Origin of the sequence: Vallitalea maricola (assembly GCF_036985595.1) — a bacterium.
Taxonomy (GTDB): domain Bacteria; phylum Bacillota; class Clostridia; order Lachnospirales; family Vallitaleaceae; genus Vallitalea; species Vallitalea maricola.
In genome coordinates this window covers 1-115,343 of sequence record NZ_BTPU01000001.1, presented here as the reverse complement: position 1 = coordinate 115,343, position 115,343 = coordinate 1, and the positions used below count along the sequence as shown (strand labels likewise).

The following is a 115,343-nucleotide window of genomic DNA, read 5'->3' as shown; positions in this document are numbered from 1 at the left end:
CTGCAAGTGATATTAATTTAACTGATGAATTCATCGTTTTTAACCTTGCAGCACTCACTTATGATTCATTAACATTAGTATCTAAAGGTGACAATGTTACACTAGGTGAAAAACTTGGTTACCCTATCGTTACTACTTTATTAGATATTAACTCAGTTTCATCATTGAATTCAACAACTCAAGATGTATCACTTAACCAAGATATATCAATAGCCCCATCAACTGATGTATTTACACTAGTTGACGAGGACAATGAGACTTTTGAAGTTCTTAGTACTTCATTAAGAGCTAATAACACAATGGTAAGACTTACAACTGCTCCATTAAAAGAGAACGCTTTATACACTCTTACTTATAATGGTGTATCTTACAAATTCGTTGCTAAAGCTGCTGATACTGAAAAACCAGAATTACAATCAGCTGTTGCTTTAACAAACACTACTGTAAAATTAAACTTTAATGAAGAAGTAGATGTTAACGCTCTTATTACATCTAATTATGAAATTAATGACGTAAATGTATTAAAAGCTGCTTATGATGTTGATGCAGATGAAAATCCAATCAAAACAGTTGTGATTTTAACTACATCTTCACAAACTCAAGGAACTATCTACGAAGTTGAAGTTTCTAACGTAACTGATTTATCAGGAAATGTTATTGATAGTGACAATGACAGCTTCCAATTCGGTGGTTTAGCTAAAGATGAAACAAAACCAGAATTACAATCAGCCGTTGCTTTATCTAATACAAGTGTTAAATTAACTTTTAACGAAGATATGGACGAAGCTTCTGTTGAAAACATAGCTAACTATGAAATAGAAGGAATTAACATCTTAAAAGCTGAGAGACAAACTGCTAAAAACGAAGTTATATTAACAACTACAGCTCAAACTTCTGGAACTATCCACAAAGTTGTTGTTTCTAACGTTAAAGATGTTTCTGGTAATGTAATTAACTCTGATAATGATGAGTTCTTATTCGCTGGTCTTGCACCAGATACAACTAGCCCAAGATTAACTTCTGCTGTAAGTTTAACTAACACTTCTGTTAAATTAACTTTTAATGAAGATGTTGAAAAAGTTACTGCTGAAAATATAGCTAACTATGAGGTAGAAGGTTTAGTAATAACTAAGGCTGAAAGACAAACTGCTGAGAATGAAGTTGTTCTTACAACATCTGAGCATGAAGCTGGAAAGTTATACAAAGTTAATGTAACTAACGTTACAGACTTATCAAATAATGAAATAGATTCAGATCATGATGAATACTTATTTGCTGGATTAGCAAAAGATACTACTGCTCCTAGAGTATCAGGTGCTGTATCAATTGATAACAAAACTGTTAAAGTAACATTTAACGAACCAATGGATGAAATTACTGCAAAATTACCATACAACTACTACTTTGGTTCAGAACTTGGTTACCCAACAAAAGTTGTTAAAGATACTGTAGTAACTGATGGTACTGTATGGGTATTAACAACTGGTGCTCAATCATCAAAAATATATACTGTTGATGTTACAGGCGTAAATGATCTTAGTGGAAACGTTGTTGACGAAGACCATGATACTGCTGAATTCGCAGGAATTGGTTCTGCTGACGGAACTGCTCCAAAATTAAGCTCTGCTGTAGCAACTAATAACAATACTGTTGTTGTTAAATTCAACGAAGAAATTGACAAAGATACAGTTCAACCTGTTGACTTTACTTTCACTGTAGAATCAGGTACTGAAACTTCAAGCAACAAAATTGCTGATGCAGCTAATCCAACACAAGCAGCTGTAGCAGATGATAATAAAACTGTAACTCTTCAATTTGAAACAGCTACTATGACATCAGGTGTTATCTACAAAGTAACTGCTGCTGATATTAATGATTCAACTGGTAATACAATCATTACTGGTACTAATGATTCAGCTTTATTCGCTGGTACTACAGTAGCTAATGATGCTCCAAGAGTAACATCTGCTGTATTATTCAATAACCAAACATTAAAAATTACTTTCAGTGAAGCTCTTACTATAACAGGTGACTTAGATAATAGTGACTTCAGTATCGAACCATCTGATAGTGATGTTGAATTTACTGGAACAGTTAATAAAGTAGTAGTTAGCTCAGATAAAAAATCTGTAACTGTATACTACACTGGTGATACTTTTGAATCAGGCAAATTATATACTGTAACTGTTGCAGCTGATAAGATTAAAGATTCTCTTGGTATTGATTCTCTAGATACAACTGATAACAAAAACGAAGCAGTATTTGGTGGAATTAATAGTGATGTAACTAGTCCTAAGATTTCTGGTGTAATCGCTGTTGATGAAAATACAATAGACATAATCTTTGACCAAGTTATCGAATCTTCTTTATCATCATCTAATACAGATGATATAATCATTAAATACAATAATGAAGTAGTATCTGCAACTGACGCTCTAGTTAGAGAAGAAGGAACTGAAGGAAACAAATTACGTGTATTCTTCTCAGGTACACCATTCGATAGCAGTAAAGTATATGATATAGAATTAGAAGATAGCAAAATTGTAAATAAAAATGGTACTGTAATGAGCTCTTCAGACAATAGTGCTAAATTTGCTACAGTAACTACTGAAAATAAAGATCCAGAATTAGCTAGTGCAGTTGCACTTTCTAAGACTCAAACAAAAGTTACATTTAGTGAAATAGTAGCTGGTGTAACTGTTGGAGATGTTTCAGGTGAGTTCACTCTTAGCGGATTAACAGTTACTAAAGTTGAAGCTGGTGAAGATGGTAAATCATTCATCTTAACTCATGAAGAAACTGAAACTGGTGATATGATTACAGTTTCTGTATCAGCTGGTTCAATCACTGACGAAGCTGGTGTTGGAAATGTAAATACTTCTGAAACAGTTAAGTTTGTTGCTAAATAATTAGATACAATTAATTAAAAGGGTCATCTCGTCACATAGATGAAAATCTAGGGCGTGATGCCCTTTTTTTATTTGTAGTATTTTAGCGAATATTGTATGAATATAAGATTAATAACCAAAAATAAAATAAAAATTAAAAAAAAGCAAAAAATAATTGAAATATTTATATTAAAGAGTATAATTAATTGTAAAAAGAATAATATTATTAATATTTTATCGAAACACAACATAAAAACGCTCAAATTTTACTTATACATATGATAGTTACATAAATATATTAAATAGTTATTAATGCTGCAGCTTAATATAAAAATAATATCTATATACGGTTATTGAGTATAACTCTATAAAATAACTAAAATAATAAAATAAGGAGCGAATCTAACAAATGATGAAAACAAAATTAAAAAATAAAATAAGTTTGTGTTTGGCAATGCTATTAGTAGTAATTTCTTGTAATTTTAATGTATATGCTGCTGGAGAACAAATTACTGATCAGGAAAAGGAAAGTAATAACACTTGGGATACCGCTAATGTAATCACTTTAGGAACTACATTGAAGGTACTGTTAGTAGCAGTAATGATGTAGACTATTTTTCATACACTCCAGATGAAACCCAAAAAATAACTTATATCTTTATAGATAACAATAATACCACTTACAATCTTTACATATTAGATAAAACAGATAACAATAAGATAGTGGATTATGCTACTACTAGTGGTGTATACCAAAAAGAATTTAAATTTCAATATAACCATGAATATATTATGAAAGTCAGCTCTAACAGTGGAAGTAACCTACCCTATCAGTTAGCTGTATACGGAGAAAGAATCAAAGAGTCAGTTTTTATAGATGATCAAGAAGTTGAATTTAATGGTGAATTAGAATGCGCTAATATTCTTAATAACCCAACTGCAGTAGTTATGGGTAAATTCACTAACTCAGAAGATCATGATTATTTCCGTTTTACACCTGATAAAAGCGGTACTACAAAACTAGCATTCCATCCTTTTACTAGTGGTAATTATTTTATCTTCTTATATGATGCTATTGGACAAAATTACGTATATCAAGGTAATATAAGTTGTGATGGACAATCATCACATATTATTGAATATAATGCAATGAATAATGGATTATATTATGTTGCTATAGTTAGTACAGATAATAGCACTCACAACAGAAGCTATTATATAAGAAATTATTAATATACTATAATAGAATTAAATTGGAAAATAAGTAATATAAAAGGACAAATCTCATAAAGAGAAATGTCCTTTTATTATTGTTGAAATATTATTTTTTCTTTCTCTTAACCTTGATACCTGCTCCTATGAATGCACTACCAAATAAATAGAATAACTGAGCTGGTACTCCACCTGTTTTTGGAAGTTTATCAGCTGTTCCTAGAGGAACCTCTCCATCAAGGATATCGATTATTTCTTCACCCTCTACAGATTCTTCTGTATCATTATCTGTATCATTATCTGTATCGGTATCTGCTAAATTGCCCTCTGGAACTGGTTCTTCAGGTATTTCTATTAATGGTTCATCTGTTGCTGGCTCTTCTGGCTCTATAGGTTGTGGCTCTGGTGTAGGTTCTTCTGGCTCTGTAGGTTGTGGATTAACTGGATCTGGATTTTCTGGTTCTTCTGGCTCCTCTGGACCAGGATAAACAACTAAATAGAAATTAGCAAATAGCTTTAAATTCTCCTCAGCTGCAAATTCCAGATCATATAGATTAGCAAAATCTCCACTTACTTTTGAATATCCAGTAGCTTCACTAAATGTATACCAACCATCAAAAACATAATTACCAAATCTTTCAGCTGTTATTGTTACACTATCTCCATATAAATATTTAAAAGTCTCACTGTTTTGATGAATTCTACCTGAATGCTCTTTTCCTGGCATTATTTTAGCTTCTATAATATATTCTTTTCTTTCAAATTCTACAGCAATATTTTTATTACTATTCATATTAACTTCAACCAAGTATTCTCCGTTATTTACAGTAATAGGGTACTCAGTCTTTGAATTATCTTCAGTGTTAACTAAGTAAGCTAAAGGATAATAACCTCTATCAGGAACAATTTTAAATGTTGTCACATAGTCTTCTATAAATTCACCATTATATCTACCGCTAACAGATGTATCATTAGATAATTCTGATTCATTAAGATGACCATTATTCTCTACATCTACAGTTAATATATAAGATACTATATCTTCAAATAAAGGTAAAGGTCTCCTATTTTGATTCATATAAACTAACCTAGGGTTAGGATAATTAGTTAATACATTCCATTTCTTAAACTCATCAAATGAATTATGAGGTACACCTTTTACCGCTAGTATAGTACCATAATCATATTTTACATCATTTCCTGCTAAACATTTTTCAAAAGTAATTTGTGAATTACTTTCCAAGTTATTAACATACTCCTGCCATTTATTAGCTAACTCCTCAGTAATCTTATTGTTTTTATTTTTCTTCATATAAGATATTGTGTTATTAATCTCATCTGTTAATAATTCTTGTGGAATTACCGCAACTTGAAGCTCTCCAAGAAGGCTATTAATCTTGGAATTAGGTTCAATATTAAATTGTTTGATATTAAATTCAGCTAGGTATGTTTCATTGCTAGTAACTGAAACTGTTATTTCTTTATTGTTTGAAACAAATTCTTTATTTTCACCAACTACTCTATACCATTTAACTAAGTACATATCATCTGTTCCATCTTTTTCTGGTACAGCTTTTATTGTAATATTAGTATGGATATCACTAGTCAATTGAGTTAATAAGTTGTCACCTGAAACAACACCTGCATTACCGCCTTCTGTGTGATTAACTGTTGTAGTAAATTGTTTCAAGCTATATGATGCTGATACTGTAACATCAGCATTAAAGTTATTAATCGTTAATACGTTTCCATTAATACTATAATTATCTTCATTTAATCCATTAACTGTCCATACTAGATTATCATAATCACTACTGATTGGATTGGCAGTAAATGTGATTGGTACATTATCTGCTAAATATAAATCCGAACCATAATTGTCTTCGATAATCTGTGGAACTTTTTTCTGTCCAGATATACCAACAACAGCATTATTTTTAACAACAGTAATCTTATGATATTCTGGTATATCAATATCTACTTCTATACTTGAACTATCAGTTAAGCCTGCTGCCCAAGTATATTTATGCATATCGATTAAATCAAATTTGTAAGTTAAATTATTTAGATCAGTAAGTTCATCCCATGTAGGAATTGTTAGTGTATGAACACCAGATAAACCTGGATCTGAAGGTATATCAATATGCCCTATATCATCCGACTTTTCTCCATTAACATAAACCCATAAATCATATAATTTAGCTTCTTCATTATCTCCATCAATACATGTCATTCTAGTATTAATATCAATACTTTCACCTGGTCTTGCTGTGATAGTATGGCTATGTGAATAATCAATTTCATCTGTACTAGGATTATCAAGTTCGATAGTACCAGTTCTTAAATCATCCATCAATTCTCCTTCTTCACCATAAGCAGTACCATCTAGTGAATAGAATTTATGGCCATAAATATCTTCTTTAGAATTAAAATATATTTCAATAGTTACATTATCTGCTATTCCTGTTTCAAAATGATTTTTTGCTGCCCCTTCTATTCTGTCAAATTCATATCCTCTATATGAATAAGCTGATAGATTAAACTTGCCATCTACTATTGATGTTATAATCTTAGCAAAATCATAATTTCCATCTGTACTATTTACTAAGGTATTATCAAGATATACTTTTATAGTAGCTACTTTAGTTACTAATTCAGTTTCAGCTTCTTCACTAGTCATAAATGAATTACTTGCAGTTACTTTATAGATATATTTAGTACCTGGAGTTAAACTATTATCAATTACATAATATCTATTAGTTACATCATCAAATTCAATAACCAAACTATGATCTAATAAAACTCCATTCTCATCATATACTTTTATATCATAATCATTTGCATTAGCTAATTTCTCCCAATATACTTTTCCTGACTTCATGGTTACATCTATTGTATTAAGTACAGGAGCATCTAACCATACATTAGAAACACTTACTTTGATATTTTGTGTAGCTGAATCTAGTATTGTTTGAGGATCATCATTATATTGATCTACTAAATCAAACTCTAGATTTTTTGAATAAGTTTTACTACTAACATCAAATACATAATTATTATCTAATTCAGTTTTAGTACTTGGTATAGTTATTATATCTTGAACAGTGTTAGGGAAATTATTCTCGGCAAATAATGGAGTGCTAGTATTATGCCTATATACCTTAACCTCATTTAAACTATTACCGCCATTATCACCACTAACCACATTGTAACTGAATTCTAGATTAACGTTGTCACCTACTTCATACACATCTTTATCTGGTGATATATTTAATGCGGCTTCCAATGGATTATCCTTTGGATCATGTCCATGACCTACTATTCCTGCAAAACTTCCATCTGCTGGATAGTAGTCTTTATCATATACCTGTTCCTTAGAATCAAACACTACGTCTATAATCTCTTTTTGGTTAATAGTAATATCCATATTCTTAAATTGATTTTGTGGCTCATATCCTTGATAAGAATATGCCTTTAGATTAACAGAAGTACCCTCTTCATATATTGCACTATATCCATTATCTACTTTGGTACCATCAATATATACTTCTCCTAGTGAATTATCATAATTTACAGTAAGTGAATATATGGTTTCAACTATTGGAGTAGCTTCATATCTTCTATTCTTCTTAACTTTATAATCAACATCTGTATTAAATAATGTTGGTCTTCTTCCTATACGTATATCACTTTTACTAAAAATTGATTCAGAACCATTACTAGTGTCTGTTATTTTCCAACCTACAATTCTATGACTTTCGTCATTAGCTGTAGCTGTTAACTTATATCTATAATTTTGTTCTTTTTCAACTCTGATATCAGCACCACTTACTTGATTTACTGCTAATGTAGCAGATTTATTAATTATCCAACTAATAATATACTCATTTTCATTTAGCATTATAGCGGATAACATATCCATATCTCTGCTAGCACTTTCTAGTTCATCTAAATCCTCTGATTGATCTAGTTTATCCCCTGACTCACTTGGATTTTCTCCTGGGTCTGCTGGGTTTTCAGCTGGTTCTTCTGGGTTTTCCACTGGTTCTTCTGGATTCTCCACTGGTTCTTCTGGATTTTCCACTGGTTCTCCTGGATTTTCAGCTGGTTCTTCTGGATTTTCCACTGGCTCTCCTGGATTTTCCACTGGCTCTCCTGGATTTTCCACTGGTTCTTCTGGATTTTCCACTGGCTCTCCTGGGTTTTCCACTGGCTCTCCTGGATTTTCCACTGGCTCTCCTGGATTTTCCACTGGTTCTTCTGGATTCTCCACTGGTTCTCCTGGGTTTTCCACTGGCTCTCCTGGGTTTTCCACTGGTTCTTCTGGATTCTCCACTGGCTCTTCTGGATTTTCAGCTGGTTCTTCTGGATTTTCCACTGGCTCCCCTGAATTTTCAGCTGGCTCTTCTGGATTTTCCACTGGCTCTCCTGGATTTTCCACTGGCTCTCCTGTATTTTCTGTTACATTTTCTGATATTATAATATTACCAGTTAAATCTTGTTGTTCTGTTTGAGCATATACTAAATTACTCGTTAAGTACATGAAAGCAAACAAAAACACTAACGATTTCTTTAAAAACTTCTTTTTCAACTAATCACCTCTTATAATAGTTTTCTGTCCTTCTTTCTTATAGAGGTAGGCTCTCTGTTTTCAGCCTCGTTTTTTTTGGAACGTGGTTAACCTTATGAAAATCATTATCAGTCTTATCTTGAATATAATATTGTCAACATGATGATATTTATTATTATGTTGTTAATATTAAAATATATTACAAATAAAGCAATATTGCTTTATTATTTTCCGAATCTAATAATTATAAAATTATATAATTCTAGTTTTTGACAAAATAAAAACTGCTTTGAATATATATATGATTCAAAGCAGCCGAACTGTCATAGTATTTACCTTAGACTCTAGCTTTGCGTCCTTACTTTTCAGTAAGTTTGCCCTTATATTTAATTTTACAATTTAATAATATCATTAGATGTTTATATAGTCAATACATAATATATGTTTTTCTAATATTATATTTAAAACAAATTTCAACTTTATATTAATAATATATTTGTGAAATAAAAAACCCAATAACCATACGTTATTGGGATATATAATAACTTTTAATTTCCTGAAGTAACTTCCATAGAATATTTACCATCTTTATTATCTGTTTCATTTTTTCCATAATCAATTAATTTAGAAAATGTTATTTTATAGTCTTTTTCAAGATTTAAAACATCAAAGTTTAGTGTAATTGTATTTTCATCTATATAATTTGCACCTATAGGTATCTTACTGTATTCTACGCCATTTTCTACATATATTAATTTGTAATTTGACGCTAGCACATTATTAATATTAAAATCAATTTCTTTATTAAATCCTATTTTGATAGTCTTATCTCCAATTATTTTGGCTTCATTGATAAAAATATCAACTGAATTACTGGACGTGAAATTAAATTGATTTGTTTTTATTACATGTTGTACATTACCCATGGTGTCCTTTAATGTAATAGCTCTTAATTTATAAGATTGGGATTGTTTCAATTTTTTATCTTTTGATAAATAAATCTTTATCATATGCGAATCTTTTTCATTGTCATAATAGACTGCTGTTGGTATAGCCATAAATGATGGTGTAGTAATACCTTGTATTTGGTAATTACTAGCTATCTTAGCATATTCTTCATCAAGTGGTTTACTAATATAAGCTATTATTGTATTTTCATCAACTGGTAAAACAGCTTCTATTTCAATATCTTTAACAGTATAATAATTTCCAGTAAATAAATATTCTTTATCATAGATTGAAAATTGGTTTGTTACATCTGTCATATGATTAATTAGTACTTTGTATTCTTTGTTAACCAAAATAACTGAATTAATAGTTAATCGTACAGCTTTCCCCGCATCAACACCTTCTTGCAGTACTTCAGCTTTATCAATTTTAATTGGAGTATTATTATAGTCTGTTATATAATAACTGAATACTTGTTTTGCTATTTTAGGGTTAATCTCTTTATTAAAATTAAGTTGTATAGTACGATTATTTACTGGTAAACAGCTTTCAACACTAAAAATATCATTTTGTAATACTGATGCTTTAAATTTTACTGAGTCCCCATCACCTTTATTCAATCCAACTCCATAAGTACTAGACAATTGTCCATTAACATCTAAATTGAAATATTCTTCTTCTGTAAATACATAACTTTTAAAAAATATTGAAACGCCATTATTACAAGTAGATAATTTGTTTATTAAAATATTAGTATTATCACCTTTAATAATTTCTGCTCCATCTTTTTCAATAGTGTAAAAAGCTGATTGTAAAGCATTATCATTTATTGGATGTGTAAAATAAACATAAATAATATTATTACTTATAGCTTCTACTTTACTTATTCTGAAGAAATCGGATACTAATTCATCAGCACGAAATCCCATAAAATTAGTATTTAAAGTATTTGCTGGATTTCCATTAGTATCTATAACCTTATCCACTAACATAATGTATTCTTCGTCCATTTTCTGGTCTTCTGAAGTTTTGATAATATACGTATCTGTTGACTCTTTTTTACTTATGTCTTGTATTGGTAGAATTTCTGTAGTACCACTAGCCTCATATATTAATATATTCTCAAGTGTAATAGGTTGTATATGTTCGTTAAAAGTGACTTCTATAGTAGTTGAATTTTTTGCAATAACACTTGAAATTTTTGTTTCTAATTCATCTTCTATTAATTCATACTCTATTGCATCTGATTTAGATATCATAGCATTATCAACAAATGCTTGAGCCATTCTGACTTTAGTCTTATTGTTTTTCATTTGAAGAGTACGATAAATAATATCAGCTACTTCTCCTCTAGTAAAATTGGTATCTTCTTTGTGTCCATTTGAATAACTAAGGTCAGATACTAATCCTATACCATATGCTTTAGAAAAAACATTGTTCCATGTAAAGTCTTCATTATATTTATATCCTAAAGACGTCAAAATAAGTTTAAAAAATGCTTTTTCACCTAATTTATCCTTAGGTTTAAATGTACCATCTTTATATCCATTTATAATATCTTTTTGAACGCAATAACCTATATAAGGAGCAAACCATTGGTTTTGAGGTACATCTATAAAACCAGTATTGTTATATTTTTCTTTATTATTTGTAACTTCTTGTTCTTCACCTAAAAGTCGAACTATAAAAGCAGCTGCTTCACTTCTGGATAATTGTCCCTCAAGATTCAAACTATTTCCATTACCCTTAAGAATCTCCAATTTGGTCAAAACGTTAATCTTATTTACGTTATTATTGATAGCATATATATTATGACTAGTAGATAAAATCATACATAAAACTAATAATAATGCACTAATTTTTTTTGTCATAAAAACCGTCCTTTCTTCATTAGTTATTTATGATTATTTTGTCGTTGAAATATAAAAACCATAGGTAGAAACATAGGTTCAACCTATGATTTTATTTATTATTTACTACTGTTCTATTGAAGATGATACTTCTCTGGTAGTAAATTGATTTGAGAAATTTACTAAATTACTTATTTTCACATTATATTTTGTATTCATATCAATATTACTAAATTTAACTGATACTGTTTTGCTATCAATAAAGTTGATATTTGAAGCTGTTATAGTTTTTGTGGTATCAGATTCAGTATATTCTAATTTAAATTTTGAAGCATTATTGGCTGATTGATTAATTTCTTTGTTAAATTTTATGAATACAGTATCATTTGCAATAAATTTACATTCTGTAATACCAATATCTCCAGATTCTGTAGAGGTACCCTGAAGCGTATATTCTATAGAACCAGTATATGGTACTCCAAATTCATTTTTTGCTCCAATTATACTTAATTTATAATTAGTACCATTTTGAAGTGGTGTACTTGAATTTATATATAGAGTTAAAACTCTAGGTTCAATATCTAAAAATTGTTTACTTACAAAGGAAACACCATTCATCACAAATGTAGCATTAACAATATTACTAGGTACATTTCTATTGAAATATACTTTTACAGTATTCTTATCTTCAGAATATGCATAATCTATCTTAAGACTAGCCGCATTATCAGGATATCCATAAAAAGGAGCAATCTCTTCTGATATATAACTTTGTTTATATGCATCCTTTATGTTCTTTATTTTAAGTAAATAATTATGATCTTTCTTCATATTTATAAATCTAACTTTTACTTTTCTATACTTATCTGCACCCTCGCCTGCCATAGAAGCACCCAATGAACTGTTCATTATTATATTAGCATCAGTATCTTCTAACTCATAATTAGATGGTATAGTTGCAGTTGATACATCAATATCTTTATTGAACGTAACCATTATATAATCTTTTTCAATAGGTTCAACATTAGTTATCTGCAAAGTTTGATTATCATCATGATTACCAATAAATCCAAACTCTTCTCCACTACCATCATTTAATTTTACTCCATAATTACTAGCCAAATCACCACTAATAACAACAGAATAGTCAGTACCTTCAGCTAAATCATCCTCTTTTAAGAAAAGACTTACACAATTATCAACACTTCCAAGAACTTTTGCAGAAAGATTAGAAAAACTACCATCTACATACATCTCTCCACCTCTTTTAATATCAAAATACATTGGAATTCCTGCACTTTGATTAATTGGATGTGTAAAATATACATTAATAATGTTTTTACTTACAGCCTCTACTTTAGAAATTTTAAAAAAATTAGAAATTATTTCTTGTTGTTGAAATCCAACAAAATTACTTTTTATTTCTGAGGTATTAATTCCTTCCTTATCAGTAATGTTTAATAAACTAATCTCATAATTTTTGTTAGCTATCTGTTTATCAGTAATTATTGTTATTATATTTTTATTAAATAAAATATCTTTTACATTTAGTTTATTAGAGTTTTCTTCTTCTATAATAACTACATTAGATTTATCAAATTTTATTATTTCTTCTGTTAAAACTATTTTTATTTTATCATTAGTTACTGATTTTATAGATTTAATTTCAGTTTTAATACTGTCTTCTTTATACAAACCAGTTTGCTCAGCTTTCGCTTTGGTTGTAAATCCATTATCTATAAGTCTTTGAATAATAGATTTATTAATATCCTCAACTTGTTTATCTAATGAGTTATATAATATTTTTACAACACCTTTTCTTGTGTAATATAAATCATCAGATAGCTTAGTTTTGTATATATCATCTTTATAAAGTCCTTTTGAATAAGCAAACTTATAAATATTAGTCCATTGAAAGTCTTTATCTTGATAATAACCCATAGCTCCTAGAACCATTTTAGTAAATGCTTTTTCTGATACATATTCATCAGGTTTATAATTACCGTTACCAAACCCATTAACAATACCTTTAGATGATACATAACCTATGTAATGGGAGTACCATTCATCTTGTGGAACATCTAGAAATTCTGTTTTAACATATTTAGCCTTATCAGCTATTACCTCTTTTTCAACACCAAGTAGTCTGACAATAAAAGCTGCTGCCTCTGATCTCTTCAATTGTCCTTCAAGATTATAATCATCACCATTTCCTCTTAATATATTTAAAATATTAAGCGACGATGCCATTTCGTCTATTGACTTATAATTAGTAGCAGATACTGGTGTTGATAGTGTCATTAAAAATACTAGTGTAAATAAAAGTAAATTTTTTCTTTTTTTCAACATTTTATAACCACCTCTCTAATTTATTATACTTCATTTTACCAAATAATTGTATATCTTTTATTAAGATTTGCGAAGAAATAAAGCTTATATTTGTAATACATAAATTCTTATGTAAAAAGCTAATAATAAAATTAGAAAGATTTATAACTTTCGTTCTTATAATCTTTCTATTATAAAAATGTCATTTGTTGTATTTCAACTTATATTTACATACTACAAAATTAATATTAATTATTACATTAGAAAGTAACCTAAATTATTATTAGGTTACTTTCTTAATTTGTGTTATAGCTAATTACTTGAAATCTTAAATTTACTATTGAACTTTAACATTAGGTAAATTTGTTGTATCTAATGAATTTACATCTAAATCATTATTAGTTGAATCCTTAATCGAATCACCAACACCTAATGTTAAACTATCATCTTTAACAGTAATACCATCATTATCTGTTAAACCAGCTTCTACTTGATATCTAAATGTTGCTGTATTCGCTGTTGTTGAATCTAAAATAGCTTCTTTCTCAACACTTCCAATAATAATTATAATTTTACTATTTTTGTTATCATCTGTTATAGTAACATCTTCACTAAACGTAAGTATAATATCAATATTTTCATTAAGTCCATAAATATTATCCGTAGACGTTACTCTAACTATAGTAGGAATATTACTATTAACTTTAACAGTTGATAAATTTTTTGCATTTAGTGAAGTTACATCTAAACTATTATTATTACTATCTTTTATTGAATCACCTATACCTAATGTTATGCTATCATCTTTTACATCAATACCATCAGTATCATCTAAATTAGCTTCTACTACATATCTAAAAATAGCTGTATTTGCTGTTGTTGATTGTAAAGTAGCATCTTTTTCCTGACTTCCAATTATTAGTGTTATTTTACTATCTTTGTCATCATCAGTTATTGTAACATTTTCATTAAATGTTAGTACTACATCTATATTTTCTCCTGCAGCATAAGTTCCTGCATTTGCTGTTACATCTGTTACCGTTGGTACTACACTATCTACTTGCACATTAGTTAAGTTTGTAGCATTTAATGATGTAAGGTCTAAATCGTTGTTATTAGCATCTTTTATTGAATCGCTACTTCCTAATACTAAACTATCATCCTTAACATCAATACCATTACTATCTGTTAAACCAGCTTCTACTTGATATCTGAATGTTGCTGTATTCGCTGTTGTTGATTGCAATACTGCTTCTTTTTCTTCACTTCCAATTATTAATGTTATTTTACTATCTGTGTTATCATCAGTAATTGTAACATCTTCATTAAATGTTAGTAATACATCTATATTTTCTCCTGCAGCATAAGTTCCTGCATTTGCTGTTACATCTGTTATAGTCGGTATTGCACTATCTACTTTAACATTAGTGAAGTTTGTAACATTTAATGATGTAAGGTCTAAATCGTTATTATTAGCATCTTTTATTGAATCGTCACTTCCTAACACTAGACTATCATCCTTAACTGTAATACCATCACTATCTGTTAAACCAGCTTCTACTTGATATCTAAATGTTGCTGTATTCGCTGTTGTTGATTGTAATACTGCTTCTTTTTCTTCACTTCCAATTATTAGTGTTATTTTACTATCTGTATTTGTATCTGTTACTGTAATATTTTTACTAAATGTTAATACTACATCTATATTTTCTCCTGCTACATAAGTCTTATCTGTTGCATTTACATTTGTTATAGTTAATGCAGCACTATCTACTTTAACGTTTAATAAGTTTGTAGTATTTAATGATGTTAGATCCAAATTATTATTATTAGCATCTTTTATTGAATCATCACTTCCTAATACTAGACTATCATCCTTAACTGTAATACCATCACTATCTGTTAAACCAGCTTCTACTTGATATCTAAATGTTGCTGTATTCGCTGTTGTTGATTGTAATACTGCTTCTTTTTCTTCACTTCCAATTATTAGTGTTATTTTACTATCTGTATTTGTATCTGTTACTGTAACATTTTTACTAAATGTTAATACTACATCTATATTTTCTCCTGCTACATAAGTCTTATCTGTTGCATCTACATTTGTTATAGTTAATGCAGCACTATCTACTTTAACGTTTAATAAGTTTGTAGTATTTAATGATGTTAGGTCTAGATTGTTATTACTTGCATCTTTTATTGAATCGCCACTTCCTAATACTAGACTATCATCCTTAACTGTAATACCATCACTATCTGTTAAACCTGCTTCCACCTGATATCTGAATGTTGCTGTATTGGCTGTTGTTGATTGTAATACTGCTTCTTTTTCTTCACTGCCAATTATTAGTGTTATTTTACTATCTGTATTTGTATCTGTTACTGTAACATTTCTATTGAATGTAAGTACTACATCAATATTATCTCCTGTTATATATGTTTTATTTGTAGCTGTCACATTAGTTATGCCTAAAACAGTACTATCAATTTTAACATTTGCTAAATTTGTAGCATTCAATGAGTTAAGAACTAACGGATTATTATTAGCATCAGTAATTGTATCTCCATTTCCTAGTACTAAACTATTGTCTTTAATGTCAATACCATTAATATCCACTAACCCAGCTTCAACTACATATCTAAATGTTGCAGTATTAGAGGTAATTGATTGTAACCTTGCTTCTTTTTCATTTCCATCTACAATAATAGTAATCTTACTATCTTTATTACTATCTGATATGTTCACAATTTCATTAAATGTTAGCGTAATATCAAGGTTTTCTCCAGCTACATATGTTTTTTCATATGCTGATATACTAGCTACCTCAGGATTTGTATGATCAAAAATACTTGAATTAGGAGCCGCAAATGTAATTTTTGACTCATTATCTGTTTTTGATCTCATTACCATATTATAGTTATAGATACCTGTATTAGAAGTTGTATTAGTAGTCTTAGTAGTAACATGACCATTAGCACCTGGGGCAATAGCTTTATTAAATGTAAATACTAGTGTTTTTCCATCGATTCCAATAGTAATATTTGATATATCACTTGCATCAATAGCTTTTTCACTCTCTCCAACAAATTTAGTTACAATTTTAAGCGCTTTCAATATATCTGATGTAACGGATAATGTTGTTGTATTAGGGGTTGAATCACTAACAGTATCTACTGTTGTTTTATTAACAAATTCATCTATAGTGGTATAAATTTCATCTGTATCTACCACATGAGTATTATCTCCAAAAGCGATAACTGAATCCATTGTAACAGTTAGATGCATTCTATCGCCAGAAACAACTGCATTTGCAATTGCTGGTCCTTTATTTATTATTGAAGTATTCTTAGCAACTTCAATAATTAATGGATTATTGTCATATGAAGACTTAGCAACTGTTTTATTACCAGTAATATTTGCAATATGTGTATTTACCACTAATCCGAAAGTAGAAATTGAAGAATTTAAACTATTATCAAGGTAAATTGTTGCTTTATTTGTTGACTCATCATAATCTATATATTTTATATTAGGTGTAATCCCAGGTAAAGTTGAATATCCATCTACCTTTCTTAATAGATAACTATTTATATTATCAACGTTTTGATGATTTGAATCATCTGCAATTCCATTATCCATTGTGTTTTTATCGTAATACATTGCTTCAGGATAATATACTTCAATGGTTCTATCATCTGTCATCATTGCATAAACACTTGTAATATAATTAGAATTATTTCCATTACCTGCGAATTCTGTAATAACGTCTACGCCTCTTTGTTCGTATGCATTTGTTGATAATTTAATGCCATTAATATATTTATCATAAATCAATAAGTGTTTAAATGTTGCTTTATAAGAAACAGAACTCATGTTTGTATCAACTGGTACTAACCATTCTCTATAACTAGTACCTGCCACAGGTATTGGTGCTTTTGTAACAAGAACAGATGTATTATCACTTGTTTTTCTAATAGTGATATCTGAAGCATCAAAACTAGATATCGGTTTTGAGAAGTATACTTTAATAGTCCTATTATCTATTCCTTGCGCAGCTTCTACCGTAGGATATGCATATACTTTACCATTAGCTGGAACTTCTAATTGAGTAACATTAGAATCAAATTTTACATACTTACCATCATAAGCAGATGTAAGATCAAACATATATGTAGTAAAATCTGAACCTGTATTCCAACTTGCATTATCATCAACAACTATTAGCGCATTCTTATCTGTAGCATCTTGATATGCTTTTAAATTTGATAAACCAGTATAAGATGTATTTGCTTTATTAGCTTTTACCATAAAAAATGGCTGAACATCATCCGCACTGTATTTTCCCCAAAGTACTCCTTTTATAGTTGAACTGTTTACATCTCTATCAAAATAAATTTTAACAGTCTGTCTATCCATACTAATAGCAGCTTGAATAATTGGAAGACCTTTTGCAATACCTTGCCCTGTAAAAATGCCACTTACACCACTAGCATCCATAGCAACGCCATCAGCATTGAAAAGTCCCTGAACTGTTAACTTGTAACTTTTTGTTTCTGTTGTTTTAGGTATGGTAAGCTTAACAGAATTTACTTCATTTGAATAAGTCGAAACAGCTTCTGGATATCCTACCCCACCATCTATTTTATATAATGCAACATCTGTAGCATTTTCACCGACTTTTGAATTAAATGTTAATTTAATATGCGTGTCGTCTACTCTAGAAATTGAAACACTTGATATCTTAGCTTCTTTTATTTGACCAACAAAAGTCTTTTCAGCATCTGAGCCTGTTTTTTGGGAATTACCATATATATCTATAATATTCTTAGTCATCAGCTTATATAGAACATTCTTCATTTCTCCAACTGTTAATTTTACTGTCTTACAATCATCTAATAGCTCTGCAGCTAGAACAGGTAATGAATGTTTAGTTCCATATGCTTCCTCTATAATATAGTTATTAATATCCTCTGCAACTGCTTTCTCAACTTTTCTTTCAAATTTAACTTTGATAGATGTTGCACTTGCTGGCATAATAGCTTGAGATGCATAAGCAAATGAACCTGTAGGTTTTGATATTCCAACAAATGTTGCTTCTTTATCAGAAGTTGTTGTTGACATATCTTTACCATATAAAGTTTTCATACCCCCAACGGTTAATTTATATAGTCTTGATGTATCCATCTTTCCATCAACTGTTAATACTACACCTTTTTTTACTGCTGTAGCCTTTTCAGTATCTGTATCATTGGCAGGATTAAACTCCATTGTTTGTGCAGCAGTAGCTTGTGCAGCACTGAAAACTTCTATTTTTGTTTTATTACCATACATTTCTTGAATTTCAAAAATTGCTGTATCTATATAATTAACATCCATATTTGTTTTAAATTCAACATATACTTGATTATAATCAATTGCTTTAGCTTTATTAACAGCTTGAGGAGCAGTTGATTTAGCAGTCCCTACAAAAGTATTATCAGTATCTTCTTTCATAATATTACCAGCTAAATCTGTCACTCCTGAAATTGTTATACCATATAAACAAGAACCTCTTTGATCAGAAGTCATAATTTTAATAGTTTTATTATTGATATATTCATAACCATATACTTCTAAATCTTTCCTATCTCTATATTTCTCAGCTACTGTTAGTTTCATATTATCAATTCTAACTGGTTCTGAGAATTCTAATGTAAATTCATTATAATCAATTCCAGATGATTTAGAAAGTGTTGGTTTAGTTATATCTGAGGATTTACCACCAAAATTAATTGTTGTATCACCACTAGTTATTGAATAAAGTGTTCCTGATTTCAACTCATTATCTAACAATACCAACGCTGTTTTTTTGTCTTTATCCCATGGAGCTAGTTCTACTGATACTACTTCTATTATTATATTATCCGTCTTTACTTTGAAGATACTAGCATCAACAGCTTCAACAGCTTCTTTTAATCTTACTTCTATCATTCTTGAGTTAAGGGCAACTGCTGACTCAAGACCCGATATAGAAACTGACTTCCATAAACCACAGTGTTCTGCAATACTTTGATCAATCACTTTAGCAGCAACTAACTCATCAACTAATTTTATACCTTTACTGTTATTAGCTTTTAAAGTTTCTACTGTTACTGTTGCAATATCTCTATTAGTAAATGTTTCTATATTAGCTGATTTTATAAGTCCTTTGCTATTCGCAAATGTAAATACTTGAGACCATGTAAAATCTACTCCTTGCTTATATCCTAATGCTTCTAACATTACCTTAGTATAAGCTTGAGAACTTATTACATCATTAGGATTAAATTCACCTTTATTATCTCCTTGCCATCCTAAATCTGGATGATCTTTTAAATAAGCTAAAATAGATCTTCCAGCAATCCATGAAACTTCATTCGCATCAATAAATGTTGTCGTTCCCGTATAACTCATTGCTTCTTCTTCTAGCCCATTTAATCTTAGGAACATGATAGCAGCTTGCAATCTTGTTGTCTTCTTAGCAAGATATTCATCTGATACACCTTTCCCATCACCTTTTAACATTCCTAGTGACTTTACTACTTCAACATCATCCATATCTTCTGAAGCAAAAGAAAATGAATATGTTGTTAGTGTTAATGTTATTGCTAACATAAATGCAAGATATTTCTTTAATGATTTCACTATATTTCCTCCTTGTTGATAATTTTTTTATACTTGCCCTTTATGTTAAATTATACCATTATGATATTTGTAGTCAATATTTGGTAGAAATATGTAATATTACTGTAATTTATTTGACATATTGCTAAAGTCATTTTATTGGTACAACTATTAGAGTGCTAAAATTGTTTTTTAGACTTACTTGTATTTTTTAAGCAATAAAAAAGGGAATCTCACCTAGATTTTAATCTATATGGTGAGACATCCCTTTAAGTGATTTAATATTTAATTAATCTTACAAAACAATATTACTGCCATGTACTTGGAGTACCATTAGTTAATGTCAATGTATTAACAGTTACTGCGTTACCAGCTTCATCTGTTAATACAACTCCACTAGCAAGTACAATAGTGTCTGTATCCTGCATATTTGCTAATGCAAATGTTATATCATTATTTGCTGTAGTATAAGTAGCAGTCATAGTTGGTGTATCAGCACCAGCAGATACATTATTAAATGTAAATAATGAAGTAATAACTTGATTATCTGTTAATGCAACTCCGTCTTTGTATAAAGGCTCACTAAATCTTAAGATAGGTGCATTAGCAGTACCATCTTGTATTGAACAAGTTGGAGCTGTAGTATCTACTTTTACACTTGTTAATGGTGTAGCATTCAATGATGTTAAAGTAAGGTCATTACCATTACCATCTTTAATTGAATCTCCAGAACCTAATGTTAAACTATCATCTTTTACATCAATACCATCTGTATCAGTTTCATTAGCCACAACTGTATATCTAAATGTTGCTGTTGTAGCAGTATTAGCTACTAATACTGCATCTCTATCAGTAGTACCAACAGTTATAACAATCTTACTATCTTTATTAGCATCTGAAATAGTAACTGCTTCATTAAATGTAAGAACTATATCAATATTTGATCCTTCTTTATATACACCTGCAGCTGAATCAACGTTTAATACAGTTGGTGGTGTATAATCAAATGTATTTGAATTTGGAGCAGCAAATGTTAATTTTGATTCATTATCATTTTGTAATCTCTTCTCACCTGCATATCCCCATAAGCTAACTGAATTGTCCTTTGAAGTCTTAGTAGTAATTGTGCCTTCAGCACCAGCTTTAATAGCTTTTTTAAGTGTAATAGTAAATGTTTTACCATTTGCACTTAGGTCAACAGAACTTATATAATTACTAAAGTTTGCATTTGTAATTGTTGTTGCTGTTGTTTCACCTTCAAAAGTAGTAGTTAATTTAAAGACTTTCTCAAAATCAGCACTATTAACTGTTGCAGTTGAAGTAGCTGTTTTCTTAGTAGCTAATTTACCACTTTCTAATATTGTATTACTGTCATCATCAACAGCTACTGTTGTACCTACTGCAGTAACTTGATCCATACCAACTGTTATTGACATTCTATCTCCAGCAACTGAAGCAGATGCAATAGCTGGTCCTTTATTAGTTGTTGAAGTGTTTTTAGCTACTTCTATTGCTAAGTTAGCATTATCTGATGAAGATTTAGCAACAGTTTTATTACCTGTAATATTAGCAATATTTGTATTAACAACTAAATCAAAAGTATTTAAGTTTGAATCAAACTCATTATTTAAGTAAAGTGTAGCCTTGTTCTTAGCATTATCATAAGCTACGTATGTTACAGTTGGAGCTGTACCAGCAGAAACTGTAAATGTATAATTTCCTGTATTATCTACATTTGAACCATTTTGAACATTATTAATTATTGTAGTAGAATACTTCATAGCTTCTGGATAATATACATCAATTGTTTTATTATCAGTCATGATTGCATAAACATTAGTAATATAATTTGTAGTTGTACCGTTACCAGCAAATTCTCTTACTATTGATGTATCTGGCTCAGAAGTCTTGTTTGATAATTTAATACTTGGAACATATTTATCAGCTACATTAACAGATGCAAATGTTATTGTATAAGAAACAGATTCCATAGTACCACTACTAATAGGAACTAACCATTCCTTGTTAGAAGTTCCATTTACTACTACAGGAGTTCCTTCTGTAACAGTTGCTGAACTATCACTAGTTTTTGCAATAGTAGTTATACCTGAAGCACCAAATGTTACTGGTTTTGAGAAGTAAACTTTAATAGTCTTACTATCAATACCTTGAACAGCTTCTACTGTAGGGTATGCATATGTAGAACCATTAGCAGCTACTTCTAATTGAGTTATATTTGTATCAAATTTTACTTTCTTACCATCAAAACTTGAACCTTCTAAATCTAGAACATAAGTTGTAAAATCATTTCCAGTGTTCCAGCTTTCATTATCATCAACAACAACTAAAACATTTTTATCAGTACTATCTTGATAAGCTTTTAACCCATTTAATGAAGCAAGACTAGTACCTTGTTTATTCTCTCTTGTCATAAAGAAATTAGCAACATCATCTGTTCCTGTAACTGCCCATAATGTACCTTTAATAGTAGAATCAGTTACATCTCTATCAAAGTAGAATTTAGCAGTTTGCTTATCTGTAGCAACTACAGCTTGAAGTACTGGAAGTCCTTTTGCAATACCTTTACCAGTGAAAGTACCAGTAACTCCATCAGCGTCCATAGCTACACCATCAGCATTATTAAGACCTTTAACTGTTAATTTGTAGCTTACAGTTTCAGTAGTCTTAGCTATTGTAAGTTTAACAGAATTTGCATCATCTGAATATGTTGCAACAGCTTCTGGATAACCTACTCCACCATCAATTGTGTATAATGCAACATCTGTAGCATTTTCACCAACTTTGTGATTAAATGTTACTTTAATGTTAGTATCATCTATTCTAGTAATTGAAGTAATACTAGAAATCTTAGCTTCTTTGCCTTGACCTACAAAAGTCTTTTCAGCATCTGAACCTGTTTTTTGAGCATTACCATAAATATCCATTAAATTGCTAGTAGTTACTTTGTAAAGAACATTTTTCATTTCTCCAACTGTTAACTTAACAGTTTTTTGATCAGCTTGAAGTTCTGCAGCTAAAACAGCTAATTCAGCTTTATTACCATATGCTTCATTAATTGTGTAGTTAGCAATATCTTCTGCTAAATCTTTTTCAAGTTTTCTAGCAAATTTAACTTTGATAGAAGAAGCACTTGCTACAGTAATATCACCATCATAAGCAAATGTTCCACTTGGCTTAGACATTCCTACAAAAGTAGTTTCTTTATCTGAAGATGTAGATGACATATCTTTTCCATAAAGAGTCTTCATACCATTAGCAACAACTTTGTATAAGCTTGAAGTCTTCATAGTTCCATCTACAGTTAATACAACACCTTTTTTAACAGCAGCAGCTTTGTCAGCAGCAACATCAGCTGTACCGTATTCTACAGTTTGAGCTTCAGTAGCTTGAGCAACTTCTAATACAGCTACTTCTGCTTTGCTTCCATACATTTCATTTATTGCGAAAGTAGCATCAGCTATTGATGCAGGATCAATATTTGTTTCAAATTCTACATATACTTGATTATAATCAATTGCTTTTGCTTTTTTCACTTTTTGAGCTACTGTTGGTTTAGCTTTACCTACGAAAGTATTATCACTATCTTCTTTCATTTCATTTCCAGCTAAATCTACAGCACCTGAAACTGTAAGACCATAAAGTTTTGAACCAGCTTGGTCAGCAGTCATAACTTTAATAGTTTTACTATCAATATATTCATAACCTAATACTTCTAAAGCAGCTTTGCTTCCATATTTTTCAGCAGCAGCTATTTTTAATGTATCAATTCTAACAGCTTCTGAGAATTCTAAAGTAAATTCGTTATAATCAGCACCTGTTGACTTAGCAAGTGTTGGGTTTGAAGCATCTTCACCTCTACCACCAAAGTTAACAGAAACCTCTCCACTTGTTACTGAGTAAAGTTCTCCTGATTTTGTATCAGTAGCTAAAGTAACTAATACTTTTTTATTATTAGCATCCCATGGAGCTAATTCAGCTGAAGCAATTTCTACAGCAGCGCCATCTTTATCTGCTATAACAAATTGAGAAGCATTTACTTCTTCTGCAGCTTCTTTTAAAGTTACTTCTACAACTTTAGAATTAAGTGCTACTGCACCTTTGATAGCAACTTCTGATGGAGCTGCTTCTACAAGACCAACTTCAACAGCTTTTGCTTCATCAATAGCACCAGCTTCAACTAATACGTCAACAAGTTTTTTACCTTCTTTAGTTTCAGCTTTTAAAGTTTCAACAGTTACAACAGCGATTTCGTTGTTAGTGAAGTTTTCAACGTCTGCAGCAGCTTTTAAACCTTTTTCTGCAGCAAATTCTAATACGTCAGCCCATTCGAAATCAGTTCCTTGTTTGTAACCAATAGCTTCAAGCATTACTTTGTAATAAGCTTGAGCAGTAATTGCTCCATTAGGATCAAAGTTTTCACCATCACCTAACCATCCTAATTCTGGATTAGCTTTTAAGTAAGCTAATACTGATCTACCAGCTACCCATTGTACATCTTCTGCATCTGCAAAAGTTTCAGTTCCTTCGAAAGCTAAAGCTTCCTCTTCTAAGTTTTGTAATCTTAGAACCATAAGAGCAGCTTGGAATCTTGTAGTAGATTTTGCAAGGTACTCATCAGTTACACCGTCGCCTTCGCCTTTTAACATTCCTAAGGCTTCACAAATTTCTGCGTCAGTTTTAGTATCTTCAGCAGCAAATGATACTGTAAAAGTAGATACGATCATTGCTAATGAAAGAACTAATGCAAAAACTTTCTTTAAGTTTTTCATTAATATTTCTCCTCCTTTTAATTTGCTTTTCTTTAAAATTGGAAAGGTTATCCACCTTTCAAGCACATGGTAAATTATAGCACTACATTATTTTCCAGTCAATATAATATCTCTATATGTAACAAATCTGTAATAGAGTTTTCACATGAAAATATTATATTTTATGGATAATACTGTAACCTTAATTTATTATAAACATATTTATCCATTTATACAAGCATTTTCCTTGATTGTAATATTACCGTAATAAATAATATTAATTCTTTTCATATATGTTAAGAAAACAACTTTACATGCATAAAAAATCACCACATTATTACATTATATAATAACGTGATGATTAGTAAAATATTATATCTTCTCTTAAGCCTTAATAAATCTCTCCAACCCAGCAATACCTTCCTCATCCATCTTATAAACCCCAGCACACTCAAGTACCTGAGCAAAGATATCACCAACTTCTTTCCTTATACACTCTCTTGCTTCATCTACCTTCATATCTGTTCCATACTCTTCAACTAATCTATTAATCCACTCACCATGCTTCTCTAACTCTTCATACTCTGCTCTATCTTTTATCTTACCTACTAGAATATCTTCTATTAAAGAAAGCTCTTTCTTAAGTCTTGCAGGAAGTACAGCAAGTCCCATAACTTCAATAAGTCCAATATTCTCTTTTTTAATATGATGCAGATGAGCATGAGGATGGAATATACCATCTGGATGTTCCTCACTTCTTCTATTATTCCTAAGAACTAAATCAAGTTCATAATCCCCATTTCCATTAATCCTTGCTATAGGTGTTATAGTATTATGAGGAATCCTCTTACCATCTTCCTCTGTATAAGCCAATATACCAAGACTCTCATCAGAATAATCTCTCCACTTCCCTAGAATCTCATCAGCAAGCTTAATTACCTTATCCTTATCCCTAGAAGATAATCTAACAACCGATAAAGGCCATCTAACCAACCCTATCTTAACCTCTTCATAACCATCTTTCCTTAACTCCTTAATAATAGAAGCCTTTTCCATAGGGAAAACATGATGTCCACCTTGAAAATGGTCATGGCTAAGAATAGAACCACCAACTATTGGCAGATCAGCATTAGAACCAACAAAATAATGAGGAAACTTCTCCACAAATGACAATAACCTAACAAAAGTATCCTTAGATATCTTCATAGGAACATGCTTCTCATTAAAAACTATACAATGCTCATTATAATATACATAAGGCGAATACTGGAGATACCAATTCTCACTACTTAACTCAACTGGAATCACCCTATGATTATTCCTAGCCGGATGATTCAATCTCCCAGGATATCCAACATTATCTATACAAAGAAAACACTTAGGATAATTAGCGCTAGGCATACTCCTAGCCTTCTCAATCTCCTTAGGATCTTTCTCCGGTTTAGAAAGATTAATAGTAATCTCCAGTTCCCCTACCTGAGTATCAGCCACCCAATACTCATTCTTAGCTATCCTATCCATTCTTATATAATTAGAATCCTTAGACAACTTATAATAATAATCCGTCGCACTCTCTATACCTTCTTCATCAGCTATCCCATAAAATCTATTAACCAACTCAGAAGGTCTAGGCATAAGTGTAGCCATAATCCTAGCATCCAACATATCTCTATATGTAACAGTATCTTCTATTATATTATTATCCACAGCATACTGTAATAATTCCTCCAATATCCCCACAGGAGAATCCACTACTTCACAATTATTCAACTCTCCCTCATAAGGCTCCGAAATCCTCAATATATCCATAATGGAATTTCTCACTAATTGGACATCCCACTTCTCTATCATTTTATTACTAAGACCAAACTTTATAAGCTTCTCAATACTAATCTGCACTTTTTCCACAATTCTACCTCCAATTCCAGTTTATTAAACCAACACTCTTCTACATCTATCTATAATATTATCAAACTAATATTTCTTTTTATCTTACACTTCATTTAATTATCAACTAAATATTAAATACCTAACCTATACTACTAAACACAACTTAAGTACCACCCAAGAGCCAAGCAGGGTATATATATAAATAAGCCGACCTTTAAATTTCCCTTAGAAAATCTTAGTGAGTGGAAATAACTAATTTAACAAGAGGCGTTTTACATATATATACCCCTGCGCCCCACTTGCACTATTACTCTATTACTTATCGAATCCATCAGGATTATTAACATGCCACTTCCAAGCACTCTCAATAATCCTTTCCAAAGAATTATACTCAGGCTTCCAACCCAATTCCTTAACAGCCTTCTCAGAAGAAGCAATCAACACAGCAGGGTCACCTGCTCTCCTCTCAGCTTCCTCAACAGTAATAGTCCTTCCAGTAACCTTTCTAGCCACCTCAATAACCTCTTTCACAGAAAATCCCTTTCCATTACCAAGATTAAACACAGCACTCTCTCCACCATTTTGCAATCTCTCAAGAGCCAATATATGAGCATCAGCCAAATCAGTTACATGAATATAATCCCTAACACAAGTTCCATCCTCTGTAGGATAATCATTACCAAAAATAAATATCTTCTCCCTCTTACCAAGTGCTACTTCCAATATAATAGGAATAAGATGGGACTCTGGACTATGGTCTTCCCCTATATGTCCATCAATATGTGCCCCTGCCGCATTAAAATATCTTAGTGCAGTATACTTAATCCCATAAGCATTATCCGACCACTTCAACATCTTCTCAACAGATAACTTAGTCTCCCCATAAGGATTAGTAGGCATAGTCCTATCTGTCTCCACAATAGGTATACTCTCTGGCTCTCCATAAGTAGCCGCCGTAGAAGAAAAAACAATATACTTAACACCATGCTCCTTCATCTTCTCCAACAAACACATAGTTCCATACATATTGTTGTTATAATACTTCAACGGCTCAGTAACACTCTCACCAACAAGAGAATCCGCCGCAAAATCAATAATAGCTTCTATCTTATTCTCACTAAAAACTTTATCCAATGCATCTTTATCCCTCAAATCACCAACACATAACTTGACATTCTCTGGAACTGCCTCTCTATGTCCTTTTTGCAGATTATCAAATACAATAACCTCTTTACCTTTCTCTAAAAGTCTCGCCACTGTATGAGACCCAATATATCCTGCTCCTCCACAAACTAAAATAGCCATACTAATATCTCCCTTCTACATAAGATTCTTCTATTAAAATTCTTCCTGCTCCATCACCAACATTAGCCACATAAAACTCAGGCACTAACCCAATTCTATCCTCATAATTCTTACCAACTACTCTAATAAACTCATCAACACTATCCTCTTTCACAATACTAACTGTACAACCACCAAAACCAGCACCAGTCATACGTGAACCAATAGTCCCCTCTATCTTCCTAGCTTCCTCTACCATAGTATCAAGCTCACCACCTGTAACCTCATACAAATCTCTCAAAGATTCATGAGAAGCATTCATCAACTTACCAAATGTAATAATATCTCCATCATTAAGCGCCTCAACCGCTTCCTTAACCCTTACATTTTCCTCAACCGCATGTTTAGCCCTATCTCTAGGAATATCCTTCCCAATAAGATGCTTATATTTATCAAATGTCTCTACATCCATCTCACAAAGATTCTTGATATCCAACTCTTTCTGAATACACTCCAAAGCATATTGGCACTCCGAACGTCTCTCATTATACTTAGAATCCGCTAACCCTCTTCTCTTCTTAGTATTACCTATAACAATCTTATACCCATCCAGCTTAAGAGGCACATACTCATAATCCAACGTCTCACAATCAAGCAATATAGCATGATTCAATTTGCCCATACCAGAAGCAAACTGATCCATAATACCACAATTAACCCCTACAAATTGGTTCTCCGCTCTCTGACTCATCTTAACCATCTCAACCAAATCTTCCTTACAATCAAACAACTCATTAACAACTACAGCTGTCAACACTTCAAGAGATGCAGAAGAAGATAACCCCGAACCATTAGGAATATTACCATAATATAAAATATCAAAACCACCAACTTCATGACCCTTATCAATAAACTCCTTAATAACTCCCTTAGGATAATTAGTCCAATCATCCTCTTCCTTATACCTAATATCATCAACATCAATCTCTACCCTAAGATCAAAATTAAGAGTAGCAAACCTAACCCTACCATCGTCCCTCTTCCTAGCCGCCGCATATGTACCAAAATCAAGAGCACAAGGAAAAACATACCCACCATTATAATCAATATGCTCCCCAATCAAATTAACTCTCCCCGGCGCAAAAAACTTCTTAACATTACCCTCTTCTCCACCATACAACTCCACAAACTTACCAACAATCTCTCTCTCCATACCAAACTCATTCCTCTCTATAATTTTATATTTATCTATTATTTAAATAATTATTGTTATATCTCTATAAATATCTAACGTAGCCCAGTAGGTAATATATATACAAATAAAGCGATTTTTTAATATTTGTTAGAAAATCTTAGTAAGTGGAAATAAATATTACGTTAAGAACCTTGACTGTTTGACCAACGGGAGTTGTCAAGGTTTAGTAATATTTATTGGAACGAACTTAGTTTTTCTTCAAATATTAAACATGAGCTGTTTTGTATATATATTACCTACGGTAGCCATACTAGAATTATATTTTTGTAGATACGCTATCCCTATGAATCAACCTAGTTTCAATAATAATCTTTTTATTCTCCTTATCACTATCTCTAATAATCTCACATATCCTATTACCCGATATCTGTCCCAATCCAGTCATATTCTGATCCACAGTTGTAAGACTAGGTTCTGTTATCTGACTAATAATAGTATTATCAAACCCAATAATTGAAAACTCCTCAGGCACAGATATATTAAGAGCCTTAGCAGCCTTCAACGCCCCAACAGCCATCCAATCATTACAAGCGAACAAACAACTAACCTTATCATTCTTTCTAATTATCTTCTCAACAACCGCTTTTGACTGCTCAACAGCTTCTAATCCATTACCATCCTCAATAATCAATATATTATCTTCATCAAACTCCAACTTAAACTCTTCACAACACTTCCTATATATATCCTCTTTCACATCATAAGAATAACTATATCGTCCTCTTAGAAAAACTATATCCCTATGACCTAACTCATACAGATATTTAAGCGCCTCATAAGTTCCTACTTCTCCATCATTAAGAACATAATTACAATGAATCCCCCTGTTATATCCATTAATGATAACCAACGGTATTTGTTTACTAATCCCCTCATAATAACCTGACTTTATATTCTTAGTTCTAGGGTTAATAGCAATGATACCATCAACGCTTCTGTCCTTCATATTATCAATCATCAGTTTTTCCTGCTCTGGATCTCCTTCTGTATTACATAAAAACGTAGTATATCCTTTGTTCTTAATAACACTATCAATACCTTTTACCACCTCAGAAAAGAAAAGGTTTTCTATACTAGGCGTAAGAATACATATAGTCTGTGTCTTATTATGAATAAGTCCTCTAGCCAGTAAATTAGGCTTAAATTCAAGCTCTTCTATTGCTTTTTCAACTTTTTTTCTTGTTGCCTCTTTCACCGGATAGTTTTTATTCATTACTCTTGATACCGTAGTAATGGAAACTCCTGCTAATTTAGCAACATCAGAGATTGTAGCTCTTTTTTGCTGATCCATATTTCCACCTCCTATTATAGAAAAGGTTTTCTAAAATCATTATATGATATATAATCAATATTTGCAAGTACTAATATTAATTTTGAGAACAAAAAAAGTACCCATTCAAAAAAATGGATACCTCTTATATTCTTACTACATACCAACAAAAGCAAATTGACAATTATCTATAACATTACCAGCTACATCTGTTACATTACTAATGCTAAGCATATATAAAGAATAATTATTTTGTTCATTTGTTGTAATGATAACTTTTCCTTTAGCATCATTAAGTTCCGCACTATAAATATCTAATTTAACCTTTGCACCATATGGCTGCTCAATACTATAATTAGATATATCTTCTGCTGTAGTTTCATCTAACTTCTCGTTAAAAGTAATCTCTACCATATTATCTCCAACTGCTATAACTTTAACAACTTCTGGTTTTACTTGATCATCACCATTAGCATGTACATACTTAGCACCAAACAAAAATACTGTAATTAAAAAACACATACTAAGCAGACTTATTCTTTTCATAATTTTAACTCACTCCATATCTTTTTCTATATTTTTCTACTTTTTACGACTTTATTCTAAACGTTTTTTATATAATTGTCAATAATATGTTTTATTAATATAATGTTTTATATGTTATTACATTATTCTTTATATAAAAGCTTACATATTTACGTAAAAAGAGTTATATCCATTAATACCTAACAGATATAACCCTTATTTATTACTTATTCAATTATAAATGTTAATTTAATAAGTACTTATTATTGTTAATATGTAAATCTATTTTTGAAATAACATTGAAGCATTTATTCCATTACCATCAATATCCATAACATTTTCAATAAGTATAGCATATACAGATTCAGTACTTAGATCACCAATATTAAGGATAGCTTTTGTACCAGTAGCATCAAGTTCTGCTGATATAACATCTACTTTTCCTTTTAGTTCACATCCATAATGATAATATACATCAGCTATTTTATAATTAGCCATATTTTCAACTGATTCTTTATCTACTACACGGTTAAAATTAACTTCTAGTCTATTATCTCCAACAACTCTTACATGGATATCTTTGGCTTGAGAATTATAACTAAATACTCTCCAGCAATTATCAATATTTTCACCATTTACATCTTTAATGTTGTTATTAATACCAAGCATGAACATATCATGACTTATATCACCAGTAGTAAGGGTGACAACAGTATTAGTTTCATCTAGTTCTGCTGAAATAATATCTACATAATAAAATACTGCTCCAATAGAAGGATGAATACAATAATTAGTAATATCTTCAGCCATTTCTTTGTCTAACTCACGAGTAAATGTAATCTGTACTTGGTTTTTGTTCAAAATCTTAAAGTCTGAAATACGTGTCTTTACATAGTCATTAGTACTAGCATAAGTAACTACATTAGTACAAAAAAGTACTGCCACCAAAAAACCTAAACCAATTTTTCTAATTTTTTCCATAACTTGCATCGTCTCCTTTGAATTAATAATATATTTATTTCTACAATGGATATTTTATTACCAATTTCATTATTTATCAATACAATTAGTAAAATTTTGTATTATATTAAAATATTATTTATATTTATTTATTTTATATTGTTTAATTGTCAAATATTTTATATAATTAATATTATAGATATAAATACATTTTTTACAATATTAATGTTGGTTAAATATAATGTTATAGTAATTAAATTAATTGTTTTATTATATTTACATATTAATATTTAGTTGTTACTATCAATCATATATCCTTCAATGTTTTAGTAATTTTTGTAGAAAATAAAGAAAGGTTATATTCATCAAGTGAATATAACCTGTATATCTAATTTATATAATTCAAATTATTTATCTGCCTACAAAACATTTAGTAACAGGTTCTAACACATTTCCCCATACACTAATTACATTTTGGGCTTTAAGTTCATATAGATAATTAGGTTCTAGCACATCTGTTTTTAATATAATCTTTTTAGAATCAGATGAGAGAGTCGCACTAAATACTTCTACTTTTTGTTTGTCTCCATACTTTTTACCAATTTCATAATATGACATATTATGTATTGTTTGCTCATTTAATTCAAAATTAAAAGTTATCTCTACTGTATCATTAGAAGTACATTCAACGTTTTCAACAACAAATTCTACAGGTGAACTTACTCCAACAAATAGTGCGTCTACCTCTCTAAAGATTTTTTCTGAAGGATCCATAAGATTATTTATTACAATACTATACAAGATTGAACCTCTTAATTCCTCTGTTGTCAGTGTTACTACATATCCAGTTGAATCTAGTTCAGCATCAATTACTTTTAATACTGGTTTAACACCATATTTTTCTTTTATTATATAATTAGTTAAGTTTTCAGCTGAATATTTGTTTATTTTTTTATTAAAAGTTACTTTTATTTTTTTATTAGTTAAAGGATTCACACTAACTATATCAAAATCTTTATGATGTACTATGTTATCTGAGTCTAAACCAATAAAAACTTTATGGTTATTATCCATTACATTACCTGATAAATCTGCTATTCCACTAATATAAATATCATATAAAATATAACTTTTTTGTTTTTCTGTAGTAATAATAACCTTAGTTTTAGTATCGTCAAGTTCTGCTTCTAATACTTGCAACTGTTCTTTGCTTCCATATTTTTCAAAGATAGTATAGTTAGATATGTCTTCAACTGTAGTTTTGTCTAGCTCTTCATTAAATGTAATCTCTACTCTGTTTCCCTCAAGTCCCATAACTTTAGCTACTTCTGGTTTTACCAGATCATCACTACTGGCATATACACAAGTAGTCGTACATAAAAGTACTGTCATTAAAAAATACACACTAATTTCCCTTAATCTTTTCATAATTATTACTCACTCCATCTCTTTTGTTTTTATTTTTTTATGTTTTACGACTATATTCTACCGTTATTTCATATCATTGTCAATAATAAGCTCTAATTATATAATGTTTTACTATAAATACAAATCTTTACATGATGTTTTTAATATAAATATAGTTTTTAGCATATTTTTTATCAGCACTTTTGCTATTAATCTATTGACATTTATTTTACCAAAAGGGATAATAATAATACAAACAGACTTAGATTCACACTGGAGGTAAAAAAAGTGAAACGAATTGTATTAACAGGTGGAGGAACTGCAGGACATGTAACACCTAATCTAGCCCTAATCCCCCATCTAGATAAACTTGGTTATGATGTTCATTATATAGGTTCTTATAATGGTATGGAAAAAGACTTAGTAGAGAAAAAAGGTATTCCATATCATGGTATTTCATCTGGAAAGCTTAGAAGATATATTGACCTTAAGAATCTTTCAGACCCATTTAGAGTTGTAAAAGGAGTGGGTCAGGCAGCTAAATTAATAAGAAAATTAAAACCCGACGTAGTATTTTCAAAAGGTGGTTTTGTAACAGTTCCAGTTATTCTAGGTGCCAAGTTAAATAGAGTACCTTCAATTATACACGAATCAGATATGACTCCAGGACTTGCTAACAAAATAAGTATCCCTTTTGCGACAAAAGTATGTACTACTTTTGCGGAGACCCTTACACACCTTCCAGAAGATAAAGCAGTTCTCACTGGAACACCAATCAGAGAAGAGATATTACAAGGTGATAGAGCAAAAGGTTTGTCTTTATGTGAATTCAGCACTTCAAAACCCGTCCTACTGATGACAGGGGGAAGTCTAGGAGCTGTCAGAATCAATGATGTTCTTAGAGAATCTCTGGATATGATATTAAAAAAATACCAGTTAGTGCATCTATGTGGTAAAAATAATCTAAAAGAAGAATTAGTAGGAATACAAGGTTATAGACAGTTTGAATATGTCAATGAAGAGATGTCAGATATATTGGCAATGAGCGATGTGGTAATATCAAGATCTGGTGCTAACATAATCTCAGAACTATTAGCTCTAAAGAAACCTCATGTACTTATACCATTACCAGCTAATGCTAGTAGAGGCGACCAGATACTTAACGCTGCTTCTTTTAAAAAACATGGTTATAGTTATGTTCTTAATGAAGAGGATATGACTCCTAAGAACGTAATGGAAGCCATAGATTCTGTATATAATAATAGGAATGAATATATTGATCATATGAATCATAGTAAATCAAGTAACGGTATTGAAAACATTTTAACTCTAATAAATGAGTTAGTGAAGTAAAAATGATATTTTAGTTAAATTAAGGGCATTTCTATTATAGAAATGCCCTTAGTAATATTATAGCCTGCTTGCAATCTCTTTAGCAATAGCATCCAGCTCTTCTTTTTCAATCTTAATGGTTTCCCATTTAATCTTTACATTATCATTATTATATCTTGGTATAAGATGCATATGAAAATGAAATACTGTTTGACCAGCTGCCTCGCCATTATTCTGTAATATGTTTAGTCCATCGCAATTGTAGATACTCTTCAATACCTTTGCAATATGTGTTGCAAGAGCAAATAATCTTGATGCTGATTCAGTATCTAGTTCATATATGTTTTCTATATGTTCTTTTGGAATAATCAATGTGTGCCCTTTTGCTGCTGGATATGGATCAAGTACAACTTTAAATTCACTATTTTCGAAAATAGTAGCTGAATCCATGGAACCGTTGGCAACATTGCAGAATAAACAATTTTGTTTAATCATATTTTCTCCTTCCCAATGCCTTATTTTCTCAATATCTAAGTATCCGCCTATATCTAAGATATTATTCATAAGACATATATCCCTCGATGATAAAAACCTAAGTTAATAAATACCAAGCCTGTATAACTATACTAAACTATATTTTAACTTTTTTCAAGGATAATTTTGTAATAATTTATTATAGGCATTTATAATCATAAAGGTTATATTATATGTTATTGTTATATATAAATATTATAATATTTAATTAGTATAAATTATATTATTTGTTAGTATTTTATCAAATATTGAGTTTTTTTACATATTATTCATTGTATTATTCGATTTTCTTTGATACAATAGTAAACGTTAGGAGGTGGATAAATGAATTATCATGAAAAAAGTATTATTGAAAATTTTTCTGTATTACTTGATGATTGGTTAAATATCTATCAGCAAACTAGAAAACCTGAAATAATAGCAAAAATAGTTCATGAAATCAAGAATCCGATTTCATTGATAAGAAGTACTTTACAACTTATTGAAGTCCAGACTCCAGAAGTCAAAGAGAATATACATTGGAGTTCTTTATATGAAGAACTTGATTACATTTGTTTATTGCTCAATGATTTTAATACTTTGAATTACTCATTCAATATACAAAAGACATGTGTTGATGTATCTACTTTACTTGATTCTGTGGCAAAATACTTTTATTCATCAGCATATAGCAAGAATATCAACTTCTATATGACTAAATCAAAAGACTTACCTGTCATATCAGGTGATAAAACAAGACTGAAAGAAGCTTTTATGAATCTGATTAAGAATGCTATAGAGGCTACTGATGAAAATGGTACTGTTACAGTTGACATCAATTACTTAGATTCGTTTTTATTGATTACTGTCAGCGATACTGGTTCAGGTATCAGAGAAGACAGGATAGATGAAATATTCAAGCCATTTGTAACCTACAAAGAAAATGGAACTGGTCTTGGATTACCAATAGTAAAATCAATAATTGAGCAGCACTGTGGTACTATTGAAGTTGAAACAAAAGAAGGTGAAGGCACTTCATTTATTATCAGCCTCCCAATTAATACCGAACAAGCTTTGCAGGTACAATAATTTAAATAAGATTAGATTTTCATCGTTAATGATTTTTTGTATCATATGTTTTATATCACAATCCATAGTATTGGCATATATATAATTAAGCACTTCCCCATGATTACTTTCTTTGGCGAACATCTGAGCTAACCTATATTTTTTATCATAATTCATCTTCTTGTTTACATATTTCCTGCAACTTAATTTGTCATATAGATTAATTAATTCATTACATTGATTTATCTTTGATTTCATTATGTCTTGTACGATATTTCTATTTACATGCGAGATTATTTTGTTGTGCATAGCTTTATAGCCAGTACATAAGTTATAACCTTCATCAATAAGATTTTCATAGAGTAAAAATAGTTGTTCTCTTTCTATAAATTCCCTTGAAACTTTATTATCCATTTCTATACCATCTTCCTTTATTATATATAAGATGAATTAAATATTTTGTTGTATTGTGTAACCAAACAATTTATAAGTTGAATACTTAATTCATTTTATATATATACTCATTACTTTCCATAAATATTATCTATTGAAGTCATTTTTTTAGCTTTGTAATAAATTTCCACTCACCCTGTTGTATATATTCTCATGGTTCATTCCATAATAATATTGGAAGGAAGTGACAGTATGAAAAGACGAATCTATAAACCTAAAATTATGATGGCATCGTTAGTTATTATCTTATTACTTAGTTTTTTTGCAACAAATATATCAACTGCAAAAGGTCTGATTTTTAAATGGACCAATGTAAAACAGGTGGAAGTTACAGCCTATAGACTTAATGTTAGAATAGGTCCAAGTACTTCATACAGAAAGATTGGTGCTGTATCTCGTGGAGATGTTCTAGATGTTCTTGGCACACTTGGCAGTTGGTATGTAATTCATATGAAAGATGGTTCAGTGGGTCTGATTTCAAGTACTTATACTCGTGTTCATTCTTATTATAATCCACCCCCAACTACAAAAGAACCTGATAAATACAGCGGTAATCTAACACCGGAAGAAACCCTAATGATTAATTTAATAAATGCAGAACGTAAGAGTGCTGGTCTCCCTGGCTATAAGCCAGATATGGAACTTATGAGAGTAGCTAGAATAAAAGCAGAGGATTTATCAACTAACAAATATTTCAGTCATGATTCGCCTATCTACGGTTCTCCTTTCAAAATGCTTTCGGATTTTTCTGTGGATTATAAAATGGCTGGGGAAAATATTGCTGGTAATAGCACTGTAGAATCGGCTCAATATTCTCTTATGAGCAGTCCATCCCACAAAGCAAATATACTGAGTACTGATTTTAATTATGTGGGTATAGGTATATACAACGATTCAAGATACGGTAAAGTATTCGTTCAGATGTTTATTCAGAAGTAATATATAAATGGTGAATTTCTATTATAACTAAGTTCTAATGTACAGAATTTAGTTAAATGAAATTCACCTTATTTATTAAAAACCATTAATCAACAAAATAATAAAAAATACTACTAGTTTTACTTATTTTGAATCAATCTCAGAAATCAGTAAATTCGAATATATTATCAAATTCATATAGTAATGTAAAATTACCCTTGGCTTTTAATTTACCTGTTAAAAAACCTCTCTGTATGGTTAACTTACCCTTTATTACCTCATCTAGGATATTAGTATCAATATTGATTATAACATCAGCTGAAGAGTCAGTTCCTATATATCCTGCTAATTTTTTATCTTTTACCTTTAATATTATGTCTTTATTCTTTTGATCCGTTATTATTATATTATATGTACAATTAAATGATGGGTCTTCACATATAAATGTTTGAAGAAATCTATCTATGTATTTATTACCTGATAAATTATCGTTTTGATTCAACTGTTGTTTCAGAAAATCGGATATCTCTAATATATCTTTTCTCTGTTCGGCTATAAATGGATCTTCTTCGATAATTTTATTAGCCTTGTTATCTCCTACATATTCATCAATAATATTCATCTTGGTAAATGTATCAGGTCTATCAAGTTCTATTTCATTAGATATATTTCTTGGTGAATAACCTGTACCTATTGGTAACGTATCACGTTTTTGATTAAGAACCCTATAGAAATCCTCTGTTTTTTTATCTATTATTGATATTATTCTTTCATTAGTTTCCAGTTCTACAGAGTTTTCTATTTTGCCACAGACATTTACACCTTCTAAGCCTCCTAGCATATCCCAGCATTTTGTAAGATAGTTAGAAGCATCTCTATCGCCATTTGTCTTAGTTAATACTACAGACATCAAATATTTCCCTTGAAATAACTCTTGTTGGTTTGAATGGTAGCATCTATCAAGGAATGTCTGCATTCTGCCCCCTATTCCAATCCATTCTACAGGTGTTGCTAATACAACCCCTTCTGCTATTGATAATTCCCTTAGAAACTCTTCTGTTATGTCCTGATAATCAAGATCCCATTGTTTTACATTAACTTCTAATTCATTAAGTACTGTATGTATTCGTTTCACTGCTGCCAACGATAAATCATCAGCCAACCCATTGCCCGCATAAATGATTAATATCTTCATATGTCCTCCCTCTAAGTGATAAGGGGACAAAAATATAATGCCCCCTTGGTTACTTTTATTCAATACATTTGCTTATCTTACTAGAATAATAATCTTTTACATCGATTATATCCCAAGTTGTGTAGAAAAATCTTTTTTTGATTCTCATATTTATCACGTCCCCACATCTCATGTCAGATGCAAGAGAACTTTCTACTTTTATTTTAATATAAGTATTGCCAGATTTCAATTTTCTTTTCTTCAAAATTATAATTCCACCAATTTTGTCTATAATCTCAAAGTATCCTTGCTCGTACATCTCTCTCTTAGATACCTCTACATGTTTCTTTCTCTTTTTGTAACAATTCATGTCAATTATCATAGGGTTAAAACTAAGAACCGGTGCTTCTGTATATTTTTGTATTTTCCTTAAGATATAGTACACTCTGGTTATCTCATCAAGATTAGTGGTATAATTTTTTTTATAACTTTTATGCAAATTGATTCCATGATAACTGTTAATGTATTCAAGGAATCTACTAAGTTCAGTTAGAGTGAGTTTAATTTCTTGTTCTGTCAATGATAGGCTGTAACTTGGCATAAACAAAAGAATGAATTTATTGTAAAAATCTTCTTCAAGAGCTGATATAAGACTGTTTTTATAAAATTTCATACAATAATTAGTAATAATCTTAAATACGTGTTCTCTATCAGTATTTATCTTATCTTCCCATTTAAAAGAGTCGTTATAATAGTCATTTAGTACTTCAAGCACTTCTTTGTCTTCATATAGTACGCTTGCTTCATTTTGTAAAATTTCTTTACTAAAAAACATAAATTCACCACCGCAAAAAGTTATTTTGTAGTATTTATTTTTCTCTTTGCGTGGGTGTTTTATTCATATGTTATAATTAATTATTAAATAATTCTTGTGGCTAGGCCTGCTCTCTAAGTGTTAGTAGATAAGCTACAAGTGCACCACCAATAAATCCGCCTAGATGTGCCAGATTGCTTATTCCTGGATTCATAGTACCAAAAGCTATACCTACTATGAACATTATTAGTATTGTATATGAATTAAGACCGCCAATGTGTTTCTTATACACTCTCGAATAGACTAAGATAGCTCCAATAAGTCCATATATAGCTCCTGAAGCTCCAGCAGATATTACTGGTCTTTGGTTGATTAAATCTACTGTTATACTAAGTAAACCTCCAGATATTCCAGATAATCCATATAGTAATATATATTCCCATTTATTCATATATTTTTCAATTCTAGTTCCAAATATAAATAATGAAAACATATTATATAAAAGATGAAGTGCGCCAATATGAATAAACATTGAGGTGATTAATCTATAATACTCACCTTTCGTAAAAAAGGAGTAATAGTCTATAGCACCAAATTTGACTAGATTGAGGATGTTAGTTGTTCCTCCTGATTTCTCCATGTATATGAAGAAAATAATATTAATACCTAAAAGACCATAAGTAATATATGGTATGCTTGCGCTTTCTTGTATGGTTTTAGGTCCCCATGATTCATCATTAGCTTCTAATAATTTTCTTATGTCCTTTTCTATACCTATTACACTGTTAACCTGCATACTTGGAATAACAAGCTTTCCTTCATTTTCATCTATGATCCAATTAATATCTATAAGGTCTTCATCAAAGTCGGGCGTATAATTGACATCTTTATATATGTCCAATGCATTTTCTGTTATTATTAGATTCAGCAAAATAATTTTATTAGAATCTATATGTCCAAACTGTTCTTTAGTTATGACTTTATACTCTTTAAATTTTTCTTTACTGAATGTATAAGCACTGTCAAGAGATATTATATTTACTAGATATAAACTGCTATTATTGAATGTTGCATACATTTTAACTTTTTTACTGTCTGTTGGAATGATTTGATAATTATATCTATCAAAAATATTACATATTTTGGTAAAAGTCTTCATTTCATGTGCCCACCCTTAAAGTTATGTTTTTTATTATTATTGTATCCATTACACAGAATAAGTCAACCATTATTTGTTAATAAAATATATATTAAAAGCACCAGCCATAAAATGACTGGTGCTTAAATTGTAAGTACAAAGAGGCTTCGCCTCATAAAAGATTTCAAGGAAAATAGAAAGTTAAAACTTTCCTATTGTATAATAAGATTATCTATTAAGCTTCTTCTCCACAAAGTCTTAATAATGTTTCCCATCTTTCGTCAATAACTTGTTGGATTTCAGCTACAACTTCTGGATTCTTAGCTACATGCTTGAATCTTCCTTGAGCTTCTAACCAATCGCTGATTGGACGTTTCTTTTTAGGCTTGTAAGTTAACTTGTACTCACCATTAATTACTTCATATAATGGCCAGAAGCAAGTATCTACAGCGATTTCACATAATTCCATTAAACGGTCACTTTCGTATCTCCATCCACGTGGACATGGAGCTAATACGTTAAGGAATGCTGGGCCTGGAGTATAGATAGCTTTTTCAGCTTTTTCATATAAATCTTTGAAATTTTTGAAAGGAGCTGATTGAGCTACATATGGAATACCATGTGCAATCATAACTCTAGTTAAGTCTTTTCTGTATTGTTGCTTACCTGGTACTGCTGTACCTGCTGGTGAAGTTGTTGTATCAGCATATTTTGGAGTAGCTGATGATCTTTGAATACCAGTGTTCATGTAAGCTCCGTTGTCATAACATACGTATACCATGTCATGACCTCTTTCCATAGCACCTGATAATGATTGGATTCCGATATCATATGTTCCACCGTCTCCACCAAAAGCTATGAATTTATAAGTATCATCTAATTTACCTTGTTTTTTAAGTGATGTGTAAGCAGCTTCTACACCGGCAACTGTTGCTCCAGCGTTTTCGAAAGCTGAGTGGATGAAAGAATCTTTCCAAGCTGTAAAAGGATAAAGGAATGTAGAAACCTCTAAACATCCTGTTGCAGATCCAATTACTGCATGATCTTCTTCTTTTAATGCTCTAAGGATAGTACGTACTACTACAGGAGCACCACATCCAGCACACATTCTATGTCCACCAGTTAATCTTTCTGGTTTTTGTGTTGTTTCTTTTAAATTATATGCCATCTTCTATTTCACCTCCAATTATTTTAAGCTTCTACTACGCCTAAGTAACGATAAGGATCGTCTACTTTGTTAGCATTAACGATTTCTGTTAAATCAGCGTATACTTTATCTATATCATTAGTCTTAACGTCACGACCACCTAAACCATAGATGTAGTTTACTGCTAATGGTTTTGCTTCACCATAGTATAATGCACTAACTGTTTCAGTGAATAATGGAGCACCTTTAGCGTTGAATCCATCACATTTGTCTAATACAGCTACTGCTTTAACTCCTGCTAAAGCTTTTGCAAGTTCTTCTGATGGGAATGGACGGAATACTCTAATCTTAATTAAACCAACTTTTTCGCCTTTAGCTCTAAGTCCGTCAACTACGAATTTAGCTGTTCCTGCTGTAGAACCAATAACAACGATTGCTCTTTCAGCATCTTCCATTTTATATTCTTCGAATAAGCCGTACTCTCTACCAGTTAATTTTGCAAAGTCAGCTGATACTTCTAAGATAGCTTTCTTAGCATTTCTCATACTTTCTGCTTGTTGACGTTTGTGCTCGAAGTAATGAGTTGTAATAGCTAGTGGACCTACAGCTATAGCTTCATCTTTGTTTAATAAGTAATTCATTGGCTCAAATTTACCAACGAAATCTTTTACTTTTTCGTCTTCAAGAAGTTCAATATTCTCAACAGCATGAGAAGTGATGAATCCATCATAACAGTTCATTACAGGAAGTTGAACATCTTCTACTTCACTGATTCTAACTGCCATGATACAGTTATCATATGCTTCTTGATTGTTTTCTCCATATATTTGAATCCATCCTGAATCTCTAGCACCCATAGAGTCTGAATGATCATTATGTATGTTGATTGGACCTGATAACGCACGGTTAACTACTGATAATACCATTGGTAATTTACATGATGCAGCGATATATAACATTTCCCACATTAATGCTAAACCATTGGCTGATGTTGCTGTCATTGTTCTTGCACCTGCAGTTCCTGCTCCGATACAAGCTGACATAGCTGAATGTTCTGATTCTACAGGAACGAATTCTGTATCTACTTGACCATTTGCAACAAATGCTGAGAAGTATTGAGGTACTTCTGTTGATGGAGTAATTGGGAATGCTGCTACTACATCAGGATTAATTTGTCTCATCGCAATGGCTACAGCCTCGTTACCTGATAATTTATCACGAATTGCCATATCTTCATTTCCCTCCTATCTATTATTCACCTTCTGGTACAAAATCGAATGCATTGAAAGGACAAGTTTTAACACAAACTCCACAACCTTTACAATGATCGTAATCTATTCCAGTCATTTTTTTATCTTTAACTATAATTGATGCATCTGGACATACTGGGAAACATAGTAAACATTGTTTACACTTATCTGAATTCCAGATAGGTTTCATAGCTCTCCAGTCACCAGTTTTAAAATAATTAGCGTTTCCTGACTCAGTTATAACACCACCTGGAGTTGTCTCTTGCCAAGGCGTATAAGCTGGCACTATATCATGTTCGAATTTTTTACTCATGCACCTTTCACCTCCGATAGTGATTTCTTTAATGCTTCCATGTTAGGAGCAATTACATGTGGTTTATTAGCAAATTTGTGATGGAATGATTTTTCCATTGATTGAATCAATGTATCTTCATCCATGATCTTTGCTACTTTTACTACTGCTGCAAGCATAGGTGTATTAGGGAAATATCTTCCAAGAGTTGCCATAGAGATTTCTCTAGCATCAATTGTGTATACTCCACCTTTGTAACCTTTTAACTTAGATTTTACTTCTTCTGGTGTCTTTGATGTATTAATGATGATACCACCGGTTTCTTTTAGACCTGCAGTTACATCAACTACATCGATTAATGTTTCGTCTACAACTACTACATAATCAGGTTCATAAATGTTTGAATGAATTGGACATCTTTCATCACTTATACGATTGTATGCAGTGATAGGTGCTCCCATACGCTCTGGACCGTATTCTGGGAAGCCTTGGATGAATTTTCCTGTGTCGAACGCAGCCTCAGCTAACAATAATGATGCTGTTTTAGCACCTTGTCCGCCTCGACCATGCCAACGAATTTCTAACATATTACCCATTGACAAGTTCCCTCCTTATATATAATTAAATTTTTTTAAACAATTTTCAACATTGTTAGTGTAACACTAATATATACCTAATGTCAATAGTAAGTATATTGTATGCACGGTTATTTTTTTAACAATGTAAACCAAATATATTAGAGCTTATTACCCTTATTTTAATGAAATTCTTGTTATTGTTTGGTTTTCAAGTAAATGGCTTAATATATTTGTAAATTTTTTATCAATATTAAAATAATTATCCTTGAAAACTTGCATTTATTCTAACTTTTATTACATTTTAATTAAATATTTCTAGCTGTGATTAATTCATCATAAGTGTCACAGTTAGTTGATTGTCTATCTTCTTTTTTGTCTATTAATCACCTTTCCAAATATTCATAAGCAGATGATCTTACGGCATTTTTCAATTGAAGGAATTTTAATCTAAAAGGTGGTTTCCCAGCATTGATCTCTACTATTATAGTAGGTTCTGCTATAAGCTTGGTGAATCTATTTAGGTCATCTGTATAGGAATGGGGGAAGACAGTATTACTGTTGTCAAAAAATACTACTTTATAATTAATAGCATCATTCCAATAACTTCTGTCTGAAGGTGAGTGTTCATCTACTAAGTCTAGATTCTTTTTTATGATATACTCTATGGCTTTTTTACCCTCTTCCTGATTATAGATGGTTAATCCTGCTGAAAAAGCTTCTTCATCATAGAAAAGTCCTGCTGCCGCAGAACATTCGTCAGCAACCTGCTTTAGTTTTTCCAGTTGTCTGTTGTAGGTATTATTATCTGTTTGATACGTTAGGAAGATTGAAAACAATATTAGCATGGCAAGTGTAAATATGAATGGTTTCATTATTGTATCGCCTCACTTGCAGCATACCCTTCTATCGTATACATTGTTTTGTTTTCGTCATTACCAATTCCCCATAATATGGGAACGGCTATTATTTTTCTTATGGGCACTTCAATTTTATAATATATAAGATTATCCTCATTGAATTTGCTCTGCCTATATTTACGTACTTTCTCTGTTGTTATATGTACATCACTTTCTTCTATATGGAAGGTTTTAGTAATGTTATCAATTAATTGTTCCTTTATCTCAGGTGTGAAATAACCTTCTTGCTTAGCTTTTTCTTTTGCAGTATATACATATGATTGTATTTCTGATTTTTGATTATGGTTATATTCTTCTAATGCGTATTGCAGTGGGAATGGTAATAGAATTATTAATACTGCAATCAGAACTATAAAATCTTTCATTTTTATCCATATCCCCTTTTTGCATATTTTTAGTGATTTGATAGGTTATTATTTTATGATTAGTGATTATTGATGCTTATATTTATTATGATTAGTTGTTGTTCGTATATTATTTTCTTTAATAATAATAGTAATTGTATGAGTTAATATAATAACTCATACAATAATCTTTACTTAATTTATTTTTATGGGTAATTCTTTTGGAAATCTAAATTCTGCTGCATTACATTCTTTGTTTTGTGTAGTAGACTATTATTAGCAGAACCTTTGATAGTACCTAATATCAATGCTCCGGCTATAAATATTCCAAGGGCTATTTTGGCACACATTATTATGAAGTCTTTCAATTAGTTTAACAATCCTTTCATTAATCTGAAGTATTAGGTGTAGTAGTTGTTGATGTAAGTGAAATACTATCAATTACGCTACCTGCTTTTCCATTAACATCACCGGCTTTATCTTTAAGTGAATTTGCTCCACCAAATATTAAAACAAAACCAATAAATATCCCTAAAGCTACTTTTGCACATAGGATTAAAAAATCTTTCATTATATTTCCTCCATTTCATATTACTTATTTTCATTTTTATATAAGTTGAATTATATAATTGCTATAAAGTTAGCAATAATTTATTAAACAAATTCTCTTTGTCTACACGGGCTTTGTAGTATGAAATTAATAATTAATTTAAAAATATTACTTTCTCTATCCTAGGAATCCAAACGGTTATCATGATAAAGTTAAGAAATAATATAAATACAGGTATTATAATAGGAAGATAAATTAAATCTGAGATGGCATTTTGCTTTCTATGTTTTTCTGTAATGTGTTTCTCCCTATTTCTTTCTTTTATAATATCTATCTGCTCTATCAACTCTGTAGGATTAAGTTTATCTAGTTTCAATAGAATCATTCCTATGTCATTTCCCATTTGGGTATTTATATCTTTTGTAAACTTTTTATAAGCTTCATCTTCTTTTCCTAGGTTATAATACATCAAGAAATTGATTAAAGCATTTCTTGTCAGCTTAGAAAATTTTATCAATTGATTAATAGTATAATCAGCACTATATGGTTTATCTTGCTGAGTTATGGCTATATTTTTCAGCTGAATAAGAATCCTGTATATTTCTGTGTCCTTCTTCTTGTTCTGCATAGTTTTAATCATTTTGATTACCAGCATAAATGGACTGTCTTTTTTCCCTAACCTTATGACTGGTGCTGATATTAGGTAGGCTGTCGACCATAATGCAAGGACTATGGGCAATCTGCTGCCATGATAAGAAATACATGTAAGTATGACAGTGGTTAAAAATATGATTAATCTCAAATTGTTATATTTGTCTGTTGTTATATTGATTCCAGCATCTGTAAATGCAGTATTTATTTCTTCTTTTGAATAATTGCTTTTGGTAAATTTCATTTTAGGTTGACGAAAGGCATAGTTGTAATTCTTCTTTTTCCTCATACTCTTAAATACTATCCAAGCAACATATAATAAGGTAAGAATAAAACAATAATATAGTATAGTAATATTAAATTTCATTTTAGCTCCTATTCTCTGTTCTTTTTAAATATCAAATTTCTGTTTCTTCATTAATATAAGTAAACTGCTATTGAATATAGTCATTATTACAATAAGCATAAAATAGTTGAAACCTGTACGTGTATTAATCTGATAATCCAAAAACTCTCTAAAGGAGATATTGAATACAATGTTAGCAAGTATTATAGATAGTATGTATAATACTGGTGTCAGATATCTTACTATGCTGACACTTTCTAGGTTTATTCTCTTTTCTCTTTCTTTATCAGCAATAGCTTGTTTTATTTCTTTCTGAATGTCTTCAAGTCCTGTAGTAATATCAATGTTATCAGTTATGCCAATATATATATTGTTGGCCAATAATATAATCCATTCTGTACCTACAGCATAAACGAAGTTCTCTATTAACTCTTCCAACTGTTCATCTCTTCTATATTCCTTAAGCTTTAACGACATAATAAAGAGTTGTCGTTTCATAACTGGCGCTTCTTTCATTTTTACAATTGTTTCATCAATTGAATCATATATGTTCTGATTATTCAATTTGTACTGATTCAGGAATTCATTAATTAATATATCAGCTTCATAGCTTCCTTCTACCCTTATCTGTTTTAACTGCAATCTTAAAAATAGATAGGGTACCAGAGATAGGATAATGGCAAAAACCAAGCTTCTGATTAGTGAGGTTCTCTGTATTACCACTAAAAAAGTAAGGAAAAACAATAGTATACTGATTAAATAGAAGGTAGATACTTTTTTATCATCATCTTTTCCATATACAATTAATATTAGTTTCTTAATATGTTTGTACATATTGGAAGAAGAGACCTGAGTATTGTTTCTAAAGGTTTTTCTAGGTTTGATTACTTTGAGAAAATACAGTATATAATTAGAAAAAATCATCCAGATACCAACTATCACCATACAATACAAAAATATTTTTATTAATGTAACCACTGTATTTATCATTTGTCTACACCTCTTAAGCTATCATATCTAGGTTCATAAACCATATAGTTTTTGTAAGGATACATTTGTTCCATCTTTTTTAGTTCATTCTCAAAATTAGTTAAGGCTTTTTTATCTTCTTCATGACCTATTTCTTTCTTATCATCGCCTATGTCATATTTGAACTGCCAGCTATCACTGCTGTAATCATATTTACATATTTGATGAATACTTATCTTATGGTCATAACGATTGAATCTTATTTCGTATATACCTTTTAATCTCTTCTTGCTTTTGTCCGCTAACTGGATAAAGTGAAAAACGTAATGAAAAGATTTTGCTACTTTAAATATGGTATTATACAGATCGCCACCATAAAACTTGACTATTTCATCGGCAATATCATAGCAGATATCTGTCGGGTCAGTAGTATGATATGTAGTCTTACATCTTCTAGTTCCCTTGTTAGCTGCTCTCATTGATACATTAAGAGCTCGTCCATCTCTTGCTTCAGCTGAAATAATGTAATCTGCATCAGACCTGAGTACCTGTTTCATTATATTTCCCAGTTCATCATCATCTGCTATCAATTGAATGATTGGAGCGTAGGGTTGAAGCTTATGTGCTGGAATCTCTGCTCCTGTTTCAATCATAACACCTTCCAAAGTAGTATCTTCATACATCTGCCAAGTCTCTAAGAAAGTTGTTTTACCAGTTCTAACAGCACCAGTAAATATCACATTATATCCTACGTCAACCATATTTTTTAACATAGGTATGACTTCATGAGGTATAGTATTTCTCTTAGCCTGTTCTTCAAAGGACAACTTGGGTATAATGTACTTTCTGAAAATGATGACTTCTAGATTTTCCTTGACTAATTTCTCACCGTATATGGTTATTCTGGTTCCATCATGCATTGATACTTCTGCATGTTTTTCGTTGTAATGTATATTTTTTTCATTTAGTAATAGTGCTTTTATTAGTTGTTTTCTTCTATCGTCTGATATGGTCTGCTGCTGTAATTTCATCTTACCATTTTCCATAAAATATATTTTGTTGCCTATTACTTTTGCAGATTGGGATAAAGCATATTTCTTACTGTATTTCCACTGGGCAATACCACCTAATCCCCAACATTCTTGATAAATGGCATCAACTATATCCATGTACCAATTGGGATACCACTCCATGACTTTATTGTTTCTCTTAAGATAATCCTCTATATTATCTTTAAAATACTTAACTTCCAGTTCTTTACCTAGAATAGCGTTTTTCTGTCTTATCAGAGTACTGGTTTCTAAGCCTTCACGTTCCCATCCTGAATGAAAGTATGCAAAGATTGTATCACAGAGTATTTGAAATCTTGTTAATTCATCTCTAGTAATATTTATTATCTCTTCTCTTTTTTCACCTGTAACAGAATATATGTATTCTTCTAGGTCAAATTCTTTTACTTCTCTTTTGTTGTAGAAATCTATCTTTTCAGCTAATAAACTATTCATAATGTTATCCCACTCCTTGCATGCCAAGCCATTTTCTTTTTCTAGGAGTTTCCTTTTTACTTAGATTAAGCTGTTCTATAATGATATCAGCCAATTTATTAAAATCTTTGTTGACTTCTTTATCATTATAATGAATCAGAGCTTTCTTATCATTTTCAGCTTGCAAAGCATACTTAGAGAACTCAATCTTCGACAGATAAGGGTGTCCATATGCTTTTGCAACATCGTAAGTAGTTAATAATGAGCCATCAGCCATATGTTTATTCACTATGACTTGGAAATCATCTAGGGATAATCTATCCAGAATAGGCTTCTTTTCCATATATCTCCTTAGACTGTTAGCCTGCTGGGTGGTCACTAGATACCTATGATTAGTAGAAGTTAGTGCCGTTATAGGCATGGCTCTATCTATGCAGCTACCTGCATCAACCACTACAAGGTCACATGCTAATGATAATATATTAAGTAGGTAGGAAATATTTTCTGGCTGGTATTCTTTTCTATACAGTATGGATTTAGTTCCTTCTATAATATATAAGTTATCTTTTACTTTTTCAGCAATATCAAATATCTCATCTACTGTTGCCAATTCTGATATCAATTTTATCTTAATGGTATCTATATTATTTCTGAAATTAATATTTATGTAATCAGTTCCTGCTTCTCCATCAAGAAATATGAGGCAAACTCTTGCATAGGATTTATCTATTATCTTTTCGGCTATGCTTTGAGCTATTTGAGTTGTTCCTACTTTTGAATCAGCACCAAAAAAGGTAACTATATTCTTATTAACAGTGAATCTATATTTTTTAATTACTTCCGAACAAACATATTCAACTATATTCTCATCTGTCATATAAGGCTGAATAAGTTTTATATCATTGGATTCTAAAATGCTTTTTGTTGAAAACTTGAAGTTGTCATTTGATACTTGATAGAAAATATATTTTGAAGATATATTATCTCTTTTTTCTAATAGATCATTTACACCTATTATTCTATCGTCTATGATAACAATATCTTCCTTTATCCCATCTAAAGATATACTCCTAGTTACTTCTTCAAAGTAATTGACATTATATAATTTTCTTCTTAGATTCTCGTTGTTGGATATTAAATGTATTCTGTAGTTGTTAGTAGCCATAGCTGCCTCCCATTTTATGTAACACATTAGAGATTGAACAATCTAATCTACTGGTACATAATAATGAATACTTTATCATTATTAACTGAATCCCTTAATAGATTAACTGTTTCTAAATCAGTAATTATTTCTATCTCGTTGATTTTACTTGACCCATTATATCTTTCTTCATCACTAAGAGTGATAACCTCTCTGTTAGCACTATCTTTTACATATGCAACCGTAGCATTTGTTATAGGGTCTTTTTCTAAAGCTTTTTTATTATTTATTGCTATTTCTCCTTCAGTGGAGTTATAATTCTCAGTCCCTTTACTTACTTCGTAAAAATAAATCTCATCTCCCCTTCTAAGGGAATCTGGAAAAGCTTTTATCCATTCTAATGGAATCTTAAATATGTATTCATCTTCATCAAGAACCAAGTTAGGGTTTTCAAAATATTTTTCTACTAGTTGAACTCCTTTTGGAATATAGTTGTTTGCTGCTTTTCCTATTATTTTATTGGGGTCTAAGATAACTTTGTCGATTAGAGTACTTTCTTCTCTCTTTTGAATCTGAACCATATCTTTTGTTATTACTTCATTCTTATTCACATCTTTGGTAAGAACTACTATATCTTTGAATAACAGACTTTCTCTACCATACACCTCCCAATAGAATATAGAGCCAATGGCGATTACGATTAAAATAATCCCCACTAAACCTTTCATAAAGTTTTTCATTTCCGTCCTCCTTCTAGTAAAATCTTAAGTTAATAACTACCCAAATAATTTTCTTCTATGTTTTTTATTATTGAGTTCTTTTGGTAACAGTTCACTATATACTGATACGAATTCATCATCAAATATACTTTTGAGTTTTTTCTCTTGATATGGAAACTTCTTTTTATATGCACTTTTATACATTAATTCTGCTGGTAACCTAGGTATTGTTACATTAGGTTTTATGCCAAGATAGTTATTAAGACTTCTTCTGTTAATACCAGCATTGTCATTATTAAGAACGTACCTGATGTTATTACCCTTTCTATTATGAGTCTCTATCTTTTCCAGTACACCATAGTTAGCCATCAAATCTGGTGGCATAGCATCATATATGACATATATCAAATCAAATTCCGGTAGAAGACTTTCTATTTTGTCATAGTTATGACCTATATCAACTATGGAAATCAAAGATTCTTTTGCTGAATATATCAACTTCATGGTTTTATTATCGTCCCAATTATCTATCTTACCTCTAGTAGGATCCCTTACAAGATACATGATATTGTTGATAGTTGTTATCCTATCCCTCTGAACATTTTTATTGTTATTAATTTCGTTGAGAATAGAATAATATGTTAATTCACTATAATTAGAAATTCCTACCATATCATAGATATAAGGGTTATCATAGGGTAATTCTATTAGTGATATAAGGAGATTTTTATCCCCTAATGCTGCTGCTAGATTAGTTGCAAAAAAAGTTGATCCTGCTCTTTTTGTTAGTGCCATAACTCCTATAGTCTTCTGTTTAATAACTGAATATACCCTTTGTACCTGTGATTTCTTTGTATCTATCATCTGAATTAATTCTTCTTTTATCTCAGTGACAGATTGATATCTTTCATCTGGCTGTATCCTTATACATTTTTCAATTATATTTTCTAATGAATCTGAATAATTACCGTATTCTTCTAGAGATAAAACTTTATAGGGTGAAGATAGGTTATTGCCAGATATTAGATAATATAACGTTACGCCAAAACTATAGATATCAGTTCTAATGTCACTTTGCCCCAATCCATATTGTTCTGGTGCTGCATAGCCCCTGGTACCTATTAATACCGTATCTGTATTAGAGCTGTATTTATATTCTCTAGCTATTCCAAAATCAACAAATTTTATTTTGTTTCCTTCAGTAAGCATTATATTACCTGGTTTCATATCTCGATATATTATTGGGTATGGTTTCCTTGAATGTAGATACTCCAGTACATAACACATCTGGACAGCAAAATCGACAATAATATTTTCATTAATGTCTCCATTCTGATTTTTATATTCTTGCAGATTAATACCCTCTACATATTCTTCAATAATATATAGATACTCTGTATCTTCCTCTATATCTACTATTTGTGGAATTAATGGATGATTTAGATCTTTTAATATGCTTGGTTCAGCTAATAAATTAATGGGACTACCACTTTTTTTGATTCTTTTAATAGCCCATCTATTACCAAGCTTAATGTTCTCTGCCAAGAAAACATTACTCATGCCGCCTTTACCAATTTCTTTAATCACACGGTACTTGTCAAAATAGATTCTTCCTACCATATAATTTACCTGCCTTATCTTAAAGATAATTGATTAATAGACACAATATTAAAATATAATAGATTTGCAACGACATTATTACTAATAAATAAAATATTCCCCTCTATGACATTTATGTATTTTATTTATTTTATTAGTTATATTTATTGTACTAATTAAATTAATTGTATTTCTTTGTATTCTTTTGTAACATACTGGTATTATATATCAGATTATGTAGTTTTGCAATATATTTTTAGTGTTTTTTAAATAATAATGTATTTTTTCGCCTTTTTACTACTTTTTGTACATTGCAATATGATTTTATTAACCTAATTCTAAAAATTTTAAAATATTTCATTGAAAAGATTTGTTAGATATATTAAAATAACAGTACATTATGTCTAATAATGATGAATAACATAAAAAATTGCAAGTTTATAATTAATAGGATTAATCAATAAGAAGTTAATTAAGGAGTAAATAAAAAAATGATAAAGGATGAAGGATATGAAAAAAACGGTATTGTTCATTACATTAATATTTATGCTTGTTAACACTACATATGTAAATGCAACCATATTTTTTACTGATGTAGCTAAAGATTATTGGGCTAAAGATAGTATTGAAAAATTAGTGGAAACAGGTATTGTAAATGGCTTCAAAGACGGAACTTTCAGACCAAAGGATAATATAAATGTTGATGCTTTTATTAAACTTACTGTTACTGCTATTGGTTTTACAAATATTAAAAATGCTGATGGTTATTGGGCAACAAATTATATAAACAAAGCATTAGAATTATCCATTATTGATAAGGGACAATTTGACACTTATGAGCGGAGTATAACAAGGGAAGAAATGGCTAGCATTACAATCAAGGCACTTGGATACGTTGAAGACAAAGATGATATTCAAAATGATTTTGTCTTTATAAAAAATAATATTCGTGACTTTTATAATATAGCTGATAAGTATTTACAGGATGTAGTAGAAAGTTATTATTATGGATTAGTAACTGGAAAATCGAGTGGATTTGACCCTAAAAGCAATGCTACCAGAGCTGATGCTGTTACGGTAATTTTACGGTTATTGGATAAGGATTATCGTAAACCGATTATTATACCGCCAGTGATTACTGAAAGTGATATTAAGAAAGATGAAAACAATAGAATGTATTTTGATTTCGGTAGATACAATAATTATAAAAATAGTAAAAAGGGTAAAAAAGGTGTCTGTAGAATATCAGAATGTCCTAATGGTGAAATTACAGCATTACAACTATTGTATGCTATGGATAAAGTTTATCAGAAAAATAATGGTTATGTATATCTCCAACAATTAGGAAAAGATTCACATCCTATTGGAATCAAGTATAATTGTATTGATAAAATTGAAAACTCTTATGAACTTGTGGATCTGGTTAATAATTCAGAAGTTGAGTTTTGTATAAAACACAGCAAACATGATACTATCAGTTCTTACAATATTTCTTTGAATCATACAACACACCATATGTCTTACATGGATAGATATTATAAATATCAAGAAATGTTTGATACCATACTTTTATATCTATATGATAATAATTTTCCTGTAATAAAAGAAAAGTTTCTTGAGATATTGACCTATGCAGATAACATGGATGTAGATAAATACAGCTATATCATTAATCTAAATAATAGGGAAATGTACGTTGTGATTGATAAAGAGCAAAGTGTGTCCATTGATGTAACAATTAAAGGTGGAAACATAGAGCATATAGAGAAAAATGAATCATCTAATGATGAACAAATAAGTGAATCTGCACCTTGTTTTTCTTTGAAAGACATTAATGGTAAGATTCATAATCTAAAAGATTATAAGGGTAAAAAAGTTTTTATTCAGTTTTGGTCATCTTGGTGTTCCCACTGTGTAAATGGACTTGATGAAATAGATTCATTATCGGAAAAAGAAAGTAATTTTGTGGTACTAACTATAGTTTCGCCAGGCTATAAAGGGGAAAAGAGTGAAGAAGACTTTATATCTTGGTTTGATAATTTAGATTATAAAAATATAACTGTTCTTCTTGATGAAAATGGGAAAATTGTTAAATCGTGTGATGTAACAGCTTATCCAACTTCAGTTTATATCAATAAAGATGGTTTAATAGTAAAAAGGGTTTTAGGACATGAAACGAACTCTAATATTATAAAAGAGTTTAGTAATATGGAGTAAACAATAGATAATTATATTAAAAAAATCAAACATACAAAGGATGATAATTTATGAAAAAAGTAATATTAGTACTTACTATGGCACTTATGATCTCAAACACTACGTGTGTAAAAGCAGTAGATGATGTTTATTTTAATGATGTACTTAATAGTCATTGGGCTAAGGATAATATTGAAAAATTAGTTGGATTAGGTATTGTTGATGGGTATGAAGATAGTTCATTTAAACCAGATAAGAATATTAATGTTGATGCTTTTATCAAACTTGTTGTGACTGGTTTAGGTTATACGGATATTAAGAATGCAGAAGGTTATTGGGCTACTAATTATATAAATAAGGCATTGGAGTTATCTATTGTTCAGGATGGACAATTTGATAGATATAATAGAATTATTAGTCGTGAGGAAATGGCGAGTATTACTACTAGGGCGCTTGGACAGATTGAAGATATGGAGAATGAAAACAAAGAGCAAAACTTGGATTTTATAAAAAGTTGTATTCTTGACTTTAATATTATTGAAAGTAAATATCAGAAAAACGTTGTAGACTGTTATAGCATTGGTCTAATTACTGGTAAGCCTGATGGTTTTGACCCTAAGGGTAATGCTACTAGAGCTGAAGCTGTTACGGTAATAGTAAGATTATTAGATAAATCTTATAGAAAGCCTATATTTATTCCACCAATGATTACAGAAAATGATATTATGAAAGATGCTGATGGAAAGATGTACTTTGATGTAATACGTTATAGAGATTATAAAAATCAAGATGAACGTATAGCTACAGAGGTAAAGCATAAGTATAGAGTCTATGAATGTCCTACTGGAGAGGTTACAGCTTTACAGCTATTGTATGCAATGGATAAGGTATATCAGGATAATACAGGGTATGTACATTTAGCTCAATCGGGCAAAAATGAACACCCATTAGGTATTATTTATGATTGCGTAGATACTGTTGATAGAACAGTAGACGATTACGATATAGACATTATAGAAAATAAAGAAGTTGGTTTTTGTGTCAAACATAGTAAACATAAGACCCCTAGTGCTTACGGTATTTCACTATATTACAAAATACATGACATGACCTACATGGAACGCTTTACTAAATATGAAAAAATGTTTGATACAATGATTTATTACTTGTACGAAAACAACTTTCAAGTCATGAAAGACACCATAAAAGAAATATTACAAATAGCTGAAAATATGGACGTGGATAGATACCGTTACACCATAAAGATGAATGATAGAGAAATGTACATTGAAGTTGACAAAGACCATAGAATATCCTTTGATATTACAATTAAAGGTGGAAAAGTTGAGCATTTCTATCCTGTAGAGGAAAATGCACCTGATTTTTTAAAAAAATGGAATAAATAGCATCTAAACTCTCATTCTAAGATATAAACGGAAAGTATATAATTTAGATGATTTTAAAGGTAAAAAACTTTATATAATGTATTGGTCTTTATGGTGTCTACATTATGTTAATGAACTTGATAAAACCAATGAATTATCTATGCAAGTTATAAATTTGAAGTATTAACTATTGTATCACCAAGTTTCAAACTAAAGAATTGAAAGCTATAAATAGAGGTGAAGAAATTGAAAAATACATTCAGAAAATTAGGCTTAATGATGTTTATATTTAGTATCTTATTTACAAGTATTAGATATAAAACGTTCGCTATAGCGAACAGCAACCCATTGAGTTATGAGTATATGTCGGGGCAAATACCCTTTGAAACCCTATCTTTGCCACCTGATTATAAAAATAAGCCTTATATAAAAATCAATATAAGTGGAAAAGAAACAAAGCTATGGTTTAATACAGAATTATGGGTTGACAAAAATATTGGTGTTTATGGTCACTATGGTTATGTACCAGATAATGATTTTAAGAATTACACCGAAAACCCCGATCCAAGTATTACAACACCTTACTATACAAGGGACGGAATAAAAGGAGAGTACCGTTATCATGGATACACTGTAGATGGAATCCGTCACACAAACAAGTCCTTTCCAGTAGATGAAGCTAGTACCCGAAAAGCAGAGCAAAAGACATGGCAGTATCATTACTGGGCGAATCCTATCTTAGCCAAAAAACAAGATGGCGAGATAAGTGGTTGGAATGATGAAGCTATCAGTAATAATAGGCAAGAAATCCAAGAATGGATTAATGAGGGACTCCCTTTTGAAATTAAGAACGGTAGCAACCCATCAAGTCAAAATGCCTATGATTACGCTAACGTGCTTACACCTTCCACCTTGTATAGCTATGGCGAAGCCAAAATGTGGCACAAAAACCGTACTGGTTATTGGTATCAGACATTCACCCTTAAAAAGCGTACAGGACGTAAGCAGACCCCTGTTACGCTAGATATTAACATACTTAATAAAGGAAAGTACATCATTAATCCTGGAGAAGATGAGGTCAAGGTGAATGTTGATGTAACAATAACCTTACAAGATGAAGCTTATTACAATAACGTTATTGAGCGTGAAATATATTATACTCGTAGGGATATTAGTCACTACAATTTGCAATTAAATGACACTACATATACATTTGACGGAAACAGTGCTACCAACACCTATAAGGGTACTGTTTCCCTTGATATACCACGTAATATAATTTCAGATAACGGAAACTATACGGTTAGTGGAATAGCAAGTGTTTCTTATGGGAAACCACAATCAGACAATGCTTATGATGATGATACCGACAAAGTTAATAAGAGAAAGCTTGATAAATTCGTAATCCCGTTCAATAAAAGTGATGATTTAGTATGTAAATTCAGTGTAGCATCAGTGGTTAATTGGAATGATACCACCCCTTTAAAAGCTGATAACTTCAAATACCAGGACTTATCAGTAGGTGACATTAAAAAATACAAATTTGAACTTACTGGAGAAGATGGAGCAAAAGTTGTAAAAGAATATAATAATTCTTCTATAGACAATCAAACAATAAATAATCTGTTATATAATATGGCAAAAGATAAAAACAAAGAAAAATATAAAATACATGTAAAACAAACTGTATATGATAGTAAAAGAAGTGCTGAATATGATAAAAATGTGTATGTAATGAAGGCATACACACCCCAAAAGACCGTTGAAATTGATGTAGAGTTACCAAGAAAGGTTTTTGATATTGAACCATATGGTGCAACCATAGGTGATATGAAAGCAGAAGATATTAACTTATTGAAGGTGACTATAGATGGTACACCAATAAATGTATCTGTAAATGATTTTTTCAATGGTGGTTTTACTTTTGGTGCAATAGAGAGTGATAATAATACAGAAGTTCACTTCATAGAGGTAGCTGCAACTAGTTCAGATGATGTTGAAAGTCATGTTCAGAAGTGGGTAACAGTATATAATACTAAACCAAAAGCACAGCTTACATTACAAGGAACACAGAAAGAAAATCGTAAATTTGGAGTACTTAATACATCTGATACTGCTAACGACCCTTACTTGTTGCAACACTATCCTACAAGCTATACATACGAGATAACAGCCTTGAACGGTAGTGATATGAATAAGTTAAATTATGAACGGCAAGAAGAAAATCACATATTTCAAAGTTCTAGGGAAGGTATTTATCAGATTAGTTGTACAGCTACCAATAGGTCAGGTAGAAGCAGTACCTATAATCTTCCTTTGGTTGTGACGAAAGACCATAAACCAGCTATGAATTTTGATATATGGAATAATTATCTATCAAGAAGTGAAGCTTTATCAATGGAGTTTGGTGCTGAATCTATAGATGGGGATACCATAATTAACAAGCAAATTAAGATTTTAAAAGACCAAGACAAAGATGGTACTTATGAAAAAGAGGTACTTAATACAACTTTAACAGATGATTTTAGTTATACACCAACAGAGCTTGGACACTACAGAGCTATTATAACAGCTGAAGAAAGCTTCGGAGAGGAAACCTTAATTAAATGGTTAGATGGTACAGAAAAAAGAACTAATGAAGTTATAAGAGACTTTTTTGTGGAGAATCTAAGACCTTTAACCGAAGTTCATTTAGATATACCTTATAACTTCCCACAAGTAGACGTTATTATCTCCTTAGACAAGAATCTTACAGACAGCAAAAAGGCTGATATTAAAAGCAAGAGGATAGATTATAACAATTACTTACGTTCCCAAGGTATTAACCCTATTATTAAGATATGGGATATGAAATGTTATGAATATTCTACTCCTGCCAGTACAAGTAAAAATACTGGAAGTACATACCCTCAAAATTCTATACCATACTCTAGTAGTGGCTATTCAGGAACACTAAATCAAACTAATGTAGTTAACAACTGGTACTGGCATGATTTTGGTTATTATACTACAGAGGAAGAATGCCATACGGTTACTGAACGATATAAATATTATCACTGTGATTACTATTCTTATGAAGAACTAGTAGAAATGTATGGTGCTTGGGATTGTGGAAACTATGAATTTCGTACACGTACGAAAAATGTTTGCAGCAGCGTTGATGTATGGCATTCTGATAATAGAAAAGTTAATAATTATACTGGATATTACAGCGGTAATATCTACAAGTATGTTCGTCAAAAACCACCTGTTGAAAATTTTAGGAGTGAAGCCGACAAGTATATCATTTATGTATCAGAAAATGGCATTAATACAACTCCACCATCTGAACATAAAAACAGATTAACACCAATTAAGGAATTTGAGGACTTGGCTAAAGAGCATGATTTCAATGTAACACTTATAGGTAATAATAGCATAAAGAGCCAGTACAGCTTATATAATCATTACTATAGTGCTGATGATATTTTAGGTAGCATTAATAACGTCTTAGATGATATTATTGAAGATAATCCTTTTTCTTCTGATTATTTAGTGGAACTAGGAAGCAGTGTCAACATTGAAACGGTAGAATTAGAAACAGAAGAGGACGAGTTAAAAGAAAACGGATTCCAATACATCCATAATCCAAACTACTATGATAACTCCCTAGGAATGTTCAGTTACGGTAAATCACAATACAATGAAGATGAAGAATGGATAGCAACCAAACCAACTATCCTTGATAAAACTGGACGATTAGATATTTATCATAGGGTAAAGGACAGTATCACTGGTTATGAGGATGATGAATTATATTCCAATGTATTCATGACTTCAATCAATATCCACCGTAAACCCATTGCACAGTTTAACTTAGATTGGATATACAATCCGGCTACTAAAGTATATGAAACAACATGGGAAGACGGGTCGTATGACCTAGACCATCAATACAGCCATCCACAAAAAGGTATCATAGAACGTAAAATTGTATATTGGGACAAAACACGTCCTATAGAAAAATATTACAAAATCCCTGATAATCTGAAACCAGGGGCAACATATACTGTTGAATACATTGTAAAAGACTTAGAAAACACATGGAGTTTACCATGTATAAAAGAATTTACTTTACCAACAGCTCCACCACCACAGATATTAGATGCAAAATTAAAAACTGCTCTAGATAAATTTAGTCTGAACAGTATACCTGCATCGGAAAATCTCTTAGCATATGATATAAAGACTAGATTTCCATATAGTCATCATATAGAAATGGCTATGTACAATGGAAACACAATCAAAACACCAAACAAAACCATTACATCATATGCAATTAAAAATGGTCAAAATTATAATTGGAATGATGTCATTTATAATATTCCTTCAACATTACCCGACGGTTATTATCTATTTAAACTTTTTGCCGTTGATAGCAATAATAGTAATAATAAAAGGAGTAAGGATTTTACTGTAAGAGTGGAAACTCCTGTAGATTTAGAGGGAACAATTCAAAAAGATAAAATTACCTATGACAGGGAAACTTTAATAGAAGCTAGTACCTCTAAATATGTAAATACCGTCACTATCACCCTATTTAAGGATACCATATATGAACGCACAAGAAATTTATCCTGTATCAAAACAGAAGGTGACAAGAAATATTGGTCTTTAACTTATAAAGAAGAAAGAAAATATATAGAAGATGATTTTTATACAGCTAGATTTACAGCTAGAACCCCAAACAATAATCAGGAAACCCAAGATAATATTTTTGAATTTACTCATAATACACCACCTACAGTAATTATTCAATCTACTGAACCAAGTTATATATACGAAGGAGATAATGTCTGCGCTAATATTATAGTTAATGATATTGATTTGGATACTTTAACACTTGATATTGATTTATACAAGGATAGCAACAAACTTATCAGCAAAAGAGTAATATCAAATCCCGAAGGCACAACTTATGATTTAATCAAACAGAATCTAATGAATAATATAGAGTCCGGTGATTATGAGATAAGAGTACATATAGATGATGGTAACGGAGGCGTAGCAAATGCTAATATGTTATTTAAAGTATATGAATTAACTATTGATGGCTATGTGAATCATACTCCTAAATGGGATGAGAATAGACTCAAATACAATAGAGCAATATCAAAAACTGATGATAGTCCTAGGGACAGTGATACATATTGGTCAGGAGAACGTTTTATTGTAAGTGCTGATACAACTGAAATTGATGCGGACAGTAATGTTGTTGCAGGTAATGTGGAAACTGAAATTCTAGATACAGCTTATGATACGAACCTAGAATCAGCCAATAAAACCAACTGGCATGGGGAACTATGGGATAATTCCATGATTAATAAATGGGGTAACGATACAGCCGTTTACATTACTTTTAGATTTACCGTTAACTACAGTAATGGTACTGTCAAAACAGATGATGTAAAAGTAAAAATTGATAATATAGATTCTTATTATCGATATCACAGAAAATGGTAATAAATATTTTACATTCATATTTTATTATAATAATTTAATTGCACAAATAAATTTAGGCAGGAAATACTTACAAATTAAGTATCTCCTGCCTAATATAATGGGATTGTTATAGCAATATTGCAATTAATCTACATAAATATTTTGATCTCTGTTAGGTCCTACCCCAACCATAGTTACCTTAGCACCACATAATTCTTCTACTCTCTTAACATAAGCTTTTGCAGTTTCTGGTAACTCATTATATGAACGAATGTTAGTGATATCTCCCCAACCATCCATTTCTTCATACACTGGTTCACATTTAGCTAAATCTTCAAGACTTGCTGGGAATTCTTTTACTAATTCGCCATCTTTTTTATAAGCAACACAAATCTTAACTTTATCTATGTTAGCTAATACATCAATTTTATTAAGGGCTATAGCTGTAAGACCGCTTGTTCTAACTGCGAATTTACCAATTACAGCATCAAACCATCCAGTTCTTCTAGGTCTTCCTGTAGTTGTACCAAATTCATGTCCAACATTTCTGATCTGCTCTCCCATTTCATCAAATAACTCTGTTGGGAAAGGTCCTTTTCCTACTCTTGTAACATACCCTTTCATAACTCCAATACAATCGTCAATCAAAGTAGGTCCAACTCCTGCTCCTACACAAACACCACCAGTAACTGGGTGTGATGAAGTAACATATGGATATGTTCCAAGGTCTATATCAAGCAATGTACCTTGAGCACCTTCGAATAATACTTTCTTACCTTCTTTTATTGCATCATATACGATAACTGTAGTATCTGCAAAATATGGTTCAAGTTGTTTTAAATAACCTCTGTATTCTTCTAAAACTTCATCTGCATCAAATTGAATGTCACTGTTATATACATTTTTGATAATAGAATTCTTTAATTCTACATTTTCTCTAACTCTTGCTTCAAATACTTCTGGATTAAGGTAATCGCACATTCTGATACCTGAACGTTCTGCTTTATCCATATAACATGGTCCAATACCTTTTTTGGTAGTTCCAATGTCACTATTACCTCTATACTCTTCTTTGATACCATCAAGAGTTTTATGATAAGGCATTACTATATGAGCTCTAAGACTTATTCTTAAATTTTCAGTAGAAATACCTTTGTTATGTAATAGTGCTATTTCTTCTAGAATTCCTTTTGGGTCAATAACAACACCATTACCAACAACACATTTAGTTCCTGGGTATAGAATACCTGATGGCACTAAATGAAATTTATAAACTTCTCCATTAACTGTAACTGTATGACCTGCATTGTTTCCACCTTGAGAACGTACTACTACATCTGATTGTTCTGATAGAATATCAATGATTTTAGCCTTTCCTTCATCGCCCCATTGGGCTCCTATAATTACTTTTGCTGACATATTTATTTCCCCTTTCTAGAGAGAATTGTTGTTGCAGCAATGACACTTGATACAGAAACTCAAACAAAATTTCTTGTTACTCCTAACCGTCACCAGCTGCAAAAAGATTATTGATACCAGTTTCTAAATTATTAGTTAACTCTATACGTGATAAAATTTCAATTCCATCCCGTATAAAAAATCTATATGGAAGTACCAGATTAAAATTACCTGGTACGGCATCTTATAATTCAATCACATTATATCTATTATTACCCATACTATTACCTTCTATAAAATATTTTCAATAACACATACAAGAAAAGAGGCTATGCCTCGACTTCCGTAGGAAGTTTCAGTCGTTAAAAAAGTTTCCTTGACGCATATGAAAATGGTTCTGTTTCATATACTTAATAGAAGGAATTTTCTATAACTAATTTATAGGGATAAATAAACATAATCCTTTAAAATTTTAACAGAAAAAGAAAATAAAATCAATAGTTTTACGAACATTTATTAATTTTTTTAAAAAAACATTCGTTTATAAAATGACAGCAATATCCTCTTTACATTTTACCCCACTTTCTATTATACTATACATAAGAGATAATATGTGATTTGAATAAGAAATCTCAAATTGTAACTTTCTTTTTTAATATGTAGGCAGGCAATTAATATATATTGGGTTTTATAACTATCGGATTCATGAAATTCAATATATAAATGATTAAATGATATATGCTAGGTTAAAACTTAAGCATATATAGGTCAAGTATTAAGGAAGTGATAATATGAAAATTGAAAAGATAAGTAATGCTCAGATTAGATGTACTTTAAATAAAACAGATTTGACAAAAAGACAGATAAAGATCAGCGAACTTGCATATGGAACCGAGAAGACACAAGAATTATTTAAAGATATGATGGCACAAGCTTCTGTTGAATTTGGTTTTGAAGCAGATAATGTACCTTTAATGATTGAGGCAATACCCCTTTCAAAAGAAAGTATAATGTTAATAATTACTAAAGTTGATAATCCTGAAGAATTAGATGATAAATTGGCTTCTATTCCTCAGCAGAACATACGTAATTTTAAGAAAAAAGAAGTTGCAGATAATAACGACCAGACAGTGAACAAAGAAATCAATGTTACTCTCAATACAAAACAGATTATTTATTCCTTTAAATCTCTTGACGAAGTGATTAAAGTAGCCCAAATTATAAGTCCACTTTATAATGGTCTTAATTCATTATATAAAGATGAAACCATAAATGAGTATTATCTTGTTATCCACAAATCAGATAATGAGAATGATGCATTTATAGGTCTTAATGGTTTCTTATCAGAATATGGGAACAAGGTAACAGCTACCAATATAATGGAGACATTTTATGAAGAACATCATGAAATTATCATAAAAAATAATGCAATTCAAATATTATCTAATTTATAAACAAAAATAAGGTACCCCTACTAATACGTATAAGGGTACCTAAATTTATATCTATCTTTATTTACTCTTTAGATTCTAAAAAAGTGTTGATCTTGTTAATTAATTCATCTACATCCATCCCGTGTACAAATGCTGCTTCTTCTAATGTTTCCCCTTGAGCAGATGGGCAGCCAATACAATGCATACCTGCTTCCATTAAAATAGGAATGATATTTTGATCTACTGCAATAATATCAGCGATTATCATGTCTTTAGTTACTTTTGCCATAGCATTTACCTCCTTTTAATAGTATTAGTCGTTATAAACGTCTAATCTGAAGTATTTTGTTGCTAAAAATTTGAAGTACAATATCAAATTTTAATTCATTATAATATAAATCCTAATTATTTACAATAAAATTATTGTAATTAAACCAACTTTTCCACATATTTTCTTAATACAATAACTAAAAATATTTTAGTCCTTTCAATTTATGTTCTTCTAAAAATGTCAACACGATATTTATATAAGTCTGGTCTATAATAAGATTCTTCATAGAATAATTTTTCCCCATTACTTGTATAGCTTATGCCTGTTATTTTTAACAATGCTCTAGCTTTTTTCATGTTGAATACTTTCATCATTATATTATTAGCAATACAAGCATCAATATCACAAGATATATTCTCCACTTTATATCCATAATTCTCTTCAAGTACTTCATATAAGGATTTGCTGATATCGTATTTGTGAAGTCCAAGACATCTATCTTTTTGAATATATACTGTTTCTAACGCCATAGGAAGTTCATTCCCTAACCTCAATCTTTTTAATTTGTAAAATTTTGTTTCATAGGGTACTTCCATTATATTACTGATTTCTCTAAGATTATAAACCGTTGAAAATTCAATGATATTAGTACTGGGATTAAATCCTCTTTCTCTTAAGGTATCAGTAAAGCTTTTAACATTTCTTTGGAGAAAATTAGGTGATGAAACAAAAGTACCTCTACCCTTTTCTCTATAGACAATACCCTCTTTCACCAGTTCATTGACAGCTTGCCTTGCTGTCATCCTACTTATATTATACAACTCACATAATTTTCGCTCAGATGGTATTTTTTCCCCGGACTTGAATTTTCCAGTATTGATTTTATTTTCTATATCCTTTTTGATTTTCTGATACTTAGTTTCTATTTTCTCCATTAATTTCACCTCGAATACTTCTCATGTTTAAACTATATAATACATTTTATCATTCTATTTTTTTAAGTTCAATATCTTTTATCAATATCTTTTACTAAATGATAATGATTATTTTGTAAAAATCTCTTGACGTGTATACAGTATCCATATATAATATAACTATAAATTATACATCATGTTTTACATAATATAATTTTATTAACTACTGAGTTATAAAATCACTTAAAAATGTATTTACTAATTATATGTTGCTATTCAACTTATAAAAGAAATATATTGAACTTATTTAAATGGTTGTATAGATGTTTAAGTTCAATATATATAGCTAATAATAACTATAGCAATTAATAACTTTGGTAACTGTATATTAATATAAAGCTAGAAGGAGGTCATTGACCATGAAAGATTATTGGAAAAATTTTATACCTGGAAATTGGGAAAAAAATATTGATGTAAGAGATTTTATCCAAACAAACTATAAACCATTTGACGGTGACGATTCTTTCTTAGAGGGACCTACAGCAAACACAAAAAAACTCTGGGAAGAAGTATGTGAACTAACAAAAGAAGAAAATAAAAAAGGAATCTTAGATGCAGAAACAAAAATTCCTTCATCAGTAACATCCCACGGTCCTGGTTATGTAGATAAGGCCTTAGAAAAAATTGTTGGATTTCAAACTGATAAACCTTTAAAAAGAGGTATAATGCCTAATGGTGGTATCAGAGTTGTAAGAAATGCTTTAAACGCTTATGGCTATGAACTTGACAAAGAAACTGATAAAATTTTCACAAAGTATAGAAAGACTCATAACGATGGAGTTTTTGATGCTTATACTGACAATATGCGTCAAGCAAGACATTCAGGTATTATTACAGGGTTGCCAGATGCTTACGGAAGAGGTAGAATAATTGGTGACTATAGACGTGTGGCTCTATATGGTACTGATTTTCTAATTGCTGGTAAACAAGAAGAGAAAAAGCAATTAGAAATGGATTTCATGGAACCAAATGTCATTGTTCTTAGAGAAGAAATCTCAGAACAAATCGTTGCATTGAAACAATTAAAAGAGATGGCTGCCACTTATGGACATGATATCAGCAAACCTGCTTCTAATGCGGCAGAAGCTATTCAATGGACTTATTACGGATATCTTGGAGCTATAAAAGAACAAGATGGAGCCGCAATGTCATTAGGTAGAGTTTCTACTTTTATAGACATATATATTGAGAGAGACTTAAATACAGGCGTTCTAACTGAAAAAGAAGCACAAGAATTAATGGATCAGTTTGTAATGAAGCTTAGAATGGTAAGATTTCTACGTACTCCTTCTTACAATGAATTATTCTCTGGAGACCCAACATGGGTTACAGAAGTTATTGGTGGAATGGGAATTGATGGTAGAACTCTAGTAACTAAAAACAGTTTTAGAACTCTTCATACATTAAATAATCTAGGACCAGCACCAGAACCTAACTTAACAGTTTTATGGTCTGAAAGATTACCTGAGAACTTCAAGAAATTCTGTGCAAAAGTTTCTATAGATACAAGCTCCATTCAATATGAGAACGATGATTTGATGAGAGCATGGTATGGTGATGATTACGGTATTGCTTGTTGTGTATCTGCTATGAAAATCGGTAAACAAATGCAATTCTTTGGAGCAAGAGCAAACCTTGCAAAAGCATTACTATATGCAATCAATGGTGGTAGAGATGAAAAATCTGGAGACCAAATAGGACCAGAATTCGCTCCTGTGACTTCTGAATATCTTGATTATGATGAAGTTACAAGAAAATTTGATGCTATACTTGATTGGTTAGCTCAATTATATATTAATACATTAAATATTATTCACTACATGCATGATAAATACTGCTATGAAAAATTACAAATGGCACTTCATGATAAAGATGTACTAAGAACTTCTGCATGTGGTATAGCGGGATTATCAGTTGTAGCTGACTCATTATCAGCTATAAAACACTCAAAAGTCAAAGTTATCAGAAATGAAGAAGGTCTAGCTGTAGATTACGAAGTAGAAGCTGATAGTTATCCTGCATTCGGTAATAACGATGACCGTGTTGATAATATTGCAAGTGAAATAGTTGAAAACTTTATGAACAAACTAAGAAAACATAAGACTTATAGAGATTCAGTTCCTACTATGTCCATCCTTACTATTACTTCTAATGTTGTTTATGGTAAGAAAACTGGCAGTACTCCAGACGGTAGAAAAGGTGGAGATCCATTTGCTCCAGGTGCTAACCCAATGCATGGACGTGACAAAAATGGAGCAATCGCTTCAATGTCATCAGTAGCCAAATTACCATATGAGCATTCAGAAGATGGTATTTCATATACTTTCTCAATCGTACCAAAAGCACTTGGTAAGAATGAGACAACTAGAGTAAGTAACTTAGTAGGTCTATTAGATGGTTATTTCCATGATAAAGGTCATCATATCAATGTAAACGTATTTGATAGAGAAACATTAATAGATGCTATGGATCATCCAGAAAAATATCCACAATTAACAATAAGAGTTTCTGGATACGCTGTTAACTTCATCAAATTAACAAGAGAACAACAGTTAGATGTTATTCATAGAACATTCCATGAAAGAGCGTAAAACAATGTGTTAAGCCATACCTAAGGAGGTTATTGCAATGAGTGTAATAGGGAAAATTCATTCTATTGAGACTTGTGGTACTGTAGATGGACCTGGTATAAGATTCGTGATCTTTATGCAAGGCTGCCCTTTGCGATGTAAATACTGCCATAATCCAGACACTTGGAAACTAGGTGATGGCGAAGAGAAGACTGTAGAAGAATTAATTCTAGAAATCAAGAAATATAAATCATACATGAAATTTTCAGGCGGTGGAGTCACTGTTACAGGCGGTGAACCGCTCCTTCAAGGAAAATTCGTTACAGAGCTATTCAAAAGATGTAAAGAAGAAGGAATTCACACAGCTGTTGATACCTCTGGTTATATCTTTAATGACACCACAAAAGAAGTACTGGATTATACTGATCTAGTACTTCTGGATATAAAGTGTTATGATAGTGATAGATATAAATATATTACAGGTGTGTCCCTTGACCCTACTATATCCTTTATGAATTATCTAGGTGAGCTTAATAAACCTGTTTGGATAAGGTATGTATTGGTTCCAGGACTAAGTGATAATGAAGAACATATCAAAAACTTATCTATATTTTTGAGTAATTTCAATAATATAGAAAGAATTGAACTTCTACCTTTTCATAAAATGGGTGAATTCAAATGGGAAGAACTAGGATATACTTATGAACTTGGAGACACAAAAGAGCCTACCAAGGAAGAAGTTATTAAAGCAATGAGTATTATAAAAGAACATAATCTAGGTGTTGTAACCAGTTGATTAATAACTTTTTGGTAATTTAATTAAGTAAATAAGCATTAAATTAAATTATTGTTATTTTTTAATTTAATGCTTGTATTATGGCTATTAATATATTAAAATGTAGCTGTAAGTTTTATAAATAAAATCAGGAGGTGCTTTAATATGTCATACGTAATTAATGATGAATGTATTTCATGTGGGGCTTGTGAATCAGAATGTCCAGTAGACGCTATTTCAGAAGGCGATTCAAAATATGTTATCGACGCTGATACTTGTATCGAGTGTGGCGCATGCGCAGGTGTTTGTCCAGTAGACGCTCCACAACCAGAATAATAAATAATATTAAAAAGGAGCTATATGTGAACCGACCCCAATAAGTTAGACCAAAAATCTAACTTATTGGAGGTCGGTTTTTTATGGCAAAACACAGTTATGAAACAAAGAAAAAAGTTGTACTAGCATATCTATCAGGTGAAGGTGGTGCTGGTTATATCGGAGAAAAGTATGGTGTAGCACGAGCAATGGTACAAAAATGGGTTGCAGCATATAAAGAGTTTGGTGACGAAGGGTTAAGACGTTCTAGAAAAAATGAAACATATACTTTTAAATTTAAGCTCCATGTGGTAGAGTTATACTTAACAACAGAAGTTTCTTATCAGGATTTAGCTCTATCAGTTGGAATCAATAATCCACCATTAATTACTAAATGGGTAAATGATTTTAGAATTGTAGGTCCTGATGCTTTAAGATCAAAACGAAAAGGACGAAAAAAAACAGTGAAAAAATCAAATAACTCAACACCAAATGAACAATCCGAGAAAGAATCAGTAGTTACAAGCATAGAGCATGTAAAACAACTTGAAAATGAATTACTCAAACTTAAAATAGAAAATGCCTATTTAAAAGAACTGAGGAGGCTGCGTTTAGAAGAGGAAACTCTTCTGAAAAAACAGCGAGAATTATCCACAGCCTCCGAGGAGAATTCAAACTAAAAGATATTCTCGCTGTAATGAAATTTCCAAAATCAACATATATGTATTGGTAAAAACGTTTTGATAGAGTGAATCCAGATGAGGAGCTTGGGCAAAAAATTCTAGCCATTAGAAAAGAAAACAAAGATTTTGGTTATCGAAGAATACATGGAACCTTGAGAAAACAAGGGATTACTGTAAATAAGAAATGTGTTCAAAGAATCGTTCAGAAACTAGGTATTCAAGTTTCTTCGTTTACTAGAAAAAGCCGTAAATATAGTTCATATAAAGGAAACGTTGGTAGGATTGCACCTAATAAAATTCGTAGAAGGTTTGAGACACATGTTCCACATCAAAAGATTACAACTGACACCACTGAATTTAAATACTATAACATCGATGACAAAGGCCGAATGATAATCAAGAAACTATACTTAGATCCCTTTATGGATCTGTACAATAGAGAAATAATCAGTTACGGTATTTCTATGCGTCCATCTGCACAGAGTATAATGAATGCTTTAAATGAAGCCATAGTCATTACAAGCGCTTGTAAATACAGACGAACATTTCATTCAGATCAAGGGTGGGCATATCAGATGAAGGCTTATTCTCGTATATTAGAAAAGAATAAAATCTTCCAAAGCATGTCCCGTAAAGGTAACTGTCATGATAATTCAGTAATGGAAAATTTCTTTGGTATTATGAAGCAAGAAATGTATTATGGTATGGTCTATTATAGCTATGACGAATTAGTGAAAGCTATAAAGAAGTACATAAAGTATTATAACGAGAAAAGAATTAAAGAAAAACTAAGATGGATGAGTCCTGTTGAATACAGGCTCAACCTCTTGGCTGTATAAAGAAATAGCGAAACAGTATAAACTGTTTCGCTATAAAGTCTAACTTATTGGGGTCACATCAATGTCAGCTCCTTTTTTAATATATAAAATACTACCCTACCCCTTTGATTTTTTAGATTTAAAAAATCTTCTATTTGATGAAGTTGCTGTTTCTTGCCTCATTTTTTGCATCTCTCTTATAGTTTCATCTAGCTTTTTATATCTTTTTTCTTCCTTCTCTTCACGCTCTTCCAATAGGAATCTAACTTCGCTTGATACTTCTTTTGTTAATTGTTCTTTTAATATCTGGTTATTTTCTTTTAATGTATCTTCAAGAACGCATTGGAGGAACTCTTGGAATTGCTGTACCTTACTACTTCCCGATCCCGATACTTCCATAGGAACTGCTTTAGATACTTCTTGTATTTCCTGTTTAGGGGTATCTTCCTCCTCACACAGCTTGTCCTCCTCTAGAATCCCTGGCAACATCATTTTAATAGCTTTTAATTGTAGTCCTTGTTCTTTTAGTTTTTTTACGCTCTTTAATATATTCAAGTCCTCAGCTCGAAAGTATCTATGTCCAAGTTCATTTCTAGGGATATTAAGCTCTAATTCTTCTTCCCAATATCTGAGTACATGGGGTTCTACATCTAATTGTTTTGATGCATCCGATATAATATAACGTGCTTCCGCCATGTTCCCCCTCCTATCTGTAAATTATTTCCATTTGATTACTATTATACCATATATTTACAATAGTTCAAGTCTTTTAGGTATTTTAAGAAAATAATATTAATAGGTTGAGAAAGAAAAAAAGATACTTAACTATTACGTCAGCATCTTTCTCTCTTTTATTACTTTATTTCTATGCTTTAAATCCTCTGGATTCAACTTCGTTTATTATTGTTTCATTAAGAGTACCTTTTCCATATGTAAGACCAGCATATAATTTCTGTGAATTTTTTATAAGTGATTTACTATTTTGTCCTTTTGCAGCTTCTTTGAAACCATCTAATAGTATATTAGCCAGTTTCTTAACTTCTATCAAAGGTTCTAAATTAAATTGGATTGAAGCTTCTATCATCTTTTTATTCATGTAAATATATAGTGATAATAAATACCTTGATATCTCATAGGACATATCTAGGGTATCCGTTAATTCTCTATGTAATTTGTGAACTTTGGTCATACATTGGTTAAATGTATCTTCATCCTCATTGTTAATAGCTTCAATGGATTTATCAATCTCACTCATAAATAGTTCATAGGTAATTATTAACAGCTGTTCTCTATTTGCATTAATGATTTTATTCTGATATGTTTTTACTGCATCTTCTACCATTATAACATTCCTTTCGGGATATATTATTAACTATTTGCTATAATCTATTTTCTTATCCTTGCAATAATTGTAGGATAGATTGTGGTCTTTGGTTAGCTTGTGCTAACATAGAAGTTCCTGCTTGAGCTATAACATTTCTCTGAGTGTATTGAGCCATCTCAAATGCCATATCTGCATCTTGAATACGAGACATGGCTTCTGTTATACTTTCTGAAGCTACACCTAAGTTATTAACTGTATGTTCTAATCTATTTTGATAAGCTCCAAGTTTAGCTCTAATGGATGATACTTGGCTTACCGCGTTACTAACAATGCCTATTGCAATTTGTGCACCATCAGCAGTTGAAAGATTCAGTGTATCTATACCCAATGCTTTTGGTGATAAGTTAGGTATTCTAACTTCCATAAACTGTCCTTCATTAGCTCCTATTTGAAGGTCTAGGGGACCTGCGTCTAGGACATTGATATTTGTTTGATTACAAACGGTAGCTTTGTAAGTGGCTAATGCTTTTTTTGCTTCTTGTGGAGTCAGTGGAGGTGTTATTGACGTAAGATCATTAATAATCTCTTTATCAGTTGTAGCTGGATTGGTGCTTAATCCAGTTCTAATTGTTGATGCAACATCTCCTCCTCCTACCGCAGCATCTCCTTTACCCAACACTGCGTTTTCTATTGCAGTAGCAATTGTAGCTGTACTTACACTAGTAGCTACAGCTTTAGCCTCTGATATATTTTTACCAGTAGCTAAAGCATCCATAAAAGCTTTTGTAGCATCTTCTGCTTGTTGTGTTCCCCCACCAGCAACTACCCCTGCTTTATAAGCATCATTATTTTCTACAGTACCTTCTTGAGCTTCAAATTTCATTTCAAATCCATTAGTATCAGTTACAGTGACTATGTTACCTTTCGTTGAAACAGTAGCTGTTGAAGAAAAATCACTATTTTTACTATCAATACTGGCTTCTGCATCTTTTCCCTTAACTTCTTGGGTAGATAACCCTAACTTATTCATTAGATTCATGGAACCCTGAATATTGAGTTTATAGTCTGAACCATAATAATTAGATTCAAATTTCAATGCCATATTATTTCCACCAAACTCATATTGGGCTTGTGTTGTATATGTATTATCAGTATAAGCTGTTAAATTTGCTCCAACTTTTTCTGCCAGTGCACGTAATTTATCAAAAACGATATCAGCAGTATCGGTAGCCTCAATTTTAACTTCTTCACCATTTAGACTAATCGTTCCAGCTTCGTCAATTGTTGACCCTGTTACAGTTGTAGCCCCTCCACCAATGGTTGCTTTTGTTGCATCAGATGTAATATTCAACTTGTAATCTCCCGGTTGAACAGTATCGGTTAAAGATACTATCTTAGCAATATTTTCATAGTTAGGAAATGCTCTTCTATCAATCTCTCCATTTAACAATTTTCTTTCATTAAACTCAATGTTATCAGAAATTCTCTGAATCTCTTCTTGTAGCTGTCCTACTTCTTTTTGAACAGCTCTTCTATCTTCGTCATCATATGTACCATTAGAAACTTGTACTGATAATTCTCTTATTCTTTGAAGCATTGAATGTACTTCATTGAGTGCCCCTTCAGCCGTTTGAATAAGAGATATACCGTCCATTGTATTTCTTTTTGCTTGTTCTAATCCTCTTACCTGTGTATCCATTTTTTGAGTAATAGCAAGTCCAGCTGCATCATCTGAGGAGTGGTTAATTCTAAGCCCTGATGATAACCTCTCTAATGATTTATCTAATTTGGAATTATTCATTGATAATTGATGTAAAGCTTTAAGTGCTGGTATGTTGTGATTAATTCTCATTATGACACCCCTTTTTTATTATATAAGAAAGATTTACTTTCCATTTTTCTAGAATTTTTATGGTTTTTACTGTTACTTATAATGATTAAAATACTATTTATATTTACTATACTTTATATAATTAACTCTGCCCTTTGTTTCATTGTTCTAATTTGACTACATATATTTTATCGACTTTTTTCAAAATTTATTTAGACATACCCCAATAAAACCCTTAGGCATTATTCATCATTGCTATGATTCCTGTTTTCATCTAAATTACCTATAAATTCTGCTAGCTTCTTAGCCAATATATAAATATCACCTTTAGCTTGCTGCTTATTATTTTCATTCACACCTGTATTTTCTATGATAACCACTCCTTTTTGAACATTAACTACCTAATAACTTTTGTAAAATTATTATATAAGCATTTCAAAATTACCCATTTTATTATCATTGGATGTATTGTTATTCACTTGCTGTTTAAAATCCAGTGGTGTTTCAATCTGTGGATTATCATATTTTATTGGAGATACATTATAACCCATATCTTCTATCATCGTCTTTAGTTCTTTACTATATTCCATCAAATATTTTGTTTCATTAACCTTAGTAGATGATATATTGATTTCAATATCTTTATCATTCATTTTTACTAATGTATTGACTATTCCAAGATTTTTGGTTTTAAGAGATAACAACACTTTCATTGAATTCTCATGAATAGATTTATCTTTGTCTATGTAATACATATTAAGTTGAGTCATCTCACCATTGAGTAATATAGGTATCTGAAAATAATCTTCTTTGTCTTCCATCTCTTTGTTCATATCTAATATCCGATTTATCTCTGTGAGATCATTAGTTATATTAGGTCTCTTATTTGGATTAAGTTCAAATGACTTTCCTTTAATCTCTTTTAATTCTTCTTGTATTTCATTGTAGATATTTGATATTTCTTCTCCATTGGCAAGACGACTAAGTATTCCACCAAAAGTTTTAGTTATCTCGTTATTAATATCTGCATCATTGAATTCTCCCATAAGATGTTTTAGCTTATTACTCAATTCATTGTTATCCTGCAATAGATTACTTATTGTAGTTAGATTTTTCAGGTTAACAGGTAATTGTAGTTTTTGTAAGAATCTAATAGATTCTGAGGATGTATTCTTCACTTGGTTAAGCTGTTCTCTTATTCTATGGGTATCCAATTCTTGTATTTCATTTTCATCTATCATATTTAATATTTCTTCAATGGGTTTATCCATTATCCCATCTTTTTCTAATAATTTTTTTAGATTATCAGGAGATGATTTTCTAATTAATTCTTTTATGTTATTTTCAAGATACTGCATATCGATTATATTATCTTTTGTTATCTGTAGCTGAAACTCTTCTATGCTTTTCATAAGTTTTATATTGCTTTTATTAACCTCAAAACCAGCTTTTTCAAATGCTTCTTGTATCTGGTTTCTAATAGATTCACTATCATATTTCAAGTTCTCTAATGTACCAAAATTGTCATCTATGTTCACATTGATATCTGTACGTTTTCCACCAGTTTTTCTTAGATATTTTGCTGCTTCCATAAGGTTGTTGAGAGATAGTTTCATATCTTTTTTTACTAGAAATCCTACTGCTCTTCCTTCTGATTTGGATATGGTATGAAGCATTCTATATATACCTATCATACTTTTTCTCTCTTTTTCAGATAGAGTATTGTCTTTATCCATTTCATTTATAAATGCTGCTATTTTATCTGTTAAGTCCTCTCCAATTAGCTCATCAAAATTGTGCATGTAATTAATAACTTCATTAATATTCATTTCTACTGGTGATAGATTATCTTTTATCATATGTGCAACTATGTTAGGATGAAGTCTGTTCAACACAATATTTACTTGTTGATCCAGAAGCTTTATATTATTAATATTACTTTCTGAGATTTCCATTTCATTGTGGGCTAGAATTTTAGCTGCCCTTATATTTTCAGTATTAATATCTATATTTAACTCTTTTAGAAGATTCTCTAACTGATTAAAAGTCTTTTTAATATTATCTCCAAGATCTGCTCTTGGCTTAGTTCCCAGTTTATCATACATTTCTTGCAGCATATTACTCTTATTAGTAATGTCATTATTATCGCTGGTTATAGCTTTTATAGTAAAATCTACTGCTTTTTTCATTACTTGTCCTAATATGTTGGTAGATGTATTTCTTGCTTTCTCAACTGTCTCTAACACTTCATTCATCTTATCAATATTAGAATCTGATATTTTAGCTCCTACTGATGACAGTTCATTCTTTATGTCAGCTCTTTCTAGTTGTTTAAGCTCTTCAACAAGTTGGTTCAGTGGTGCTGTATCAATTTTTATTCCATTATCAAACATCCTGTTAGCTGATTCTATAGTCATCTTCAATCTAATCTCTTCAAGCTGTCTCTTGGCTGTTATATATTTATCTTGTTGATTTTCAGATAAGTTAGTTTCTCTTTCTTCACTGACGGACTTATCTTCATATTCTTTTTCTAGATTGTCTAGATTAATGGTTTTTCCCTTGATTATAAGTTTCCTAAGATGTTCATCTTTTATGTTAGGTAGATTGTCTATGGTCTTTTTAGCCTTTAATCTATCTGATTTATCATTTTTTATGACCTTATTGTGCTGGGATATATTATTGCTGAATTCAATGTCATCTATTTTCTTGTTATTTATAATATTATCAACAGCTTTATCTATAATCTGTTCTGGTTTAATATTATTTTCAATATCCTTTAGGTATAGGTATTTTTCAATATTTGCCTTATCTATTTCTACATTATTTTGAATTAAGGTTTTAGCAGCCTTAATAGTTTTCTCATTAGGGTCAATATCATTATTCTTAAGTATATTTTTTATCTGTGGTTCTAATTCTTTTAACTCATCCTTTGTAATAGGTGCACTTTGATTATTAGAGTTATTACCGTATGAACTATTAGCACTATTAGATTTTCCGCTAGTATATTTCGCCTCATATAGTTTTTCAACTGTCATTTCTATATTGTTTTTAAGGACATTTAATATAGCTTCTTCTTTTAATTGTTTGATTGCATCATACTTATTGAGTGCACTTCTCAATTTCATAATATTGTGTTCATTAACAGGAAGATTTTTTTCTTTTAGTTTGTTTATTATTGATTTTATTTCTTCTTTACTTCCAAAAATCTTGGCGTATCTTTCAATTTCTTTATTAATTTCTTTTTTTATTTTTTTTGTATCATCTTTCTTTACTGCTAATTTATTCTTGGATACTATTTTTTCAAATAAATCTATGGTCATTTTTTCCGGATTGTAGCTTTTGCTAATAATATCTTTTATATCCTCATCAGTTACTTTTGATAATAGTATCTCTAGTTGTTTTTTAGTACTATTTATTATATCTTTATATTCATCTATGGTACTCTTATCTTTATTTTTCATAGATGTGATTATATCCATCATTTCTTTGCTCATAGGCGTATTTTTGTTCCATATATCTCTAAAAGATGACATTTTATTGTTTCTTCTTGTTATTTCTTTTTCTTTTGAAATATATTTCAAACTAATCTTATCTCCTTTAGCTTCTTCTATCTGAAAGCTGCATGTTTCACCTATATCTTCTTTTATTTCAATATTATTAGGAACCATAATATCCCTACCCATAACCTCTATCAATGTACCTGCTTCATTTTTATCCTTCACAAGTCCTGTAACATTATCATTGTTGTAGTTCATTTTCTTGGTAGAATCGTCAATATTGAAGGTAGTACTTGTTACATCCCATATAGTGTTCATAACCTAATCAACTCCGTTTTTGATTCAATAGTTATTTTATATATCGGCATTTATCCTCAATTAATGAGATAAAAAAATTTAATTTGATATGCTTAAAAAGTAGTACTTTCATGTAAAAAAAGCAAAAGAGACTTCAACAGGTGGTAAGCATTTTGCTGGTTCCGGAAGAATTAATGTATCATCTCCACCTGATATTTTTATAACAATTTATTCCAAACCTATTGATTCTTCAGCTATTTCTTATATAATATATATTGGTGATTAGTATGCTGAATCTAGATTATTTATTTAATGTATGTATGATAACCTCAATCAAAGGTATTATTCTTATTCTCATTATTCTAACACTGCAACATATATTCAAGAGAAACTTTACATCTAGATGGGTCTATACACTATGGTCAGTACTAATAGTAAGATTACTGATACCCACCAGCCCTCTTGAAAATGTATTATCTCTGTATAACTTAGGAATAGTTAAAAGATTAAGCTTTGATAAAGGTAATATTTTGTTAGGCAGATTAGGTACTTCTTATGATAGCTTTGAGTTTATTGGCGATAACATCCCTGTAGACTCATTTGTTAATAATGCTTTTTCCATAAATTGGAAACATCAGTTTGCAATCATATGGATAATAGGCATTCTATTTTTCTTGTTGATTTTTATTTATATTAATATAAACCTAACAATGCTTTTCAGAAATTCCAATATAAGTACCAATGAAAATATGCTAAAAATTATGAAGGAATGTAAGTGTCAGATAAATACAAAGAAAAATATTAAACTATATATTTCTTCTAACTTATCTTCACCTATGACTTATGGGATTATATTTCCCAAAATAATTGTACCCCAAGAAATCATTACCAGTTTAAACTACAATGAGTTAAAATTCATATTTCTACACGAAATGGTTCATATAAAAAGATATGATGTATTATTTAATATCTTAGGTATGCTGGTATGTATCTTACATTGGTTTAATCCTTTAGTATGGTACGTATTCTTTAGAAGTAAAAAAGATTGTGAATTGGCATGTGATGAAAGCGTATTGAAATATCTAGGTAGACATGAATATAAAACTTATGGACTTACTCTGATACAAATACTGGAGTTAAATATTTCAACAAAAATCAATAACACCATTGTAGCTAAAGCCCTTATAAATGATCGTTCAGAAGCTAATGCACGAATACTTCAGATAAATAATTTCAACCAAAAAAGCAAACCTGTAATTATTTTTTCTGCAATTATGATATTTATAATCGGATTACTAGGACTTAATGATTCTACTTGTAGAAGACCTTCAATTACTTATCATAAACAAGATTTATATACTTACTTACAAGTATCTGAATATGATATTCGTAAAAGTTATGGTATTCAGCCTGTACATACTTTTTTATTAAAGACCAATGATCTTCCTTACTATATTGTTTATTATAACGTACTTGGAGAAAAAGTACAATTTTGGTTTGATGGTACTGACGGAAATGGTTCATCCAGAAAAACACTGGAAATCACAACTACTGGATATAAGGATATAAAACAGGGTATGTCTGAATCCAAAGCACTTAAAATAGCCCAAGTTAATAATATGAAACTGATAAATAAAGATTTTACCAATTCATTTCATAAATATTTTTATGAAGACGCAGACTGTAACGTCATGATAATCATTAACTCTAATAATAAAAAAGTTTATAGTATAACTATATATTAAGGTGGAATAAGATGAGATTAAGGAAAAAGATTCTAATTATATTATTGTTTTTAAACGCATCTGTATTATTCTACATTTTTGTGGTAGAAGATATATACATACAATATGAGGATAATCCATTGGATCAAAGATCAGGTGATAATCTATTTGATAATATAACTCCCTTTGTAGTTGATTCTTATAATGCATTAATAACCGAGAGTACTATATCTACTGGAATGTATACTGATGCTAATTACAAAAATTTTTATGTGATTATTAAAATTCCAAGCAACCATCCATTGTTAAGAAATAAAGATAACGTACATATTGGGTTTGAATCAAAATTGCAAAAAACTAGTGAATGGGTTTCCAACAATAAATATATTATTAGAATGTATTATTATAAAGATGATAATCCCGACAATGAACCAATTCTATTTTATAATAAAAAATGGGTAGGTTTAGATAAAAGAGTATCCACCAAACAACTAATTCCAAAAGAAGCACAAGGTAATTCAATATACATCCAATACGCTTCTGATTTAGGTTCCTTTTTCTTCATGAAAAATGGTAATGACACACGTTTCTTCCATAATTACTTGTCAATAATAAGTTGATTACATACTCATATTCAAATAATGTCATTAAGCAAAATAAAACTCATAAATAGGGTTTTATTTTTTATTTTCATCCTCATTGAGTAGATCTTTCAATACATCTATATCCTTCTGTGTCAGCTTATTATTCTTAACGAAATTAGATACTAAAAGTCCTATTGAACCTTTGTATACTTTATTGATAAATTTATTAGTTGCTTCTTTGACACATTCCTCTTTTGATAATAGAGGATAGTACATATTGAATTTTTCCTTTTCAACGCCTAAAACATTTTTATCCACTAATCTTCTTATTAGAGTCCTTACTGTCTTATCACTCCAAGAAGTTTTCAGTTCTAACTTTTTAATGATGTCATATGCTCTTATCTTCTTATTATCCCATACTATCTCCATTACTTCCCATTCGGCGTCGGATATTCTATTGTCTGTTTTCATTATTTATCATCCCTTTTAATTCTATCTATACTAAGTTATGTTACTATTATACACTATTTTCGTATTAATAACTAACTTCATCATATAAGATTTCAAGGAAAATAGAAAGTAGTACTTTGGTATTAACAAAAACAAAAATCATAATTAAAACTATTTTTAACTATGATTTTCATATATAAATATATTATTATAACTCTATTCTTCCTTCTAATGCCCTTGACAAAGTTACTTCATCAACATATTCCAAGTCTCCGCCAATAGGAACACCATTAGCGATTCTAGATACCTTTATCTGTAAGGGTTTTATTAATTTGCTTAGATACATTGCAGTAGCTTCTCCTTCAACTGTTGAGTTGGTAGCAAGTATAACTTCTTTAACAGTATCAGAAGACAGTCTCGTCAACAGTTCTTTGATCTTGAGGTCCGATGGTCCTATTCCAATCATAGGAGAAATTGCTCCATGAAGTATATGATATACTCCTTTGTATTGTTTTGTTCTTTCATAGGCAGCCATATCCCTAGAATCTTCTACTACCATTATAGTATCTAAATCTCTTTTTGGACTGCTACAAATAGGACATAACTCTGCATCTGTAATTGTACAACACTTACTGCAGTACTTAACATGTTTCTTAGCATCAACTATTGCACTTGATAATCTTTCTGCTTGTTCTGCTGGCATATTTATTATATGAAAAGCTAATCTCTGAGCTGTCTTACTTCCAATACCAGGTAATCTTGATAGTTCTTCTATTAACTTTCCTATTTGATTTCCAAAATAGTCCATTATATCATCCTTCTAGAATAAACCTGGCATGTTTAATCCACCAGTAACTTTTGACATTTGCTGATTAACCTTCTCATCAGCTGTACGCATAGCTTCGTTAACAGCAGCAAGAATTAGATCTTCTAACATTTCTACATCATCTTCATCTACTACTTCAGGGTTAATGCTTACTTTTGTAACTTCTTTTTTACCAGTTACTGTTACTTTTACTGCTCCACCACCTGCTGAAGCCTCAAACACTTGATTATCCAGGTCTTCTTGCATTTCCTGCATTTTCTTTTGCATCTTTTGTGCTTGTTTCATTAAATTGTTCATATTATTAGGCATTCCGCCTCCAAAACCGCCTCTTTTTGCCATAGTGAAAAATCCTCCTTAAATTTATAATTCAATAATAATTGATAATTTCTTATTTTGATTTATAGAATCTTAACATCAAAGTTATCTTTTGACGTAATTTCTTCATAGTTCTCATTAACAATTTCTAACACAATGTATATTTTACTAATAAAAGCCTCTTATGACAAGTACTTTTTATTAACATCCTCAACATAGACAATATATACAACACTCCATCTACAGCTGGGAATTATATCTTATATAAAATTCAATTCAATAATAATCATCTATTAAATTATATCACAAAAAACTAAACACAAACCATAAAAATTGCTAAAAATGAGTTATATATATCGAATTTAACTTCGTTGACTAATGCTTATGTACGTATATCCACCAAGTAATCCGTATCTATCTCGGCTGATTCAAAGGTAATCATATTATTCATCATAGCAAGGGCTGATTCAATTATATTAAACATTAAAGGACAACCTGTTCCCTCTCCTAATCGCATATTCATATGTAAACATGGTTCTAATCCCATAGTATCCATCATAGATTTATATCCAGGTTCCATTGAATAATGGGAAGGTATCATATATTCTTTCACCACTGGATTCAATTTATAGGCAAGTAATGCTGCCGCCGCCGATATAAACCCATCTATGACTATTGGTAAACGGTAATATGCCGCTCCAATATAACAGCCTACAAGACCAGCTATATCCAAACCGCCAACTTTTGTTAATACATCTATAGGGTCATTTGGATTAGGCTTATGATAGTCAATGGCTTTTCGAATCACTGTTTTTTTATTCTCCAAAGCCTCATCTGTTAATCCCCCGCCCTTACCAACAGCTATGTCCTCATTGCACCCTGTAAGTGACATGAGAACAGCACTGCTTGTACTGGTATTGCCTATACCCATTTCACCCGTACCTAAGAGGTTATAACCTTGGTCTAATAATTGCTTGACTGTTTCTATACCAATACTTATAGCCTCAATCACTTGTTCTCTACTCATTGCAGGACCTTTTGCAAAATTATGTGTCCCATACATTACTTTTTTATGGATGAGTCTCGGATGTTCTAGATCTGCTTTTATTCCTATGTCAATGACTCTAATTTCTGCACCAGATTGTTTACTCAACACACTAATTCCGGTTAATCCGTCTAGCATGTTTATGGTTTGCATAGCCGTCACATTTTGAGGGGTTGAACTTACGCCTTCTTCAACAATACCATTATCTGCTGACATAACAATGGTACATTTCTTTTTAATTACATTATTAATTTCCCCTGTGATACCTGCTATTTGTATAGCTATATCTTCAAGTTTTCCTAAACTCCCCAAAGGTTTTGCCAGATTGTTCACCCTTATTTGAGCTTCCTTGAGAGCTTTTTTATCCAACTTATCAATAGACTCAATTATATGTTTTAGTTCCATCACATATCACTCCTTTAAAAAAGGCTAGCTCACTGTTGAAATCTCAGGTGAGGTAGCCCTATATATTATGTCCATTTTACTTATTGTTTTTAAACAATCTCAACATCCAAATTAACCTTTGCTGCAATTTCCCCATAATTGTTTTCTACCTTATCCTCTTTCACAGTGGAAGCACCACCACTTAACATCTTGTATTCATCTGCGTCAATTATCTTAAGATCGAATTGCTTATTACCTATAGCCTGCAACTCATCATTTATTTTACTCATAATCTCATCTTGGGATAAGTACTTCTTACCTACATCATCTTTACAAACAATATATAATAATCCATCATCCATATATGTAGGTTTTGCATCACGAATTAGTGCTTTTCCAATGCCACTAAAATGTCCCACGAATTTATCCCAATTCTTAATTGCCTTCTTAATATCTTCTGGAACAGCCTTGGATAAAGGTTTTATCTTAGGCACCTTTTTTTCCTCTGGCTCCCTGGCAGTTACTGTACTTTGTGTCTGTACAATCTGTACACCTTTTTCCAATTTTTCTTCTAAATCCTTGATACGTTCTAATAAGCCCATTGCAGAATTATCCATGGAAGGTTGACATAACTTCATAAGTTCAACTTCCAATAGAATTCTTTTTCTAGATGAATATTTAATTTTCACTTCTAGTTCAGAGAATACTTTTATATAGTATATTAATTCATCCTCTGTAATTCTATCTGCCTGAACCTTAATTTCATCTATATTCTCCTTAGACATATCCAATATCTGCATACCGTCTTTTACTGATTTCAGGACTAATATGTTTCTCAAGTGATTTATCAAATCCATTATGAACTGATTAATATCTCTTCCTTGCATTATTACTGCTTCAGTCAGTTCCATACATTTTTTGGCATCTTTTGTTTTTACCGCATCTATCATATTAATAAAAATACTTGTATCAACTGCACCAAGAACTTCTAATACTTTTTCTATGGTTATTTCCTGCCCTAGATAAAAAGCTATACATTGATCCAGTATACTCAGTGCATCACGCATAGAACCATCTGCTACTTTTGCTATATATCTAATTGCTTTTTCCTCTATATCAATATGTTCCTCATTCATATAAAAAGTAAGTGTATCTGATATTGTCTGTATGGATATTCTCTTGAAATCATATCTTTGACACCTTGATAAAATTGTTGCAGGTATCTTGTGAGGTTCTGTCGTTGCAAGTATGAATATAACATGCTCTGGAGGTTCTTCCAGTGTCTTTAAAAGTGCATTGAAGGCACCTGTTGAAAGCATATGGACCTCGTCAATGATATATACTTTGTATTTACCTTCTGTAGGTGTGTATTTGACTTCTTCTCTGATCTCTCTAATATTATCTACACCATTATTAGAAGCCGCATCTATTTCAATAATATTCATACTACGATTCTCATTTATGGTTCTACAAACTGAACATTCATTGCAAGGGCTTCCCTCTACAGGTGTCTCACAATTGACAGCCTTTGCGAATATTTTAGCAGTAGAAGTCTTACCAGTACCCCTTGTACCGCAAAATAAATAGGCATGTGCTATTCTATTCGCCATTATCTGATTGCTCAATGTCTTAACTATATGTTCTTGTCCCATCACGCCCTCAAAACCTTTTGGACGCCATTTCCTATAAAGAGCTGTATATGACATACTTACACTTCCTTCTATACATCTAAGAGATTATTTCTCATCAAACTTTTTCTAACCTACACACTTATATTAAATTATATCACAAAAAACACGCTTGTTAAACAAATACCACGTCAGAACAAAACACTTTTTCTGACTTACTTGCACAAAATTTTATAGAACCAATTCAAAAAAAGGCTACTAATAATTACTAGTCAGCCTCATAAATTACATAATTAAACCGTGCACCGCACATCGACAAATATTCATAAGCGTTACCTCTATAGTTAGCTCAAATCAGGCAACCTTACGGCACACAGGAGGTTCTACTTAGTGCTGCTTCCTTCCAGACCTGACACGGTTCATAGATTCCTGTTGCGTAAGACCCAATCATCATCGCCACTTTTAAAGGGCAGCCTTACAAAATAAATGCCTCCGATTGGCAACACCCCTGCTATAGCGGATTGCAGGTATAGGGCACCGCTAACTCCCCGGCTGCACGGAAACTTTATATTATTCATATTAAAATCATATAAGACCCTAATATGATAATTCACTTTTATAATATAAGTATAAGCTAATAAGTTGATATTATACTTTATATTGTATCGAATAGTATATATGTTTTTTGCTCATATGTCAACTGGAATATTATATAATTCATCAAATTTTAATCTTATGTTTGGTCTATTACTTGTTATTAATAAAAAGTTGACGTATCACACTTAATAGATTATCAACTTGTTTAACATGCTTATATACTTCTATCTTGGCTTTTAAACCCTTGACATCTGCTTGAGATTTAGTTGCATAATTAATCCCTAATTTATCTAATAACTTATTAAGTGATTTTAATCTAATAGTAAAATCATCATAATCTTTTAAGTTTTCATTAGTCCATCCTATTTCGGATAAAGCTGACAATCTTGGAAATGTCAAATAATCGATTTTATCAAGATCTTTGACATATTCTGTCCATAGAGGTGCTTCTACTCCTAATATATTTTGTTCTTTATCCTTTTGTATACCCTCAGAAACAGGTTTATACTCATAGGTTTTCTTTAAAGGAGTAAGACCATATGGATAATCAAGATAAACATGATGAACATCAGACATAATAACTTTTCTGTTTTCATTAATAGCTTTTACAGTATTTTTATGATTATTTCCATCCAACCAATGTTGTACAACTACAGATTCATCCAGATTACCTGATTTTAGGGAATCGTTCCATGTTATAGCTCTTTTATTTCTCTCCTTCAAAAACTTAGCTATCCTATTAGTAAAATAACCTTGAAGTTCTTCCTCATTCTTAAGGTTTTCTTCTTTTATTTTGTTTTGACAGTGAGGACATTCTATCCATTGTTCCTTTGGAACCTCATCTCCGCCAATATGTATTAGTTCTCCTGGGAATAATTCGATTATTTCTCCTAGGACATCAAATATGAATTCATAAGTACTTTCCTTACCCGCACAGGCAATATCTTTTATAATACCAAATTTAGTACCTACATCCAATTGTTTGCCGCTGCAACTTAATTCAGGATATGATGCTAAAACTGCCAAAAAATGACCTGGCATATCAAATTCTGGAATAATAGTTATATATCTTTCATTTGCATAATCTACAATTTCTTTTATATCACTGGCTGTATAATAACCCCCATGAGGCGTGTTATCAGACTTCCCACCTATTATAGTCTCTTTTCTCTTAGAACCAATTTCCGTTAATTTCGCATATTTTTTTATCTCCATCCTGAAACCTTGATCTTCTGTCAAATGCCAATGGAAAATATTCAGTTTATGGAGAGCTGCTAGATCAATCATTCTCTTAACAATTTTTTTATCAAAAAAGTGTCTGCACACGTCAAGCATGTAACCCCTATATTCATACCTTGGTATATCTTCAATCTCTACGCAAGGTAATTCATAGGGATTATCATTCATTATCTGTCTGAGAGTCTGTATTCCATAAAACATACCCTGAAGGGTCATAGCATCCATCTGTATTCTACTATCGGTAATACTAATCTTATATCCTTCCTTACCTAGATTCACTAGAGCATCATTAAGACTTAATCTTATTACATCATTCTCTACTGACTCATTTGTAACCTCTAACTCCAGATTACTAGCTTCTTTTAAATATTGTTTTAGAAATCTTATAACAGGTTTGATCTCATCTTCAAAGCTTAACTTAGTAGACTTATTAAGATTGAATACCCCTTCTTTTAAAATAATATGATTAGGTTTTGGTATAATATTAATACTCATTTCTAATTCCTTCTTTCTACTATTATTATAAATTCGGGTCTGTCCTTTAGATGTATTAAGAAGTCATATAAAAAATTATTTGTTCTTCTCTCTTAATTTCCTGAAAAAATCTTTTAATAACTTACTACTTTCCTCTTCCAATACTTCTCTAGTTACATTGGCTTGATGATTGAATCTTTCCTCTTCCAATAAGTTTATTATGGACCCTGCGCATCCAGCTTTTTTGTTATAGGCTGCTATTACAACTCTAGGTATTCTAGCTTGTACTATAGCTCCAGCACACATAGGACATGGCTCCAATGTTATATACATTGTGCAATCATCCAGTCTCCAATCTCCTACCACTTTGGAAGCTTCATTTATAGCTAATATCTCTGCATGAGCCAGAGTATTTTTATCTGTATTTCTTCTATTAAAAGCTTTTGCTATTATTTCATCGTTTTTAACTATTACAGCACCTATTGGAACTTCATCTATATCAAATGCTTTTTTAGCTTGTTCAAGTGCTTCATTCATATATTCTATGTCTTTACTATTTTGCACACGCTCACCTACAATTCGTCTACCCTGATTTATTGAAACATTTTCTTGCATTTTCCCTTAGATAATGCTACCATTATTATAAAATAACAGTGCGATTAAAACAATGATTTAATCTAACATTTTAATATAATATTTTAACATAAAATAAGGTTAATTCTAGGGAGGTTATTATGTCTACTTCATTCAATATGGTAAAAAAAGGTTACGACCCTAAAGAAGTACAAGAATACATACAACTATTAGAAAAAGAATTAGCAACTTACAAAGATAAGGAAGAATTTATTTCTAGAGCTCTAGTTGAGGCACAAGTTTCTGCTAAAAATGTAGTGGAACAAGCTAAAGATCAAGCAATACAGATTGAAGAGGATGCAAAACACAAACTTGAACACATTAAAGAAAAAATTGAACACTCAAAGGAAAAGATATATCAATTTGAAGAGGAATATGCAAATTTTACTAAGAGATTTGAAGCCTCCTTTAATGAAAATGAACTTAATAAATTACTTACAAGTTTAGATTCCATATATACATCTTTAGAAGTAAGTCAATCTGGAAATGAAGAACCTAAAGAAGATGTAATTGACTCTGCAGTTTAATTAAAGATTAGGAGTTTATATATGAATATAAAAGGGTTTACAAAAACAACTCTATTAGATTATCCTGGTCATATTGCATCCACTATATTTACTGGTGGATGTAATTTTAATTGTCCCTATTGTCATAATGGGGATTTAGTCACTGCTCATAAGGACATGGATAATATTACTGAGGAGAGCGTACTTGCTCATATCAAAAAACGTTGTGGTATAATTAACTACATATGCATAAGTGGCGGAGAGCCAACATTACAACCAGATTTAATCAGTTTTCTACAGAAGATAAAAGAATATCCAATAAAAATAAAGCTTGATACCAATGGAACCAATCCAAGTGTAATAAAATCAGCCTACAAAAATAATTTAATAGATTACATAGCCATGGATATAAAAAATAGTAAGGACAAATATGCTCTTACCGTTAATAGAAATATAAACATTACTGATATTGAAGAGTCTGTAGATTATATAAAAAATTGTGGTATAGATTATGAATTTCGAACCACCGTTATAAAAGAATTCCATACTACCCATGATATAGTTAATATTGGTGAATGGCTGAATGGCAGTAAAAGATTTTTTATTCAACAGTATGTTGAAAGTGATAAACAAATAAAACAAGGTTTTCATGCTCATAGCCATGAAACATTAATGAATTTTAAAAATCATGTTGTACCTTATTTTGAATCAGTATCTATTCGAGGAGTTGATTAGATGGTTAGTAATTCTGGTTATTCTGAGAATAATCAAGAACCCTTAGGTTACAAATCTGATGATCAATTTTTCATTGTCAACAGTTGTGGTAATGACAAGTTTTATAATACTAGTTTTTGGCAGAGAAGATTTAGCGGAAGAAAAGATTATTATCTAATCTATGTTAAAAAAGGTGTTCTATCATGTAATATCAATCGTACTCCATATAAAATCAATAAAGGCGAAGTAATTATTATAGATCCTGACATATCCCATGAAATATATTATTCGGATAAAATATATCATGAAGTCTTTTGGGTTAATTTTACTGGCTATGGAGTTATTGATGTATTACAAGAACTAAATCTTATTTGCGAAAAAATCTATTATGTTGAAGATTGTCCTGTTATTGATAACCTATTTACGAATATAATTAAAGAGCTTCAAATAAAAAGCAAATCATATATCATAATATGTAGCGGATACCTTGTTGAATTGTTAACAACTATCTCTAGATGCAAAAAGAATTCTCATGGCAATACCCATGCCAGTGAATCTGAATTACATAAAATCATGAATTATCTAAATGAAAGTTACCACCATCAACATACAATAGAAGAACTGGCTAATAAGTGTAATCTATCTCCCTACTACTTTATACGAAAGTTCAAAAAAGTATCTGGTTATTCTCCGCAAAAATATTTATTAAAAATACGTATGGAAAATGCTAAGAAAATGCTTGTTGAATCTAATCTTAATATTGGTGATATCGGAATTATGGTAGGATTCAAGAATTCATTATATTTTAGTAAAGCTTTCAAAGAATTTGTTGGAATAAGTCCTTCCCAATATCGAAAAATTTCACGAGATACAAAAAATAATTCATAATATAAAGTGCTCCCTGAAGAGTAAACAGTTTTTACTATTTTGACTGTCTACCTTACGGGGAGCTTATGATTTCTCTTTATTAATATCAAATTGTACTTGTTTAATCCTAGATTATCTTTCTAGAATTGTATTTGTACTCATATTATTAGTTGTATCTATTACTACTACTCTTCCAAAAAAACTATGGTCTTCTACTTGAAATAGATTAATACCAGAAGAAGTTTCTTCGTGAGCTATAAACACAATATATTCTTTGTTGTTTTTAGTTATTTTTATTGCTTCTATACTTTCAGGATCATGTCCTATTGTTTTTCCAACTGAATGAACGGCAACCTTCGAAATAACCGCTTTTGAATGAATCGTTTTATCATTTATGTCAACTACAAAAGTTCTGTAACAATTTTTGTTATCTGAAAAAGTAGTTTTGACAGTTGTATTCTGTTCTATTTTATTATAAACTCTAGATATTTTAGTGTTAATTTTTTCCATATTAACATCATCAATAAAATGGATAAAAACATTTGATTTCTCACTATTATATGAAATCAAACGACTATCTTCATTCACTTTAATTTTTCCATCATTATTAAAGTGAAGATATTGATTGTATTGGTGTTCTCCCCTTGTATACAATTCATCTGAAACAATATATATATCTGGTTTAATAAAAATTATTTTACGATTTACATAAACACCTTGATCGAGATAACCCATATGGGCACCTTGAATAAAATCATACTTATCAGAGATATAGGTTGGTTGTTTTACTGATGTGGCAAGTTTGCTATATCCCCATGAATCCGTCATTTTCATAAAATCCGTATTATCAACAATAATTGTATTGTGTCCGAAAGCTCCCTTAAGTTCATGTCTAATAGGGTTATTAACATAGGTATAGCGTCCGCTGTCAACTAATATATCTTCTCCATTAGCCATTAAATCAATGTGCAGCTTTTCACAATGTCCATGGCCGCCACCAACACTGCCACAAGAAAAATGCAACAGGTTTCCGTCTTCTTTCCAATTTGAACGAAGATAATAATTACCACTGCTTTCAAGTGAATAGGATGCAAAATCTGGTTCTACAGCCTCTATTTTATCATATGTTTCTATAGCCGTATATCCTAATTCCCATAAACTGTTAAAGTCAAGTTTCTTATAACCAGCGAATTTTAAAAGACCATCATTAAAAACATAACTACTTAATGTAATAATATCTCTAAGGTCAAAATCATCACTGTCACCTTGCATCAATTCTTTATGATTAGGTTTTTTCCATATGACATTTACCAAAGCCATTTGTTTTACTTTTTGAATAAAACGATCTGAAAAAAGCACATTATTTATTTTACCTATATGTATAACATCTAAAAAACAATGTAAAACCTCGTTATGATACATAGGTGACTTTTCCCAGTGAACACCGTCATCCATAATCTGAATAGCTATTTCTTCTTCTAATCTTTGTTTTGCAGTCTGAACATATTTTTTATTGCCTAGTGCAATACCAACTTCGAAGAGTCCGTGATTTTCCAGTACTCCCCAGTTACTTATTTTACTAAATGGTACATCTTTTGATATTAAATAATCACCATGTTCTTTTAAACTACTTATAAATTTAGTTATGACATCAAGAGTAATATACTCACTATCTCTAAAATAATTAAAGGCCTTTAACCAATATTCACAGCGAAGTCCTGCTTCTATAGATCGCCATGTTGTATTTTCCGAATTATCATTAAGCTTTACATTATCAATCCAATGAGTTAGCTGAGAAACAAAGGTCTTAGCATATTTCTCATCCCCAGTTAACTGATACGCTTGGCCTAAACAAATCCAATATCGATGACGATTGAGTGCGTAAGTCCATTCTGGATCATTTTCTGGATAATACTCCCAATCTATCTCTTCTTCAAAATGAACGATTTCATGGGTTTGTTCCATATCCCAGTTTAGATTAAATATAAAGTTTTGATTGCAGATATTATTAGCTGTTTCAATGACTTCTTTTACTTCTTCTGAGTAGTTTTCTAAGCAATACTCAGCTACTTTTTTAAAGTCAATATTAGTAAGATTTAGGTAGCTGTTAATTTTTATATTATTTGATAACATTTTTTGATACCTCTTTTATTTTAATAGTATTGATGATTTATAAGTGATTGATATGCTTACCAATAAAGTTCCCAATCTTTAACAAGTCTAGTAAGTGCTTCAAAATAAAAGTAATCTCCCCAAGTGTTACATTCATTCACGCCAACGTTCTCACAAGGATTATTAGGTGATTTTCTAGCATAAACACCATGTAAAAGCTGACCATTTGATATCTTAGGATCTTGGACACTATAATTATCTATAAGAGATTTTAATATTTTTAAAGCAACATCCCTATAATAATCTCTTTCAGATTCATCCAAGTATTTAGACATTTCAAGCATACCGCATACAGCAATTGCTGCCGCAGAACTATCTCGTGGTTCATCACTACCATCAGTAAAATCAAAATCCCAATAAGGAACTAAATCTTTTGGTAAATGGGTAATGAAATAATCTGTAATATCCTTAAAAATCTTGATATACTCAGCGTTCTTGGTATATTTATAACTAAGTGCTACACCATATATACCCCACGCTTGACCTCTTGACCAAGCAGAGCCATCTCTATTTCCTTGTCTTGTAACACCTTTTAGAGGTTCTCCTGTCTTTGTATTAAAAAAGTAAGTATGATAAGTGGATTTATCATCACGCATTATATTTTTAAGAGATGTTTTAATATGTTTTTTGGCAATATCCGCATATTTTTCATCCCCTGTTACTTCAGTTGACCAATAGAGTAATGGCAAGTTTAAAAGACAATCAATAATTAAACGATAATTATCTTCTGCACCAAGTTCTCCCCATGCTTGGATAAACTCTCCCACTGGCTGATATCTTGAAATCAAATTATCAGCTGCAAGAAGTGCTGCTTTTTTACCATTTTTACTCTGAGTAAGTTTATAGGCTGCTACACAAGAAAGACTGTACAAGAATCCCATGTCATGGTTATCAACATCTATTTTCTCTTCAATTCGATGAAGAAAGTTATCCACTTGAATTTCAGCAGCTTTTTTAAATTTTTCATCTTTTGTATGTTCATAAGCAAGCCAGATTTCACCAGTCCAAAATCCTGATGTCCAACTTATATTTTCTTGTGGTTGATAGAAATTATTTATACTAGAGTCTACCTGAAACTTATAGGTAAAGTCCGGAAGACATTTTTCTACTTGGTTGACAGCATTTTCTACAGCTTTTTTCACTTCACTATCTGTAACTTTTTCATATTTTAATAAATCTTTCATAGTATATATCCTTTCTCGACTATCCTTTTAACCCTGATGTTGCGACACCTTCTACAAAAAATCTTTGGAATGCAACAAAAATAATAAATACAGGTATTAGTGATACTACAGAAGCTGCCATAATAAGTCCATAGTCCGCAGAATATTGAGAAATAAACATTCTTATACCTAATTGAATGGTTTTCTTTGATTCAGTATTAAAGTAAATCATAGGACCCATAAAGTCATTCCAAACAGTTACAAAACTAAATATTGTTAATGTAGATAAGGCTGGTTTTGAAAGAGGTAATATAATTCTAAAATAAATCCCATATTCACTCATTCCATCAATTCTCCCTGCTTCTAAAAGCTCATTTGGAATACTTAGATAAAATTGACGTATTAAAAATACACCAAAGGCAGTAAAGGATTGTAGTAAAATAATACTTGTATGGGTATCAATAAGCCCCAATTTATTCATCATTGTATATTGTGGCAGCATATATACTTGCCATGGAATAGCAATAGTTGCTATATAAAATAAAAATAATACATTTCTTCCTTTGAACTCACATTTTGAAAAACCATAAGCAGCAAAAGAACTGGTAAATAACTGAATTAATGTTATTATTACTGTTAATTTTGTTGTATTAAACACAAATAGTCCAAAAGGAATCTTAGTCCAGATTGTTATGTAATTCTTCCATTGTGGATTTCGTGGAATCCACTGAATAGGTATACTAAATACATCCTTATCTAGTTTTAGAGATGCTGATAACATCCATAATAGAGGAAGCAGTGTTAATATACATATGATAATAATTACAACATATAAAATAGTTTTTGTCAATTTATTCATTTTATTCATAGTCAGCACCTTTCCTTACATATAACTTACCCATTTCTTTTCAGCCCTAAATTGTATAATGGTAATAGTAGCTACCATAATAAATAATACAATTGAAATGGCACTAGCTGAACCATAATCCCAAGCTAAAAAGGCTTTATCATAAATATAATTTACAAGTAAGGTGGTACTTCTTCCTGGTCCACCTTCAGTCATGATATAGACTAAGTCAAATACTTTGAAACAGTTGATTGTTAACATCATTATAACGAAAAATGTTGCTGGTGTTAGCATAGGAAGTGTTACATATTTAAATCTCTGCCAGCTTGAAGCACCATCAATTTTTGCAGCTTCGTACAATGAGTTTGGTATACCTTGTAAAGCTGCTAAATAAATAATCATGTAATAACCCATGCCTTTCCATATGCTTACTATAATAACAGCAGGCATGGCCCAATCTAGAGATGCTGTCCAACCTGGAGGGTTAGAAATACCTATAAACCTAAGAAATTCGTTAATAGGTCCAAAATCTTTTTGGAATAACATATTCCATACAACAGCAACCGCAACAATAGATGCTACATAAGGGAAAAATATGGATGAACGAAATAGATTTAACCCTTTTATTTTTTTATTTAATAAAATAGCTAATAAAAGAGAGATTATTGCAGTTGTTGGAACAGTTAATACTGCAAAATAAATTGTATTTAAAAATGCTATTTTGAAAGTTGAATCGCTTGCAAGGTCTGTAAAATTTTTAAGTCCCACAAAAACCATTGGGGAATAACCATCCCATTCCATGAAACTTAATCCAAAAGAAAAAATTACAGGAATCATGATAAATATACAGAATCCAATAAAATTAGGTAATATAAAAGATAAACCCGTAAGGGTATTTTTAGTGTTTAAGCTTAACCCTTTTTTTGCTTTCATGCCTTTCATTGCCTCCTTTAAGTCATACTAACCTATAAGAAAAGCGACTACGTCGCTTTCTTTTTATAGGATATTTCTTTGGCCGGAAGGTTTTTAAAACTTTCCTATTCTATAAAAAGGTACTTTAATAATAAAAATACCTTTCTACTAATGATTATTATCTAAGAGAATTAGGAATCCAAATTCTCTTAGATATATTAAACTTCATATTTTTAATTAATCATTCATTATTTCTGCAACACGTTCTTGCATTTTTTGAAGCCCTTCGTCAATAGTTGATTCTCCAAACATAATAAGTCCATGTTCTTCACCAAGAATTTTATTAACTTCTAGTACATGAGCAGCAATTGGTCTATCAAGTTGAATGTTTTTAACTGCCAATGCTTCTGCCATACCTTCTGGCATTCCTTCTGCATTAGCTACATTTCCTAATGCTTCATCAGTTAATATTCCAGGTAGAAGACCCGCTGTTGAAAGATAAGCTGCCGCTTGTTCATTGGTAACAAATTTCATAAATTTCCAAGCTTCATCTTTGTTTTTACTATCTGCATTCATAGCTATAGGAGTTGTAGCACCTACTGTATAACCTGCTTCTATACTTTCATCATGTGGAATTGTAGCAACACCCCAATTAATATCTGTTTCGCCTTGAGATTTTTTAAGAATAATTGTATTCATAAACCATGTTCCCATTGGCATCATACCCACTTGTCCATTAAGGAATGGACCTGAATAATGAATATTAGATGTTTTTAGAGTTGCATAATCCATAGCTGATTTATCATCATTTTGCATTTTTAATGCTCTTTCATAGTATGGTTTCATAAATGAATAATCATCAGAAATTATTGTATGCTTACCTTCTTGTACTGCCCAGTTTTGTACACAAGCATTCCAAGTATGTGTTAAAGCACCATATATTTTATTAGCACCTTCACCAGATGTAATTCTTGCAGCCACTTCAGCATATTCGTCCCAAGTCATATCATTAGTTGGGTATGGTTCTTTAGCTGCGTCAAACACGTCTTTATTATAGTAAAGAACATAGTAATCTGTTCTAAATGGTAATCCATAAATACCATCATCAAATTGGAAGTTATCAGCTAGACCATTATATTTTGAAAGATCAATTTTACTTTCATTAATATATGAAGTTAAGTCGTTAAGTTGACTTTTTTTGTACATGGATAACGTTGTATCAGCATCTTTAATGTAGAATACATCTAAATCTGATCCACCATTTAGCATTATCGAAAGCTTGTTGGTATATTCTGTTGAAGAAATATCAATATATTCAACTTTAATATTTGGATATTCTTCTGTGAATTTTGCAGCAAGTTCATCAAATGTTTGTGTTTTGGTCTTATCCCAAACTGCAACTTTTAGTGTTACTGCTTTTTCTTTTTCATCGTTTGTTCCTGTCTGACCATTTTTTGTTGTATTATCAACATTATCTTTCGTTTTATCTTTTGATGAACAACCTGAAAATAGCGACACTACTAACATCATAGATAATAATATCATTGTTATTTTTTTTGTCATATTAAAACCCTCCATTTTTCTTTTTAGTCACACTTGATTTGTGTAATATAACTATACTAAATTAAATCTTCTTAGTGAACTGATAATTTCGTGATGATATAATTAAATTTTTAAATACTGTGAAATAATGCTAATACTATTTTTAAGTTATAATAATATTTTTAGATAAAAATTATTATAGTTGAAATGCTTACATATAAATAGTATAATTTTATATGCAAATTAACCAACTGAAAGGGCGTATGTATAATCATGTTAAACATAAATACCAAAAGCATAAAATCCAAAATAGTATTATACTCAACTCTTAGTCTTCTTATGATAGGTACTCTTTCAAACATATTTATATATCAATATTTTAACAAAATACTCTCTAGTAAAGTGAGTACTATAAATAATATGAATATTAGTAATTTATCTTCACAAATAGATATTAGGCTTTCAAATCTAAATGATTTAACTCTGCTTATAGTCAACAATGTATCCATTCAAAATATCATAGGTTATGAAGACTTAGATAATTCATTTTTAAAATCAAGCGGTATTGAAGTACAAAATATATTGACAAATTATATTGTTTCATCTATTGTTAACCAATATGTGAAAAAAGCCGTAATTTTCAATGATGCTGGTATGCTCATAGAATCTATGGGTAAAGAAAGTGGTTATCTAAATGATTATGCTAATATTACTACTAGTAAAAATTTTAAGATACTAAGTGAAAACCCTAAACAACTTTATCAAATGATTTCAGAACCTGTTGTATCTTCTGGCAAATTATGCATGCCCATTTTAAAACCAATATATAGCTTAAGTAATAAATATATCAATGGCTGGCTTTATATGGAAATAGATTTAGGAATTATTAATGATATTTTAGACTCTTATAAATCCTATACAACTTTATTTGTAACGACTCAAAACAATAACATTATTCATTCAAATAATCATTATAACATAGATTATAACAATATTATAAAAGATGAGAGCAATAGTTATAGTGACTACATAATTAAATCTTATAATCTAGATAAATACAATTGGAAGATATATACTGTTGAAAAACTTATTAATATCAATATAGAAAGCCAAAATATGTTATCTGTGTTTTATATAACTGTAGGAATATCCCTCGTGGCTGGTTTGCTTATATTTATAGGTGCATCGAATATAATTACCCGACCTATTAAACTACTTAAAATACGAATAAAGAAAATTTCTTCAAAAGATTTTTCGTATGATGATGAAACCGAAAATCTTCATGGTGAAATCGGTGAAATTGGTCACGTCATAAACGAAATGGCTAGTGATATGGAAAAATTATTAGAGCAGTCTATTGAAATGACAAATGAAAAGAAAAACTTTGAAATTGCTATGTTACAGTCTCAAGTTAATCCACATTTTTTATATAATACCTTAAATTCCATTCATTGGATGGCTACTTTACAAAAAAATACAGGTATATGTAGACTTGTTGATGCCCTTACAAACTTGTTAAAAAACATGGCCAAATCTTTTTCTGATAAAGTTACTTTAGAAGAAGAATTACGGCTATTAGATGATTATTTAACTATTCAATCTATAAGGTATATGGAAAGTTTTGAATTTGTGAATAAGATAGAACCATCCCTATATAATATAAAAATTGTTAAAATGACATTACAACCCTTAGTAGAAAATGCAATTTTCCACGGTATTGAGCCCAAAGGTAAATTTGGAACCATCACATTGGATAGTCACATAAAAGACAATTGCTTGTTCATTACTGTAACAGATGATGGTATTGGTATGACTGAAGATGATATTAACAGACTTACAAGTAGAAAAAAGGAGACTAATAAAGGCTCAATTAACGGAATTGGTTACTATAATGTCAATCTAAGACTGAAATTAATCTATGGTGATGATTATGGATTAAGTATAAAAAGTGAACTTTCTAAGTATACAACTATAACAATTAAAATACCAATTGAGGAGTAAACATATGGATAAACAATTGACTTATAAAGTATTACTTGTAGATGATGAACTTATTATTTTATCTGGATTAAAATTTTTAATAAATTGGGAAGCTATTGGTTGCGAAATAATAGATACTGCAAGTAATGGACAAGAGGCATTAGATATTATAAAAGAACAATCACCTGATATTGTAATCTGTGATATAAATATTCCAGTTTTTGATGGGTTAGAGGTTTTAAAAAAATCAAATGAATTCAATAAAAATACTGTTTTTATCATGCTTACCAATCATCAAGATTTTCATCTAGCCCAACAGGCACTTAAACATAAAGCCGTAGATTACATAGTGAAAACTAATTTACAACCAGAACTTTTTATACAATCCCTTGAAAATGCACAGAATGAATTAAACAAAAGGAGAAAAATAAACAAAATAGATTTTGTAGAGAGTTATATCCATAAAAACGAAAAAGAAATCGTAAAAAATAGTATATTAAACATTTTAAATAGCACTACTAACGATCGTCATCATCTAGATGAACAATTTCAAATATGTGAGTCTGCCAATATTTTTGAATCATACTCCATTATGCAGATTTATATAGATAATCCGGATATTGTTAATATCAATTTATTTTCAGCAGAAGATAAGAATAAAATCATGGAGTGTGAAAAAGATATTATCAATAAAATTTGCAAGAATTTCTTTGAAAATTATATCATCTTAGATTATGATAGTAGTTCTGTCCTCGTGTTTATTTCAAATTATCCAAATATGGATAAACAATATATTAGACACTTATATAGAAAAATATTGACAACTTCAAAAAATATTCTAGAAACATCCATTGATATTGCTATAACGCAGATTTTTAATAGTAGTAAAGACATTTACTTATGTATTGAACAGTTAAAACAGATAAATAATTTCTATTATTATAATAACACAAATATTGTTTTTTATGATGAAATAGACCAGGAACTCTACAATGACAGTTTTGATATATCGAATATAATCAATGACTTGAGTAAGGCATTAACCACTCATAATACAGAAAATATCAATAGTGTATTTGAAGAACTCATAGAACTGTTAATTTCTTCAAAACCCAAAAAACAAAATGCTATCAATTGTTGTATTAGAATATATAATTATACCATTGCAACCTTACAAGCTCTCGATAACCCAAAAGCTTTTAATGAAAGCTTTAGTAACAGTGCTAATACCATCAATAAGTTAATGTCTCTTGGTACATTTGAAGACGTTATTCTATGGATTAAACAATTAAACCACACGATTAATCATTATAATGTATTAGTTGCTTCAAAAAGCAATAATTTAATTGACAGTGCTAAGGAATTTATACTTGAACATATTGATACTAAGCTTACATTAAATTCTGTAGCCAATTATTTGAGCATTACACCAAGTTACTTGTCCTCCCTTTTTAAAAAAGAATGTAACCGTAATTTTGTGGATTATGTCAATCAATTAAAAATTGAAAAAGCCTGTAACCTATTAAATGAAAAGCAATACTTAATATATGAAATAGCCTATATGTTAGGATTTGACAACGCCTATTACTTTACTAAAATCTTCAGAAAATATAAGGGAGTTACACCCAAAGAATATTTACAAAAAATTAAAGGAGAATATGATGTATAACAAAAGAGAAATCTTACTGGCATTAAAAGATAACATTAACTTACTAACAACGAATAATATCTTAGAAAAAATTAATGATAATCTATTTACAAGTAAACAAATAGAGTTATTAAAGGAGCATGCAAAAAAATACTCCTCAGATACAGAGTCTCAAATTTCCTATAGGAAGCACCGATTATTTAGTAATACCGGTGATAGAGCTGTTTATGAAAAAGATTATTTTAGTAAACGTGGTGATTTGATGACTTTTTCATTATTATCTTTTTTATACCCAGATAATAATGTCTATATTACAAATTTAGAAAATATTTTGTGGAGTATTTGCTGTGAATATTCATGGTGTTTGCCTGCCCATTTTCTCGATGCAGAAGATAATATCATTGATTTTAATATGCGTTCTTGTCACATTGATTTATTTGCATGTGAAACGGGTCTTGCACTGTGCGAAACCTTACAAATAAATAGAAATAATCTATCAAATGAACTTATTGCAACAATGGAAAATGAAGTCAATAGACGTATTCTAGAACCTTTCTCAAATCCTAATAACTTTTATCGTTTTGAAAAGATGTCCAACAATTGGAGTTCTGTTTGCGGTGGTTCTATTGGTTCTATAGCTATGTATTTAATTAAAGATAAATATAAACTTACTAATATACTACATAGAGCTTTATCTTGTATTGATGTCTACTTAAAATCTTTTGGGGATGATGGGGTTTGTACTGAAGGGGTATCTTATTGGACTTATGGTTTTGGTTTTTTTGTGGTTTTTGCTGATTTATTATTTCAAAAAACTCAAGGTAAACTTAATCTTTTTGATAATAGTAAAGTTAAGAATATAGCATTAAGCCAGCAACTTTGTTATATCTACGACAATCATGTTATAAGTTTTGCTGATGGTATACCTACAGATACTTATCGTCTAGGATTAGCTTCTTTTTTGCAAAAAAAATATAAAGAAGTCAAGCTGCCAGATATCCAATATGCAACAAATCTTTATGATGATCACTGCTATAGATTTTGTTTAAGTTTAAGAGATTTTTTATGGAGTAGTGAAGATACTGTTTTTGGATTAGAAGAAAATATATCTGAATACTTGGAAGACTCACAGTGGTTTATAAGTAAAAATACCAGCACTAGCATTGTTGCAAAAGGTGGCAATAATGATGAATCTCACAATCATAATGATGTTGGCTCTTTCATCTATTATAAAAATGATAAACCCATTTTATGTGATCTTGGGGCAGGACTATATGATAAGAATTATTTTAGTGATAAACGCTATAATAATTTCTGCACTAGTTCCAAAAGTCATAATATACCTATTATAAATGGCCATCTACAGGAATTTGGAAAACAATACAAAGCTAAGAATATTGAAACCTTATTAACTGATAATGTTGACTCATTTTCTTTAGAACTGCAAGACTGTTATGATGATAATACTTTGAAATTATATAGTCGCAGCATTGAAGTGAAAAAAAATACTGCTCCTAAAATAACTATAACCGACACATTTGAATTCAAAAAAGAAGGTATAGTTACCGAAAACTTTATTTCCCTTTGCCCAATAGAAGTACTGGATAACCGTGTTGTTTTTACCAACGGTAATATAATATCTCATATGGAGTTTGACTCTGTTAACATGAATGCTAAAGTCTCAGATCATTCATTTGTTAATCATTTTGAGGAGGTAGTTCCTGTATTTTTACTTCAATTAACACCAAAAGAAAAGTCTAAAAATGTGACTATTATTTTAACGTTAAGTTAATTTATCTTATGTTTAAAAACTAAAAGGGGACTTTCGGATAATACATCAGTCCCCTTTTATCTATTAATCTTATATATGTTTATAAACTATGTGATATCGTTAGCAATCCTATACTTTATCAATATTTGACATCCACCAATTAATAGGTTCTATCCTTATACCATTATCTTCTCTATCAAAGTAATCAAATGCAAATATACTTTCTAATAATGTTTTCTTGTCATCTTCTCCATAATTTGATATATCCATATTTTCTTCATCCCATTGGGTTTTTATCATAGGATATAATTTATCCCATAATTTTTGAGTATTGATTATTTTTATCTGATCACAATGACTAATGGATAAATTGCTTGCTAATCCATTAAGGCAACTTAGAACTTTACTGTTTTCATAAGGATAAAATACTGTCATTTCTTGGAGGTCATTTTCTACCATATGATTGATCAACAAGCTCTCTATATGTTCTTTATCACCTTGAAGTTCTAATATATAATTAGGATTATTCTTCTCATATATCATATACCCTTTACCACCATTATCATTACAACAATTAATAGTAATATTCTTTCTTATTAAATTTATTTTCCAATTCTCTATAGTCCTTGATACTTTGTTTTGATATTGATTATATAATGTATTTAACATAGGTATATCCTCAGCACTTGCTAATCTGATATTCTTATCCGTGTTCTTAATTAGTTTAGCTAATTGCCTATGTTCTATTGAAAAATTACAGGTTCTGCCGCTATAATCCCATCCATAATTTTTATAACGATGTCTGTCACCTGTTAACCATGATATGTCATAACCTTCATCATCCATCATTTTGATTATTTCTTTTAACATATAAGACATTAATCCTTTGTTCCTGTAATCTTTTAGTATACATACCGTTCCAATGCCACCAACAGATAAGTTGATTCTGCTTCCTTTATATACAGCTTCTAAGTCCACAGGATAAATACCGATACAGCCAACTATTTTTTGGTTTATCTTTAGAATCCTTGTATTAGCAATCTCTTTTTCAGTAGCATGTTCAATATCTGGGAAAATATGAGGCAGATGTTTAACAAACCAGTTATCCTCTTCTTTCATAAATGCATCATTAATGACTAACAGTAATTCTTCATAATCCTTAGGTGTACACTTCTCAAAGCTTTTCTCTAAATTATTATTCATCCATTAACCCTCCTATCACTATCTTTTTTCTTATCTATTCCTACAATTTTATATTCAAAATCTTGATAGACAAATCTTTCATCTATTCCCCTCTGCAATAAATCTTTGCTGAAATCGGTCATGATATTTTTATTATAAGGATTAGACTCAATATCTATTTCAAATACTTCCTTAGACATATTATCTTGTACATATACTCTATCTCCAAACCATACTGTTTGTTCTGGATGAAAGTCTCCTTGCAATTCAACATTTTCTGCTTTTTGTTCATCATTTTCAACTATAACTTGTTCACTACTATCATTTTCTTTCATTTTACCTTTGATTAATTCAATTCTATCAATTACATCATTAACAACCTTCTCAGAATCCTTCCACCAATCTAAACTCCATATCCTGTATAGATTCCAACCTCTTGATTCTAGGAATCTCTTTCTATGGATATCACGTTCTCTTGTAGAAGGCTGGTTATAATAAGAATAACCGTCACATTCAATTCCAAGTAAGTATCTAGAATTATCTTTATCATACACTGCCAAGTCGATTTTATAATCTGAGACTCCCACGTTTTTCTCTACAAGATAGCCTTTATCTTTTAACTTTGCATATAACTTGGATGCTATATCATCCATATCATCAGCTTTTTTATCCCTGTCTTTTGTGAATGCCAACTCTCTTAGGACATTTTCTGCCTCAGCATTTTCTTTGGAAGATACTTCTCTAGCATACTGAAGATAGTTTTTGAATAATTTTGCTCCAATATTTTTTGTTCCTTCTACTCTTAATTCTTCTGGTTCAATAGAAGTTATCACATATATTTTTTCTTTAGCACGGCTAATAGCAACGTTCAGTCTATTCTCGCCCCCATCTTGTGATAGAGCACCGAAGTTCACCGATACTTTACCAGATTCATTAGGAGCATAACCTATTGAGAATATAATTATATCTCTTTCATCCCCTTGGACATTTTCAATATTTTTAACGAATATACTTACATCTTCATTTCCGTTTTTACGATTCTTTTCATGGTTATATAACTTTTTGAACTCTTTGTCATAGTTTCCTCTAGTATCCAATAAATCACTGATTAGATCTTTTTGGGTTACGTTAAATGTTATAATTCCTATAGTCTCATTATTTTTTCTTGTTTTCAATATCGAATCTACCAAGTCCACTACTTTACTTGCTTCTGCATTATTTTTCCTCTCTATCCACTTCCCATCAACTTTTATTCTTTCTATTGGAGAAGGTTTATTGCCTCTTATATTAACTATGTTAGGGGATATATTAAGATTACCACCATAAAAAGCATAGTTAGAAAAGTTGATAAGTTCCTCATATCTGGAGCGATAGTGATAGTTAAGGTGTACTGATGGATAATTAATCTTAGCTAAGTCTAGAAGACTTTCTTCTTCAAATGCTGCTGCAGTTTCTATAGTTGCTAGTTCTTCGTCAAAATCATCATATCTTGCCATGAATGTAGAGCTTGGTTTTAACTGCTTATCATCCCCAGTTACAACAACTTGTTTTCCTCTATATATAGTTGGTATTGCATTTTCAACGTACATTTGAGAAGCTTCATCAAAAATTATCATATCAAACATACCCTCTTTTAAAGGTAATATATCAGAAACAGTTTCTGGACTAAGGAGCCAGCATGGAAAAACAGTCAATAGAAGCTCACTGAATTCAATAACATATTTTCTGATTGGCCATGTTTTACGTTTTTTCTCAGCTTGTCTCTTAAATTCTTTAAAAAGAGGTGTATCAACAAATAACTGTAACTTATCATTCCATTTACTTTTTATCAGGTCTGCTGTAAGACTATTTTTTTCCTTCATGAGATTATCAATTTCTTGTATAGTTTCTTGGTACATGGAAAAATGAAGGTAAAAATCGTTGTATTCTTTTGTTTTTTCTATATCATTTATATGTATCAATGTTGTAAAAGGAATAATATTACTTAGTACTTTATTAATGTCTTCATGGTCTTTAACTGCATTTATAGCATAATCCAATATTTTTACTTGAAGATTGGATAAGTTATCTATCCTATTTTTTAATCCATAAAATACTTCTATATTATCAGCTGCATCTTTGATTTTTTCTAAGTCACTGATAATGTCAAATTCCAGTACGAATTTTTCACATAATGAGTTAAAAATATCTTCTCTTATTACTGGTTTCAATTCTTTTAACAAAGCTATTACTTCATTGATTATTATGCCATACTTAATGAATAACTTTTCAAGGTCCGTCTTTCTCTCATCAAAAGTAAGCATATTTTTTTCTAATTCTTCTTTTTTGCTTTTATGTTTTAACCAATGATTGGGACTCCACCATTTATTGTCTTCATTCTGCTCTACCAACTGACCATTAACCTGTTGATTTATCATATGAGCATGATTGATTACCTGCTGTTTGGTTACACCAAAATCATTTTCAACATACAATCTCCCTACTTTTTCTAAATTTTCCAGCTCTATTTTTGGTATTTCACTGTTGATTTTATCAGTAATCCTAATGATGGTATCTTGTAATTCTTGTATTTCAATAAAATCTAGTTTCCTTACAAAAGTATCAATCATGGGATTTTCTTTACACATTTCTTTATAGCTGATATAAGTCTGTTCAATGATATCATTAGATTCTATACCATCCATAGCTTCTCTTAGCTCTTGATACTTATAATTTTCAAATGGATTGTCCTTACGAAAGCTCCTATAGTTTTCATATCTTATATCTTCTGTTGAGGTTATAGCTTCTGAACAAGCATACATGTCATGAAGAGTTATACCGTATTCTCTTTCTTCATGAAGTATTTCTGCCATATTAGTTAGATAGCTTATCTTTTCATCAATTGCAGACGCATCATCATCAATTTTAAGGTTAAGAGAATTATCATAATCCATTGCTTCTGTACTAATGCATTCACATACTTTTCTATAGAAATCTCTCTTATTCTTGTTGGCATCATGTACTAGGGCAATCTTTTGATTAATATCCGCTAATCTATTATATATTACATCAAGGGCAGCTCTTTTTTGAGATACCATCAATACTTTTTTCCCTTTGGCAAGTGAGTCACATATGATATTTGCTATGGTTTGGGATTTACCTGTTCCTGGAGGTCCATATATAACTAGATTGCTTTTTTCATTAGTACTTAATACTGCATTTTCTTGATTATTATCAAGTGAAGATAAGAAGTAGACTTCTTTTTCTGATAACTGCTTTGCTTTTTCATCTGATTTTTGGACAGGTTCATCAGATACATTGTCGTCTTCTTTATTCATCAACAACAGTTCAAGGACTTCATTATATAATTCTTCCTGCTCTAGATATTGATAGTCCGTATATATGGAATTAGATAATGGAAATTGTCCTAATACCATATAGTTTTTCAATATCAATTCTCCTGCTTCATAGCTAGGCAGTTTTGCATTAGTGTAATCAACAAATCTTTCAATATCTCTTTTATTAGTATCCTCAATATTGATTTTATTTTCATCAAGATATTTTATTAGTCCAGAGATTGCATCATCTGAGAATTGTTCTAGTGATGAGAATTCCATATCTAATTCTGTTATCTTGGATTCATTGAATTTGCAATATGCAAATATGAATACCTTATTAATTAATATCTCTTGGTCAACAATATTTGAAATCTGCCATTTATTACTAACTTTTTCTAGTTTTACAGGGAACATAAAAAGAGGGGCTCTAACGAAGGTTGAATCATTAAATCTCCCCTCAACAAATGGATAGCTTACATACAATTCATATTTTCCTGTTTCTTTTTCTACTGCATCAATTTCTCTAAGCAAGTAGTTAATGTTGTTAGAGTAACCTATCATCTTTTCAATCTTATCATCTATCTTCTTCTTGTCAGCAACTAATTCCATATCATATTTTTGATTGATTTCTTGTTTTCTTTTAGTGAGTACTTGTTTTTCTTCTTCAGATAGATCATTTAATTCTTTTATTGTCTCTTCTAGAGCTAATAATTCCTGTTTTCTATTATTGGCAATTTGCTTTTCTGAAGCTTTTAAATCCTCATTTCTTATCTTATAAGGGTCGTCAATAATTATTTTCTTTCCTTTTTCCCTGTTTATTAGAAAATTGGTAAGTTCATCATTTATGTTTTTATTTAATTCAATCAACCTTGATATATCGAAGGATCTTTTTTTATGTATTTTCTTAAGAACCAGACTTCTATTTCTTCCACTTAGATTAATTAACCTGTCTTTATATGTTTTTAGAATATCTTTCACCGAATATTACCCCCTGCTAAAGTAGATAAACTGATATTTATTGCTTACTAATGGTTTTATTATATCAAAATTATAGCTTATTACAAATAATTTATATTAAGTTTCCATTTTTAAGCTTACAAATCCTAACTATCTTCAGATATCTTATTTTGAGGAACAACATTCATAGTACAATTCTTTGGATATAGAATAGATATATCAAGCTTCTTGTTTTTTTGCAGCAAAAATTATACCAAATAATGATACAGCTGTAATGCCAAATAAACTAACATAAGTTATTATCATCGGATAAGAATATTCAATACTTAGTGCTGTAATATTACAAATTCTCATAATTGATATAATTGGCAGTATAGATGACAATAGGGGAGCCCAAATTCCTATAAATGAAATTAATGCATAAACGATTGTTACACATATTGATACTAGAAATCCTTTTTTACTCATCAATGCTATAAACATAACAGGAAGCATAGCACAAAACATTAGCAATCCAGACATCAAATAAGTTGCAAGACCTTGGAAAAAATCATTTAATGTGAGTTTTACTCCAATAAATAAGCCTACAAGATTTAACATATAAGATATAAATGTAATACATACTATTGTAATTAGCAACACAAATAACTTAGATAGCACTAAAGATACCCTGCCTACAGGAATAGTAAATAGGTTTTTATATGTATTTTCAATCCGTTCCCTTGTAAAGATATAAGTCCCCATAAGACCAAATATACAAGGCCATAACAATAGAATTGACATCCACATACTTTGTGTACAATAATCTATCCAATTACTTTGCACAGAAATATTGCTTCCTACCATTAAGGAGATTATTGGCAAAATAAAGCATCCTGCAAGACAGATCCAAAGAATATTAGAACCTTTTAATTTCTTAAACTCTACTTTTATCAAATTAGCCAATTGATACACCCCCAGTCAATTTTAAAAAGTATTCTTCTAAATTTCCCTTATTCAAGCTAATCTCTGAAACACCGACTCCTGCATTATTTAAGTGGCGGTTAATATCTTCAAAATTTGCTTCAATTTGATAAATCTTAATTCCTTTTTCGTCTATAACTTCAAAATCAGTAATATTTAATTCCTTTTCTAATATGGGAATAGTTTTTCCTATGTTAGAAACGGTCATTTTGACATAATGACGATTTCTTCGTTTTATTTCATCCATAGAAATCTCTTCTATAAGTTGACCGTTATCAATAATACCAATGGTATCAGCCATTTGTTCAATTTCACTTAATATATGACTAGAAATTAATACTGTGATGCCTTTTTCTACTGATAGTTTTTTAATAAGCAATCTAATCTGTTGTATCCCAACAGGGTCAAGTCCATTTGCTGGTTCATCTAAAATAATAAATTCTGGTTCGTGCATCAGAGCCATAGCTATTCCAAGACGCTGTTTCATACCGAGAGAAAACTGTTTGACTTTTTTCTTAGTTTCTTTATCCAAATTCACAAGTGCCAAAGCATTGCCAACAGCTTCTTTTGATTGCGTACCTCTAAGATCAGATATAATCTCTAAATTCTCTTTTGCTGTTAAATTTTCATAGAATGCCGGTGATTCAATTAACGCACCAATTCGTCTGAAACATTTCTTTGTCGGAGTAATCAGCTTCTCTCCAAATAGCAACACTTCACCACTTGACGGTTGCAGTAAACCCATCACCATTCGTAATGTTGTTGTTTTACCTGCTCCATTTCGTCCTAAAAGTCCGTACACTTCGCCTTTTTTTACATGGATACTTACATTTGACACTGCAAATTGTGTACCATATTTTTTTGTCAATTCACTTGTTTTTAAAATCATATTTGCCCTCCTTTTTATTTCCGAGTTTATGATAACACGCTGTTCTTACATCATACTGATATAAATCTGACATTTCTCTGATATTTTCACTAAGAGGAAAGCTTACACGAAACACTGTATCCCCTGGAATAGAGTATAAAACTTCAACGGTTCCGTTCATCTTTTCAGCAAGTTCCTTTGCAATAGCAAGACCCAATCCACCACCTTGTGTTCTTGAATTATCCGCCTTATAAAGCCGTTCAAATATAAAAGGTATGTGATCTTTATCAATTCCCATACCCTTGTCCTTAATATCAACAAAAACTTTATTATTATCAACTGATAAAAATACCCCAAGATATTTCCCATTTTTTCCATGAATAATTGTATTTCTGATAAGATTTTGAAAAATTCTTATGATGGCAGATTTATCAGCCAAAATAAATAACGATTCATTAGTAATTTCAATTTCAAGAGAAATATTTTCTTTCTCCATATAAGGAATAAAATCAATGACAATTTGACGTAAGATTTCACAAATATCTATTATTTCAAGGCTCAAAAAAATTTCATTTGCATCTATTTGAACAAATTCAAACAGTTGATTGACACGTTCTTTAAGAGTTAAAGATTTTTGTAATGCCGTTTGAATATAATCCGATTTGTTTTTCTCTGGAATTCTATTTTGAGTGACAGCTTCAAGATAGCCTATTACCGATACTAACGGTGTCCTAACATCGTGGGACAAGTTGGAGAGTAGTTCCTTTTTAGTATTATGTTCTTTTTCAAAGCCTTGACGTTGTTTCCAATAAGCTGAAATAAGTTTATTTGTTTCAAAAGCAAGTTCGGCAACAAAATCATGTTTGTCTGTGAAAATATATAAATTTTCTTGCCCATTCAAAACATCATCAAGAATTTTACTCATATTCAAGATTCTCTTTTTTGCAAGATGTTGCTTTATAAGAAGAATAGCGATTATCACTAAAAGTATACCTATAAATATGTAAAAAAACTTAATCATAGTCAATTTACCTCCTCACAAAAACGATAACCAATTCCCCAAACGTTTTGTATCCATTGGGGGTTTGCTGGATCATCTTCAATTTTTTTACGAAGTCTTCGTATAAGAGCCATTATTGTATTATCATCATAAATATACTCCTCTTCCCAGACATTTTGGTAAATTTGCTTTTTTGTAAAAACCTGATTAGGGTGTTCTGATAAGAAGCAAAGCAATTTATACTCTTTGGCAGTAAGAGAAAGAACAATATCACATTTGGTAACAATACATTTCATGGTGTCTATCTTTAACTTTCCGTATTCACGGAGGCATTGAGTACTATTATCTCCACCTAACATAGTGAATCTTCGGATTAAGCTATTCACTCTTGCAATTAATTCAGACAATCCAAATGGCTTTGTAAGATAATCATCAGCACCTATTTTAAGACCCAAGACCTTATCCATTTCGTTGCTTTTTGCTGAAAGCATGAGAACGGGAACATTTGATATATTCCTTACTTCCTTTAGAATTTCCAATCCGTTTATTTTTGGCAACATTACATCAAGTATTATCAAATTAAATTTGTTTTCCTCAAGCAATTCACAGATTTTTTCACCGGTATGAAGAAGTGTTACTTGATAACCATCGCTTTCTAAGCATTCCTTCAGTAAATTACACAATTCAACATCATCATCTATAATTAAAATAGTTTTCAATTTTATACCTTCTTTCAAGGAGATTATATATCAATTTTATTTATATAATTTTACCATAATAAGTCTGAAAAACAATATAAATTACCTTTTGAGGAAAAGTGATATCACTCCATATTAACCCTCCTATAAATTCTTTATCAAGTAATATTCACAGATAATATGGTTAAACTAGATATTGATACCACTATTAGAAGGGAGCTTATCATGTTAAATAGTATCTTTGAAACACGTACAAGGTTAGATGAAGGTTACCATATCTCATTGACCATACCAAAAGAAGAATACACAGTTATTTATGGAAATGATATCAATGAACATCATGCTACTGAGATTATTAATGATTATCTACAACATAGAGATGATGACGGTGAAGCTCATGACATCAAGATATATGACCATGAAACCAGTAATATGATTGAGATAGAAGCTCAGTTGAATTATATAGGAAATGAGCATACTGATTATAATAAATCTCATGGAGAACTATTTTCAAATAATACCAATGAATAATAATAAAATTAGGGGCTTAATTGATTTATATTTCGTTGTTAAGTCCCGTTTTTATTTCTCAATAAAGGACTCATGTCCATTGACTGCCATCGGGAATTATACTATAATTATAGTACTTGGAGATATTATAATTTCTATCTATTTATATATTCAAGTATATAAAATTAAATATTATTGGGAGGATTGTTATGAAAAACAGAGTAAGAAAGTTATTAAGTATGTTATTAGTTCTATCAGTAGTATTTAATCTACATACTGTATTCATGTATGCAGGTGAAGATACTATCACTTCAACACCAACAACTACTGACACAACCTTACCAGCAGTCAATCAGCTAGAAAATGTAATTGACATCTTAACTGTCAACGACTTCCACGGGAATGTAAAAGAAAGTGGTAAAAACATCGGAATGTCTAAAATGGTTCGTTATATTAATGAACAAAAAGCTGTAAATCCTAATACCATTGTTGTTTCTGGTGGCGATAACTACCAAGGAACAGCTCTTTCTAATCTAACATATGGTGCTCCTGTTAATGAAATGTTCAAAGGCATGGATGTTCTTGCATCAGCAGTAGGAAACCATGAATTTGACTGGGGTGTAGATAGAATTGAGCAATGGGCAAAAGATGGTAATTTTACTTTCCTTGCTTCTAATATCTATGATAAAACAACTAAAGAACCTGTAACTTGGGCCAAGCCTTATTTAATTCATGAAATTGCTAATAAAAAGATTGCTTTTATTGGTATATCTACAATAGAAACTGCTCATAAAACTAAAGTAGATAATGTAGCTACTCTAGAATTCAAACCTGCTGATGAAGCTGCTAAGATTTGGGTAGATTACTTAAAAGCCGGTAAAGCAGAAGAAGGAACTCCAGACATAATTATTGCTCTAACTCATGTTCCTACATGGCAGGATAATTACGGAGAAAATCCTGAAATTCCTATAACTGGTGATGAAATTAATGCTCTATGTCAAGTTGAAGCCCTTGATGCAGTAATAACAGGTCATTCACATGAAACTGTAGCTGGTTATATCAATGATAAACCTGTTGTTCAAGCATATAAATATGGTAGAGCAGTTGGTAAAATATCTATTGAACTAAATGAAGATGGTACAGTTAAATGTATTACTCCATCTGTAGAATCTGTTTATAAAAATTCTAAAGACCTGCTTGAAGATCCAGAAACCAAAGAAATATATGATAAATACGAAGAAGATTTTGCTCCAATAGCCAACGAAGTCGTAGGCCAGTTAAAGGGACGTTTATCACATGATTCTAAAAACGTTACTCCTCTAGGCTATTATGTTACAGACATCATGAGAAAAGCGACTAATGCTCAAATAGGATTAACTAATGGCGGCGGACTTAGAAGAAGTCTTGAAGAAGGCGAAATTACTATGGGAGATCTATATGAGGTAATACCTTTTGATAATACTTTGGTTACAATGGAAGTGTCTGGTTCTCTACTTCAATCATTAGTAGATCATGGTATTGAAGCAGCTGACATGGGAGACGGTCAATTTGCTGGATTGAAAGTTATATATGACCCTAATGCAGAATATGAAAAAAGAGTAGTCAGTATTACATTAGAAGATGGTACTCCATTAGATATGAATAAAAAATATACATTGGTAACTAATGATTTCGTAGCTACTGGTGGAGATAAATACAGCTTTGAAGGTGCTGAAAACGTTGTCGATACATTTGTTCCAATAAGAGATGAACTTGTAAAAGGAATAAAAGCTGAAGGTACAGTTGTAGCTCCTACCATAGACGTAATATCACCTATAGGTACTTATAAAATAAAATCTGGTGATGTTCTATGGAAAATAGCTAAAGTATATAATACTACCTATCAAGAACTTGCAAAATTAAATGACTTAAAGAATCCTCATAAAATATACACTGGTAAAACATTATTAGTACCCGCTAACTAATCAGTATTATAGTAAGGGGCTGTATCATAATACAGCCCCTTTTCCTAACCCTGAATAAGGAGAAAAATGACATGAAAAGTAGATTATTAGTTTTGATTATACTTACTTCATTGTTCTTGACCTCTTGTAATTCAAAACTCGAAGGTGATATTACTAAAGATGAAAAATACGGAGGTCTTGCTACTTATTATGAAGAAGATATGGAAAAACCTGAATATGACGTAGTAAAGGCAAAAGTTATTAGAGTAGATAGAGATGATACTACTCTTGAACGCCCTAACATTCCCATAGAACAAGATATTAGATATCAACATCTTTATATTAGAATATTACAAGGTAAACATAAGGGTGAAGAATACTCTGTAAGGAATACCGTTGAGATGGTTAACCCATATAGATTGGTTTTTAACCCAGGAGATAAAATGTATATTTATGTTTATGAGACTGATAAAGGCACAGTTGGAAATATACATATATATGAACGCTGCAGAGACAGTGCAATCTTTATTATTGTGATTTCTTTCTTGATATTATTAGTTGTCGTTGGAGGATTCAAAGGACTGAAATCAGTAATTACCCTTACTTTTACTATAATATTGATAGCCTTTGTTATGCTGCCACTTATCCTGAAAGGTTTTAATCCTTTGGTAGTAACAGTAGGAATAATATCCGTAACTACTACCTTCACATTAATTATAATAAGTGGATGGAATAAGAAGACAAGAACAGCCATTTTAGGAACTGTAGGCGGCGTTCTAGTAGCAGCGTTTGCTGCTGGTCTTGTTGGTAGAGTTGCTATGCTTACTGGACTTGGTGATGAACAAGCTAGAATGTTAGCATATATTCCTCAAAACAGGCACTTGGATTTCAAAGGCATTCTATTGTCTGGTATTATAATAGGTGCTCTAGGAGCTGTTATGGATGTTTCTTTATCCATAGCCTCAGCTATGTGGGAAATTGAAGATAATACACCTAAAATATCAACTAAGAGATTAATAAAATCTGGTATGAATATTGGTAAAGATATAATGGGGTCTATGTCCAATACATTGATATTAGCCTATGTTGGAGGTTCAATACATCTCTTGTTGTTATTTATCGCTTATGATATAACTATAGTTGAAATCTTGAATATGGATATGATAGCCTCAGAAATAGTAAGGGCAGTAGCAGGAAGTATAGGACTTATTTCAGCTATTCCATTAACTACTTGGATAGGTGGGACATTAGGAAGAAAACTTTAGTTAGTGTAAAATTAAAGTAGGAAAATTGGATATAAAAATAGAAAAGAGAATCTCCTTATGTTAAGATATTAATCACGACAAAAACACCTTAAGGAGGAACTCTTTTCATGAAAACTATTATACAACAAAACGTGGTAAATATCATTAATAGATTTACGGAAAAAACAATGGA

Annotated in this window: 81 protein-coding genes, 1 other RNA gene, 1 pseudogene and 1 riboswitch (1 of these 84 running past the window's edge); of the genes and pseudogenes, 25 read left to right on the top strand and 58 right to left on the bottom strand. The window is 30.7% G+C overall.

What is annotated here, in order from left to right:
- The 3 genes from AACQ14_RS00415 to AACQ14_RS00405 form a co-directional block, all read left to right on the top strand.
- Window positions 1-2,909, top strand: partial view of a hypothetical protein gene (locus tag AACQ14_RS00415; protein ID WP_339361585.1) — the 3' portion only. It extends 493 nt beyond the left edge of the window; only the last 2,909 of its 3,402 coding nucleotides appear in the window; its start codon lies off the left edge, out of view; it ends in the stop codon at window positions 2,907-2,909.
- Between the two features lie 388 nt (window positions 2,910-3,297).
- Window positions 3,298-3,498: a hypothetical protein gene (locus AACQ14_RS00410; protein ID WP_339361584.1), complete on the top strand. Its 201-nt coding sequence runs from the start codon at window positions 3,298-3,300 to the stop codon at window positions 3,496-3,498.
- 113 nt (window positions 3,499-3,611) lie between these two features.
- A complete protein-coding gene (locus AACQ14_RS00405) occupies window positions 3,612-4,121 on the top strand; it encodes a hypothetical protein (protein WP_339361583.1) in 510 nt (169 codons plus the stop codon).
- A gap of 88 nt (window positions 4,122-4,209) precedes the next feature.
- On the opposite strand, the gene AACQ14_RS00400 is transcribed toward AACQ14_RS00405, so the two are convergent.
- From AACQ14_RS00400 to AACQ14_RS00345, 12 genes are all read right to left on the bottom strand, one after another.
- Complete coding sequence (locus AACQ14_RS00400) at window positions 4,210-8,691, bottom strand: hypothetical protein (RefSeq protein ID WP_339361582.1); 4,482 nt, start codon at window positions 8,689-8,691, stop codon at window positions 4,210-4,212.
- A 286-nt stretch (window positions 8,692-8,977) separates the two neighbouring features.
- A riboswitch (cyclic di-GMP riboswitch) is annotated at window positions 8,978-9,059 on the bottom strand.
- A gap of 159 nt (window positions 9,060-9,218) precedes the next feature.
- Complete coding sequence (locus AACQ14_RS00395) at window positions 9,219-11,489, bottom strand: S-layer homology domain-containing protein (protein ID WP_339361581.1); 2,271 nt, start codon at window positions 11,487-11,489, stop codon at window positions 9,219-9,221.
- A 105-nt stretch (window positions 11,490-11,594) separates the two neighbouring features.
- The gene (locus tag AACQ14_RS00390) at window positions 11,595-13,817 is read right to left on the bottom strand and encodes an S-layer homology domain-containing protein (RefSeq protein ID WP_339361580.1); all 2,223 of its coding nucleotides are present in this window, start codon (window positions 13,815-13,817) and stop codon (window positions 11,595-11,597) included.
- Between the two features lie 316 nt (window positions 13,818-14,133).
- A complete protein-coding gene (locus tag AACQ14_RS00385) occupies window positions 14,134-20,460 on the bottom strand; it encodes a beta strand repeat-containing protein (RefSeq protein WP_339361579.1) in 6,327 nt (2,108 codons plus the stop codon).
- 287 nt (window positions 20,461-20,747) lie between these two features.
- Complete coding sequence (locus tag AACQ14_RS00380) at window positions 20,748-25,229, bottom strand: hypothetical protein (protein ID WP_339361578.1); 4,482 nt, start codon at window positions 25,227-25,229, stop codon at window positions 20,748-20,750.
- Window positions 25,230-25,592: 363 nt separating this feature from the next.
- Window positions 25,593-27,116 carry a UDP-glucose--hexose-1-phosphate uridylyltransferase gene (galT, locus tag AACQ14_RS00375; RefSeq protein WP_339361577.1) on the bottom strand — a complete coding sequence of 508 codons (1,524 nt, stop codon included), beginning with the start codon at window positions 27,114-27,116 and terminating at the stop codon, window positions 25,593-25,595.
- A gap of 297 nt (window positions 27,117-27,413) precedes the next feature.
- Window positions 27,414-28,403: a UDP-glucose 4-epimerase GalE gene (gene galE, locus AACQ14_RS00370; protein ID WP_339361576.1), complete on the bottom strand. Its 990-nt coding sequence runs from the start codon at window positions 28,401-28,403 to the stop codon at window positions 27,414-27,416.
- A gap of 1 nt (window position 28,404) precedes the next feature.
- Complete coding sequence (locus AACQ14_RS00365; protein WP_339361575.1) at window positions 28,405-29,595, bottom strand: galactokinase; 1,191 nt, start codon at window positions 29,593-29,595, stop codon at window positions 28,405-28,407.
- 298 nt (window positions 29,596-29,893) lie between these two features.
- Entirely contained in the window at window positions 29,894-30,928 is a 1,035-nt protein-coding gene (locus AACQ14_RS00360; protein WP_339361574.1) for a LacI family DNA-binding transcriptional regulator, read from the bottom strand.
- A gap of 135 nt (window positions 30,929-31,063) precedes the next feature.
- Entirely contained in the window at window positions 31,064-31,453 is a 390-nt protein-coding gene (locus tag AACQ14_RS00355; RefSeq protein WP_339361573.1) for a hypothetical protein, read from the bottom strand.
- 261 nt (window positions 31,454-31,714) lie between these two features.
- Window positions 31,715-32,413: a hypothetical protein gene (locus tag AACQ14_RS00350; RefSeq protein ID WP_339361572.1), complete on the bottom strand. Its 699-nt coding sequence runs from the start codon at window positions 32,411-32,413 to the stop codon at window positions 31,715-31,717.
- A gap of 390 nt (window positions 32,414-32,803) precedes the next feature.
- Complete coding sequence (locus AACQ14_RS00345; RefSeq protein WP_339361571.1) at window positions 32,804-33,820, bottom strand: hypothetical protein; 1,017 nt, start codon at window positions 33,818-33,820, stop codon at window positions 32,804-32,806.
- A 267-nt stretch (window positions 33,821-34,087) separates the two neighbouring features.
- Here AACQ14_RS00345 and AACQ14_RS00340 point away from each other — a divergent pair, with 267 nt between their 5' ends.
- The gene (locus AACQ14_RS00340) at window positions 34,088-35,152 is read left to right on the top strand and encodes an undecaprenyldiphospho-muramoylpentapeptide beta-N-acetylglucosaminyltransferase (RefSeq protein ID WP_339361570.1); all 1,065 of its coding nucleotides are present in this window, start codon (window positions 34,088-34,090) and stop codon (window positions 35,150-35,152) included.
- Between the two features lie 57 nt (window positions 35,153-35,209).
- Here AACQ14_RS00340 and AACQ14_RS00335 read toward each other — a convergent pair whose 3' ends face one another.
- Window positions 35,210-35,695, bottom strand: coding sequence for an HIT family protein (locus tag AACQ14_RS00335; protein WP_339361569.1), 486 nt, complete (start codon window positions 35,693-35,695; stop codon window positions 35,210-35,212).
- A gap of 294 nt (window positions 35,696-35,989) precedes the next feature.
- Between AACQ14_RS00335 and AACQ14_RS00330 the strand changes: the two genes are divergently transcribed.
- Window positions 35,990-36,733, top strand: coding sequence for a sensor histidine kinase (locus AACQ14_RS00330; RefSeq protein ID WP_113672769.1), 744 nt, complete (start codon window positions 35,990-35,992; stop codon window positions 36,731-36,733).
- On the opposite strand, the gene AACQ14_RS00325 is transcribed toward AACQ14_RS00330, so the two are convergent.
- Entirely contained in the window at window positions 36,680-37,126 is a 447-nt protein-coding gene (locus AACQ14_RS00325) for a hypothetical protein (RefSeq protein WP_339361568.1), read from the bottom strand. The two genes, AACQ14_RS00330 and AACQ14_RS00325, sit on opposite strands and share 54 nt — an antisense overlap.
- 231 nt (window positions 37,127-37,357) lie before the next feature.
- Between AACQ14_RS00325 and AACQ14_RS00320 the strand changes: the two genes are divergently transcribed.
- Window positions 37,358-38,104 (top strand): CAP domain-containing protein, encoded by a 747-nt coding sequence (locus AACQ14_RS00320; RefSeq protein ID WP_339361567.1) that lies wholly within the window; start codon window positions 37,358-37,360, stop codon window positions 38,102-38,104.
- A gap of 139 nt (window positions 38,105-38,243) precedes the next feature.
- Here the strand turns inward: AACQ14_RS00320 and AACQ14_RS00315 are convergent, their stop codons facing one another.
- The 17 genes from AACQ14_RS00315 to AACQ14_RS00235 form a co-directional block, all read right to left on the bottom strand.
- Window positions 38,244-39,278 (bottom strand): SCP2 sterol-binding domain-containing protein, encoded by a 1,035-nt coding sequence (locus AACQ14_RS00315; RefSeq protein ID WP_339361566.1) that lies wholly within the window; start codon window positions 39,276-39,278, stop codon window positions 38,244-38,246.
- Window positions 39,279-39,333: 55 nt separating this feature from the next.
- Window positions 39,334-40,092 carry a hypothetical protein gene (locus AACQ14_RS00310; RefSeq protein WP_339361565.1) on the bottom strand — a complete coding sequence of 253 codons (759 nt, stop codon included), beginning with the start codon at window positions 40,090-40,092 and terminating at the stop codon, window positions 39,334-39,336.
- A gap of 100 nt (window positions 40,093-40,192) precedes the next feature.
- Window positions 40,193-41,230 (bottom strand): rhomboid family intramembrane serine protease, encoded by a 1,038-nt coding sequence (locus AACQ14_RS00305; RefSeq protein ID WP_339361564.1) that lies wholly within the window; start codon window positions 41,228-41,230, stop codon window positions 40,193-40,195.
- Window positions 41,231-41,444: 214 nt separating this feature from the next.
- The gene (locus AACQ14_RS00300) at window positions 41,445-42,377 is read right to left on the bottom strand and encodes a thiamine pyrophosphate-dependent enzyme (RefSeq protein WP_339361563.1); all 933 of its coding nucleotides are present in this window, start codon (window positions 42,375-42,377) and stop codon (window positions 41,445-41,447) included.
- 23 nt (window positions 42,378-42,400) lie between these two features.
- Window positions 42,401-43,585 carry a pyruvate ferredoxin oxidoreductase gene (gene porA, locus AACQ14_RS00295; RefSeq protein WP_339361562.1) on the bottom strand — a complete coding sequence of 395 codons (1,185 nt, stop codon included), beginning with the start codon at window positions 43,583-43,585 and terminating at the stop codon, window positions 42,401-42,403.
- A 22-nt stretch (window positions 43,586-43,607) separates the two neighbouring features.
- Complete coding sequence (locus AACQ14_RS00290) at window positions 43,608-43,919, bottom strand: 4Fe-4S binding protein (RefSeq protein WP_339361561.1); 312 nt, start codon at window positions 43,917-43,919, stop codon at window positions 43,608-43,610.
- Window positions 43,916-44,494 carry a 2-oxoacid:acceptor oxidoreductase family protein gene (locus AACQ14_RS00285; protein ID WP_113672778.1) on the bottom strand — a complete coding sequence of 193 codons (579 nt, stop codon included), beginning with the start codon at window positions 44,492-44,494 and terminating at the stop codon, window positions 43,916-43,918. Before AACQ14_RS00285 ends, AACQ14_RS00290 begins: the two co-directional genes overlap by 4 nt.
- 365 nt (window positions 44,495-44,859) lie before the next feature.
- Window positions 44,860-45,348, bottom strand: coding sequence for a hypothetical protein (locus AACQ14_RS00280; protein ID WP_339361560.1), 489 nt, complete (start codon window positions 45,346-45,348; stop codon window positions 44,860-44,862).
- Window positions 45,348-45,758, bottom strand: a complete 411-nt coding sequence (locus AACQ14_RS00275; RefSeq protein ID WP_339361559.1) for a hypothetical protein — start codon at window positions 45,756-45,758, stop codon at window positions 45,348-45,350. The genes AACQ14_RS00280 and AACQ14_RS00275 overlap by 1 nt, the downstream gene beginning before the upstream one ends.
- Window positions 45,759-45,943: 185 nt before the next feature.
- Window positions 45,944-46,105 carry a hypothetical protein gene (locus AACQ14_RS00270; protein ID WP_339361558.1) on the bottom strand — a complete coding sequence of 54 codons (162 nt, stop codon included), beginning with the start codon at window positions 46,103-46,105 and terminating at the stop codon, window positions 45,944-45,946.
- Window positions 46,106-46,125: 20 nt separating this feature from the next.
- Window positions 46,126-46,308 (bottom strand): hypothetical protein, encoded by a 183-nt coding sequence (locus AACQ14_RS00265; protein ID WP_339361557.1) that lies wholly within the window; start codon window positions 46,306-46,308, stop codon window positions 46,126-46,128.
- A 133-nt stretch (window positions 46,309-46,441) separates the two neighbouring features.
- Window positions 46,442-47,305 carry a hypothetical protein gene (locus tag AACQ14_RS00260; protein ID WP_339361556.1) on the bottom strand — a complete coding sequence of 288 codons (864 nt, stop codon included), beginning with the start codon at window positions 47,303-47,305 and terminating at the stop codon, window positions 46,442-46,444.
- A gap of 24 nt (window positions 47,306-47,329) precedes the next feature.
- On the bottom strand, window positions 47,330-48,274 hold the full coding sequence (locus tag AACQ14_RS00255; RefSeq protein WP_339361555.1) for a hypothetical protein: 945 nt from the start codon (window positions 48,272-48,274) through the stop codon (window positions 47,330-47,332).
- Complete coding sequence (locus tag AACQ14_RS00250; protein ID WP_339361554.1) at window positions 48,271-49,758, bottom strand: ATPase, T2SS/T4P/T4SS family; 1,488 nt, start codon at window positions 49,756-49,758, stop codon at window positions 48,271-48,273. The genes AACQ14_RS00255 and AACQ14_RS00250 overlap by 4 nt, the downstream gene beginning before the upstream one ends.
- Before the next feature lie 4 nt (window positions 49,759-49,762).
- The gene (locus AACQ14_RS00245) at window positions 49,763-50,902 is read right to left on the bottom strand and encodes a hypothetical protein (protein ID WP_339361553.1); all 1,140 of its coding nucleotides are present in this window, start codon (window positions 50,900-50,902) and stop codon (window positions 49,763-49,765) included.
- Between the two features lie 47 nt (window positions 50,903-50,949).
- On the bottom strand, window positions 50,950-51,621 hold the full coding sequence (locus AACQ14_RS00240) for an SAF domain-containing protein (protein WP_339361552.1): 672 nt from the start codon (window positions 51,619-51,621) through the stop codon (window positions 50,950-50,952).
- A gap of 36 nt (window positions 51,622-51,657) precedes the next feature.
- On the bottom strand, window positions 51,658-53,220 hold the full coding sequence (locus AACQ14_RS00235; protein ID WP_339361551.1) for a serine/threonine-protein kinase: 1,563 nt from the start codon (window positions 53,218-53,220) through the stop codon (window positions 51,658-51,660).
- Between the two features lie 489 nt (window positions 53,221-53,709).
- Here AACQ14_RS00235 and AACQ14_RS00230 point away from each other — a divergent pair, with 489 nt between their 5' ends.
- The 3 genes from AACQ14_RS00230 to AACQ14_RS00220 all read left to right on the top strand — a co-directional run bounded on the left by AACQ14_RS00230 (window position 53,710) and on the right by AACQ14_RS00220 (window position 62,282).
- Complete coding sequence (locus AACQ14_RS00230) at window positions 53,710-55,416, top strand: S-layer homology domain-containing protein (protein ID WP_339361550.1); 1,707 nt, start codon at window positions 53,710-53,712, stop codon at window positions 55,414-55,416.
- Window positions 55,417-55,466: 50 nt separating this feature from the next.
- Window positions 55,467-56,801, top strand: a complete 1,335-nt coding sequence (locus AACQ14_RS00225; protein ID WP_339361549.1) for an S-layer homology domain-containing protein — start codon at window positions 55,467-55,469, stop codon at window positions 56,799-56,801.
- A gap of 225 nt (window positions 56,802-57,026) precedes the next feature.
- Complete coding sequence (locus AACQ14_RS00220) at window positions 57,027-62,282, top strand: Athe_2463 domain-containing protein (RefSeq protein WP_339361548.1); 5,256 nt, start codon at window positions 57,027-57,029, stop codon at window positions 62,280-62,282.
- Between the two features lie 123 nt (window positions 62,283-62,405).
- Here the strand turns inward: AACQ14_RS00220 and AACQ14_RS00215 are convergent, their stop codons facing one another.
- Window positions 62,406-63,680, bottom strand: a complete 1,275-nt coding sequence (locus AACQ14_RS00215) for an adenylosuccinate synthase (RefSeq protein WP_339361547.1) — start codon at window positions 63,678-63,680, stop codon at window positions 62,406-62,408.
- Window positions 63,681-64,450: 770 nt separating this feature from the next.
- Between AACQ14_RS00215 and AACQ14_RS00210 the strand changes: the two genes are divergently transcribed.
- Complete coding sequence (locus tag AACQ14_RS00210; protein WP_339361546.1) at window positions 64,451-65,113, top strand: adaptor protein MecA; 663 nt, start codon at window positions 64,451-64,453, stop codon at window positions 65,111-65,113.
- Between the two features lie 61 nt (window positions 65,114-65,174).
- Here the strand turns inward: AACQ14_RS00210 and AACQ14_RS00205 are convergent, their stop codons facing one another.
- Together AACQ14_RS00205 and AACQ14_RS00200 are read right to left on the bottom strand one after the other, a co-directional pair.
- Entirely contained in the window at window positions 65,175-65,381 is a 207-nt protein-coding gene (locus AACQ14_RS00205; protein WP_339361545.1) for a DUF1858 domain-containing protein, read from the bottom strand.
- Between the two features lie 203 nt (window positions 65,382-65,584).
- Window positions 65,585-66,298, bottom strand: coding sequence for a GntR family transcriptional regulator (locus AACQ14_RS00200; protein WP_339361544.1), 714 nt, complete (start codon window positions 66,296-66,298; stop codon window positions 65,585-65,587).
- A 398-nt stretch (window positions 66,299-66,696) separates the two neighbouring features.
- On the opposite strand from AACQ14_RS00200, the gene pflB reads away from it, so the two are divergent.
- The 4 genes and pseudogenes from pflB (at window position 66,697) to AACQ14_RS00180 (ending at window position 71,519) form a co-directional block, all read left to right on the top strand.
- Window positions 66,697-68,928 (top strand): formate C-acetyltransferase, encoded by a 2,232-nt coding sequence (gene pflB / locus AACQ14_RS00195; RefSeq protein WP_339361543.1) that lies wholly within the window; start codon window positions 66,697-66,699, stop codon window positions 68,926-68,928.
- A gap of 37 nt (window positions 68,929-68,965) precedes the next feature.
- A complete protein-coding gene (gene pflA, locus AACQ14_RS00190; protein WP_339361542.1) occupies window positions 68,966-69,703 on the top strand; it encodes a pyruvate formate-lyase-activating protein in 738 nt (245 codons plus the stop codon).
- Between the two features lie 144 nt (window positions 69,704-69,847).
- A complete protein-coding gene (locus AACQ14_RS00185) occupies window positions 69,848-70,018 on the top strand; it encodes a DUF362 domain-containing protein (protein ID WP_293755715.1) in 171 nt (56 codons plus the stop codon).
- Between the two features lie 83 nt (window positions 70,019-70,101).
- Window positions 70,102-71,519 (top strand): annotated as a pseudogene (locus AACQ14_RS00180) (IS3 family transposase).
- 96 nt (window positions 71,520-71,615) lie between these two features.
- Here AACQ14_RS00180 and AACQ14_RS00175 read toward each other — a convergent pair.
- The 5 genes from AACQ14_RS00175 to AACQ14_RS00155 all read right to left on the bottom strand — a co-directional run bounded on the left by AACQ14_RS00175 (window position 71,616) and on the right by AACQ14_RS00155 (window position 78,468).
- The gene (locus tag AACQ14_RS00175) at window positions 71,616-72,194 is read right to left on the bottom strand and encodes a MerR family transcriptional regulator (RefSeq protein ID WP_339361541.1); all 579 of its coding nucleotides are present in this window, start codon (window positions 72,192-72,194) and stop codon (window positions 71,616-71,618) included.
- Between the two features lie 169 nt (window positions 72,195-72,363).
- Window positions 72,364-72,840 (bottom strand): flagellar export chaperone FliS, encoded by a 477-nt coding sequence (locus AACQ14_RS00170; RefSeq protein ID WP_339361540.1) that lies wholly within the window; start codon window positions 72,838-72,840, stop codon window positions 72,364-72,366.
- A gap of 52 nt (window positions 72,841-72,892) precedes the next feature.
- Entirely contained in the window at window positions 72,893-74,674 is a 1,782-nt protein-coding gene (locus AACQ14_RS00165; protein ID WP_339361539.1) for a flagellin N-terminal helical domain-containing protein, read from the bottom strand.
- Window positions 74,675-74,895: 221 nt separating this feature from the next.
- Window positions 74,896-75,033, bottom strand: coding sequence for a hypothetical protein (locus tag AACQ14_RS00160; RefSeq protein ID WP_339361538.1), 138 nt, complete (start codon window positions 75,031-75,033; stop codon window positions 74,896-74,898).
- A gap of 42 nt (window positions 75,034-75,075) precedes the next feature.
- On the bottom strand, window positions 75,076-78,468 hold the full coding sequence (locus AACQ14_RS00155; protein ID WP_339361537.1) for a DUF6240 domain-containing protein: 3,393 nt from the start codon (window positions 78,466-78,468) through the stop codon (window positions 75,076-75,078).
- A 266-nt stretch (window positions 78,469-78,734) separates the two neighbouring features.
- Between AACQ14_RS00155 and AACQ14_RS00150 the strand changes: the two genes are divergently transcribed.
- Window positions 78,735-80,192, top strand: a complete 1,458-nt coding sequence (locus AACQ14_RS00150; protein WP_339361536.1) for a M56 family metallopeptidase — start codon at window positions 78,735-78,737, stop codon at window positions 80,190-80,192.
- 11 nt (window positions 80,193-80,203) lie between these two features.
- Window positions 80,204-80,791 (top strand): hypothetical protein, encoded by a 588-nt coding sequence (locus tag AACQ14_RS00145; protein WP_339361535.1) that lies wholly within the window; start codon window positions 80,204-80,206, stop codon window positions 80,789-80,791.
- A 57-nt stretch (window positions 80,792-80,848) separates the two neighbouring features.
- On the opposite strand, the gene AACQ14_RS00140 is transcribed toward AACQ14_RS00145, so the two are convergent.
- The 8 genes from AACQ14_RS00140 to tadA all read right to left on the bottom strand — a co-directional run bounded on the left by AACQ14_RS00140 (window position 80,849) and on the right by tadA (window position 88,328).
- Window positions 80,849-81,226, bottom strand: coding sequence for a BlaI/MecI/CopY family transcriptional regulator (locus AACQ14_RS00140; protein ID WP_339361534.1), 378 nt, complete (start codon window positions 81,224-81,226; stop codon window positions 80,849-80,851).
- A 187-nt stretch (window positions 81,227-81,413) separates the two neighbouring features.
- A complete protein-coding gene (recR, locus tag AACQ14_RS00135; protein WP_113672806.1) occupies window positions 81,414-82,013 on the bottom strand; it encodes a recombination mediator RecR in 600 nt (199 codons plus the stop codon).
- Window positions 82,014-82,025: 12 nt separating this feature from the next.
- Window positions 82,026-82,370, bottom strand: coding sequence for a YbaB/EbfC family nucleoid-associated protein (locus AACQ14_RS00130; RefSeq protein ID WP_339361533.1), 345 nt, complete (start codon window positions 82,368-82,370; stop codon window positions 82,026-82,028).
- Window positions 82,371-82,728: 358 nt separating this feature from the next.
- Window positions 82,729-83,796, bottom strand: a complete 1,068-nt coding sequence (cobT, locus tag AACQ14_RS00125; protein WP_339361532.1) for a nicotinate-nucleotide--dimethylbenzimidazole phosphoribosyltransferase — start codon at window positions 83,794-83,796, stop codon at window positions 82,729-82,731.
- 89 nt (window positions 83,797-83,885) lie between these two features.
- Complete coding sequence (dnaX, locus tag AACQ14_RS00120) at window positions 83,886-85,481, bottom strand: DNA polymerase III subunit gamma/tau (protein WP_339361531.1); 1,596 nt, start codon at window positions 85,479-85,481, stop codon at window positions 83,886-83,888.
- Window positions 85,482-85,701: 220 nt separating this feature from the next.
- An RNA gene (ffs, locus tag AACQ14_RS00115) (signal recognition particle sRNA large type) lies at window positions 85,702-85,963 on the bottom strand.
- Between the two features lie 187 nt (window positions 85,964-86,150).
- Window positions 86,151-87,734 (bottom strand): beta-N-acetylhexosaminidase, encoded by a 1,584-nt coding sequence (locus AACQ14_RS00110; protein ID WP_339361530.1) that lies wholly within the window; start codon window positions 87,732-87,734, stop codon window positions 86,151-86,153.
- 75 nt (window positions 87,735-87,809) lie between these two features.
- Entirely contained in the window at window positions 87,810-88,328 is a 519-nt protein-coding gene (tadA, locus tag AACQ14_RS00105) for a tRNA adenosine(34) deaminase TadA (protein WP_339361529.1), read from the bottom strand.
- A gap of 119 nt (window positions 88,329-88,447) precedes the next feature.
- Here tadA and AACQ14_RS00100 point away from each other — a divergent pair, with 119 nt between their 5' ends.
- The 3 genes from AACQ14_RS00100 to AACQ14_RS00090 are packed head-to-tail and all read left to right on the top strand — an operon-like array spanning window position 88,448 to window position 90,454.
- On the top strand, window positions 88,448-88,873 hold the full coding sequence (locus tag AACQ14_RS00100) for a DivIVA domain-containing protein (RefSeq protein WP_339361528.1): 426 nt from the start codon (window positions 88,448-88,450) through the stop codon (window positions 88,871-88,873).
- Window positions 88,874-88,894: 21 nt separating this feature from the next.
- Window positions 88,895-89,587 (top strand): anaerobic ribonucleoside-triphosphate reductase activating protein, encoded by a 693-nt coding sequence (locus AACQ14_RS00095; protein ID WP_339361527.1) that lies wholly within the window; start codon window positions 88,895-88,897, stop codon window positions 89,585-89,587.
- Window positions 89,588-90,454, top strand: a complete 867-nt coding sequence (locus AACQ14_RS00090; protein WP_339361526.1) for an AraC family transcriptional regulator — start codon at window positions 89,588-89,590, stop codon at window positions 90,452-90,454.
- A 111-nt stretch (window positions 90,455-90,565) separates the two neighbouring features.
- On the opposite strand, the gene AACQ14_RS00085 is transcribed toward AACQ14_RS00090, so the two are convergent.
- The 5 genes from AACQ14_RS00085 to AACQ14_RS00065 form a co-directional block, all read right to left on the bottom strand.
- Entirely contained in the window at window positions 90,566-92,566 is a 2,001-nt protein-coding gene (locus AACQ14_RS00085) for an alginate lyase family protein (protein WP_339361525.1), read from the bottom strand.
- Window positions 92,567-92,622: 56 nt separating this feature from the next.
- Window positions 92,623-93,789, bottom strand: coding sequence for a glycoside hydrolase family 88 protein (locus AACQ14_RS00080; RefSeq protein ID WP_339361524.1), 1,167 nt, complete (start codon window positions 93,787-93,789; stop codon window positions 92,623-92,625).
- 19 nt (window positions 93,790-93,808) lie between these two features.
- On the bottom strand, window positions 93,809-94,636 hold the full coding sequence (locus tag AACQ14_RS00075) for a carbohydrate ABC transporter permease (RefSeq protein WP_339361523.1): 828 nt from the start codon (window positions 94,634-94,636) through the stop codon (window positions 93,809-93,811).
- A 15-nt stretch (window positions 94,637-94,651) separates the two neighbouring features.
- On the bottom strand, window positions 94,652-95,548 hold the full coding sequence (locus tag AACQ14_RS00070; RefSeq protein WP_339361522.1) for a carbohydrate ABC transporter permease: 897 nt from the start codon (window positions 95,546-95,548) through the stop codon (window positions 94,652-94,654).
- Window positions 95,549-95,764: 216 nt separating this feature from the next.
- Complete coding sequence (locus AACQ14_RS00065) at window positions 95,765-97,090, bottom strand: ABC transporter substrate-binding protein (RefSeq protein WP_339361521.1); 1,326 nt, start codon at window positions 97,088-97,090, stop codon at window positions 95,765-95,767.
- Window positions 97,091-97,489: 399 nt separating this feature from the next.
- On the opposite strand from AACQ14_RS00065, the gene AACQ14_RS00060 reads away from it, so the two are divergent.
- From AACQ14_RS00060 to AACQ14_RS00050, 3 genes are read left to right on the top strand one after another with little or no spacing between them, the layout of a single operon-like run.
- Window positions 97,490-99,070 (top strand): sensor histidine kinase, encoded by a 1,581-nt coding sequence (locus AACQ14_RS00060; protein WP_339361520.1) that lies wholly within the window; start codon window positions 97,490-97,492, stop codon window positions 99,068-99,070.
- A gap of 4 nt (window positions 99,071-99,074) precedes the next feature.
- Window positions 99,075-100,718, top strand: coding sequence for a response regulator transcription factor (locus tag AACQ14_RS00055; RefSeq protein WP_339361519.1), 1,644 nt, complete (start codon window positions 99,075-99,077; stop codon window positions 100,716-100,718).
- Window positions 100,711-102,489 carry a heparinase II/III domain-containing protein gene (locus tag AACQ14_RS00050; protein WP_339361518.1) on the top strand — a complete coding sequence of 593 codons (1,779 nt, stop codon included), beginning with the start codon at window positions 100,711-100,713 and terminating at the stop codon, window positions 102,487-102,489. The genes AACQ14_RS00055 and AACQ14_RS00050 overlap by 8 nt, the downstream gene beginning before the upstream one ends.
- Window positions 102,490-102,597: 108 nt before the next feature.
- Here the strand turns inward: AACQ14_RS00050 and AACQ14_RS00045 are convergent, their stop codons facing one another.
- The 6 genes from AACQ14_RS00045 to AACQ14_RS00020 all read right to left on the bottom strand — a co-directional run bounded on the left by AACQ14_RS00045 (window position 102,598) and on the right by AACQ14_RS00020 (window position 111,474).
- Window positions 102,598-103,671 (bottom strand): GNAT family N-acetyltransferase, encoded by a 1,074-nt coding sequence (locus AACQ14_RS00045; RefSeq protein ID WP_339361517.1) that lies wholly within the window; start codon window positions 103,669-103,671, stop codon window positions 102,598-102,600.
- Window positions 103,668-107,945 carry an AAA domain-containing protein gene (locus AACQ14_RS00040; RefSeq protein WP_339361516.1) on the bottom strand — a complete coding sequence of 1,426 codons (4,278 nt, stop codon included), beginning with the start codon at window positions 107,943-107,945 and terminating at the stop codon, window positions 103,668-103,670. Before AACQ14_RS00040 ends, AACQ14_RS00045 begins: the two co-directional genes overlap by 4 nt.
- 198 nt (window positions 107,946-108,143) lie before the next feature.
- Entirely contained in the window at window positions 108,144-108,869 is a 726-nt protein-coding gene (locus AACQ14_RS00035) for an ABC transporter permease (RefSeq protein WP_339361515.1), read from the bottom strand.
- A complete protein-coding gene (locus tag AACQ14_RS00030) occupies window positions 108,862-109,776 on the bottom strand; it encodes an ABC transporter ATP-binding protein (protein WP_339361514.1) in 915 nt (304 codons plus the stop codon). The genes AACQ14_RS00035 and AACQ14_RS00030 overlap by 8 nt, the downstream gene beginning before the upstream one ends.
- Entirely contained in the window at window positions 109,757-110,776 is a 1,020-nt protein-coding gene (locus AACQ14_RS00025) for a sensor histidine kinase (protein ID WP_339361513.1), read from the bottom strand. The genes AACQ14_RS00030 and AACQ14_RS00025 overlap by 20 nt, the downstream gene beginning before the upstream one ends.
- A gap of 2 nt (window positions 110,777-110,778) precedes the next feature.
- Complete coding sequence (locus AACQ14_RS00020; RefSeq protein ID WP_339361512.1) at window positions 110,779-111,474, bottom strand: response regulator transcription factor; 696 nt, start codon at window positions 111,472-111,474, stop codon at window positions 110,779-110,781.
- Window positions 111,475-111,678: 204 nt separating this feature from the next.
- Between AACQ14_RS00020 and AACQ14_RS00015 the strand changes: the two genes are divergently transcribed.
- The 3 genes from AACQ14_RS00015 (at window position 111,679) to AACQ14_RS00005 (ending at window position 115,171) form a co-directional block, all read left to right on the top strand.
- Entirely contained in the window at window positions 111,679-111,984 is a 306-nt protein-coding gene (locus AACQ14_RS00015) for a hypothetical protein (RefSeq protein WP_339361511.1), read from the top strand.
- A gap of 188 nt (window positions 111,985-112,172) precedes the next feature.
- Window positions 112,173-113,927: a 5'-nucleotidase C-terminal domain-containing protein gene (locus AACQ14_RS00010; RefSeq protein ID WP_339361510.1), complete on the top strand. Its 1,755-nt coding sequence runs from the start codon at window positions 112,173-112,175 to the stop codon at window positions 113,925-113,927.
- A 71-nt stretch (window positions 113,928-113,998) separates the two neighbouring features.
- Window positions 113,999-115,171, top strand: a complete 1,173-nt coding sequence (locus AACQ14_RS00005; protein ID WP_339361509.1) for a YibE/F family protein — start codon at window positions 113,999-114,001, stop codon at window positions 115,169-115,171.
- Window positions 115,172-115,343 lie beyond the last annotated feature (172 nt).

What these genes read in the sequence shown, in the direction of transcription:
- AACQ14_RS00410 (WP_339361584.1), top strand. Translation starts at nt 3,298, where the DNA reads ATGATGAAAACAAAATTAAAAAATAAAATAAGTTTGTGTTTGGCAATG.
- AACQ14_RS00395 (WP_339361581.1), bottom strand. Translation starts at nt 11,489, where the DNA reads ATGACAAAAAAAATTAGTGCATTATTATTAGTTTTATGTATGATTTTA.
- AACQ14_RS00390 (WP_339361580.1), bottom strand. Translation starts at nt 13,817, where the DNA reads ATGTTGAAAAAAAGAAAAAATTTACTTTTATTTACACTAGTATTTTTA.
- AACQ14_RS00380 (WP_339361578.1), bottom strand. Translation starts at nt 25,229, where the DNA reads ATGAAAAACTTAAAGAAAGTTTTTGCATTAGTTCTTTCATTAGCAATG.
- galE (WP_339361576.1), bottom strand. Translation starts at nt 28,403, where the DNA reads ATGGCTATTTTAGTTTGTGGAGGAGCAGGATATATTGGGTCTCATACA.
- AACQ14_RS00365 (WP_339361575.1), bottom strand. Translation starts at nt 29,595, where the DNA reads ATGGAGAGAGAGATTGTTGGTAAGTTTGTGGAGTTGTATGGTGGAGAA.
- AACQ14_RS00360 (WP_339361574.1), bottom strand. Translation starts at nt 30,928, where the DNA reads ATGGATCAGCAAAAAAGAGCTACAATCTCTGATGTTGCTAAATTAGCA.
- AACQ14_RS00355 (WP_339361573.1), bottom strand. Translation starts at nt 31,453, where the DNA reads ATGAAAAGAATAAGTCTGCTTAGTATGTGTTTTTTAATTACAGTATTT.
- AACQ14_RS00350 (WP_339361572.1), bottom strand. Translation starts at nt 32,413, where the DNA reads ATGGAAAAAATTAGAAAAATTGGTTTAGGTTTTTTGGTGGCAGTACTT.
- AACQ14_RS00345 (WP_339361571.1), bottom strand. Translation starts at nt 33,820, where the DNA reads ATGAAAAGATTAAGGGAAATTAGTGTGTATTTTTTAATGACAGTACTT.
- AACQ14_RS00335 (WP_339361569.1), bottom strand. Translation starts at nt 35,695, where the DNA reads ATGAATAATATCTTAGATATAGGCGGATACTTAGATATTGAGAAAATA.
- AACQ14_RS00330 (WP_113672769.1), top strand. Translation starts at nt 35,990, where the DNA reads ATGAATTATCATGAAAAAAGTATTATTGAAAATTTTTCTGTATTACTT.
- AACQ14_RS00325 (WP_339361568.1), bottom strand. Translation starts at nt 37,126, where the DNA reads ATGGATAATAAAGTTTCAAGGGAATTTATAGAAAGAGAACAACTATTT.
- AACQ14_RS00320 (WP_339361567.1), top strand. Translation starts at nt 37,358, where the DNA reads ATGAAAAGACGAATCTATAAACCTAAAATTATGATGGCATCGTTAGTT.
- AACQ14_RS00315 (WP_339361566.1), bottom strand. Translation starts at nt 39,278, where the DNA reads ATGAAGATATTAATCATTTATGCGGGCAATGGGTTGGCTGATGATTTA.
- AACQ14_RS00310 (WP_339361565.1), bottom strand. Translation starts at nt 40,092, where the DNA reads ATGTTTTTTAGTAAAGAAATTTTACAAAATGAAGCAAGCGTACTATAT.
- AACQ14_RS00305 (WP_339361564.1), bottom strand. Translation starts at nt 41,230, where the DNA reads ATGAAGACTTTTACCAAAATATGTAATATTTTTGATAGATATAATTAT.
- AACQ14_RS00300 (WP_339361563.1), bottom strand. Translation starts at nt 42,377, where the DNA reads ATGGCATATAATTTAAAAGAAACAACACAAAAACCAGAAAGATTAACT.
- porA (WP_339361562.1), bottom strand. Translation starts at nt 43,585, where the DNA reads ATGGCAATTCGTGATAAATTATCAGGTAACGAGGCTGTAGCCATTGCG.
- AACQ14_RS00290 (WP_339361561.1), bottom strand. Translation starts at nt 43,919, where the DNA reads ATGAGTAAAAAATTCGAACATGATATAGTGCCAGCTTATACGCCTTGG.
- AACQ14_RS00285 (WP_113672778.1), bottom strand. Translation starts at nt 44,494, where the DNA reads ATGGGTAATATGTTAGAAATTCGTTGGCATGGTCGAGGCGGACAAGGT.
- AACQ14_RS00280 (WP_339361560.1), bottom strand. Translation starts at nt 45,348, where the DNA reads ATGAAACCATTCATATTTACACTTGCCATGCTAATATTGTTTTCAATC.
- AACQ14_RS00275 (WP_339361559.1), bottom strand. Translation starts at nt 45,758, where the DNA reads ATGAAAGATTTTATAGTTCTGATTGCAGTATTAATAATTCTATTACCA.
- AACQ14_RS00265 (WP_339361557.1), bottom strand. Translation starts at nt 46,308, where the DNA reads ATGAAAGATTTTTTAATCCTATGTGCAAAAGTAGCTTTAGGGATATTT.
- AACQ14_RS00260 (WP_339361556.1), bottom strand. Translation starts at nt 47,305, where the DNA reads ATGAAATTTAATATTACTATACTATATTATTGTTTTATTCTTACCTTA.
- AACQ14_RS00255 (WP_339361555.1), bottom strand. Translation starts at nt 48,274, where the DNA reads ATGATAAATACAGTGGTTACATTAATAAAAATATTTTTGTATTGTATG.
- AACQ14_RS00250 (WP_339361554.1), bottom strand. Translation starts at nt 49,758, where the DNA reads ATGAATAGTTTATTAGCTGAAAAGATAGATTTCTACAACAAAAGAGAA.
- AACQ14_RS00245 (WP_339361553.1), bottom strand. Translation starts at nt 50,902, where the DNA reads ATGGCTACTAACAACTACAGAATACATTTAATATCCAACAACGAGAAT.
- AACQ14_RS00240 (WP_339361552.1), bottom strand. Translation starts at nt 51,621, where the DNA reads ATGAAAAACTTTATGAAAGGTTTAGTGGGGATTATTTTAATCGTAATC.
- AACQ14_RS00235 (WP_339361551.1), bottom strand. Translation starts at nt 53,220, where the DNA reads ATGGTAGGAAGAATCTATTTTGACAAGTACCGTGTGATTAAAGAAATT.
- AACQ14_RS00230 (WP_339361550.1), top strand. Translation starts at nt 53,710, where the DNA reads ATGAAAAAAACGGTATTGTTCATTACATTAATATTTATGCTTGTTAAC.
- AACQ14_RS00225 (WP_339361549.1), top strand. Translation starts at nt 55,467, where the DNA reads ATGAAAAAAGTAATATTAGTACTTACTATGGCACTTATGATCTCAAAC.
- AACQ14_RS00215 (WP_339361547.1), bottom strand. Translation starts at nt 63,680, where the DNA reads ATGTCAGCAAAAGTAATTATAGGAGCCCAATGGGGCGATGAAGGAAAG.
- AACQ14_RS00210 (WP_339361546.1), top strand. Translation starts at nt 64,451, where the DNA reads ATGAAAATTGAAAAGATAAGTAATGCTCAGATTAGATGTACTTTAAAT.
- AACQ14_RS00205 (WP_339361545.1), bottom strand. Translation starts at nt 65,381, where the DNA reads ATGGCAAAAGTAACTAAAGACATGATAATCGCTGATATTATTGCAGTA.
- AACQ14_RS00200 (WP_339361544.1), bottom strand. Translation starts at nt 66,298, where the DNA reads ATGGAGAAAATAGAAACTAAGTATCAGAAAATCAAAAAGGATATAGAA.
- pflB (WP_339361543.1), top strand. Translation starts at nt 66,697, where the DNA reads ATGAAAGATTATTGGAAAAATTTTATACCTGGAAATTGGGAAAAAAAT.
- pflA (WP_339361542.1), top strand. Translation starts at nt 68,966, where the DNA reads ATGAGTGTAATAGGGAAAATTCATTCTATTGAGACTTGTGGTACTGTA.
- AACQ14_RS00185 (WP_293755715.1), top strand. Translation starts at nt 69,848, where the DNA reads ATGTCATACGTAATTAATGATGAATGTATTTCATGTGGGGCTTGTGAA.
- AACQ14_RS00175 (WP_339361541.1), bottom strand. Translation starts at nt 72,194, where the DNA reads ATGGCGGAAGCACGTTATATTATATCGGATGCATCAAAACAATTAGAT.
- AACQ14_RS00170 (WP_339361540.1), bottom strand. Translation starts at nt 72,840, where the DNA reads ATGGTAGAAGATGCAGTAAAAACATATCAGAATAAAATCATTAATGCA.
- AACQ14_RS00165 (WP_339361539.1), bottom strand. Translation starts at nt 74,674, where the DNA reads ATGAGAATTAATCACAACATACCAGCACTTAAAGCTTTACATCAATTA.
- AACQ14_RS00155 (WP_339361537.1), bottom strand. Translation starts at nt 78,468, where the DNA reads ATGAACACTATATGGGATGTAACAAGTACTACCTTCAATATTGACGAT.
- AACQ14_RS00150 (WP_339361536.1), top strand. Translation starts at nt 78,735, where the DNA reads ATGCTGAATCTAGATTATTTATTTAATGTATGTATGATAACCTCAATC.
- AACQ14_RS00145 (WP_339361535.1), top strand. Translation starts at nt 80,204, where the DNA reads ATGAGATTAAGGAAAAAGATTCTAATTATATTATTGTTTTTAAACGCA.
- AACQ14_RS00140 (WP_339361534.1), bottom strand. Translation starts at nt 81,226, where the DNA reads ATGAAAACAGACAATAGAATATCCGACGCCGAATGGGAAGTAATGGAG.
- recR (WP_113672806.1), bottom strand. Translation starts at nt 82,013, where the DNA reads ATGGACTATTTTGGAAATCAAATAGGAAAGTTAATAGAAGAACTATCA.
- AACQ14_RS00130 (WP_339361533.1), bottom strand. Translation starts at nt 82,370, where the DNA reads ATGGCAAAAAGAGGCGGTTTTGGAGGCGGAATGCCTAATAATATGAAC.
- cobT (WP_339361532.1), bottom strand. Translation starts at nt 83,796, where the DNA reads ATGGAACTAAAACATATAATTGAGTCTATTGATAAGTTGGATAAAAAA.
- dnaX (WP_339361531.1), bottom strand. Translation starts at nt 85,481, where the DNA reads ATGTCATATACAGCTCTTTATAGGAAATGGCGTCCAAAAGGTTTTGAG.
- AACQ14_RS00110 (WP_339361530.1), bottom strand. Translation starts at nt 87,734, where the DNA reads ATGAGTATTAATATTATACCAAAACCTAATCATATTATTTTAAAAGAA.
- tadA (WP_339361529.1), bottom strand. Translation starts at nt 88,328, where the DNA reads ATGCAAGAAAATGTTTCAATAAATCAGGGTAGACGAATTGTAGGTGAG.
- AACQ14_RS00100 (WP_339361528.1), top strand. Translation starts at nt 88,448, where the DNA reads ATGTCTACTTCATTCAATATGGTAAAAAAAGGTTACGACCCTAAAGAA.
- AACQ14_RS00095 (WP_339361527.1), top strand. Translation starts at nt 88,895, where the DNA reads ATGAATATAAAAGGGTTTACAAAAACAACTCTATTAGATTATCCTGGT.
- AACQ14_RS00090 (WP_339361526.1), top strand. Translation starts at nt 89,588, where the DNA reads ATGGTTAGTAATTCTGGTTATTCTGAGAATAATCAAGAACCCTTAGGT.
- AACQ14_RS00085 (WP_339361525.1), bottom strand. Translation starts at nt 92,566, where the DNA reads ATGTTATCAAATAATATAAAAATTAACAGCTACCTAAATCTTACTAAT.
- AACQ14_RS00080 (WP_339361524.1), bottom strand. Translation starts at nt 93,789, where the DNA reads ATGAAAGATTTATTAAAATATGAAAAAGTTACAGATAGTGAAGTGAAA.
- AACQ14_RS00075 (WP_339361523.1), bottom strand. Translation starts at nt 94,636, where the DNA reads ATGAATAAAATGAATAAATTGACAAAAACTATTTTATATGTTGTAATT.
- AACQ14_RS00070 (WP_339361522.1), bottom strand. Translation starts at nt 95,548, where the DNA reads ATGAAAGCAAAAAAAGGGTTAAGCTTAAACACTAAAAATACCCTTACG.
- AACQ14_RS00065 (WP_339361521.1), bottom strand. Translation starts at nt 97,090, where the DNA reads ATGACAAAAAAAATAACAATGATATTATTATCTATGATGTTAGTAGTG.
- AACQ14_RS00060 (WP_339361520.1), top strand. Translation starts at nt 97,490, where the DNA reads ATGAATATTAGTAATTTATCTTCACAAATAGATATTAGGCTTTCAAAT.
- AACQ14_RS00055 (WP_339361519.1), top strand. Translation starts at nt 99,075, where the DNA reads ATGGATAAACAATTGACTTATAAAGTATTACTTGTAGATGATGAACTT.
- AACQ14_RS00050 (WP_339361518.1), top strand. Translation starts at nt 100,711, where the DNA reads ATGTATAACAAAAGAGAAATCTTACTGGCATTAAAAGATAACATTAAC.
- AACQ14_RS00045 (WP_339361517.1), bottom strand. Translation starts at nt 103,671, where the DNA reads ATGAATAATAATTTAGAGAAAAGCTTTGAGAAGTGTACACCTAAGGAT.
- AACQ14_RS00030 (WP_339361514.1), bottom strand. Translation starts at nt 109,776, where the DNA reads ATGATTTTAAAAACAAGTGAATTGACAAAAAAATATGGTACACAATTT.
- AACQ14_RS00025 (WP_339361513.1), bottom strand. Translation starts at nt 110,776, where the DNA reads ATGATTAAGTTTTTTTACATATTTATAGGTATACTTTTAGTGATAATC.
- AACQ14_RS00015 (WP_339361511.1), top strand. Translation starts at nt 111,679, where the DNA reads ATGTTAAATAGTATCTTTGAAACACGTACAAGGTTAGATGAAGGTTAC.
- AACQ14_RS00010 (WP_339361510.1), top strand. Translation starts at nt 112,173, where the DNA reads ATGAAAAACAGAGTAAGAAAGTTATTAAGTATGTTATTAGTTCTATCA.
- AACQ14_RS00005 (WP_339361509.1), top strand. Translation starts at nt 113,999, where the DNA reads ATGAAAAGTAGATTATTAGTTTTGATTATACTTACTTCATTGTTCTTG.